The following is a 115343-nucleotide window of genomic DNA, read 5'->3' on the forward strand; positions in this document are numbered from 1 at the left end:
TCCAACGACGCAGGGCGGCCCGCTTATGCATATGATTGCAGCCAAAGCTGTCGCTTTCGAAGAAAATGCCGGGGCTGAATTTAGAATATACATGGAACGCGTCCTGCAGAACGCCAAAATATTGGCGGAAGCATTAATGGCAGAAGGTCTGCACGTCGTTTCCGGAGGAACGGACAATCACCTGATTCTTCTGGATCTTCGCAGCATTGGGCTGACCGGCAAAGAGGCTCAGCAACTGCTAGATGAAATTGGAATTACCGTTAATAAGAACGCTATTCCTTTTGATCCTACAAGCCCGCTTGTCACGAGCGGGATTCGGCTCGGAACTCCTGCGGCTACAACAAGAGGCATGGGGCCGGAGGAAATGAAGGAGATTGCCGGGATCATTGCGACCGCTTTAAAGCATCCGCATCATTCGGCGGTTCACGAGCAATTGAGTGGCAAGGTACAGGAAATTACCTCGCGGTTCTCTTTGTATGAGAAAACAATGAGCTGAAGGAGGAGCAGCCATGACATCCAGCACCAGAAGGAAGGATTCTTACTCTAGAGCAGCCTTCGCTGAGGCCAAAAGCGTGATCCCCGGAGGGGTGAACAGCCCGGTTCGCGCTTTTTCATCGGTCGGCTTACCCCCTGTGTTCATCGCAGGCGGACAAGGCTCGCACGTGTTCGATATCGATGGGAATGAGTTCATAGATTATATCGGCTCGTGGGGGCCGTTGATCTTGGGACATGCTCATCCGGAGGTTGTCGAGGCAATAGGAAAAGCGGCGGCTCAAGGAACAAGCTTTGGCTTGCCCACAGAAATTGAAACGAAAATGGCCACGCTGATCATCGAAAGCGTTCCGTCTATAGATATGGTACGCATGGTGAATTCCGGTACGGAAGCTTCAATGAGTGTCCTACGTTTAGCCAGAGGATTTACGAAGCGGCAAAAAATTGTGAAGTTCCAAGGAGGATATCACGGGCATGCGGATGCTCTGCTCATTAAATCCGGCTCCGGGGTGGCGACCTTGGGCTTGCCAGACAGCCCGGGAGTCCCTGAAAGTGTCGCTGCAAATACAATTACGGTGCCTTATAACAGTATGGCTAGCATTCGTCATACATTCGAACAATTTGGCGACCAAATCGCGGCCGTCATCGTTGAGCCAGTCGCCGGAAATATGGGTGTCGTGCCGCCCTTGCCCGGTTTTCTTCAAGGGTTAAGGGAGATTACCGCGCAGTACGGCAGCCTGCTGATCTTCGATGAGGTCATGACGGGATTCCGGGTGAGCTATCATGGGGCGCAAGGGTTATACGGAATCGAGCCGGATCTTACCTGCCTTGGAAAAGTGATTGGCGGAGGTCTCCCGGTTGGCGCTTATGGCGGCAAGCATGAAATTATGCAGCAGATTGCTCCTGCCGGGCCCATCTATCAAGCCGGAACGTTATCGGGTAATCCGCTCGCCATGACGGCTGGATATACGACTTTGCAATTGCTTGGACAGCCTGGAATCTATGACGAATTGGAAAGAAAAGCAGCTCGGCTGGCAGAAGGCTTTATGCGAAATGCCGAAATGACAGGGATTCCGCTCCAGGTCAATAGGGTAGGTTCGATGCTTTCTATTTTTTTTACGGAACATGACGTCGTGGATTATGAGACAGCTAAACGGTCGAATATGGGGTTGTTTAAACAATACTATGCAGCGATGCTGGATCGTGGCATTTTGACAGCACCTACCCCATATGAAGTCATGTTCATATCGGCTGCCCATTCGGATGAGGATATCGAAGCTACGATTAAAGCCCATTACGAGGTTTTAAAAACGATAGAATTCGTCAAGGAGTGATTTGGTTTGAATATGGCTGAGCCTAGTGACGACGACGCCCTGTTCCCGACCTATACGAAGTATCCCGTCTCGCTAGTCAAAGGGGATGGAAGCCGACTATGGGACGATCAAGGCAAAGAGTATTTGGACTTTATGTCGGGAATTGCGGTATGTAATTTGGGGCATGTGCCCTTGAAAATAAAACGAAGAATTCAGGAACAGCTCGAACAAGTGTGGCATGTATCCAACCTGTTCCATATTCCGAACCAGCAGAAGCTGGCGCAGATGCTCACCGCTCATAGCTGTGCGGATCTCGTCTTTTTTTGCAATAGCGGGGCGGAAGCCAATGAAGCTGCTATCAAATGTGCCAGAAGATATCACCAGCGCGTGCTCGGGAACGGCAGATACGAGATCATTACGTTCGAAAAATCCTTTCATGGGCGCACGATGGCCACATTGACCGCGACGGGGCAGGATAAGGTCAAGGATGGGTTCTTTCCGCTGCCGGAGGGGTTTGCCTATGCACGATATAACAATATTCAATCGGTAGAAAATATAATTACTGAGCGAACCGCAGCGATCATGCTTGAGCTGGTACAGGGGGAGGGTGGCGTTTATGCCGCAGACCCCGAGTTTGTGACTCGGCTCTCCGCGCTATGCAAGGAGCAAGGACTCCTGCTTATGATCGATGAGGTGCAGACGGGGATGGGGCGAACGGGGAAGCTGTTTGCTTACGAGCATTATGGCATCGAACCGGATATCATCACGCTTGCGAAAGGGCTGGCCAACGGATTTCCTATCGGCGCAATGATGGGGAAGAAAAAGCTTCGCGACGCCTTCTCCCCAGGAAGCCATGCGTCGACATTCGGAGGCGCCCCGCTTGCGGCGGCGGCTGGTCTGGCTACACTGGAGACGATACTCGAGGAATGCCTGTGTGAACGCGCGGAGCAGATGGGAGCATATACTTTGCACAGGCTGCGGGAGCAGCTTCAATCTTATTCTATCGTTCAATCCGTAAGGGGCCTCGGTCTATTGATCGGCATTGAATGCCGCGAACCGATTGCCCCCATCATTCAAGAGCTGTTGCAGCATGGACTATTGGTTTTGGCAGCAGGTACTCATGTGATCCGTTTTATACCGAGCTTATATATTTCGAAGGAAGAAATCGACCAAGCCGTGGACATTGTCTCCACCGTGCTGGAGAAGCGTTAGTCCATACTTTTGCTTTTGATCGTAGTAATCAATTGCTCCATAAATACCCGGCTGGCCGCGCATAAATATTTATTTTTCCGATAGACGACCCCGATTTGCGTTGTTGGCACCGGGTTCTGAATCGGAATTATTTGAATATGCGGATGGCTTATGTAGTCGAGATAACCTTTCGGCAAAATGGTGACGCCGAGGCCTTGGGCGACCATATTGATAATCGATTCCATAGTCGTCATTTCCATAATCGGCTGCGGCGTGAATGCAAGGGCCCGGCATTGCTCGTTAATGAGCTGCCGTAGAAAATACGTGCTTGGCAATAAAACACTTGGCGTCTCTTTAAGAATATCAAGCGTCACAAAAGATTCCTGAGCAAGGGGATGATCCGCAGGCAAGGCTAGAGCAAGATTTTCTTTGTAGAGCGGGATCGTTTCAAGATCATCATGCTCCATCGGCAAATATACGATGCCCAAATCGAGCTCATTTTGCAGCAGCCCGTTGTAGATATCTCCGGTTCGCAGACCGAGCACAGACAGCTCCACATTGGGATAGCTGCGATGGAAGCCAATCACGGTTGGGGGGAGCAAGTAATTGACTACCGTCAGCAGCGCGCCGATTTTTAATGAACCTCTTTTCAATCCCTGGATTTCACTGATCGCGGCACGTGCCTGGGAGAGCTCATGAAACACATTGTAGCTGTGGTGCAGCAAGGTCTTGCCCGCTTCGGTAATGACGGTTTTCTTGCCGATGCGATCGAACAGGGGCGTGCCGATTTCGTGCTCCAGCAAACGAATTTGCTGACTTAGCGAGGGCTGGGCGATGCCCAGCTTCTCGGCGGCACGGGTAAAATGCAGCTCATGGCATACGGCCATGAAATACTCCAATTGCCTGAGTTCCATGAATCTTCCTCCTTGAAAAGCCTGTTTTCAAAAAAATAATAGGATGTTTCTATCATTGTAAGACAAATCATATGAAATATCTATATATATGATAAAAGGAGAATGGAGATGAACCAAGTCTATAACTTTAATGCGGGGCCCGCAGGATTGCCTGGGGAAGTGATGCATCAAGTACAGGAGGAGCTCCTTGACCTACAGGGCACCGGTCTATCTGTCCTGGAAATTTCGCATAGAAGCAAGGAATATGAACAAATCAACGACGAAACTCAGCAGCTGTTAAAGGAGCTTCTGCACATTCCCACCAGTTATGAAGTGATGTTTATGCAGGGAGGCGCCAGTACGCAGTTTGCCATGGTGCCAATGAATTTTTTGACCGCAGGACGTGTAGCGAGTTACATTCACAGCGGGACTTGGTCGGGCAAAGCCATAGCAGAAGCGAGAAAAATGGGCGATACGGCAATTGCGGCAAGCTCGGAGGCGGAGCATTTTACAAAGGTTCCCGATTTGCAGGGAATGATGCTCCACCCAGAAACAGCCTATGTTCACCTTACTTCCAATGAAACGATCGCGGGTACCCAATACCGGAACTTTACCGATCCGGGAGAAGTGCCGTTGATTGCAGATATGTCCAGCGATATTTTGTCCCGTCCGGTTGATGTATCTAACTTTGCGCTTATCTATGCCGGCGCTCAGAAGAACCTAGGGCCGTCCGGTGTTACCGTTGTGATCGCTAACCCTGAGCTGCTGAGCAGAATTCCTGCAAATATCCCCGATATTATGAATTATCGAATTCATGCGAACAGTCGCTCGTTGTATAACACGCCGCCTGTGTTTGCCGTGTACATGGTCAATCTTGTGCTGAAATGGATTCGGAATAACGGTGGAGTAAAAGGCATGGAACGGCGCAATCGGCTCAAAGCCGATTTACTGTATAGCACTATCGACCATAGCGGCGGATTTTATGACGGACTGGCTCATAAGGACAGTCGTTCTCTGATGAATGCGACGTTTCGTGTGATGAATGATGAATTGGAACTGCGATTTCTACAAGAAGCGGAGCAAAACGGCTTTGTGGGGTTGAGGGGACATCGGGATGCCGGGCATCTGCGGGCTTCGATCTATAATGCAGTTACGTATGAACAATGTAAAGCTTTGGCGGATTTCATGGTGGATTTTCAACGGCGCTTTGGTTAGAAAATAACCTATAAACTGAAATTTCGGCCCTTCATCGTCGGAATTTCAGTTTATGAAGCATAGTCTGGAACCTTGTATGCGCGGCTGATAATTGGTGCAGAACGATAGGTAAAACCAATCATTATGAGTAAAAACATGCAATTGAACATATGCAAGAAGGCAGGTAATATCAGGTTACAGCTTTTCCAATATTCCATTTTCGGGAGTATAGCCAAATGGTAAGGCGAGGGCTCGCAAAGCCCTAGGTTCTGGTTCGAATCCAGATACTCCCTTCACATGTGTAGGTATGGATTCAAGGATTCAACTGATACGTCCATTTATCGCTACGAATCATAGGGATTAACTATTGTTTTTTTGTGAATGATTGAAAGTTTAATTAAATAAGTTTAGATACTTAAAAATATGGAGGAATGAAAGATGGAAACAGGAACGATTCGAGTCAAACGTGGGATGGCGGAAATGCAAAAAGGCGGTGTCATCATGGACGTGATGAATGCTGAGCAGGCCAAAATTGCGGAAGCGGCTGGAGCTACTGCCGTAATGGCACTAGAAAGAGTGCCGGCGGATATCCGTGCGGCGGGCGGAGTTGCACGGATGGCCGATCCGGTTGTTGTAGAGCAGGTAATGAAGGCTGTATCGATCCCGGTGATGGCGAAAGCGAGAATCGGTCACTATGTAGAAGCCCGAGTGCTTGAAGCCCTGGGCGTGGACTATATCGACGAAAGTGAAGTGTTAACGCCCGCCGATGATATTTTCCATATCGACAAAAATGAGTTTACGATCCCATTTGTTTGCGGGGCCAGGGATTTAGGAGAGGCCTTGCGTCGCATCGGAGAGGGGGCATCGATGATTCGTACCAAAGGGGAGCCGGGAACGGGGAATATTGTCGAGGCTGTACGCCACATGCGCATGATGCTCGGGCAAATACGTAAAGTGCAGGGAATGAGCAAGGATGAACTCATGGTGGAGGCTAAGCAGCTCGGCGCGCCTTACGAATTATTGCTGCAGGTTAAGGAAACGGGGGGATTACCGGTCGTTAACTTTGCCGCTGGAGGGGTGGCTACTCCCGCTGATGCAGCTTTAATGATGATATTGGGAGCTGACGGGGTGTTTGTTGGGTCGGGTATTTTTAAATCGGAGCAGCCGGAGAAATTTGCCCGGGCTATTGTGGAGGCAACGACGCATTATACCGACTTTAAGCGGATTGCAGAAATATCCAAAAATCTGGGCACCCCAATGAAAGGGATAGAAATCTCAAAGCTAGAGGCAGGAGACCATATGCAGGAACGTGGTATATAATAGGAGAGAGGCAGTTGATTCTTGAATTCAAGTCGGAAACGGAAGTGATCCCTAATGGGACAGGGTGAAATTATATCCATCAATGTAGGCAAGCCCGTGCAGGTGCAGTTTAATAATAAGGAAGTATCTACAGGCATATTCAAGACGCCCAGCGATGAACCGCTGTTCTTGTCCTGGTTGAACTTCGATGGGGACGGTCAAGCCGACCTTGTTCACCACGGAGGAAGGGAGAAGGCCGTCTGTGTGTATCCTTATGAACACTATCCCTATTGGGAGAGGGAATTGGATCAGGCGTTGGGATACAGCGCTTTTGGAGAAAATTTAACGACGCGGGGTCTGCTGGAGACGGAGGTTTGCATCGGCGATATTTTTCAGCTGGGGGAAGCGATCGTCCAGGTAAGTCAGCCAAGACAGCCTTGTTTCAAACTATCCGTAAAGTACGGTGCGCCTGACATGCCGTTAAAAGTTCAAAAAACCGGCTACACCGGCTTTTATTTTCGGGTGCTTCAAGAAGGGCTCGTATCCAAATCCGCTGGTTTGATTAGAACCCACCGCCATCCGCTGGGAATTACGGTTTCCTATGCCAATCGCATTATGCATGAGGAGAAGGATAACCTCGACGGGGTCAGAAAGATCCTTGAGGTGGAGGAATTATCGGAAAACTGGCGAAAAACCTTTTTGAAGCGTCTAGCAGGAACTGCGACAGATACCAAGGAAAGATTAACCGGCCAAAAGGGAGAGTAGCTTCTAGCCCCGCCCGATTCTTTATTGCTACCAAGACTACCGTAATAGGATGAACGGATGTATAATCATTGCAAGAAGCTCGCATGACAAGCGTCTCAGCCTAAGATAAGAGCGATCTTAAGGCTGGGGCGTTTTTGCGATGATGAGGATAATTAATTCGAGCTTCATGGAGATGACCATGCCGGCAATATATTGATTGCAGATCAGGACAGTAGCCGGAAATCGATTGGAACGGCTGGAAATCCATGGCGAGGCATCTCTAGATCTCATCCTCGCTAGTGTTGAAGATAATTCCGTAAAATGGAGGATCATGCTATGGCTAACCCTATACATCATCGTGTGGATACTATTTTCATTCATGTAAGCAATTTAAAGAAGGCAGTTCATTGGTACAGCAAGCTTCTGGGCATTGAAGTTCAGAGTGGGGATTTCCCTGGCCCAATTTATTCGCTGCCCATGGGAGAGGGGCGTCCGAGCTTAACCCTAGACAATCATTGTTTCGATGGGGATTACCAATTTGTGCCATCCAATCAGCCTTTATTTAATTTAAGCTGCGAGAATATTCATGAAGCCTATCAGCATGTACAGAACTTAGGCGTAGAAATCGTAACCGAAATTCAAACCTTCCCCGACCTGGCGGAGTTTTCATTCAAAGACCCTGATGGAAATATAATCATGGTTTGTACTTGTTTTAGCTGAGGAGGCCAGAAAAGAATCATGCCCTATAATATTGAAGACAAATTTGTAATTGCAGTCGCTTCTAGTGCTCTATTTGATTTAAGCGAGTCGGATCGCGTATTTCAGGAGAACGGAGAAGATGCCTATAGAAAATATCAGCGGGAAAATGAGCATATCGTACTCGAGACCGGTGTTGCCTATCCTTTAATTAAAAGGCTGCTCAGTATAAATACGGAGGAACCGGAGGATCAGCCGGTAGAGGTCGTTTTGCTGTCCCGTAATGATCCAGATACAGGGCTTCGCGTTTTTAAATCCATAGAGCATTACCAGCTTCCGATCAGTCGAGCCGTGTTTATTGCAGGAAGCAATCCTTTTGAATACATGGAAGCCTTCAATGCATCGATTTTCTTGTCGGGGAATCCTGAGGATGTTAAAGAGGCCGTCGAACAGGGCTTTCCGGCAGGTTGTATTTATCCGACAGATTACATAGATGATGACGAGGATCAGGAGCTTAGAATCGCTTTTGATTTTGATGGCATTATCGCGGACGATTCGGCAGAATCCGTCTTCCAGCAAGGCGGGGAACTGGCGTTATTTCATGATCATGAAAGGTCGAAAGCGGGAGAGTCGCTTCCGCCGGGGCCGTTGTTGAAATTTTTTAAAGAGATATCCAAATTACAAAAAAGAATTTTAGAGAAGTATCCAACAAACGACAAAGACAAGCCTCGAATAAGAATTGCTATCGCCACGGCTCGGAATGCCCCTGCACACGAGAGAGTGATAACGACTCTAAGGAATTTAGATATTAGGGTAGATGAGGCTTTCTTTTTAGGTGGAATTGATAAAGGCAGAGTTCTGCGAATATTCAAGCCGCATATATTCTTCGATGATCAGGTGGGACACATCGAAGGTGTCGCTAGAATTGTTCCCTCTGTTCATGTTCCGTTTGGAATAACAAATGTAATAAGAGACAGGAGTGCTTCGGAGAAAAATCCGCCTCCCTTGGAATAGCATCTGTTCCTGTTAAATATGGGGCTGGAGAGGGAGAGGACTGAACCATGAGAAGAGGAAAAGTAAATGTAATCATCGCTATCGCTGTCAGTAAACGATATTTAAATGCTGTTGGCATCTTCTGAACGGGTACCTATAAACTAGACACTTTGAAAAAGGGTGTTTAGGCTGTGGGTACCTTTTGTTATTGGAGGAACAACCCATAATCTAATGATTGTACGAAGCACGTTGAATTAGGAGTCATTAGCGAACAAAAGATTATGGAGGTTCAGGAGTTTCAATTGGGCATCCATTCTGCCTTCCAACGCTTTGCTGCTGGATGTATAATCATGTTTATATCGTATTAGCTTTTGAACCTTAAATTAGTTAATTAGACATCAAACGACCTGGCCCTATGAGAAGTGTTGATCTAGGAACAGGTCGTTATTTATAGGAGGAAGCCATGGCGGTAACCGTTCAGCTCCAAAACCGAGCTTTCGAATTGCAAACCTTTCATGACTTTGCATGGCTGGATAGCATGGGAGAGATAATTGCGGTATTTGATCAGCAGGATTCCGGTAATATTTCATTTGGAATCAAGCAAGAGGATGGTCAGAAAATTTTTGTGAAATACGCAGGCGCCGAAACCGTGAATTACCAAGGGGATGTGAAGGAAGCCATTTTTCGACTCCAGCAAGCTATGACCGTGTATGATGATTTAATGCATCCAAGCCTAGTGAAACTAGTGACCCATTTTGCAACGAAAGACGGATATGCTGCAGTTTTTGAATGGTTCGACGGGGAGGATCTACATCCGCATTGGTCTTTCCCGCCGCCTGCGAAGTATACAGACCCTGCTTCACCGTATTACCGATATAGGCAGCTTTCCGTAGGACAGCGGCTCTCCTCTTTGGATGAGATTTTTGCGTTTCATGCTGCTGTTGAGCAGAGGGGCTATGTGGCTGTAGATTTTTACGATGGGAGCATCATGTATGATTTTAAATTAAGATCGACTCGAATTTGCGACATTGATTTATATCGGAAGGGCTCTTTTATCAATACCATGGGCAGGATGTGGGGATCTTCCAGATTCATGTCCCCGGAGGAGTTTGAAAAAGGCGCCGTAATCGATGGAATAACCAATGTGTTTCATATGGGAGCCGCGGCTTTTACGCTGCTCGGCGGAGAGCTCGACCGTTCATTGGCAAAATGGGAGGCTGGCCCAGAGCTGTATGAGGTGGCCTTGAAGGCTGTTGGACCGGAGCGGCAGCGCCGATATTCGTCCGTTGCGGAGTTTAATATGGCATGGAAGCAAAGGAGATAGAAGCTTATGAAGATACGCCCTCGCTGATACGGCAAAGTGATATTTGTCGGTCTGCGGGGTTCCTTTTTCTGGTTAAATAGACGGTGGAGCAACTGGATTGGCATCTTGCGGAAATTTTTATCGTATAAAATGCAGGGGCTGACGCCGGATGCATCGTCTATTTATTGAGATATAAGAATTTATAAGCTTCACCCTTATACAAGACTTATATTTCTATGCGAAACGTAGTTGTGCCGTTCATGGGCGGCGTCAGCCGTTTACGCTTGAGAGATTCATATAAAAGGAGTGGAGAACTTGCTTCGTGTAGAGGGCTTGTCCCATGCTTTCAAAAATGGCGGCGAGACCACGCTTGTTCTGCAGAACATCAATTTTCACGTCCGCAAGGGCGAGATGATTGCGCTGCTGGGCAGCTCGGGCTCAGGAAAGTCGACCCTGCTCAATCTGATGGCGGGGCTGATGAAGCCGACCGAAGGCGAAATTTATATCGCCGATCATAACATTGTGAAGATGAACGAGAACAAGCTGGCCGAGTTCCGCCGCGAGCATATCGGTTTTATATTTCAAGCTTATGAGCTGCTGCCGAACTTGACAGTGCGTGAAAATATCGAGATGCCGCTTGTCTTTCAATCTACCCGCCCCTCCGTCCGCAAGCAAAAAGCGCTGCAACTGCTCGAGCAGGTCGGCATTCCGGACAAGGCCGAACTGTTCCCGTCCCAGCTGTCGGGCGGACAGCAGCAGCGGGTCAGCATTGCCCGGTCGCTGATTACTGAGCCTTCGGTCATCTTCGCTGACGAGCCGACCGGGAATCTGGATACGAAGACGGAGGAAGAAATTTTGGCGATCCTTAAGCAGCTCAACCAGACGATGAACACCACCTTTATTATTGTCACGCATGAGCGTGAGGTGGCGCAACAAACGCAGAAGATTATTACGCTGCGGGACGGACAGCTCCAGACATCACAGCCGGTTGTAGATCAGCAAGCGGAAGCAGAGGAGGTACAAGCTTGAGAATCAGCGATCTAACAAGGCTGTCTTGGGATCAGGTGCGGCGACGCAAAGTCGTGACCATGCTGTGCGCAGCCGGCTTGTCCATAGGCTGCGCCGCAATTATATTGGCAATGAGCATCGGCGAATCGACACAACAGATTGTCGAATCCGAGCTGAACAGCTTTCTAAAGATGGATGAGATTACGGTTATGCCTAATTCCGGCGCCATGCCGGGCCAGGGCAACCCCGACCAGGTCAGCGAAGAGGTGAATAACCGCGGGCTGCTGACGGATCAGAAGCTCGCGGTTATGCGCAATATGAAGCATGTAACGGCTGTCGCGCCATATCAGACATTCGATCATTTGCAAATGACGACAGCGGACAGCAAGGAGGGCTTCGTCGAAGTGGTCGCTACGGATCTGACCCGGCTTAAGGACTTTGGCGAGACCTTCGCGCAGGGCAAGGCCGACAGCGTTGATATCAATTCAGTTGTGCTCAGCTACGGCGCCACGATGGGTTTGATGGACGAGGAGACTAGAAACAAACTGTATGAAGCCATGGAACGTTCAGGATATGATCGAAACTCGCAGGAGCAATACCGCAATATGATGGTCATACCGACAGCTATGTACCAGACGCAAATTCAGCTCGTGAAGTATGACGAAAATGGCAAACAGCTAATGAGCACTCCCTTGCAGGTCGTTGGCGTACTGAAGAAGCCCAAGGGCCGCAGCGATATTTCCATCGCCCAGGACAGCAAGATTTACATCTCGATCGAAACGGCCGAGCAGCTGCGAAAAGAGCTGATGCCTTCCTCGGTGCAAAGCAGCACAACTACCTATAACACGGTTAAGGTGAAGGTGGACGCGGAGCAGAACGTAAAGCAGGTCGAGGAGCAGCTGCAGCGGCTTACCGTATCAACCCAGTCGAATCTGCTGCAGAAGGAGCAACTAGAGGAGCAATTCGCCGTGTTCAAGGCGATTGCGATCGGTGCGGGTGTCTTTATTTTGATCATCGCCTCAATCTCCATTATTGTCGCTATGACGATGTCGACCTATCAACGCCGCCGGCAGATCGGCATAATGAAGGTGCTGGGGGCCAATCTATCCCAGATCCGCAATATGTTCATTGTTGAAGCAGCCTTGCTCGGCTTCCTGGGAGGGCTGCTGGGCATTATGTTTTCCTACTGGATCGTATGGGGAATCAACGCACTCATTTTGTCATTGAATAGCGGGGAGTCGGATATATCGATTTTTATCCCGCATACGGCTATTCCGGTCGGGTTGGCCTTTGCGATCATGACAGGCATTATATCGGGCATTTATCCGGCGGTCAGCGCATCGCGGACGGATGCTTTAACCGCGATCAAGCGGGATTAGAGATTTGATATGCGTTCCCATAGTATAAGATGCTCCGCCAAGACGGTGCAACAGAGGTACACGGGGCTGTATCAGAATCGTACGCGGCCTCGCCGCTGCCAATTCTAAGTGGTATGAAAGAAGGAGAGCAGGGAAAGTGAAGAAAAAAATAAAATGGATTATTATCGCCATCATTCTTGCCGGAATCAGCTACTTGCTGTATTCCATGTCGAAGCCTGCCCAGGTCGCCGATCCGGGAATGGACTCCCAAGCCATCACATTCCAGGCAACGAAAGAGACACTGGTTCACACGATACGGGTCAAGGGAAAATCGCTGTATGAGCAGGAGACGCCGGTCTATGCTCCGTTCAGCTCTAAAATAACGGAATGGAAGATTGAGGATGGCCAGCAGGTCAATAAAGACGATGTGCTGTTCAGGCTGGATCAGACCGAGCTGCAGAACCAGATTACGCGTGAGGAAGCGGAGCTTCGCAAAGCCGAGCTGGAAACCCAGCTGCAGTCTTTTGTCGCAGAGTTCGACATCGAGACGGCAGGAGGCGAACTGACCGAAGAGAACCGCAAAAAATTGCTCGTCAACCGGGAGAGTGAGCGGATGACGAAGGAGCTGGAGGACGTGCGACAATCGATTCAGCGTCAGGAGCTGCAGCAGAAAAAACTGAAGCTGCAGGATTCCGAATTCCGCGCTCCGGCCGCGGGCATCTTCCTGTTCGATTCGGCAGCGAAGAAGCCGCAAGTGCTTAGCGACAATCAATATGTTGGCAAGATTGTCGATCTGAGCAAGCTGCAATTTACCGCCCTCGTCGGTGAGCAGGATGTATTCCGGATCAAGCCGGATATGAAAGTGAAAGTGACAATGAGCGCGATGAAGGATGTGCCGCTGACCGGAACTGTGAAGCATGTCTCCAAATTTGCTAAGACGGGAACCGATCAGGACAGCTTGAATAAAGCGGCGCAATTTGAGGTCACCATCTCCCTTGAACCAAGCGAGTATCTGATTGCCGGGTTATCGCTCACCGGCGATATCGAGACTAACCGCAAGGAAAATGTATTGGTTCTTCCGTCGATCGCCGTCATGCGCGATGAGACCTCCGCCTATGTCATGCTGGATAAAGGATCGGGTCAATACGAGCGCAGAGATATCAAGACAGGCCTGGAGACGATGGATAAAACCGAGGTGTTGGAAGGCTTGAAGGAAGGCGACACGGTCGCCTTGCAATAAGTACCGGGCAGCGCTCATTTATTTTAGACGAACCTGGCAGGTAGCTGTCAGGTTCGTCTGTTTATATACTATATATAAGTTGAAGGGAGATAAAGACATATGAATATAAGGGAATTCCGTTTAAGGGATTTGGAGCCATGTGCAGCCCTGTTTATCGAGGTGTTCAACCAAGAGCCATGGAACGACAGATGGTCCGCGGAGAAGGCGGAAATTTATTTGAAGGATTTCACGGCAACGCCTGGATTTATCGGGATTGTTGCAGAGGATAACGAGAATAATCTGGTCGGCTTGATGTTTGGCTGCCGCCGGCAATGGTGGAGTGGTGACGAGTTTTGGATAAATGAAATGTGTGTGGACAGAAGCCTTCAGCAATCTGGGATTGGCTCGGCCATGCTTAGGTATTTGGAAAGTACATTAGCCTGTAAAGGGATCGAGAACATGGTGCTATTGACGAATCGGGGAATACCCGCAGAGGATTTTTACCGCAAAAACGGCTTTGGTGAAATCAGCAGAATTATTTTTCTAGATAAAGGGATTGGGGCTGAATCAAAATGATCATCGATCTATCTCACCTTATCGTGGATGGGATGCCTGTGTTTCCAGGCGATGAAGAGACAGTATTGCTTCACTCGAAGCGCTTCGAAAAAGATCACTACAACAATCACCAATTATCGATCAATATGCACGCGGGGACTCATATCGATGGCCCTATGCATTTGACTGATTCGAACGTATATCTTAATGAACTACCGCTGGATAACTTTATCGGTGAAGGGTGTCTATTGGACGTAAAGGGACAATCAACAATTCATTACAGGGAAGAGTATGAGCGTGCAATCAAGCCTGGTCATATTGTGCTATTGTACACGGGGCACAGCGAGTGCTTTGGAGAAGAGAGGTATTTCACGGATTATCCTGTGTTGACCCTGGACTTTGCTGAGCTGTTAGTCAGAAAGCAGGTAAAAATGATCGGAATAGATACGCCTTCGCCCGATAAGCATCCGTTTGATATCCACAAATACTTGTTTGAGCACCGTATCCCCATCGCCGAAAATCTGACCAACCTGGAGCTGCTAGTGAATGTAAAATCGTTTGAGATCATTGCCCTTCCGCTACATATCAAATCCGACTCATCCCCAGCACGCATCATTGCCCGATTGGTATAATTACCAGTTGCTTACATGGATTAACGACTACTCAGATTGAGCTGCATGGCAGGGAACTTAATGTCAGATTCGTAAAGCGCAGTTTATAATGATTACACTACAAAGTTAATAGGACGGAGGTACTCTTATGGAGAGAGGCAATTTCATCATTACCGGAACATCGAAGGGAATCGGCGAGCAGTTGGCGAGCATGCTGCTGGATCGGGGACACTATGTATATGGCATCGCTCGTGGAAGCTCGGAAGCTTTACGCAGCTATAGCAACTACACTCATCGAACCTTTGATTTAAGCGAGATCAAGGCGATCGATTCCCTAATTGAAGAGATAGTTAATGGAGTAAATATTAACGACTCCGAAATAATTTGCCTAGTTAATAATGCAGCTGTGCTCGAACCGTTAAAACCGATTGAGCGCTGCACCCCCGTAGAAATCCAGCAACATTTGCAAGTCAGCTTAATGGCCCCGATGATATTAACCTCCAGTTTTATTCGCTGCACCGAGCATATGGACATCAGAAGGAAAATCATGAATCTCAGCTCAGGTTCAGGAACGCATCCCGCACCTGGCATGAGTGTATATTGCACGGCTAAGGCTGGAATCAATATGTTCACTGAATGTCTCGGGTTAGAGCAATCAAGCCGATCAAGACCTGTGGAGATCATAGCGGTAGATCCGGGAATGGTTGAGACAGAGCTGCAGGCGGCTGCTCGGGGCAAGGATGAGCAGGAATTCGGGATGGCCAAGCTTTTCAAACAAGCACACGAATCAGGGCAAATTCAATCTACCGAGGAGCTTGGAAGGCATCTGCTGAGAATAATCGAGGATGAAATTGCTCCTGGCAGGCTTGTCAATTACGCAGAGTACGGGCGGTGAGGGCCTGGGGATTTAGTGGAAGGAGAGGCTTCTAACGGGATCGTGATAGGTTCATGAGAAGAGCGCCACGATCATCATCGATCATCTAATAAGAAAACAAATTTTTCGAGCAAAAAACCCCAGCTTTTGAACTACAGCACGCATCCCTCCCTCCCGCATACAAAAATATAACGTACCTTCTCGACAAGCAACTCCATTTAAGTACCGGTCCTTGCCCGGTATACTCTTTTGTAAGCGGTTCCATAATTGCATTACTACTGGGGGAGGTTAAAGGATGACGAGAAAGGGAGTAGTTTCATTGTTTCTATCACTGCTCATGATATGGATGAGCCTTCCAGGCTTATCGCCTCGGGCAGCATCGGCAGCAGACTTATCTAGTTCAGGAACGGGGGATAAGCTGATCTTGCATTATGATATGAAAAATGTCTTGGGCAGCACCGTCGTCAACAGCGTTACAAGCAGCGTGTATGACGGCGAATGGATTAACCAGCAGCAGGCTCAGCTCGTGCAGGAGGCCGATTACGGGTATATCGACTTTGCGGGGGGAACCGCAGCGCAGTCTTATATTTCGATACCCGAAGGAGTATTGAACGGGCTTACGGATGTTACGGTTTCCGCGCTCGTAAATTGGAAGGGCAATCAGGCGGCAGAATGGTTGTTTGCTCTAGGGCAAGACAGCAGCAAATATTTATATTTCACACCCAAATACAATTCGGATAGCAGCGCTCGCTTTGGCATAGCTACCGATGGTTGGAGGAATGAAGTCTCTGCTAGAACTGGAACACTTATGGCCAACGACTGGAAGCTGGTTACCGTCGTGATGTCGGGAACAGACGGGACGCTGACTCTGTATATGGACGGCATGCAGGCTGCCGTGGGTTCAACGAATGGCATGACCCTGGCGGATCTTAACCCTGTCGGAGGCGTTAGCGGCTTTATTGGCAAATCCTTTTACGCGGACACAGCTGATGATCCGTATTTTGGTGGGAAAATAGCCGACTTCCGCATATACAATGAAGCGTTAAGCGCATCTGAAATCGCGCAGTTAAATGCGGAAGCTGCGGCTAAAATTTTGCTGATTGAAGGAACGCAGCCGTCACCATCCGCAAACGCGCAGAAAATCCTGCATTACGATATGAAGACGACGCGAACATCCGGCAGTGAAACGATACTGAAGGACGTATCGGGAAATACAGTGAGCTTCGATGGCCTATTCAGAAATCCGCAAAACGGCCAGCTTGTCTTCAACCAGAAAGCAGGATTTGTCGCCTTCGATGGCGGGAGCGCGACATCCAACAGCGGATACATTGAAATCCCGAAGGGGAGCGACGGTTCAGATCTGCTGAGCGGATTGGATGCCGTGACCCTATCCGCATTGGTGAATTGGGACGATGATGGAGCGAATCGTTGGATTTTCGGGCTGGGCACGGTGACGGATGACGCCGAATACGGCAATAAATATTTCTTTGCTACGCCGCGCCACGGCAGCGATAACACGGCCGGAACGGGGATATCCAAGGCAGGCTGGCGGAATGAAGCGTTAGTTAAGGGAGCGCCGCCCCTGCAAGCCGGTGCGTGGAAGCTAGTGACCACTGTATATTCAGAAGCAGCGGATACGCTAACTTTGTATGTGGATGGCGTAAAAGTCACATCCGGCTCGGCCAAAGGGATTAAGCTCGCGGAGATCATAGATCCGAGCGCCGCTTTCTCGGGCTTTATAGGCAAATCGATCTTTAAAGCGGATGGCTTCTATAAAGGGCGTGTTAGCGATTTTCAGGTATATAAAGGAGCGCTGACAGATCAAGAGGTAGCGGATTTATATGCGGAGGCGGTAAGCAATATCTCCGAGGTTCACCAGTTGGTCATAGAGGATGCCCACGCCTCTCTTAAGGTCGCCGATTATTTGGGAGCGGGAGATACTAGCATTGATGCGATTACTAAAGACTTGACTCTCTCTGCCACAGGTAAACATGGGGTTAACATCTCATGGAGCTCCGATCACCCTGGCGTAATTGCTCCTAATGGGGCGGTAACGCGTCCGAGCATTCATGCTGGCGATCAGGTGGTTCAGCTGACGGCTGAGCTTTCCTATGAAGGCTTAACCGCGCAAAAGGCGTTTACCGTCAAGGTGCTGCAGGAATTCACGGATGCGCAGAAGGCAGCGCTCGATGCTGATCAACTTGAAATTTTCAATGTGCAAAACATTAAGGGCAATATCAGATTATCTACGGAGGGAGAACATGGCTCCACGGTTACGTGGGTATCCAGCCATCCGCAAGTCGTCAAAGGCACCGCAGAAGCAGTTGCAGCAGGAGACCTGACCCAACTGGGCAGAGTGGCCCGCCCGGCGGTGGATACAGCCGTTACATTGACGGCAACGGTTGGGCAGGGAGGGGAGACGGCTACTAGAATCTTCAACTTAATAGTCAAAAGAGACCCCGGTGCATTGGACTATGACGCCTATTTCTTCTCTTATTTCACGGGAGAATACGAGGGGGGCGAGGAAATTTCCTTTGCCACGGCGGAAGATCCTTTAATGTGGCGATCGCTAAATAATGGACAGTCGATTCTCCAATCGACCATGGGGGAGAAGGGACTGCGCGATCCGTTTGTGATCCGCTCGCCGGAGGGAGATAAATTCTACATGCTGGCGACAGATTTGAAAATGGGCGAGAGCACGAATTTCGACCAGGCGCAAATAACCGGCAGCCACTACATGATGGTGTGGGAATCGGATGATCTTGTAAATTGGAGCGAGCAAAGAATGGTCGAGGTTGCTCCGAAGAAAGGCGGGAATACCTGGGCACCGGAGGCTTTTTACGATAAAAATACAGGCGACTATGTTGTGTTCTGGGCATCTTCCATGAAAGTTGAGGACACGTACGGCAAGTATCCCAACGGAAGGCCGGCAGGGCAATACAACGTGATGTACTATGCAACGACCCGAGACTTTCACACCTTCTCCGAGCCGAAGGTATTCATCGACGAGGGTTTCCCAACAATTGACACAACCTTTATTGAGCATAACGATATGCTGTACCGGTTCACGAAATCGGAGATCGGCTATAAAGTGTATTACGAGAAGGCGCCCCAAATTTTCTATGACCGTGATGGCATCGGGCCTGAGCTGAACGGCTATCAATATGAGCCGATTGCAGGCACGAGAAGCGGCAATCAAGGGTTGATCGGGCATGCGGGCAACAATGAGGGCCAGACGGTATTCAAGGATATCCACGAGGACAAATGGTACTTATTCCTGGATTCCTGGCCATATCATGTTCGAGTGTCCACCAATTTGGAAGATGGGACGCAGTTCAAAGAAAATCTTCTGCCAAGCTCTGCGTATGCGCTGCCGCCAGGCCCTCGCCACGGTACAGTGATCCCGATTACGAGGGCGGAATACGATGCGCTCCAAGCGGCCTACGGGGTTGCTGGGCCAGCGCCTGCCATACAGCCGGTGGTGCACTATACATTTGATCCGGCAGATATCGTCGGGACGACGGTCAAGGACGTGTCCGGCAATGGCCGTGATGCACAGCTGGTAGGCGGCGCGGCGGTCGTTACGCAGGATGCCGTCGGCGGAATGGGCGGTGCCATTGAGCTTGATGGCCGCACGGGCTATGTTCAGCTGCCGGATAATTTGATTCAAGATTTGAATTTGCAGCAGGCAACGTTCTCCACCTGGGTGAAGGCCGACAAAAACCAGGCCAACCAAAGAATATTTGATTTTTCCTCAGAGACAGGGCGAGCTGTAAATAGGAACACGATGTATTTGAGCACTCAGGGGGATAGTGGCAATTTGGAGTTTGCCATCATTACTCCGTTTACGGAGAAGTTTGCGAACGAGTCAGCTGTACTGGGAGCGAATTATAAATATGCTGTGAAGGCTTCCCGCATGGATGCTGGCGTATGGCAGCATGTCGCGCTTACGATCGAGGACTTCGACGCGGTATTGTATGTGAACGGTGTTGAAGCGGCCAGAAGCTCCACCTATAACGTGGAGCCGAGAATGCTGCTAGAGACGACGATGAACTACATCGGCAAATCGAGAAACGGAGCGCATCCGCTGTTTGACGGTAGGTTCGATGATTTCAGAATTTATAATCGGGCGCTTACAGCTGATGAAATCGTGGCATTAGCCGATGAAGTCGTGGATGATCCGTCAGAACAGCCTTCGAATGCGGAGAAGATTTTGCACTACGATATGCATCATATTGAAGGAACGGTCGTGAAGGATCAAACCGGGCGTTTTGACGGAACTTGGGTGAACTCGCAGCAAGCGGAATGGCTTCATACTGCGGAAGCTGGCACCTTGAGCTTTACAGGAGGCAGTACCAGCTCCTATATCGAAATACCGCAGGGTGTCCTAACAGGCCTGACGGATATCACCGTATCCTCTTTAGTGCATTGGAAAGGGGCGCATTCCGCCGAATGGATTTTTGCATTGGGGCAGGATAGCAATAAATACTTGTTTGTGACCCCCAAACGCAACTCCGGTGACGGTTCGGCCAGGCTAGGCTTAGGCATTACGAGCTGGAATAATGAAGCGGCGGCCAATGCGGCAACGGGTTCGCTGGAGGCGGATGAATGGAAGCTGGTCACAGCTGTGATGTCGGAAACCGAGGGAACGTTAACGTTGTATATCGACGGTGTGGAAGTTGCTGCGGATTCTACAAGGGGTTATACGCTATCGCAGATTAACAATGTTGGTGGATCTAGCGGTTACGTGGGTAAATCATTCTACGAGGCTGATCCTTACTATAGCGGCATGATTGCAGACTTTAGAGTTTACGATGGAGCGTTAACGGCAGCGGAGATTAAGGGGCTGCAAGGAGAGGCCGAAGCGAAGGCGGCGTATCTCCGTGAATTAACATTGCAGCAATCCGCCGACCGTCTAGACTATGCTCACTTCTTAAACCAAAATAGCAGCAAAGACGAAATCACGACGAGCCTGGCTTTTCCGGAAAAAGGAGAGTACGGTACCATAATTACCTGGCAATCGCAAAATGAAGCCCTAGTTACGAATCAAGGCGAGGTGATTAGGCCGGCGCATGAAGCGGGCAACCAGAGCGTAAATTTGATCGCTACGCTATCCAATGGTGCCCATTCGCTTACTAAAATGTTCACGGTTACGATTGTGAGCAAATCCTCGAATGCAGAGGCGCTTAAGGCAGATGTGGAGGCCTTGCAGGTTCATAACATTAACGATGTTAGAGGCAATTTGACCTTGCCGACCGCGGGTGAGAACGGTTCTACGATCACTTGGGTCTCAGAACGACCGGAGATCGTGACGGCGACCGGAGAAGTCAACCGTCCAACGCATGGCAGCGGTGATGCCACCGTGAAATTGACGGCAAGAATTACACTCAATAACGAAGTCATGACGAAGGCATTTCTGGCTGTGGTGAGAGAAATGCCTGTCCGGGAAGACTATACAGCTTACGTATTCACTTACTTTACGGGCGAGGGCAAGGCGAATGGCGAGCAAATTTACTTTGCGCTCAGCGAGGGGAATGATCCGCTGCGCTGGAGAGAGTTGAACAATGGGAACCCGGCGCTGATATCCAATTTGGGTGAAAAAGGGCTGCGGGATCCGTTCATCATTCGTTCACCCGAAGGAGATAAGTTCTACCTGATTGCCACCGACCTAAGAATCTATGGCAACGGCGATTGGCATCGCTCGCAAACGAACGGCAGCCGCTCGATCATGGTCTGGGAATCGCGTGACCTGATCAACTGGTCGGAGCAGCGCATGGTAGAGGTATCTCCGCCGGAGGCTGGAAACACGTGGGCGCCGGAAATTATCTATGATCGCACAACCGGCGAATACGTCGTTTTCTGGGCGTCGAAGCTGTACGACAACGAGGAGCAGCGCAAGAATGGCGCGACTCATCAGCGCATGGTTTACGCGAAAACGAGAGACTTCTATACCTTTACGAAGCCTGAAATCTATATGGATTACGGCTATTCGATTATCGATACGACGATGATTGAGCATGACGGGCAAATATACCGCTTCACGAAGGATGAGCGGGGGAACTCTGCGTCGTCTCCGAACGGCAAATATATTTTCCAGGAGGCAGGCGATACGGTATTCGATCCGAATTACCGCTTGATCCTTGAGGGCTTAGGCAAGGGGATGGTAGGTCATACCGAGGGGCCGACGATATTCAAATCCAATACCGAAGAGAAGTGGTATCTGTTCCTGGACGAATTTGCGCAGCGCGGCTATGTTCCGTTAGAAACGACGGATTTGGCTTCGGGCATCTGGACAATGCCCGCCTCGTACTCGCTGCCATCCAGTCCGCGCCATGGCACGGTGATTCCCATTACGCAATCCGAGTATGAGCGGATTCAGCAGCAGGTTCCCGGCATTGAACAGCCGAGCATGGACATTAAAGTAACGGGAATTACTTTGGATCAGGGGAATGCGGTAGTCGCTGTAGGAGAGCAGTTGCAATTATCTGCAAGGATTACTCCAGTCGACGCTGTAAACAAAACGGTGGCTTGGTCGAGCAGTGATGAGGCGATTGTTGTAGTGAATGAAACAGGCTCAATCACGGCATTGAAGGAGGGCACGGCTTACGTAACGGTTACAACAGCTGACGGCGGTTATATGGCGGTAAGCGAGATCGTCGTGCAGGCCGATCAAGCTTCTGGGCACGTTCCGGTAACCGGAGTTTCACTTGATCGAGTCAAGCTGACCGTGACAGAAGGGGAGCAAGTGCAGCTGAATGCTGCCATAACGCCGGAGCAGGCTGCGAATAAAGCAGTAGTATGGTCGAGCAGCAATGACAAAGTCGCCGCGGTAGACAGTACGGGCAAGATCACTGCTCTGCAGGTCGGAACGGCGAGAATCGTGGTGACAACGGTAGACGGCGGATTTACAGCGCAAGCTGAAGTTAGCGTAGTCAGACGTTCTTCCGGCGGCGGAAATTCTGGTGGCGGAAGCAGCGGGTCTTCCTCCGGCGGCACTTCCCTTCCGAGCAAGGATAGCGGCAAAATGCCGAAGCCTGATGCTGAGTCTGAGCAAATTCCAGGGGCAGCGCCTGGACAAACGCCTGGACTAACGCCAGAGCCGGGGGCAAATCCGCAATCGCCTGCTGGAAACATTCCATTCAAGGACGTGCAGAGCCACTGGGCGGCGGGCTCCATTCAGCGGCTGACGGAGCAGCAGTTCATGTATGGGTATCCTGACGGCAGCTTTAAACCAAATCAAAATATGAGCCGGGCGGAGTTTATGGTAGTTATTTCGCGCATACTCGGTTTGGAGGCTGCACAGGGAGAGTCTGCGTTTGCGGATGTTCGGGCAGACGCCTGGTACAGCAAATATCTGAATGCCGTGCATCAGCAGGGAATTGTGAAAGGCTTTGCTGACGGTACACTGAAGCCGGAACAGGAAATTACGAGGGAGGAGGCCTTTGCCATTCTCCATCGGATTGGGAAGTTTCAGTTGCTCGCAGCAAACAGCCATTCTGTCGATGGTGCCATTGAGCTGTCTTTTGCAGATCAGGATCAATTATCGGAGTGGGCGAAGGAAGCAGTTTCCGCATTTCACGAATCGCATATACTAAGCGGATATCCCGATGGCACGATTAAACCAAAGAACAGTATTACTCGTGCGGAAATCGCAACGATATTATCCAAGCTGCTAGAGCTTTAATCTATGGGGTTAAACATCATCTTAAGCTAAAAAAGGCGGGGAGTGGATCATACGAAATGATCCGCTCCCCGCTTGCTTTGTCCTCAGAACTATTATCCGTCGTTTTCCGCCTTGCTATTATTCAGATCATTTCCGAACAGACTGGTTAAGAGCATAACTGCCACGCTTAATGCAATAAGCACGAATACCCATATGATGATCCGCAGCCCATCCTTTGCCTGAAACTTGCTTAATCCAACCTCTGCCCAAGGCAAATGTTTTGGACGAAGAGCAAGGAGGTATAAGCCCGTAAGCAGGACAATCGCAATCGTTAGCCCTGTTAGTGTGCCTGAGTATAGCGAGTCGTCCAACCAGGATTGATACAAGCTCTCGGCTCCGTATTTCACTCCGGCCATCACGAAGATGAACTCGAGCAGCAACAGCAGCGCGAATTCCCTCCATGTCCATGGATCTTTGGTTCTCCATTCTGTCATACTGTTCATGGCAAGCTCCTTTCCAATCCCCTCCTGTGTTATAATTTGCATTATAAAAGGTGACGTAACGTTACCTTCAAGTGACTTTTTCTGGAGGCTCGAAAATGGCTGGCTGGACAACCGGACAAGTATCCAAACTGCGGAATATTTCAGTACGCACGCTGCGTTATTATGATCAGATAGGACTTCTAACGCCAAGCCTTAAGCTGGATAATGGCCGTCGCTACTACTCGGAGGAAGATTTGTTTACGCTTGAGAAAATCATGCTGCTCAAATCCCTCTCCCTGTCGCTAGAGGATATCCAGAAGGTGCTAGGACAGCTATCCTTGCGGGATATCTTAATCGCCCACCATCAGCATCTCCGAGAGAAACTTTCTACTTTGCAGGCGAGTATCGTGAATACCGCATCGCTTATCAATATGCTGGATCTGGAAGGAGGCGTTTCCTGGGAGCGGGTGTCCGCCCTCGTCCAGAATGCGCAGACCGGTACGAAGAAATGGACGGATTACTTTGCTGAGGAGGAACGCGAGTTCCTGCAAAGAGCCTTGCCTGCTTTGGAAAGCGGAGACCGGGCAACCCAGCAGTATGTTTCACTGCTTCGGCGAATCGAGCATTGTGTGAAATATTCTATTTCCCCTGAGTCAGAGGAGGGGTATAGGCTTGCCTGCGAGCTGATTGAGTTGTCGGATGAAACCTTCGGCGGGGACGAGGAACTGATGGACAGGTTCTGGGAAATTCGTAAGCAGCCTGCCGAGGATACGGGACTTTATCCAGTATCGCCGGAGGTATTGGATTTTGTGGAGCGGTCTATTTCATACGCAATGATGAAAAGGACGAGCAAAGATGTTTAATAGATCATTAAAGAAGTTTAGATCGACAGGAGGGCTAATTATGGCTAAGCATCACAGACGAGGAGCAGAATTGATCCAGGAAGTGAACCGCACTGAGCTTCCCTTCGGAACGCTGGCAATTTGGTTTTTAGGTCAGGAGAGCGTAATTATAAAAGGTGATGGAGTAACAGTGTACGTGGATCCCTATGTATCGGATCACCTGGATCTTCCCCGTTCTTATCCCGCGCCGATTGCCCCGGAAGATATTACTGGAGCTGACCTGTGTCTGATTACTCATGAGCACGTAGATCATATGGACGCGGGAACACTGCCTATTTTTCATCGTCAAAACAAGGAGGCGCCTATTATGGCCCCCGCTTGCTGCAAATCCGCTTTGATCGAAATGGGCGTGCAGGCTTCGCAAATTCTTGAAGCAGACGACAGCCAAAAGGCAGAGCTGTTCTCCAAAATAAAAATTACGACAATTCCTGCGGCACATGAACAACTGGACAAGGATTCGGCTGGAAAGCATCGCTACGTGGGATATGTGATTGAACTGAATGGTGTTACTTTATATCATGCCGGAGATACGGTAATTTTCCCTGAACTGGTGGAGCAAATGAGCGCGATCCAAACTGACGTTGCCCTGCTTCCGATTAACGGGGCTGATTATTTCCGCCGGGAGCGCGGGATTGTCGGCAATATGAACTACAGGGAAGCGGCCGAGTTCGCGGTGAGAATCGGTGCGGAGACGGCCATTCCGCTGCATTATGACGTATTTGCGGGGAATGCCGAGAAGCCGGGACATTTCGTGGACTACCTTTATGAACACTTTCCTGAGCAGAAATGCCATGTCATGGCTCGCGGCGAGCGGTTCATATATGTGAAGAGCAGCACCTTCCTTCGGCCGTAAGGCCGAGGGAGATTTTTGATAGTGTCTGGTTAGACGCTTTTCTCATTTCGGTGGCATCTCTTTAAGCAGGTAATTTAGGCTAGCCACCATCGTGCAGCTTAACACTGTGAGCAGTGAGCGGTGCAAAATCATTTTAATGGCCGATACCGCATGAAAATCCAGACCCCGACAAGGATGATAAGCCCAGAAAATAGCTGCAATCCCGTCAGTACTTCGCCAAGGAGTACCCAAGCGAGCAGGGAGGCGCAGATCGGCTCGCCCAGAATGGCCATGGAAACTGTGGTGGCATTCATGTACTTCAGCAGCCAATTAAACAGGTAATGGCCGAACAGGGTAGATACGATGGACATGAGGAGGAATATTCCCCACTCCTTCGCAGGGTACCCGGTAAACGGATAATCCATCGTCAGATTATACCCGGCCAACGAACAGGCTGCCATGAAGAACATCCAGAAGTTATATGGCAGAGCGTTCAGCTCTTTGCGCAGGTGCTGGGCAATCAGCATATTGATGGATATTGTCAATGTGCCGAGCAGTGATAACACGTCTCCGTATAGGGCGGTGCCTGACAAGCGGAAATCTCCAGAGCCAATCGCGATGGAGCCGACTACCGCGATGCCCATGCCCAGCAGCATCATGCGGTTGATCCTGTCCTTGAACAGCCAGATCGAGCCGAGCATGACGAGTACGGGCTGCAGCGTTAGAATGACCGTCGAGCTTGCTACGCTCGTAAATCGCAACGAGTTCATCCATAGCAGAAAATGGAGCCCTAACAGCATGCCTGATACGGCGAGCAGCCCCCATTGTTTCGGTTTGAGCCGCAGCATTTCATGCCTGCTTCGCCAGGCGAAAGGAAGCAGAATCAAATTGGTGATGAATAAGCGGTACATCGCGATAACGGATGCCTCCGTATTCGACCAGCGAACAAAGATGGCCGAGAAAGAAATGGCGACGATGCCTAGTACAAAGAACACTTCATATGTTCTCCCGGCACGTTGGCTGCCAGATGACATGTATTAAACTCCCTTCAGTGATGCTTATTATCGTTGCTGAGTTGGAGTCGCAAAAATTAATTTTTTGGAGATCCACAACATTCTATTATACGAGCATTTAGGAGAATTGAGAATTGATAGATTTTGTTTTTCATGAGAAAAGAGTTGTCTTGATGTGAGTAAAGGATTCGAGCAGCCCCATATTTGCTTGTAAATGTTAGAATGGAAGGGTAGAAGGAGGAGGTTAACGAGCTATGGATGTAATGGAAGCTATTCATACCAGAAGAAGTATTGGAAAAGTCAAACAAGACAAAATTTCCGTGGAGATAATTGAGCGGATTCTTGAGGCTGGAACCTGGGCACCCAATCATAGACATACCGAGCCATGGCAGTTCTTCGTCCTCAGAGGAAAGGGCCGGGAGCAATTGGGCCAGGCGCTGGCGGACATCATGCGGGAGGGGCTGGAAGACCCCGATTCTCCTGAAGCCCAGGAGTCAATGGATAAAGCCTGCGCCAAGGCATTTCGTGCACCTGTTATTATTGCCGTAGCCGTAACCCCTGTTGATCGGCCGGGCGTGATCGAGCTGGAGGAATACGGGGCCGTATTTGCTGCAATACAGAACATGCTGCTGGCGACCCATAGTTTGGGGCTAGGAGCGGTATGGAGAACGGGAGAGCCGTGTTATCACCATATTATGAATGAAGCCTTTGGACTTCGCTCGCAGGATAAAATGCTGGGGTTCATTTACCTCGGTGTTTCGGATATGGGCGAGCTGAATGGGAAGAGAGCAGACTTTCGCAGTAAGACCGTTTGGATCGGCGAAGAAGAATAGACAAAGGAAGCTCCCCAGCTTCCCACAGGACGAGTTTATAAATAATAAAGAACCTCAATCCTTAAGGGAGTACATCCCGGTGATTGAGGTTCTTTCATGTTCTATCTATTCAAAATACTTATTCAAATGCTTCTTCATGCTCGGTGGCTTGTTTAATAATTTCAAGCTTTCTGAAACGATGCGGTTCTTTCTCCAGCAGCTTAAAAATAAGGCCCTGATGCTCGAATGTCTCGTCTTCATTCATTTCCGGGTTCATGCCGTACAACCAGCCGCCGATCGTATCGACATCCTCCGTATTCAGATCGGTCAGCATGATGTCGTTAATCTGATTAATCGTTACCTTGCCATCGACGACCACATGGTGTTCATCCAGATGGACAATCGGTTGTTCTTCTTCTTTATCGAACTCGTCGCGGATTTCTCCGACGATTTCTTCGAGGATGTCCTCAATGGTGATCAACCCCGCCGTACCACCGTATTCATCGATTAATATGGCGATATGAGTACCTTCGTGCTGCATTCTTTTTAACAGCTCATTGACCGGAGTCACCTCAGATACAGCCATAACCGGCTGCAGAATCGAGGAAATCTCTAGGTTTGGGTTATCCTCGTACGCGAGGAAGAATTGTTTCGTATTGATAATACCCACGATATTATCCTTATGTCCCTCGACAACAGGAAAGCGGGTATACTGCTGTTCTTTAATGATCCCCAGGTTCTCTTCCCGGGTCTTGTCTGTATATAAGCACACCATATCAGTGCGCGGAATCATAATTTCTTTGGCTAGCATATTATCAAAAGCAAATATTCGGTTCACGTACCCGTATTCGCTTTGATTGATTTTACCGCTTTCGAAGCTTTCGTTAATGATGATTTGCAGTTCTTCCTCCGAGTGAGCTTCTTCATGCTCGCTGGCAGGCTTGATTCCAAAAAGGCGTACAAGCTGAAGTGCAGATCCGTTGAGCGCCCAAATGAATGGGTGCATGATCTTGGTAAAAATGATAAGTGGTTTTGCTGTAATCAAGGCAACCTGCTCCGCTCTGCGAATGGCGATCGTCTTTGGAGCCAATTCTCCTACAACAACGTGAAGGTAAGTAATTACGGCAAAAGAGATGATAAATGAAATAACGCTGCTTACTGCTTCAGGTACATTTAAACTATGGAGCAGTGGGTGAAGCATTTTCTCCACTGTCGGTTCTCCTAACCAGCCAAGTCCGAGCGCTGTAATTGTAATTCCCAATTGGCAAGCCGACAAGTAACCGTCCAGATTGCTAGTCACTTGTTTGACCGAGAGAGCATTCTTACTCCCTTCGGCTATCATTTGATCCACCCGACTTGCCCGTACCCGTACGATAGCAAATTCCACGGCTACGAAAAACGCTGTAAACCCGATTAGTATGGCGACCAGCACCAAGTATAGTGCCAAAAGCCTGTCACTATCCATTCGATTCATCTACTCCTTTAAATAATAAGATATGAAATACTATTAATTATATAGCATGCTTTACTGGAAAGCTAATGGAAGACACAATTTTGCCACAAATGAAATTTTACAATAAATTTACAATAAAACCATCGTGAGGAATTTATTCGCATTTATTATAAAAAAGTAATCTATGAATTTAGAGAGGGAGGAATCGATTACGAATGAGTAAGAAATGGCTAAGAAAGTGGCTTCAATATGCAGTCGTTGGCGCGCTAACAGTTACGACGGTTTTTGGCTTTAGTCCTTGGATGATGGCAAATGCGCATGCGGAGGAGCATCGGCCCCAGGCCGCTCTCGAGCTAAGTGCTGGGAATTCTGCAGCAACCGCTAGTGACAGTTTGCAGGTGACAGCTGCGCCGCTTACTGTGTCCGAGGCTATCGCCAAAGGAAATAATGGGGAAGCCGTCCAAGTTAGCGGTTATATTGTTGGACATGCTACCGGCTCGTTAACAGCGAAGTTTCAAAGTCCTTTTTCGAATGATTACAATTTCTTGATCGCCGACGATCCAGCGGAGCAAAGCTCAGCTAAACTGATCGATGTGCAGATTCCCTCCAGTCTTAGAGCCGAATTTGGATTGCAGAGCAATCCGGGCTTGATCGGCGAGCGGGTAAATGTGGCGGGAAGCCTTGCAGCTTATAACAATTTCACCGGACTCAAAAGTGTGTCGACGATTCAGCTAGCCGATGCCGAGCAGCCGGAGCCGGGCGAAAATCCAGGAGAGCCAGGTGAAGAATCCCCTAGCGAGGAACCCCCGGGGCATGGAGGCATCCCGGCATTGCCTGATGGTACGGGCAAAAAAGTGATCTTCGATAATGCCCACGCCCAGACGGCCGGGGCTGCCGATTGGATCATCGACGGTGCATTTTCAGACTTCGCTGATGGGCTGCGGGCGGCAGGATTTGCGGTAGAGTCACTGGAACGTGCTGCCCCCCATCAGTTCGATACTCCGGCGATTACGTATAACCGGCTCAAGGACTATGACGTATTCGTCATCCCTGAAGCGAATATTCCCTTCAAGTCTGCAGAGCAGGAGGCGATCGTCCAGTATGTTCAAGACGGCGGCGCCGTATTCTTTATTGCGGATCACTATAATGCGGATCGCAATAAGAACCGTTGGGACTCCTCCGAGGTATTCAACGGGTATCGCCGTGGTGCCTATAGCAATCCGGCTAAAGGCATGAGCGTGGAAGAAGCGAGCTCGCCGGCAATGCAGAATGTGATCAGCTCGGATTGGCTTGCCGATCATTTCGGCGTGCGTTTCCGCTATAATGCGCTGGGCGACGTAAATGCGACTGATATTGTCGTACCTTCGCAAGCGTTTGGAATTACGGCGGGCGTAAACGCCGTCGCGATGCATGCCGGTTCTACCCTGGCCATTATCGACCCGACGAAGGCGAAGGGAATCGTATACGTACCTGCCGGGGTACCGAAATGGGGCAATGCTGTGGACAGCGGTGTTTATAACGGCGGCGGCCGTGCGGAAGGCCCATATGCGGCCATTGCCAAAATCGGGCTAGGCAAAGCAGCCTTCATCGGCGACTCCTCGCCCGTTGAGGATGCCACGCCGAAGTACGTCCGCGAAGAGAACGGCGCGAGAAAAACGACGTATGACGGCTTCAAGGAAGTGGATGACGGGGTATTCCTCGTTCAGGCCGTCAAATGGCTGGCTCATGACGAAAGCTACACTTCGCTAAGCCAAGTACCGGGACTTGTGCTTGATACGCCAACTCAGCTGCACGCGTACGAAATTCCTTCAGCCTCGACGGAGCCGGCGCCTGAGCCATGGTCAGCCCCGGCCGCAGGCTACAAATGGTATGACCCGTCAACATTCAAGCCGGGCTCCTATGGTTCTTCACAGCCGCCGGCGGTCGAACCGGTATATGCCTTCGTGCATCAATCGCAGCTGCCAAGCGCACAGGAATTTACGATCCGCTTAACCGCGGATGGCTTGAATCCAGGACAGACGGTATCCGGCCTTAAGGCCGGAATTTATCTCAGCGGCGGGGAGCAAATCGCACGGTTCAAAAATAGTGACGGCTCGTGGTCGGCCTACGGGTACAGTCCGGATTTCTCGCTGACAGCGAATAGTCAGGGTTACGCCTACAAAGACCTCACTGTCCAGCTTAAGCCGAACCAAGCTGGAGCGGCGACTCTACGGCTTAAGGCAGGCAGCGCCAACGTGATTACGAAGTCGGTAACGATAGCCAATGTAAACGCCGAGCCGTTGCCTCTGGCAAGCAGATCCCTGATCCACGAAGGAATGAGTGCCGCGTACGCTGCGATTTATTCTCAGCGTTTATTGAGCGAAGTTTATTTGATCGCCGCGAAAAGTGCATAAACCTATTAATGCGCAAAATGAAGTGCATGAAGTGGAGTGTATGAAGTGAAGGTGTATGAAATGGAGTGCATACAGTATCAGCAGAGCCGATCGCAGGGGAGGTGCGCTGTGCAGTCAGTTTAGGTTAAGTAAAGGGGTGTCCCAAAATCATCATAGATGATCGAGGGGCGCCCCTTATCCGTTTTTAAATAGCTATCCGTTTCTTCCATCACTTTACTTCCTTGTCTGCCTACCATGCTCTAGTCCTATATAAGCTGAGTGCACTGAGATGCTGTGTGCAAAAATGCCATTCGCTAAGTTGTCATGCGCTAAAATGCCATACACTAAGCCGACTGCACACAAAGCTATCATACGCTAGGCTGTCATACACTCGTATGCACATTAAGCTGCCATACACCAAGCTGCTATGTCGTACACTAGATGGAATCCATGTATTTAATTTTGCCCTAAACGAATGTTCGAGGGAATTAGATGGATCCTATGTACCTAAAGTTGAGAATCCATTCCATGATTGGCATATCCTCTATTTTAATGACATTAAATCCAATAAATTCACTTTCCACGCCCCTCCCTCAGAAATTAACTACTATGAATCCATTTATACCAGCTGATCTATTAAAATGATGTGGGAAATAGATGTGGGGAAACGACGAATAAAGGAACAAGTACATAAAGGAACAAGTACGTAAATGTCCTATGAATACTGCTGTCCCCTCGCCACCCATATGGCCAATAGCTATCCAAGCATGCCCGGAGCACCTTATCGACAATCCTTTTTTGGGTATGCCCAGCTTGGATGTTATCCATACTATGTGCTGCCTTTTGCCGTTGCTTTGTGCCAGATTCGCCATTCGGATATGATAATAATTAGAAATTAGAAAAGGTCAACAGCCATTTGGCGGAGGAGCGACGAATGAACAAGGTAACGATGAAGGATATTGCCGAGGCGGCCAATGTGTCTTTGGCGACCGTGTCCTATGTGCTCAATAACAATACGAAGCAGAAAATAAGCGAGGAAACCCGTCAGCGGATTCTCGATATTTCCAAGGAGCTTCAATATGTGCCCAATATGGCCGCACGCAGCCTCGTTGGGAATACATCATCTAAGCTGGTCGCGATTGTTACGCTTAAGAACCACAATGACAAGCCCTGGCATAGGAGCCGATACCATGATTTGACGATGAAGCTTCAGGAGCTGCTGAATGAGCAGGGCTACGATGTGATCGTGGCAGGGACGGACAGCGTGCAGGTCGAGCTGGACATTATTCTAAAAAGAAAGCTCGATGCGCTGTTCATCATGGATGTGCCTGAGCAGCATTTTTTCAATATTTCACGCAAATTTACCGTACCGATTATCGTCATTGATAGCTATATCGAGGATAAGATGTTCCGAAAGGTCGTTTCCGACTATAGATCTGCGATAAAGCGGGCCAGAGAAATCATTGCTGCGCGAGCCTCGGGGAGTCACGCAGGTAATACTAGCGGAGGGATGAGTGGGAAGATTAACAATAATATTAATGAACGGACTAGCGAAGGGATGAACGAGCAGCTTGCCGAACAAGAACCATTTCTAGTAACCGGGAAATTTAATAACGATGGGATGGCGAACGCTGTTAAGGAATCTTTTCGCCCGGAGCACGTATATGAGATGGAGACGCGGGAAGGACTAGAGCGGTATATTCGAGCCCGCCGGGGGAACCCGGGAATTTTCATTAATGAGTGGCTCGCGGTAATGGCAGCGCCTTATATGAAAGCCGAGGATATGGTCGTGATTGTAAATTCCGGGGCAGAGTACTTGCTCCCAAGCGGGGTGCGGCGCATTGTGTATGATAACGAAGATAAGGCTCGGACAGCTATTGTCGTAATGGAGAAGCTGCTCCGCAAGGAATATGATGAGATTGAGGATTATAATTTCGTTGGTCCTTCTATTGGCGAATCGGCGGATTGACACTTCGGATTGAGTGGTGATATAATGCCGCTCATGCAAAGGACTTAAGCGTTTAAGTTATCCGTTATATTTCGTGATTGGAGTGAATCGATTGGCGGTACAACGAGAGCATGACGTAGTCGTCGATTATGGTGACCTCGCAGTAACAGGAGGGATATCCGTCTTCGATGAGCGATTTGATGAATTGTTCAATTATGACGGTGATGACCTGGGTGTAACGTATACGTCGAAGGAGAGTAAGTTCCGGCTGTGGGCACCGACAGCTTCGGAGGCGGAAGTTGTATTCTACGAGGGATGGAAAGAGAAGGAGCCTGCACAGACGCTTGCTATGAAGCGTGATGTTCAGGGCACCTGGATATTGATCGCAGAAGGAGATCACCAGGGGCGGTTCTATACGTATCGCGTAAAAATCGGGCAGGACTGGAATGAAGCAGCCGATCCTTATGCTAGAGCCGTAGGAGTAAATGGAGATCGGGCGGCTATTATCGATTTGCAAAGCACCAATCCGGAGCATTGGGAGAATGATCACAAGCCGCCTTTTGAGGCTGCCGTCGATGCGGTCATTTACGAGCTGCATGTAAAGGATCTGTCCAGTCATCCTCACAGCGGCATTGCGCATAAGGGGAAATTTCTTGGGCTTACGGAGAGCGGGACAAGAGGGCCGGGAAATATTGCAACAGGCGTGGATCATATTGCTGCGTTAGGCGTGACGCATATTCAGCTCCTGCCGATTTACGATTACGCCACCGAAAGCGTCGACGAGACGAAGCTCGATCAGCCACAATACAATTGGGGATATGATCCCAAGAACTACAACGTTCCCGAAGGCTCCTATGCTACGGATCCTTACATTCCCGGCCTGCGGATTGCCGAGCTTAAACAAACCATTCAGGCTTTGCATGAGCGAGGATTGCGCGTCATTATGGACGTCGTATACAATCATGTCTACGACTGGTATCTAATCAATTTTACCAAGCTTGTACCCGGTTATTATTTGCGCTACAAAGAGGATGGAACACTTTCCGACGGTTCGTTCTGCGGCAATGAATGCGCTTCTGAACGACCGATGATGAGGAAATTCATCGTGGACTCGGTTCTGTACTGGGCAACGGAATATCATATCGACGGCTTTCGATTCGATCTGATGGGTTTGATGGACATCGAGACGATGAATGAGATCCGGAGACGCCTGGATGCTGTCGATCCTTCGCTTATCATGATCGGGGAAGGCTGGATAATGAACACGGTTCTTCCCGAAGAGAGCAGGGCGCACCAGAACAACGCAGCCAAGCTCCCTCGGATCGGGCACTTCAATGATGATTACCGGGACGCGATCAAAGGAAACATTTTCTATTTTGATCAAAAAGGATTCATTAGCGGCGGTGTCGGATTCGAGGAGCTAATACGGAGTGGAATCGCAGGAGCCATTGCGTATGATGACCAGACCCGTAATTTTGCCAATGAGCCTGAGCAGACGGTGAACTATGTCGAATGTCATGATAACCATACCTTATGGGATAAAATCGTACTGTCCACAGCGCAGGAGTCGGAGGAGCGCCGTATCCGTATGCATCGTTTGGCCTCAGCGATGACTTTGACCAGCCAAGGAATTCCCTTTCTGCATGCAGGACAGGAATTCATGAGAACGAAGGACGGAGAAGAGAACAGCTACAAATCTCCAATAGAGTTGAACTGGCTCGACTGGGAGCGCTGTGCGGCAAATCAAGATAATGTAGCATATATGCGAGAATTGATTGCATTGCGCAAAAGTCATCCTGCTTTTCGCCTACGGACCGCAGAGCAAATTCGCGAGCATTTACGCTTCGAATCGGCGCCGGAGCATTGCGTAGCCTATACGCTGCGCAACCATGCAGGCGGGGATGCCGCTCAGCATATTTATGTGCTGTATAACGCCAGGATTGAACCGGTTCAGGCAGATCTGCCTGAGCTGGGGGAATGGTCGATCCGCTTTGGAGGCGAGCACGTCGCCGTGCTGGAGGGCAATCGCTTGGAGGCGGACGGTATCGGCATGATTGTTCTTGTGGCTCAAGGAGACCGCAGTTAACTAACGATCGAATGCTAGGCGGCAGTTTTAACAGTACGTTAGCAACTCAACATCATATTGAAAATAATCATTGCACAAAATATAGTTATTAAGAAGATTAAAAATTGAATTAAGCTGTGCAATTAGAAATAGGAGATGATGAGATGAAAACGATCTGTGTCTTTGCAGGCTCGAATCTAGGTACACATGAGGACTATAAGCAGGCAGCCATACAGCTGGGAAGTTATTTGGCGGGCCATCAATATCGTTTAGTGTACGGCGGTTCCCGAATCGGTCTTATGGGCGAAGCAGCCAATGCCGCCATGACAGCGGGCGGAGAAGTGATTGGCGTCATGCCATCAGGATTGTTTGCAGGCGAGATGGTGCATCGGGAGCTGACCCAGCTAATCGAAGTGGACGGCATGCATGCGCGAAAAGCGAAAATGGGCGAGCTGGCCGACGGATTCATCGCACTGCCTGGCGGCTTTGGAACGTATGAGGAACTCTTTGAGGTGCTATGCTGGTCTCAAATCGGTATCCACAAGAAGCCGATCGGTCTTTTGAATATACGAGGCTTTTATGATCCGCTGATGCAAATGGTTGAGCATAGCATCAAAGAGGGCTTCTCAAATTCTTCTCATCTCAGCCTGATTAATATCTCCCCAGAACCTGCCGAATTACTACAAATGATGGAGTCCTATGAGCCGCAGGCTTTGGACAAAAAGTGGAAAGAGCTCGCTTAAGTCAGTTACTTCGTTTCACGATTAGAATTCGGCGGCGGTAGGCAGCTGAGAATTGAGCGGTTATTTGCAGGATGCCGTTAAGTACGGAGCATTTTAAATAACTGTTAGGCCCTGAAGGTACGCCGCCGGATTCGTTATATGAGACGTAAGTCCAAGCATGCCCCGAACCACACCTTGTGCGCTCACAATGAACTAACCGGGCAATCAAGACAGGTATTAACTTTTTCGAATTTAAAAAATTAAGTTGACACCGTGATAAAGGCATATTTATAATGTGGTTACAGCGAATGAAACCCCTTACATTTCTATTGGGTCATGTGTGGGAAGCTTTATCAGCAGCTAGACATTATTTTTTTGGACAAAATGAAACCCATTACATGAAACCCATTTCATTGCGTTGGGAGCATGGGTATTCGCTGCAAATTGAACCTTGTGGGAGGTCGTAAAGATGAAGAGATGGGTAACGGTAATGGCTGGCATCCTTTTGCTTGTAGGCGTACTGGCTGGCTGTTCCGGCAGCAATGGAGGCAATGCTGGTTCTTCTTCGCCAGCCGACGGTACGAATTCATCTGCCAAGGATAATGGCAAGTCAGACGGCAAGCCGGTTGAGCTCACGATGACGATTTGGGGATCAGAGGACGAGAAGAAGATTTATGAAGAGCGTCTGGAGATTGTTAAGGGAAAGCTTCCGAACATTCAAGTCAACGTCATGCTCGTTGCCGGTGACTATGACCAAAAGGTACAGACGATGATCGCTGGCGGAACGCCGCCGGATATTATGATGATTGCCGAGAATTTTCAGACCTATGCTTCGAAGAATCAAATTATCCCACTGGATGAATTCATTACAGCCCACGGCCTTGATATGGGAGACAGATACTCGGACGATATTGCCAATCTGATGAAATACGATGGCAAGCAGTATGGGCTAACCGACCGAGCGGGCGCGATGGTACTGTTCTACAACAAGGATCTGTTTGATGCGGCGGGCGTCGATTATCCGACCAAGGATTGGACGCAGCAGGATCTGATGGATGCGGCACAACGCTTAACCGTGAAGGAGAACGGCCAAACAGTGCAGTGGGGCTATTACCCTGGCAGCTGGTGGCCGCAATGGATGCAGCTCGTATACCAAAATGGGGGGGCGCTTTTCGATAGCGAGAAGAAGCCAACCTTCGACACGACTGAAGTAAGGGATGCGCTCCAGTTCCTTAATGACCTGACCTTTACCCACGGAGCGGGGCCGACACCAGCTGAAATTGCTGACCTGGGCAACGTTGGGCCGGATCCGCTCTTTGCTCAAGGGAAAATTGCGATGGAAACGACAGGCTTCTGGAATATTGCTTCTCTATCCAAAGTAGAAGGAATCGACTGGGATATCGCGCCGATCTGGGGAGCGACGAACGCCTTCTTCAACGGCTTTACCATTACGAAGACTTCCAAGCACCAGGAAGAGGCCTTCAAAGTTATTGAAGCGCTTACAACATTAGAGGCTCAAATGCCGATCGTTAAGCACGGTCAGGATGCTCCGGCAACGAAGGCTGCCCTGACGAGCGATGAGTTTCTGAATGCAGATTACGGCGGCAAGAAGATCAATATGGCTGCATTTAGCGAATCCCGCATTTATGATCAGCCGCTTAATCCGAAGTGGAATGAAATGATGAAGGTGATCGACGATAAGCTAGGGGTTTACTTCAATAACAAAAGCTCGCTGGACGACACCGTGACTCAAATTCAAAAAGGACTTAACGATCTTTACAAATAGCAGCACGAAGTTCAATTGCTTTTTAGCATAAGGAGGGAGGGACGGGAGGAAGAGGGTCTGAATCGCTGAATCTCGTTCCTGGCTATCCACAGGCATCCGACTGGAGGAATCTGCATGAGAAATAAGGAAGGGGCATGGTTTTACTTTTTTATCTCGCCATGGTTGCTCGGGTTTTCCTTGCTGACGCTGGGGCCGATTGTTTTCTCGATCTATATGAGCTTTACGGATTGGGATTTGTTTCAAACGCCTCAGTTTATCGGGATTGACAACTATCGAAAGCTGCTGACGGAGGATCCGATATTTTGGAAGTCCGTCTTCAATACATTTTATTATGCACTGATCGCCGTACCTCTCGCCATGGCCATTTCGCTCTGGATCGCTTATTACTTGAATAAAAAGCTCAAGGGAATCACCTTTTTTCGCGTACTATTCTACCTTCCATCGGTCGTTCCGGTGGTTGCATCATCTTTGTTGTTTATCCATTTGTTTGCCCCGAGTGCAGGGCTCATCAATAAGACACTTCATTTCTTCGGCATCATCGGCCCGGCTTGGCTGCTGGATGCCAACTGGGTAAAGCCTGCTCTCATTATCATGTCGCTATGGGGCGTCGGCGGCGGCATCGTGCTGCTGCTCGCTGGAATGAAGGGAGTGCCCTCCGAATTTTATGAAGCGGCATCCATCGATGGAGCCAGCTCGAAGCAGGCCTTCTTTCGGATAACGTTCCCCATGCTTACACCGGTTATTTTCTTTAATCTGGTCACAGGCATTATCGGAGCGCTGCAGACCTTTGCGCAAGTGTTCATCGTAACCGAGGGCGGGCCGGACAACGCAAGCCAAATGATCGTGCCCTATTTGTTCCAGAACGCTTTCCGGTTCTACAAGATGGGCTACGCCTCGTCGATCGCTTGGGTGCTGTTCATCATTATTATGGCCCTAACGCTTATTGTATTTCGTTCGTCGGCGCTGTGGGTGCATTACGAGGAGGGGAAGAACGGATGAATAAGATCGCTTTATCGGAAAAAGTCCTCTCTTACACCGTCCTGCTAGCGGTAGGCATATTGCTGGGAGCTCCCTTTCTGTACATGATCTCCATTGCTCTGGCCAGCGATGCGACCACCGTGCAGTCTGCGTTCACCTTTCTGCCCAGGGAGTGGATATGGGAGAACTTCGTTAAAGTATTTACGAACAATAATCTGGGACTATATTTGAAAAACAGTTTGATCATAACGAGCTGGGCGATCGTCGGTTCAGTATTCTCGGCCTCGTTCGTGGCTTACGGCTTCGCTCGGCTGAAGGCGCCGGGCAGCGGCGTGCTCTTCGTTGTCCTGTTAAGCACGATGATGATTCCCGGAGAAATTACAATGATTCCGCAGTTTATTCTGTTTCGCAAGCTGGGGTGGGTGAACACATTCTACCCTTTGATTGTGCCTAGCTTTTTTGCCGGGGCGTTCAACGTGTTCCTGATTCGTCAATTCGTCATGGCGATTCCCAGATCGCTGGACGAAGCGGCGAAGATCGACGGCATGGGGCATCTCGGCATCTATTCGAAAATCATTCTGCCGATGACGTATCCGATCTTGGCGGCTATTGCGATTTTTTCGTTCTCGTGGAACTGGGGCAATTTCATGGGCCCGCTCATTTACATCAACGACTCTGCCAAGATGCCGCTGGCGCTTGGTGTGCAATTGATCAGCACCGTCAGCGGGGGACAGATGCCGCCCTGGAATATCGTAATGGTGGCCTCGCTGTTTCTAACGATCCCGATGATTTTGATTTATTTGGTCGGCCAGCGCTTTGTATATGAGGCGAATATAAGCGGCGGCAGCAGCGGCATTAAATAACAACATTAAATATCTAAAGGATATCCATTAAATTGCGGGATGTGGTAGGGAGATGACCCGTAGAACGAAGCTTATTATAGCGGCGATACTGCTTATCATTGTTGCTGCTTTAGGAGGAATTGTCTTGAAGGAAACATTGCAACAAGCGAACCTGCGGAACTTATCCGAGCATGACTTAACGGAAGCTGTACAGCTTCAACTTGACGAGGCTTACGAGGGGTTCGAAGGCTGGGGAACTACCCTCGCCTGGTGGGGCCATGCGCTTGGAGGTTGGCAGGATCAGGAGAAAGTGCATGAGATTATGGATATGCTGTTTGACCGGGAAAAAGGCATGGGCTTGAATATCGTTCGCTATAACATCGGGGGCGGCGAGCACCCAGGCGAGCATACGCTAAGACCCGGCGGCGATGTGCCGGGCTTTCAGCCCGAAGAAGGCGTATGGGACTGGGAGGCGGATGCCTATCAACGCTATATTTTACAAGAATCGCTCAAAAGGGGGGTGACGATCGCCGAGGTATTCTCTAACTCCCCACCTTACTGGATGACGGTTTCCGGTTCGGTTACGGGGGCCGAGGACGGCGGTAACAATTTGCGGGATGACCAGTATGATGCCTTTGCGGATTATTTAACAGAGGTGGTTCAGCATTTCCGCGATGAATGGGGAATCACGTTCCGCACGCTTGATCCACTGAATGAGCCTTCCTCTAACTGGTGGCGCAAGGGCAATATTCAGGAGGGAAGCTATTTCGATCTTGATAAGCAAGCAGAAATCATTCGCAAGGTAGCCGCTTCTCTGCAGAAGAAAGGTCTTGAGGATACGGTCGTGAGCGCGAACGACGACAATAGCATCGACGAGACGCTGGATGCGCTGCATGCGTATGACGCCGAGACGCTGGAGGCCATCGGTCAGATCAATACGCATTCCTATAACGGCAGCCGGATGGAAGAACTGGCCGCCTTCGCGAAGCAAAGCGGAAAGCGGCTATGGATGTCCGAATACGGCACAGGCGGAACAGGGCCGCATCATCATAAGGATATGACCAGCGTCATGGAGCTGGCCGAACGGATCATGTTCGATCTGAAGCTCATGAAGCCAGCGGCTTGGATTTACTGGCAGGCGGTCGAAGATGAGGGTGCGAACAATAACTGGGGATTCATTCATGCTAATTTCATTGGCGAAGAGGAATACGAGGTCACTAAGCAATTTTTTGCCATGGCTCAATTCAGCAAATTCATCGCTCCGGGAGATCGAATCATACCGACATCGGATGGACGGACAATTGCTGCATACGACGCTGCTTCCAAACGTCTGACCGTCGTTATTCGCAATGAGCTGTCGGATCGGGAAGCGACCGTCGACCTCTCCCCGTTCAGTTATGAAGCAGGAGCGGTTCAGGTAGAGGCATACAGGACTTCGAGCCATCACGATCTTGAGCCGGCAGCAGATCTTGTCACACTATTTGGAAATGGTTTTACCGTACCTGTAGATTCGGTATCAATTACAACGGTCGTTCTATCAGAAGTAGCACTTCTAGCAGAGTAATATACAGAAAGAAGGTTTGGAGATGAGCAGAAATCTAGTATTGCAAGACGGGATTGGTTACGACAGGCGCAGCTTCATGTTAAACGGCAGGCGGATTTTCGTGAATAGTGCGGCTATACATTATTTTCGGATGCCTAAGGAAGAATGGCGCGATGTACTAATGAAGGCTAAATTGGCAGGTATGAACTGTGTGGACACTTATTTTGCCTGGAACATCCATGAGCCGCGGGAGGGAGAGTGGGATTTCGGCGACGACCGGGATTGCGGAGCCTTCCTTGATCTTTGCGCTGAGCTGGGACTTTGGGTTATCGCCCGACCAGGGCCATACATTTGCGCGGAATGGGATTTTGGCGGCTTTCCATGGTGGCTGCGGCAACAAGACGGCATTCGTTATCGGGCTAATGATCACACGTTTTTGAAATATGTCGACCTGTATTTCGATCGGCTCATCCCGATCATTCGCGACCGTCAGCATTCACGGGGAGGGAACATCATTCTCGTTCAGGTGGAGAACGAATACGGATATCTCCACGATGATGAAGCTGCCCACGATTACATGGCGTATCTTCGGGACGGACTCATCTCGCGCGGAATTGACGTGCCTTTGATAACCTGTGTTGGCAGTGTGGAGGGTACGATTGAGGGCGCGAATTTCTGGTCTCATGCCGATGAGCATTACGCCAAGCTCACTGAGAAGCAGCCGGATTTTCCAAAGATCGTCACGGAGTTCTGGACAGGGTGGTTCGAGCACTGGGGAGCGCCTGCCGCTACGCAGAAAACGGCTGATCTGTATGAGCGAAGGCAGATGGAGGCTTTGCGAGCCGGATTTACCGGCATCAGCCATTATATGTTCTACGGCGGCACCAATTTTGGCAGCTACGGGGGACGGACGGTAGGGAGCAGCGATATTTTTATGGTCACTTCCTACGATTACGACGCCCCGTTGAACGAATATGGCCGTATTACGGATAAATATTTGGCGGCCAAGAGAGTATCGCTATTTACACAGGCGATTCATGAATTTTTGCTGGAATCTGAAGAAATATCCGCTGATGATGCTGGAACGGCTCGGGCGACGACCGGTTTGCAACTGCGTGGGCGACAAAGAGGCAACGAACGGTTGTGGTTTGCAGAAAGTTTGCAGGAAGAACGGGAGAATTTTCATGTAACGCTTGGCAGCGGACGAACCGTGCCGGTAATGGTCAAGCCCGGACAAATCGTCCCTATCCTCGATCGGCTTGAAATATGGAAGGGGCTTCTATTGACCTGCAACACCTTTATTGCCGGCAACGAGGAGATAGCTTCTGTCCATACCGTGATCATTAGCGCAGACAACGGCCAGCGTTCTTACGTGGAGCTGGAATCCAGGGACGTGATTGATTGGGGGCAGGAGCGCCCAGGGAATATGCGTTATAAAAAGAGTCAGGACGGCAGGCGCATCACGTTTGATTTCTTCCATTCGGAACAGCCTCAAATCGTCGACCTCCGAATCGGAGGCAGACCACTGCGGTTCATCGTGCTGAACCGGACGCTGAGCGACGAGACTTGGCGAGTGGAGCGAAATGACGCCGTTTGCTGGGCGATCGGCTTGCGGGATTTAGACATCGATCCTAGCGGGGAAACTTGGGCCGTTCGCGGCAAGCAGCATATTAAGCCATTGCTGCTTGGTTCGTGGGATGCCCAGGGGTTGCCAGTGGAAGGGATTAGGGCTAGTGGAAACTCCGCCTTCCTCAAGGCCTCGGAGGCTGCATTTGCCCAACAACCGCAATGTTCCGGTTTAGAAGTGCCTCAACTAGCATCCTGGGAGTCTGCTCCGCTCGAATGGGGCTCTCTGGCGGGAGAACGGGTGGATCAGCCTCAGGGCTTCTCGGAGTTCGGACAGCCCTTTGGTTATCTTGTCTATGAATGCCGAGTTGATAGCGTACAGGAAAGAACGACCCGGATTATACTGCCGGCTATTCAGGATACGGCCAGAGTGTTTCTAAATGGCAAACAGCAAGCTGTCATATCCGAGGTTGGCGCGGCTGGGGTGGAGCTGCGAATTCCCGCTGGAAGCAGCAAGCTGCAGATTTTGGTTCAGCATATGGGGAGTCTGAACTTCTCTCCTTATCTTGGAGAAACGAAGGGGATCTCGGGCCCGGTATATTTGGACGGCAATAAGCAGGATTTGCGCCGAAATTGGAGGATTGTCGACCTGGACTCCAACGGGTACTCTAACTCCATCAGCAGCTCCAATGGCAATTCGAACGTGAACTCCAATTCGAGCTTAAGCAATTCGAGCTCCAGTAACCCGCGCGCCAGCGTAAGCTCCACCCCGGGCTCTAACCCAAGCCCCGGGTTAGTGTCCAACAGTGAACCGATCACGGAATTTGATGCGGACATGAAGGAAATTCATTTAGATGAAGTGCACTGCTGGGACGATAAGCCGCTTCTCCGGCGGATATTCTGGATGGGCAATTATGATAGAGCGGTGCTTGTAGGCGCGATTAGCGGTCGATTGCTCATCAACGGGCAGGCAGTGGAAATGCCGGAGTATCAAGAGTGGTTCGCTTTCCATACCGTAGACATATCGCCTTATATCGTACAAGGGGAGAATACGATTGAAATGACAGGCGGAAAAGCGCCCTTGAATCGATTGGAGCTGCTCACCTATCATTCATCCGACATGCTTCAGGATTGGGAGATGTCCGTCGTCAATACTCCTGAATCGTTCCAGCGCTCGAGTAACCCGAGTAACCCGAATCCTTCGAATGATTCGGATGATTCGGATGATTCAAAGCTCCATCCGGGTCAACCACATCCGAATCAACTCGACCCAGGCCATTCTCAGCTTGAACCGACCTGGTACCGCTCCACCTTCTCTAAGCCAGTTGTGCCGAACAATCGGAAGCCAAGACTTAAGCTTAGATTGTCCGGCATGAGCAAAGGGGCGCTTTGGCTGAATGGGATCGATTTGGGACGCTATTGGCAAATCGGCCCTCAGGAGGACTATAAGCTGCCGATGGCATGGCTGCGGGAGGAGAATGAGCTAATTCTTTTTGACGAGGAAGGAAATTTTCCGGATGCAGTATCCTTACTGTATGACGATGACTCTGAAAATCATTGGTACAACCCGCTTACACAATGACATAGGTTTAAATTTAAAATTTATCGTGAAATAGTTCGACCACAGCTTAGTACAGGCACCGAAAGGTGCCTTTTTTTCACACTCAAGGTAAGTGTTATCAACTGGCATGCGCCATTTGATATAAAAATTACAAAGAGGAGGAATAGCTTATGAAGAAGTGGTTATCTGTCTTGCTGGTTGCAGTCATGACGGGAAGCCTGCTAGCGGGCGCGACACGCTTATCCGCAGAAGAAGCTTACACTGTAAGGATCGACCCTGGCACGTCCTATCAAACCATAGAAGGATGGGGGACATCGCTCGCTTGGTGGGGCAATGTGATCGGCGGCTGGTCGTCCCCGAAGCGGGAGGAGATCATTGACCAGCTCTTTGACCCGTACAGCGGGCTAGGCCTGAACATCGTTAGGTACAATATCGGCGGCGGGGAGAATCCGGCCTATCAGCCGCCCTACCGGGTTGGCGCAGTCATGCCGTCGTTTCAGCCGACGGAGGGAGTTTGGGACTGGTCCGCGGATAGCAATCAGCGTTATGTACTGCAGCGTGCTAAATCACTTGGAGCCAATATTTTTGAAGCCTTTGCGAATGCTCCGCCTTATTGGATGACTCTCAATCAATGCTCTGCTGGCTCAGCCAATGGCGGCAACAATTTGAGGGAAGATTACTACGACGATTATGCGGACTATATGACGGAGGTCGTGAAGCGGGCCAGGGACGACTGGGGCATCCATTTTCGCACGATCGCTCCGCTAAATGAACCGATATCCACGTGGTGGAAATGCGGCAACAACCAGGAGGGTATCCATTTTGATGCCGATAAGCAGGATCGGCTGCTGAACGAGGTGCTGCAAAAGCTGAACCAGAAGGGTCTGACCGGAGTTCATGTCAGCGGGCCAGAGGAATACAGCGTAGACCAGTCGCTTTCCAGTTTTAACGGTTATTCCGCCAGTGTGAAGGCCGGCATGTCCCAACTCAACACTCATACCTATGCGGGAAGCAAGGAGCCCATACTGCGCAGCGCGGCAGTCTTAAACCAGCTCAAGCTGTGGGTGTCTGAAGTCGGTGTAGGGGGGACAGCCTCGCAAAGCCCTCTCGATATGACGAGCGCTCAAGAGCTGGCCGGCAAGATCAATTCGGACTTGAGAAATTTGCAGCCTGTCGCCTGGGTGGAGTGGCAAGCGGTAGAAAATCGGCAGCTCCAGCATAACTGGGGATTCATTCAGGCCGATTTCTCCGGCACGGAAGACTATTGGCTGAATAAGCAATACTGGACAATGGCGAATTACAGCAAATTTATCAGGCCTGGCTTCAAGATTATCGCCTCCGATCACGCTGACACACTATCTGCAATAGATCCAGTATCCGGCAAATTAGTGCTTGTCACCAGGAATCCTTCGACAACGGACACGGCAGTGACCTATGACTTATCTCTATTTGACAGTCTGCCTGCATCAGCGGCAGTGTATCGCACCTCAACTGATGAGAATCTGGCTATCCTGCCTAGTGCCAATATTAGTGGCGGGACGCTAAGCAGCAGCTTAAAAGCCAACTCGATCACCACCTTCGTCATCGAAGGCAGCGGATATGAGGGGCTCGGCTCATCCCGGTTCGTGAACGATAGTCAGTTCAATTACACCGGGGCCTGGAGCAGTGGTTCGCAAACAGGGGCCTATGAGCACGATCTTCACTGGTCGGAGGCCACGGATGCTAGTTTTGAGCTCGCCTTCAGCGGAACTCAGGTTTCTTTATATGGCGCCAAGGCTCCGAATCAAGGGATAGCGGCCATTTCCATCGACGGAGGCCTGGAGGAGCTTGTTGACCTATACGCTCAGACAAGAGAGGATGATATATTCCTCTATACCAGTCCATTGCTGCTGGACGGAACTCATACTATTAAAGTACGGGTAACGGGGTTAAAAAATAGTACTTCCTCTGCACCAATTGTTTCTGCTGACCGCATCGTTATTACCTCGTCTGTCCCATCGCTGCTGGGCAATTCGGGCTTCGAATCCACCTCCTTTGCCCCATGGAGCGGGGAGTGGAATCCTTCATTGACTGGAGTCGAGACGAGTTATCCTTATTCGGGGCTTCAGGATGCTTACCTGCACCCGACGACAACGAAGGATGTGGCGCTCTATCAAACTATTGCCGCACCGGAATCGAGAACTTATATTTTAACTGCGCATGCTGCTACGAGTATGGCCAATACGGCTTCGCTAGGCGTCGATGTAGGCGGCGTTCAGCAAGGCGAGGTCACGGTCTCAAACAGCGGCAAATATGATTACTATCAGCTTAAATTCCATGCTGACGCAGGTCAGCCCATCAAAGTATGGTATTACGCCAAAAGGAACTCGGGCTGGGCAACAATCGACGAAGTGATTTTAAGATAGATTCGGAGGATGATCAGAGTTGAATAGAACTGGACGGAATTGAACTTCCGAAACGGTTATACCGTCATAATGTAACCCATTTCATTGAGGATATCGTTTTGCTATAATACTAGCTAGTAATACAATCGTTTGCAGGAAAGGATCTAATGAAATGAAAGAGGTTACCGTATACGATATCGCCAAGGAAGCCAAGGTTTCCGTAGCCACCGTCTCACGGGTGCTGAACGGAACCGCTCCGGTTAAAGATACCACTAGAGCAAGAATCGAAGCGATTATCCAGAAACATCAATTTCAGCCGAATGCATTAGCCAGAAGCTTAATCAAGAAAGAGACCGGTATTATCGGAGTCATCCTTCCTGATATTACGAACCCATTCTTTCCTGAAGTGTTTTCGGGCGCGGAACAAGAAGCTCAGAAGACGGGGCATAATTTTTTTCTGTGCAATTCAATGGGCAATTATGCCAAAGAGTCTGAGTTTTTGAACATTATGCAGGAGAAGCGCGTGGACGGCATTTTATTTATGGGAGGGCGGATTAATCTCAAGGAATGCGATCCGCTATTGGTGCAAGAAGTGGTGGAGCATGCCAACAAGATTCCACTCGTGCTCATTAACGGTAGTCTGAAAAATGCGGATTTAACGCGGGTTGTCACCGATGAGTATGCCGGAGCCGTCAGCGCCGTGCAGCATTTAATTGAGCTCGGGCATCGGGAGATTGGGTTCATTGGCGGGGAGAATCACATGACCACAACCTCGATTAAGATACGCGCTTTCCGCAAGACGCTAAGGGAAGCGGGTCTTCCGATAAGGGAGGAATGGATTCTCCCCGACAGCTTCTCCGTCGACTCTGGAAGGCAGCAAATGGAGAAATTGCTGAAGCTGCCCGCCAAGCCAACGGCAGTGATGTGCGTGAATGATTTTACAGCCATTGGGGCGATTAAGACGGCGATCGAGAATGGCCTCAAGATCCCTGATGATCTGTCGATCGTCGGATTCGATGATATTCCGCTGGCGCATCATGTCATACCGGAATTGACAACGGTATCGCAGCAGGCCAACGAGCTTGGCTGCACAGCCGTTAAGCTGCTGCGGCGGCTGATGAATAAGGAGAAGGTGAAGAAGCGCACATCTCTGGAGCCGCAATTAATTATTAGGCAGAGCACAGCTCGGCTACAATAATCCATGCAGTATGAACGCAAAGAGAAAGGGTGTCCTTAAACCGAATCACGGTTAGGGACACCCTTTCTAGATCAAGCTTAAATTTTTACGGAAGTTCTAGCGTATTGCACTTCGCCTAGCCCGCTTACGGTATAGCTGCGATCGTAAATGACGATTGCTGCCGGTGTATCGGTCTCGTTCGTGACCGTAATGCTGTCCTCCGTTACACTTACATTCAGGCGAGCTCCGCGGAACATCACCTTGAAGGAGAACGATGTCCAGTGGGATGGAACGAACGGATGCAACTGCAGCGCATCGTCTTTCACCTTCAGTCCGCCGAAGCCTTCCACGACAGACATCCAGGTGCCAGCCATACTCGTAATATGCAGACCGTCCTCGGTGTCATTATTATAGTTATCGAGATCCAGACGCGCCGTGCGCAGGTACATTTCGTATGCCTTCTCCTGATAGCCCAGCTCGCAAGCGATAATGTTGTGGAGGCAAGGGGACAGGGAAGACTCATGCACAGTCAGCGGCTCATAGAAATCGAAGTTGCGTTTCTTCGTCTCCAGGTCGAACTGGTCGCCAAGGAAGTAAATTCCCTGCAGCACATCGGCTTGCTTGATAAAGCAGGAGCGAAGAATCCGATCCCAAGACCAATTTTGGTTGAGCGGCAGATCTTCTGGCTTAAGGTCTTTCACCGGAATGAGCTCTTTATCCAGGAAACCATCCTGCTGCAGGAATACGCCGCGCTCCTCATCGTACGGATAGTACATATTGCCGATAATGTCGTTCCATTTGGCAACCTCTTCATCCTTCAGCTCCAGCTTGTCGATGAGCTCCAAATAACGAGCATTCTCATGCTCCTTCAAATAGCTCATAACTTTCTGCGTATACTCCATCGTCCAGGTGGCAATCCGGTTGGTATACCAGTTATTGTTGACGTTGTTCTCATACTCGTTCGGGCCTGTAATGCCCAGCATGACGTATTGGCCTTTATCCTGAGAGAAGTTCACGCGCTCTTCCCAGAAGCGGGAAATTTCCACTAGCACTTCCAGGCCATATTGGCCGAGATACGATTTATCTCCGGTATAGTTGACGTAATTGTAAATGGCATAAGCGATAGCGCCGTTACGGTGAACCTCCTCGAACGTAATTTCCCATTCGTTATGGCACTCTTCGCCGTTCATCGTTACCATCGGATAGAGAGCGCCCTTCGTAAAGCCGAGCTTGCGAGCATTCTCCTTTGCTTTCTCCAGATGCTTGTAACGGTATATGAGCAGGTTGCGAGCGATGCTGGAATCCGCAGTGCTAAGGTAGAACGGCAAGCAATAAGCCTCTGTATCCCAATAGGTGCTGCCGCCGTATTTTTCACCCGTAAAGCCCTTTGGACCAATATTCAGACGATCGTCATCCCCGGTATAGGTCTGGTTTAATTGGAAAATGTTAAAGCGAATCGCCTGCTGCGCGGAGACATCGCCTTCAATAATGATGTCGCTTTCGCGCCACTTGGCGGCCCAAGTATCTACCTGTTCGCGAAGCAGTGTGTCGAATCCAGCTTCTTTCGCCTCGGCGAGCAATTTTTTGCCGACTTCGACTAGTTGACCCAGACCATGGTTGCGCGAAGTCACATTAGCCACATATTTGTACAGAGTGACTTGTTCTCCGGCAGCAGCTTCAATGACCACTTCACTGGAGACGAATTTTTCGCGTTCCTGGAGGGACGGGGAAAGATCCAGCTTATTGCCATCTTTGAAAATATCGAACGCCATGACCGAGGTCACATGGAAATCGAGCTTCTTTGTCTTCAGCGTCAAATATGAAAGATCTGCCGCTGCGGCTTTCTCTACTTCCAGCCAGAATTTCTCATCGTAGTTCGAGTCTTTATTCTGCACATCGCCGTCAAGATAAGGGACGAGGCGAATCGTACCGCTGAAATTCAACGGAGTAACCGCGTAGCGGATCGCTCCGATTTCATGGCGAGCCATGCTGACAAAGCGCAGCGCATCCACTTGGATTTGCTTGCCGTCTGCAAGCTCCGCCTTGAAGCGGCGGGACAAGGTGCCTTCCTTCATGTTCAACTCGCGTACAAAGTCGCTGACCTTGCACTTCGCCAGATCGAGCTCGATTCCATTAATAAATACGTCGACGCCGATCCAGTTCGTACTGTTCAGGACTTTGGCGAAATATTCCGGATATCCGTTCTTCCACCAACCAACACGCGTCTTATCGGGGTAATAGACACCCGCCATATAGCTGCCTTGCAGGGAGGAACCGCTGTATCTCTCTTCGAAGTTCGCCCGCTGGCCCATGAACCCGTTGCCGATGCTGAATATGCTCTCGGATATTTCATGGGTTGTCGGATCAAAGGACTCTTCAATAATCGACCATTCGTTTATTTTTAAGTATTGTTTCACTATAACCAGGCTCCTTTAATGATATGATGAGTAAAAATCGCACTTTCATACTGACTTATCACGCGAACAGGAGAAAGTTAACGAGCGGCATTCAACTCCTTAAGACGGCCAACCGTCATTTCTTGCAGCGAAGGGACGATGAGCTCGGCTTTGCCCAGTGTATTCGCCGAACCGATTCCGACGCAGCTCATGCCGGCGCGATGCGCCGCCTCGACCCCAGCCTCGGCATCCTCAAAGACGACACATTGTTCCGGAGGTACGGAGAGAGCCTTGGCTCCAAGCAGGAATACCTCCGGGTCAGGCTTGGCATTGCTGGTATGCGTCCCATCGATAATGGCATCGAAATAGGGGGTCAAGCCGGTATTATTTAGAATGGTCATCGCGTTCTTGCTGGCCGATCCGAGAGCCGTCTTCAGGTCATTTTCCCGACAGGACTTGAGGAACTCCAGCGCCCCCGGCAATATTTCTGAATGATCCATTTTGGAAATGGATTCAAAGTACCAGTTGTTTTTTCGCTCGGCGAGCTCAAGCTTCTTAGCGTCATCGAATTCAAGATGACCCACGCTAAGTAAAATATCCAGGGATGCCATACGGCTAACCCCTTTGAGCTTCTCGTTATCCTGCTCGGTGAACGTGAATCCGAGTTCATCAGCGAGCCGTTTCCAGGCCAAATAGTGATATCTGGCTGTGTCGACAAGGACTCCATCCAGGTCGAAAAGACAAGCTTTGATTGAGGTCATAACCTCTCCTCCTTTTAGCGCAAACGTTTGAACAAACTGTTAAAAATAAAAGAAGCAGCAAGGCTTCAATTATTTTAAGTAAATAGGGCTTTATGTGAAGAATAAGTTCAGCCCTATCCGCGTGGACAATGACTTGATGAATCCTTGTGATCCCTCCCCGTTATGAGCGGACGGAATGGATGGATGATTCGCGGATCATCAGTCGGTGCGGGATAATCTGGCGCTTCTGGTAGGAGGCATCCTGATTATTTTTGATCGACTGGATCAGTACCTGGGAAGCGGTATATCCCAAATTGTAAATGCCGATATCGATACTGCTCAGCGGCGGCGTCGACAATTCGGATAAAGGTATATTGTTAAAGCTCACCAGACACAAGTCTTCGGGCACATTATATTTAAGTTCATGCAAACCGCGCAATATTCCGAAGGCGACGACATCATCGATCAGGACAAGTGCAGTCGGGCGATTCGGAAGATTCATGAAGAACGACATGGCCCGGTAGCCGCTTTCCTGCAAAAATTCTCCCTCTACGATCCACTCGGGACGGGACTCAAGTCCGGCATCTGCAAGAGCTTTCATGTAACCTTTCAGCCGATCCTTGGAAACGACAAGCTCCGGTGGGCCGCTTACGAATCCGATGCGTTCATGTCCAAGTGAAATCAAGTGCTTGGTCGCATCGTAGGATGCCTGTACGTTATCGGTGTCCACGGATAAAATATCAGGATACTGGTCGCTCCGTCCGATCAGGACGAAGGGATGGCCGTTCTCATGCAGAAAGTCGATGACAGGATCGTCTGTTCTGGAATAGAGAAGAATAACTCCATCAACCCGGCGGCCGTTAAGCAGTCTGGAGACGCCTTCGACCTCTTCTTTCTCATTGGCTCCTGAGCTGATGAGTATATCATATCCCAAACGGCTTGCCTGAGTGACAATGCCGCGGATCAGCTCCATAAAAAAGTAATTGGAGAACAGTTCTTCGGCCGATTTAGGAAGCATGATGCAAATGCTGTTCGTTGTCTTGGACACTAGGCTTTTCGCCATAATGTTGGGGTGATACCCGAGCTGCTCCATGATCGCCTTTACTTTCTGAGAAGTCTCCGTGCTGATTCTTGGATGATTGGACAGCACCCGGGACACGGTGGAGGGAGATACTCCGGCCTTTCTAGCAACATCTTTAATAGTTACAGCCATAATAACCTCCTGTGGAACCGTTTGCTTTACATTGTAATCTTAATCCAAAGGTTAGCGAAAGTAAATAGATAATCCCCGACAAAGTGTGATATTCAGGGATATACTGCGCAATTTCTTGGAAAATATACGGTAATAATCGTAATTTTGAATATGAATGGGACATTGAGGAATCTAGAGGAAATTAAAGATAATGAGATGAAAATGCTTAAAAACAGCTTATGCAAACGTTTTAATTAAGTTAAGCGCTTAAGTTATAGTGGTGATGCGGATACAGCGCTTACATAAATTTTGGCAGTCATGGAAAGAGAATTTTTCGAGAAATTGTGGTAACGTTTGCGCAAAGATGGCTTCAATTTCGATGTAAATGAGGCGCAGAAGGGGGGGAGTGACTTTTATATAAAGCTGAACTCAACTGCTCGATCTTATGAACGTAATCGTCACAAAAGCAGGTCATAAGACTTCGACATGCTTACATTGTCAATTCTATCAACGGATCTCAAATCTACCCAATTACATTAAGTCTTCTTTACAGATTTAAAGCTGCGAAAGTGAATTTATTTAACTGTAGATCAGAGGAGATTATTTCAGTTTCATATTTTTTTGAGTGGAAAGGGGTTCAACGCTCATATGGCTAATCAAAAGTCACTTCGCTTTGTTGCATTAGGACTAGTTATGTTGATGGTCGTTAACTTGCTGGGGATGGGTCAAGCGTTCGGTGAAGCTAATTCACAGACATCGTCCGTTGTCATTCAAGAAGCTCAGAATGAACTGCAGAGTCCCTTATTTCATGGGGACGGTTCTGTGACTGTAACAGGGGTCTCGGAAGCGGGCAGGCTGTTCGTGGTAGGGAACTTTAGCGCATCCCGCTGGAATAGCTTCGTAGAAATGACGAAAGTAAGCTCTTACAACGAGAATGGAACCGAGATGAACGTATATTCATACACTATTCCGAAAACGGATTTCATCGCGAATAAAGGAGTTGTCGAATATAAATTTTCGACAGCAGAGGGAGATTGGGATGCATCTTATGCCGATCCTCGCAACGTGTCTAAGATTAGTGTCAACTCCGCGATTTATAGCTTAAGCATGCATGATGCAGCGGGGCATCCACCTGGCGGTGAAGTGGTTCCGGGGCAGTCTTTAGAATTGAAAGCTGTAAGAATCCTTGCAGATGGCACGGTCTTGAATTTAACAGACTACGCCATGTGGTCATCTAGTCCATCTGGCGACATTTCTGTAACTGGCGGTAAAGTGAAGGTTGCCGATCAAGCAGCAACTGGAACGAGTACAGTTATAACGGCCGTCTATGAGGATATTGCAACAGAAGTGAATTTGAAGATTGTTGATCAGATTCTTGCCAGCCCTGTCATTCATGGGGATGGCACCGTGACCTTTAACAATAATAGCCACACAGGGAACGAGCTTTACGTCATCGGCTCCATGAATGGCTGGTCTCTGGATAAGAGCGAAGCGATGGTCAAAGATGCAGGCGGCGTGTTCTCGGCCACGATGAGCCTTTCGCCGGGCTCTTATCAATATAAGTTTAATTCGAGCCGTTTGAATTGGGATGTTAATTTTGCAGACCCGCTAAATCCTTTGCAAAGTGAAGGCAATTCGGTTCTGCACGTTCCAGGTATTCAAATCGGGCTAACGGATACAGTCGGTAAGGGAAGCTCGACACAATTAAAGGCGACGTTCATTCGAGCGGATGGCACGACCGCGGAGGTATCTCCACAGTGGTCTCTGAAGGAGAGCGGCCTAACCGGGGTTGCGATATCCGAAGGCAAGCTTGTCATCGCGGACGATACGACTGTAACGAAATTTACGATTGTTGCCGAGCATGATGGGCGAAGCAGCGAGAAGGAAATAACCGTGGCATCGGATCTATACACCTTCAATCTGCATTATTACCGTTATGACGGCAAGCAGGGCGACTGGAATATGTGGGTTTGGCCTGAAGGAAAGGATGGCGGCAGCTATCCGTTTACAGGTGTGAATGCAGACGGATTTGCGGTCGGAGTATATACGTCGGCTTCGCCGAAGATTGGCGTCTTAACGCGCTTAAGCGTTCCGGGCAACGATTGGAGCGCGCAGGAAATGGATCGCAAGGTGGAAATGCCGGCGGGCCAAACTACAGCTGATGTGTACCTGGTGGAGAACGATCCGAAGGTATATTTTGCAAGACCGGATACTTCACCAAAGTTCAGCGCTGTGATGGCGGATAGCTTGGATACATTAATCGCTGAAGCCAGCAGCGCAGTAGCGGATGCGGATGTAAGCACCATTGAGCTTACGGATATAACAGACGGGAACAGAAAGCTACCGGTGAATGCCGTCAAAATGAGTGACCGCAAGCTTAGAATCACGATAGCTGACCCGCAAGAGTTCGATGTTACTCATGTATATACCGTAGAGACAGCCAATTTGGCGCCTACTCCGGTGACGATGCGCAAAATATTGGACGATCCATCGTTCTACTACGCCGGCGAAGATTTGGGGCTAACCTACACTGCAGCGGGCAGCACGTTTAAGTTATGGGCACCAACCGCAGCCAAAGTCAGCGTAGCGTTGTACGGCAGCGCGGGCGATTATAACGAGAATGGTCTCGTAACGGATCATACAGGCGGAACGGAGCATGTGCTGAGCCGGGCAGCAAGCGGGGTATGGTCGAGTACAGTATCCGGCGATTTTAAAGGACAATTTTATATGTACAAGGTAGAGTTCGCGGATGGCACGGTAAATTATGCGGTGGATCCGTATGCTGTTGCCGTATCAGCGAACGGACAGCGCACGGCGATCATCGATTTGCGGGACACAAATCCATCGACGTGGACGCCGGACATGAAACCGTCGTTAGTCCAGCCTACCGATGCGGTGTTATACGAGCTGCACATTCGCGATTTCTCCATCAGTCCGGATTCGGGCATGTCGCATAAAGGGAAGTACAAGGCTTTTACGGAGAAAGGAACGACAACATCCCAGGGGCTTCCCACGGGAATCGATCATCTAAAATCACTTGGAGTCACGCACTTGCATTTGCTGCCGGCCTATGATTTTAAGACGGTCAACGAGCTGGCGGTGGACGACCCGGCTTCCGCTGCCCCGAAATACAATTGGGGATACGATCCACAGAACTACAATGTGCCTGAAGGAGCTTATTCCAGTAATCCTAGCGATCCTGCGGCGAGAATCCGCGAATTCAAGGAAATGGTTCAGAGCCTGCATGACGAAGGCATCGGCGTGGTGATGGATGTCGTATACAATCATACTTTCTCGATTGAAGACGGGCCTTTCAACCGAATCGTTCCGGGTTATTATTATCGGACGACAGACAACGGAACGTATTCCAACGCTACGGGCGTAGGCAATGAAATCGCTTCGGAGCGCCCGATGGTTCGCAAATATATCCGCGATTCCGTGAAATATTGGGCGCAAGAATACGGTGTGGACGGCTTCCGCTTTGACCTGATGGGACTTATCGACATCGAGACGATGACCGAGGTGACGAGTGAACTGCACCAGGAGGTAGATCCCGGGCTGATCGTGTATGGCGAGCCATGGGATATGGGGCCGACGCCGCTGCCGCAAGACCTGAAGACGATCAAGGGGACACAGCGCAATAAAGGCTTTGCTGTATTTAACGATGATGTTCGCGGTGCAATCAAAGGGGACAGCGACGGAGCGGGCAAGGGCTTTGCTACGGGTGAGCCCGGTCAGGAGGCCGCGGTCGTCACCGGAGTCAAGGGCGCGACAGAGTCCTTCGCGGCGATGCCATCGGAGGCGGTGAACTATGTTACCGCACATGACAATTTGAATCTATGGGATAAAATCGTTAGAACCCAAGGGCTGGATGCTGATCTCGGCATGTTGAATATACGGGATGGCGTGCTGGAGGGCGGAGGAAACATCGAGAATGCGGTCGATGCTGCCCAGCCTTACAAGTATGTCGGCACGGGCAATGACGTATTTGACAATGAGACGGTAAGGCGCTCGCTGCTGGCGAACGGGATCGTACTGACTTCACAGGGGGTACCGTTCCTGCATGCGGGCGACGAACTGCTGCGCTCTAAATACGGCGATCATAACAGCTATCGAAGCCCGGATGCGATTAATCAGATCCGTTGGGAAAACAAGGACAAATTCAATCCGATATTCGATTATTATCAAGGCTTAATCGAGCTGCGCCAAAGCCATCCGGCCTTCCGGATGAACTCCAAGGAAGCAATCGCTAACCATTTGCAAGTGACGAAGAGCGATGGAAACATCGTGTCATTTCAATTGAAGAATTATGCAAACGGTGACACCTGGAACAATATCGTCGTCATTTACAACGCCAATCAGACGGCTCAAACCGTAGCGCTTCCCGGTGGTTCGGCCTGGAATATCGTTGTTAATGACCGGGCTGCCGGGACGGCGAAGCTGGGAGCACCGGTAACAGGCAGCGTCCAGGTTGCCGGATTGTCGATGATGGTGCTGTACGACGAAGAAACGGTGTACACGCCGGAGGTGAGCAAAATTGACCTGACTCCTGACACCTTAGGGCTGGAACCAGGCATGATTCGCTCAATGACGGCCGTTGTTCGCGACCAGAAGGGCAACCCGATGACAGGAGTAAGCATCGAGTGGAGCACTTCAGACAGTACGGTTGCCACAGTAAGTGATAGAGGATTGATCAGTGCCAAATCGGCAGGGACGGCAACGATTACGGCAGCTGTTGGTCAGGTTCGGGCCGTTTCTACAATACAGGTCGGCACGTTGCATCCAACTACACTTACGTTAACGGGGGCGAGCGAGGTTTATGCTACCCAGTCAACGACTTTAAGTGCGACGTTGAAGGATCAATTTGGCCAGACATTGAAAGGCAAGACGCTAGCCTGGAGCAGTTCGGATGCTTCTATTGCAACCGTAAGCGGGGCTGGAGAGGTAAAGGGGCTTAAGCCGGGAACTGTGACGGTCACAGCCCGTATCGGAGAGCTTAAGGCCGAAAAGCAACTAAAAATTCTGCCTTTTGTTAAGAAAACAGTACAACTGCGCTATACGCGTCCGGATCAAAATTATGAAGATTGGAACCTCTGGATTTGGGGAACCGGGGGCGTGAGCGATGGACAGGTGAATTTCACGGTTCGGGACGGCGTTGCGATCGCGAACATCGAGACTGCACCGGACAGCAGTTCTGTTGGCTTTGTCGTCCGCAAGGGCACCGACTGGAGCACGGCGAAGCAGGATATTCCCGATGACCGGAATATTCCAATCGGAACCGGGCAGACCTTCGTGAAGGTGAATGTGCAAAGCATGGTCATGGAGATGGATATATTGCCAGAGGTAAGCGGGCCGGTATTGAATGAAGGAAATATTATTTTCTATTACCGGGATGACAGCCTCTTTCGACAAGACGCGATGCCTACGATATCCGGTGTGAAGCTGAATGTGTCTTCCGGGCAGGCTGAGCAAAGCTATGACATGATTTATGATGCGAAGAACGAGTACTTTTCGTATACCTTGGAAAACGTTGAGCCAGGCAAATATTATTATGATTTCACGGTTACGCGGAATAGCCAGGATAGCATTGTTCCTGATGACAAAAACCCGCTGCGTGAAGGCAATCGCTCTGTAGTCGAGTTTCTGAAGCCAGAGCTGCAGATTCAAGGGGAGGTGTCTCCTGCAAGTCTGAATGGAACGATAGCCTACGATGAAAATGCAGTGCTGACGCTGAAAGTAACCGGGGATGAAGGCGTAAAGCTGCGCGAGGCCTATGCGGATTTAAGGGGGCTTGGGGGCGATGCTAAAGAAGTTATTGACCCGCAGTTGCTGGAACGGACAATTTCTGTTGCGGACCACATTACAGCGGGTATTAAAACAATCGGACTGACGGTCATTGATGAGTACGGCAATAAGCATCACGGTACGGTCAAAATTACAGTACAAGCGAGAACGGGGAACTCGCCGTTGGATTTCGACTGGGATGAGGCAAGGATCTATTTCTTGCTGACAGACCGTTTCTATAATGGTGATTCGAGCAATGATAATCCAAACCAAATCCCGGGAAGCTATGATCCTGCTCAGCCGGAAGCATACCATGGCGGCGATATCCGGGGAATTATCGAGAAGCTTGATTATTTGGATAAGCTGGGGATTAACACGATTTGGATTACGCCGATTGTAGACAATATCGATTTTGATGTTCGTCATGGCAAGAACGGGCCGCAATTTGGCTACCATGGCTACTGGGCTAAAAATTTCGAGATGATGGATGAGCATCTTGGCGATATTAACGATTTCAAGGAGCTTATTGACAAGGCTCATGATCGCGGAATCAAAATTATGGTTGACGTAGTGTTGAATCATGCCGGATATGGCCTGAAGCAAGGCGATCAGGCAGCAGAAGTTCCGGGTTATCCGGCCGCCGCCGACCAAGAGAGATTCGCAGGCATGCTGCGTGACGGAGGCACGGATACGGTTCGCGGTGAACTAGCGGGACTGCCTGATTTCAAGACGGAGGAAGCCGCGGTCAGGGATAAGCTGATTGAATGGCAGGTCGACTGGCTGAAGAAGGCGCGCACTGATCGGGGAGATACCATTGACTATTTCCGTGTAGACACGGTGAAGCACGTCGATGAGACGACCTGGATGGCCTTCAAGAATGAGCTGACGAAGGCGAAGCCGGATTTCAAGCTGATTGGCGAATATTTTGGGGCATCTCCAGGCAATACCGGGGGATTTCTGGGGAACGGGCAAATGGATTCTTTATTGGATTTTCAATTTAAGGACAAAGCCAGAGACTTCGTGAATGGCCAAATTGATAGCGTGGAGTCCTATTTGCAGCAGCGGAACGGCATGCTGACGAGCGATAAGACGTTCGGGCAATTTTTAAGTAGCCATGATGAGAGCGGGTTCCTGTCCCACTATGTGGACGGGGATATCGGTAAGCTGAAGGTTGCGGCAGCGCTGCAAATCACGAGCAAGGGCCAGCCGATCATTTACTACGGTGAGGAATTGGGGCAATCGGGCAGTACAGCCGGCGACATGGATCTTGGCGAATTCAATGAGAATCGGGATGACATGCCTTGGGATAAAGTAAACGGGCGCGATGCCAAGGCGATGGATATTCACGGTCACTACACCAAGCTGCTGCAAATTCGGGCGAAGCATTCGAAATTGTTCTCCAAGGGAGCGCGGGCGAAGCTAGCCGGATCGGATGAAGGCGGGTATGTCGTATTCTCCAGAACGTATGGAGATGAGGCGGTGATCGTGGGATTAAATACGAAGGCAGAGGCCAATACGGCCGAATTTACAGTTCCTTACGCCGCTGGAACAATCCTGACGGAGGAATACAGCCAAGGCAAATACACAGTGGCTGACGGCGGTAAAGTGTCTGTAACTATTCCGGGCAGAGATCAAGGCGGTACCATTGTGCTGTCCGCTCCGAAGCAAGAAAAGCCGCAGGAGCCTGGAAATGGGGATTCGGGTTCTTCACCCTCCTCCTCCTCATCATCGGGGAGTGGCAGAAGCGGAGGAAAGGATAGCGCGGCTCTCCCAAGCGATGTACAGCTTGTGAACAACCCGGTTGCGGAGAATGGCGCAATTAGGGTCATTGCCGAGCCGGGAAAAAGCAAGCTCGTGCTGCCGGCGAACGCTGCCGCTATGGATGGGACGAATGGGCTTACTCTGGAGACGGAGCCGTTTACGCTGGAAGTGCCTGCTTCTGTCGTGAAGCAACTGATCGGCTTGATTTCGGGCGAGGGCTCCTTGAACAGTGCTTCTTCCAATGGCACTTCTTCAAACAGCACTGCTTTAAAAGGTACGTTGAACGATGTTCCGTTCAGCATTCTGGACGGTGCTCATATTGTCTTCTCCTTCGAGCCTTTATCCAATGAGGAAGGCCGGAGGCTGCTGAAGCTGGCTGAGCAGGGTGAACGTGCCGATCTTACATCACAAGGAAAGGTATATGAACTGGCGCTGTACGTTGTGACAGAGGACGGGAAAATACTGACTTTGGATAAGTATGCTGCCCCGCTGCATATTCACTTTAATACCGATGCAGCATCTGTCGGTTCAATGACAGATTTGCGGGGAGTGCTGGGGATATACCGTCTTAACGATGACGGTTCGCTGTCCTATGCTGGGGCTCGCTGGTCGGAGGACGGACTGTCAGCTAAGCTGGACGCACTTGGGAAGCTTGTGCTTGTAAGCTATGACAAGATGTTCAGTGATGTTCCCTCAGAACATTGGGCCAGCGGTGTCATTCAGCAGCTAGCGGCCCAGCAAATCGTCGCGGGGGTAACTGAGGATACTTTTGCGCCATCATCCAGCGTGACGAGAGCGGAGTTCACGGCTATGCTCATGAGAGCGCTGAGCATGGAGCAGGGGCTGGAATATCAAGCATCCGCTAGTATGATTTACAGCGATGTGCTTCCAAACGCATGGTATGCAGATGCAGTCGAAGCAGCCCGTACGGCAGGCATAGTAAAAGGACGTGCAGACGGCACCTTTGGCAGTGCAGACGTCATTACTCGCGAGGAAATGGCGGTCATGCTGATAAGAGCCTATGCCGTAATGAATGGTCTGGAAAGTCCAAATGGCACTGACGGTAACCCATTCAAAGACAGCCATAGCATTGCGTCTTGGGCGCAGCAGTCGGTGTCAGAGGCAGCAGCACTAGGCTTATTGCAAGGCAAAGGCAGCGGTCTATTCGCGCCGAAGGATCGGTTAACCCGCGCCGAGAGCGCGCAGGTGATTTGGAAACTGCTGCAGGAGCAGCAACAGAAGTAATAGAAGCATGAAAAAATGAGAGACCCTAGGGCGGAATAAATTACGCTCTAGGGTCTCTTTATTGTTAACGGTACAAAGCGTCAAGGCTCAGCATAGAGGCGCCCGGACGCCATCCTGCAGCGAAACATCATGCAATGGGAGCAGGTGGCTCGATGCAGCGGACAATCCGTACATAGCACCCAAGCTCATGCTGGTTTGCAGGCGGGATGCGCCTTACTTTGATCTCGTCAAGATGGCATAGCCGTAGGCTGGCAGCTTGACAGAGAGCATTCCGTGCTCGGTTGGCCATTCCTGGCCGCCAAACGCCTCCGTCCACGCCACGCCGCCCGTTTCGACTTGGATCGTCTGGCCGACACTGTCGTTGTTCAGGAGTACCAGCACCGACTGCTCGCCGAGGCGCCGTTCGAAGGCCAGCTTGCTTCCGTTCGCTTCCGCATCAAGGAAGTGGATGGAGCCGGTTCGAAGCGCCGGAAGTTCTTTCCGGATCGCGATTAGCTTCTGGTAGAAAGCGAACAAATCGCGGTCCTGCTTAGCTGGATCCCACTCCATGCATTTGCGGCAATCCGGGTCTTGATCGCCGTCGAGGCCGATCTCGTCTCCGTAGTAAATACAAGGTGTTCCACTGTAAGTGAACAGCAGAATCGCGGCAAGCTTCATCAGATCCTTGCTGCCCTCGCAAAGGGTCAGAAGGCGCGGTGTGTCATGGCTGTCCAGCAAGTTGAAGGCAACCTCGCTTGCCTGCTGTGGATAGCGGGACAGCTGCTTTCCGATCGCATTAGCAAACCCCTCCGAGTCTAAGGTACGCCGGACGATGAAGTCCAGCACCGCCTCGGTGAACGGGTAATTCATAACGGCATCGAATTGGTCGCCCTGCAGCCAGCCGGATGATTCATGCCAAATTTCGCCGAGGATGTAGGCGTCGGGGTTGGCCTTTTTCACAACTTTCCGGAAGTCTCTCCAGAACTGGTGATCCACCTCATTCGCGACATCCAGGCGCCAGCCGTCGATCCCGATCTCCTTGATCCAATACTCTGCAACATCCAGCAAATACTCCTTGACCTCGGGGTTTTCCGTATTCAGCTTAGGCATATGCGGCTCGAAGGAGAATGTATCGTAAGTCGGCACTCCGTCCTTAACCTCCAGCGGGAACTCGCGCACGACGAACCAGTCCTTGTAGCGCGACTGCTCGCCCTTCTCCAAGACATCAACAAAAGGAGCGAACGTTTTGCCGGAATGATTGAAGACCGCGTCGAGCAGGACGCGAATACCGCGTTCATGACAAGCCTTCACAAGTTTTTTTAATGTTTCTGTATCCCCGAAATGCGGATCTACCTTCATGTAATCGGCCGTGTCGTATTTATGATTCGTGGTCGCTTCGAAAATAGGAGTAAAATAAATCGCGTTAATCCCCAGCTCGCTTAAATGATCGAGATGATCGATGACGCCCTGCAGATCGCCGCCGAAGAAATTATGCCGTTCCGGCTTTCCGCCCCAAGGAAGGACATTGTCCGGGTCGAGGCTAGGATCGCCTTTAGCGAAGCGTTCAGGGAAAATTTGATAGAACACCGCGTCCTTTACCCATTCCGGCACCGTGAATACATCGGCGGGATTGATGTATGGATAATCGAAGAGCCGATCCGGGATTGCCGGACGCTCCTTCGAGAACTCGCTCTCCGTCATCCAAACTTTCTCATCCCCCGATTGCAGCAGGAAACCGTATTTCAAGCGGCGATAAGGGGGCTTGACGATGCATGCCCAGTAATCGAACAGTTCGTCGGAGGCCATTTTGGACATCGGAATCAATTCCTTGCTTTGATCCCATATGTATTTGTCGCCAGTAAAGGCATAAACATGGGTAAGGTCATTTTTTTTGGCCCGCAGGCGCAAGTGGATCGTATCGCGATCATAGGCGTAGGACCAGTTTAGCTTGGGGCGGTGGTAGACGGCTTCAAGTAGCATTGCATTTTTCCTCCTAAACAATAAGTGATATGAGTACAGAAATCGCACAGGATTAATGGAATAAGTATGGATCGAAACATAACGATTCTATACTCAAGTTGTTTGATTCTCTCGTCACGCTGGCAGCTTTAAATCAATGAAACTGAAGGCTTTTCTAGCTAAAAAAGGCACACCAGGGCCAAATTACAAAGAGCCGAGGATGTACCTTTACGATAACAGCGCCTTCAGTTTTGGAACTGAAACATAATGCCAGCAAGGAGTTAACCGTATTCATGGTTGGATTATAGCATTGTTCAAACCATTGCACAAGCCATGAAATAACACCTGAAATTTAAAAGTTAAGAGCAAGGGAATTTACAAGTATAAATTCAATTAAACCGCGTATTAGAAAGGATTATGTTATAAACCAAAGGTGGTAAGTAGTGAAAAAGTAATAAAAATAAAGATATTTTGCGAAAATAAGAGTATTTATTAGATATTTAGAGGTAAAGTGGTTTTATTTAGCATAAACGATATGTGCAAACGTTTTTACAATAGAATTGTTGTGTTGTATGATGTGGGCGAGGATAAAGCGCTTTCTACTCGAAAAATCGGTCGAATAGTCATGTTATACATATAGAACACCGAGAAAGATTGGTTTTTCTGAAATCGTTTGCGCATTTTTCCGTAATTGCACTGGTTATTAATTTTAGGGGGGTTAGCTTTATGAATTTCAAAAAACCGTTTAGAAAAGCGCTGGTTCTGGTCGCAGCAGTAACTTTGGTAGCTTCATTGACCGCCTGTGGTTCGAAGAGCAGTAATAGCGGAGGTAATGGCGCGAATACTCCAGCACCGTCAAATGCGGCAGAGAACAAGGGGAACAACGCCGTCGTCCAGGATGGAGAGTTGATGCCTGAGGCTGGGGCGGAGCTTCTAGTTTGGGAGAGCAGGGAAGAGGTTGCCTTCACAGAGGAAATCGCTAGACAATTTGAGGAGAAGTACGGCGTCAAGGTAAAAATTGAAGAAGTCGCAACTCCGGATCAAGTGGGCAAATTAACGACGGATGGTCCTTCAGGACTTGGCGCGGACGTAGTCATTATTCCGCATGATCATCTCGGTAATGCAGCGGCATCGGGATTGATTCTAGAAAATGATGTCTTTGCAGAAGAGACGATGAAGAACAACACCGAAGCGTCAATTATCGGGTCTACATTCGATGGCAAGTTGTATGGTTATCCGAGAGCAGCCGAAACAACGGCCTTGTTCTATAACAAATCGCTCGTTCCTGAACCGCCTAAGTCCTTCGAAGACTTAATTGCCTTCGGCAAAACGTTTACGGATAAGTCCAAGAAGAAGTACGCTCTGATGTGGGAAGCGGGAAATATGTATTTCAACTATCCGTTTATCGCTAGCGGCGGAGGATACCTCTATGGCGCAAATGGCACCAATAAAGATGATATCGGTCTTGCCCAAGAAGGCGTTGCTGAAAGCATGAAGGTATACCAAAGCTTGGCGGAGATTCTGCCAGTCAAGAGCGGCGATATTAACCCGGACATTAAGCGTGGTTTGTTCGGCGCAGGTGACGTAGCGATGGACATCAACGGCCCTTGGGAGGTTGCTGGTTATAAAGAAGCTCTGGGCGACAATCTAGCGATTGCCCCAGTGCCAACGGTGAACGGAAAAACAGCGATTACCTTTTCTGGCATAAAAATTTACACGGTAAGCTCCTTTGCAAAATATCCGAATGCAGCTAAATTGTATGCGCAATTCGCTACAACCAAAGAAGCTCAGCTGCTGCTGAATGAAAAGATCGGCTCGGTTCCTACCAACCTCGAAGCGCTCGAAGCCGATCAAATCAAGAATGACCCTATCGTGTCCGGATTTGCCGAGCAGGCTAAAAACTCGGAGCCGATGCCTTCGATTCCTGAAATGGCCAACGTATGGGCGCCTGTAAATGCAGCCATGGCCGATATTTGGGATAACAAAGCAGATCCAAAGGCAGCTATGGAAAAAGCAATCACACAAATCCAGGATTTGAACAACGGGCTGGCTGCGGAGTAACGCCTATAGCCACAAACGGAATTAAGTTCACCCGCCGCGATCTGCGGCGGGTAATTCCTTTGATGATCAAGGGAGAGGAGAAGGAGGAGAAATGAACCGACACCATCAAACGCGAGCAACAATACTGTCTTCACTCTTTATGGGATTGGGTCAAATATACAACAGACAATTCGTGAAAGGCGCAGTGCTTGCCGTATTCGAAGCTGCGTCCGTGATTTACTTCGTTTCTAATCTGAGGTATGCGCTTTGGGGAATCGTGACACTCGGCGAGACTCCAAGAACCGCGGCTAACATGCAGCCTGGCCAATATGATCATTCGATCTTTATTTTGATTCAAAGCTTGATTACGCTTCTATTCTTGATCGTATTCCTGATCGTGTACTACCTAAATATTCGGGACGCAAGAAAAATAGGCGGCGAGCGCGATGAGGGCAAGAAAGCAAACAATATCAAGCAATCCATTCGTTACATACTCGATTATAAGTTTGCTCAAACTTTTTTGGGTATTCCCGCAATCGGTATTTTGTTCTTTACGATTATGCCGATCATCTTCATGGTTATGATTGCCTTTACGAACTATTCCTCGCCGAACCATGTGCCGCCAGGCAAGCTGGTAGATTGGGTAGGCTTCGATACATTTAGAAATTTGCTCTCTCTCAAAAGCTGGAGCCATACTTTTTACGGAGTGCTGACCTGGACGATCATTTGGGCTGTACTATCGACGGTGACCACCTATTTTGGCGGATTGCTCGTTGCTCTGTTAATCAATCAGAAGGGAATCCGCTTCAAAGGATTTTGGAGAACGATTCTGATTCTTCCTTACGCGATTCCGCAGCTGATCTCGCTGCTTGTGATGAGAAATATGTTTAACGGCGAATTCGGCCCGATTAACCAATATCTTGGCTATTTTGGATTAGCCGGATTGCCGTGGCTGACAGATCCATTTTGGGCGAAAGTAACGGTTATCATCGTCAATATGTGGGTCGGTATTCCGGTATCGATGCTGTTGATTATGGGAGTGCTGACTACGATTCCGAGGGATATGTACGAAGCTGCCGAGGTGGATGGAGCCAGCGGATATCAGAAATTCCGGATTATTACACTGCCGATGATTTTATTTACGACGGCGCCTACGTTAATCGCGCAGTTTGCCGGCAATATCAATAACTTTAATATGATCTTCCTGCTAACGGGAGGAGATCCGGTCAAAGGGGACTACCAGTATGCCGGGGCAACGGATTTGCTCGTGACCTGGCTATACAAATTGACTTTGAACCAGAACCGATACAATATGGCTTCCGCGGTCGGAATTATTATTTTCCTGATCATCGCCTCATTCTCGATTTATAACTATCGCAGAACAAAGTCGTTTAAAGAGGAGGACATGATCCAATGAGCAAGCGAAAACTTCGTAACTACATACGGCTGACAGCCAGCTATATTACCTTGGCGATTTTGGCGATTTGCGCGATTTATCCTGCGTTATGGATCGTCTTTGGCTCGCTTCGTCCAGGAACCTCGCTCTATAGCAAAACGCTGCTGCCGGAGACGCTTACGTTGAAGCATTATTATGGGCTGTTTAACTCCAGAACGATTTTATTCGGTCAATGGTATATGAATACTTTGAAGGTCGCTATTTTCTCGATGCTTCTCGGCGTGACTTTAACCTTGTTGACCAGCTATGCGGTATCGCGATTTCGCTTCAAAGGGCGGCAAAATGCGCTATCCGTCATACTGGTTCTCGGGATGTTTCCTGGCTTCATGAGTATGATTGCAATTTTCCTTCTGCTTAAAGAGATGCAGCTGCTCGATACTCATCTTGCTCTGATTATGGTCTATGCAGCTGGGGCGCCGCTGGGGCTGACGCTGATCGCCAAGGGATTCTTTGATACCATCCCGCGTTCTCTGGATGAGGCGGCTCGGATCGACGGAGCCAGCAACTTCAAAATATTCACTTCGATTATTTTGCCGCTTTCCAAGCCGATTTTAACCTATATGGCATTATTGCAATTCGTTGGGCCGTGGGTGGATTTCATATTTGCCAGATTGATTCTGCGCAGCAAAGATAAATGGACGGTTGCAGTTGGGATGTGGGATATGGTTCAGGCCAATCAGAACTCGAACTTTACGATGTTCGCGGCCGGAGCAGTGCTCATTGCTGTGCCGATTACGATTCTATTTATGTTTATGCAGCGTCTGCTTGTGGATGGACTTACGTCTGGGGCAAGCAAGGGCTGATGTTGAGCCCTACGGGGCTCATATATAACAATCGTTTTGTCGTTAAGGTATAGACTCGATTATTTGGAGACTATACCTTTTTTTGAGGGATTCGATTTTATGCTCGTTTTAAGGAGGACAACACAATGAAGCGTAGGGGGCGGCTTGAGCTTCAGTCGGTCGGTACAAAAATATTTATCGTTTTATTTGCTACGGTTGTGCTTTTATCCGCCGTGCTCGGCATTAGCTCTTATCTCATGTCGAAGCAAATCATTCGCGGACAGGTGGGGCTCGCTTCATCACAAGCGATCGAGCAGGCCGCAGACAAGCTGGACTTCCTGTTCGCGGAATATGAATCGATTTCGAGGCAGCTTGCTGTAGACCAAATGCTGCGAACGGATCTGGAGACTGTGACCAGACCTGATGTCGACATCATCAAGAAGACCGAGGCGGAGACGCGGATTCGCAATAAACTGGATGCGATGCGGGGTTCGGATGATCGCTTGGTAGGCATCCGGCTGATCGCGCCGGAGGACTTCTCCAATACGTATGCCAGCTCGGGAGCCAGTGCTACCAGCAATGAAGATTCCGTGAAGGAACGAGTCAAGGTGATACAGGATGCTAAAGGAAAGCCGGTTTGGATTCCTGGGCAGCAGAAAGGCTTCTTTGAGACATTTGCAAGGCCCTCAGTGACGATGGGGAGATTGCTGCAAAATTTAAAACATCCAGAAGCGGAATACATACTTCTTATCGAGGTTAAAGATGAGGCATTAATGCAGACTCTTTCTAATTTAAAAATCGGCCAATCCGGCGAGGTGCGCATTCTGACTGCCGATAACGTCATCGTTCATGCACCGAACCAGGAACTGATTGAGACGAAATCACAAATCGGCCTGGACGCTCGACAACTGCAGAGCGGGGACGCCTCTTTTACGACGGAGGATGAGCAGGGCGTCAAACAGCTCGTCGTATACAGGCAGCTTCAATCCGTCGATTGGCGCATCATTGGATATGCTCCCGAGAGTGACTTTTTAAGTGCGGCGGACAAGCTGATATGGATTACTGTGTTCGTTCTCATCATCGCAATTTTGGTCGCTTTGGCGATCGGTTACTATTTGTTCCGCATGGTCGGCAAACCGCTTATGCAGCTTTGCCGCTTGATGGAGGAAGGGGAGCGCGGAAACCTGAGGGTACGGACGAATTTTAAAAGCAAGGACGAAATCGGCCGACTGGGACAAAGCTTCAATAAGATGCTGGAGCAAATTTCTCTGCTTGTCGTTCGGACGAATATGTCCACTGAAGAGCTGCTAGAAACCGCAGAGCATTTAGCGAAAGCCTCCAAGGATACCTCGCAAAATGCCGGAGAGATAGCCTCGGCCACGGGGGAAATTGCTTCCGGTGCGGCGAATCTTGCGGTTGAAGCGGAGAAGGGCGTGGATATCGCCGATGAAATCGGACAGCAAATGGATCATGTCATCGGCCTGAATGGTGCTATGAATGCATCTGCCGGGAGGGTCATTGAAGTCAGTCGACAGGGGCGGGGATATATGGATAATCTTGTGGAGAAGACGGAATCCGTGTCCCGGATGACAGGCGTTATCGAAGAAAACTCAGCAAAGTTAAATCAGAGCACCCATTCGATCCGGAATATTCTGGCGCCTATGGTAGAGATGACGAAGCAGACGAATATTCTTTCCCTGAATGCTTCGATTGAAGCGTCTAGAGCTGGTGAGGCAGGCAAGGGTTTCATGGTCATCGCTGAGGAAATCCGCAAACTGGCGGCAGAGTCCAATGAATCCATTCAAACTGTATCGGCGGTGACGGAGGAAATTCAGGAAGCGATCGAGAATACGGTTAACATTCTCCAGCAGGTAACTCCTATGTTTGGAGAGCAACTGCTCTCGGTAAAAGATGCCTCTTCGATCTTTCAGAAGGTGACCCAGGAAATGGAGCAATTCGTAAACGATATTCAGAGCTCGTCGGCTTCGATTCATGAGCTGAGGGCATCGCAGCATGTGCTGTCCGAATTCATTTCCAGCGTAAGCTCTGTCGTACAACAAACGACGGCCTCTACCGAAGAGGTGGCCTCGATGTCCTCCGAGCAATTCAAGGTCAGCGAAGAGCTTGTGCGCTTGTCCAACCGATTGGAGGGTCTGTCGGAGACGCTGAAGCAATCCTTGAGCTCCTTCGAGACTGATGCAAGAGGGGCGGGGTAACCGTCCTTGGCGATGCAGCAGCTTCTCAATTAAATAAAAAGCAACCAAGCCAGGTAGATTTGCTGCCTGGCTTTTTTGGGATTGGGTTCTGGCTTATTGCAGTTGGATTCGGCTATCCATGTGTCAGTCTTTTCGGGAGTGGTTAAAACGTTGGGAGAAGGCTGCGGTAAAATTTCCAATATATTTAAATATAAATGGATATGACTTCCAGATAAATTCTCGGATTAGAGCTTCGTCCCAAAAATATATTTAGAATTTCCTCGAAATCAGGGACTTCACAGAAAACGGAATATTTATGAGGAAACGTTATGATAATAGGCATAAAAGGAGGAACGGGGACGTAAAATCAATTATAAATTAATCCTACCAATTTAGTCGTGTTTATGATAATATACGTTTGTAAATGAACTTAATAATGACAACCAATGGTCAAATATTAAGTGATAAAGGGGAGTCCTAAGATGGAAACATTGCAAATTATCCTTAACGTAGCGGTTATGCTCGTACTGCTAGGCATCCTCCTCTGGATGCAGAAGAAACATATATCTTTTACAAAACGGGTGTTTACCGGACTTGGGCTGGGCATCCTATTCGGGGTGGCGCTTCAACTGATCTTCCCATCCGGATCCGCTGTGATCGAGAAGTCGACGGACTGGTTCAACCTCGTTGGACGCGGCTATGTCGGCTTGCTGCAAATGATTGTTATCCCGCTCATTATGGTATCTATCATTTCCGCCATTATGAAATTGAAGGGAAAACAAAATCTGGGTAAAATCAGCGGTCTTATTATCGCGGTACTGTTGATTACGACAGCGATTGCCGCATCGGTCAGTATCGTCACTACGCTCAGCTTCGATCTGCAGGCGCTGGAGATTCCGGCGGGTGAGCGTGAAATTGCCCGTGGGGAGACGCTGGAGGAGCGGCTCGGAGATGTGGCTGGCAAGACGATTCCGCAGCAAATCCTTGATTTCATTCCGAAGAATCCATTTGCCGATATGACGCGAGCGCGGAGTACCTCGACCCTGGCTGTCGTTATCTTCTCCGCCTTTATTGGAGTTGCCGTGCTTGGGCTGGATCGTAAAAATCCGGAGCAAGCAGAGACGTTCCGTAAAATAATCGATGCACTGTACGCCGTGGTCATGCGGATTGTAACGCTGGTTCTAAGGCTGACGCCATACGGGATTCTTGCACTAATTACCAATACGATCGCAACGACGAATCCGCAGGAAATTTTGAAGCTGATCAAATTCGTGGGGGCATCTTATGTAGCGTTGATCGTAATGTTCATAATTCATCTGATCCTGCTGGCCATCTTCGGATACAATCCAGTGCAATATGTTAGAAAAGTACTGCCGACACTCGTGTTCGCCTTCACATCGCGTTCGAGTGCCGCTTCGATCCCATTGAACGTGGAGACGCAGACGAAGCGGCTGGGCGTACCTGACGGTATCGCCAACCTGTCGGCCTCCTTCGGGGCGACGATTGGCCAGAATGGCTGCGCCGGTATTTATCCGGCGATGCTCGCTGTGATGATTGCTCCGACGGTCGGCATTGATCCCACGAGCTGGGATTTCATTCTCACTTTGATTCTAGTCGTCATGATCAGCTCCTTCGGCGTGGCTGGGGTAGGCGGCGGAGCGACATTTGCTTCTTTGATCGTCTTGTCGACAATGAACTTGCCGGTCGCTTTGGCGGGGCTCTTGATCTCGGTTGAGCCGTTGATCGATATGGGACGTACGGCGCTTAACGTGAATGACTCCATCACAGCTGGTGTAATTACCGGAAAAGTGCTTGGCGAAAATGATGAGGATGTATTCAAGCGCAACGTGGATTTAGATGTGGCACAGGCTTAATTTATGAATAAATCGGTTGTCAGGTAGAATATAACTAAGACAGCTTTGAGGGTGAATCCTTCATAGCTGTCTTTTCCGTTCATAGTGCATTTAGAAAGGGGGAACAGGAAGAAATTAACTGTGAATTGAGCTTGATTTTGGTATTCTTGAAAATAAGGGTAAACATGGAGAGCGTTGGTTCTATTGCTTGCTAAGTATTTGCACAATAGGGTTTTAATTCTTGATACTTTTTGCCTGGAACACCGTATATACTATTATAATTGCGGAAAGGTGGTGTATCGGTAGGATGCATACATGGGTAATTTGGCTGATTGCCGCCGGAATATTGTTAGTGCTTGAAATGATGACCTTGACCTTTTACCTTCTTTGGATTAGTATCGGGGCGGTCGCGGCAGCTGTGGTTGCCTGGTTCGTTCCGGATGCTTTATTGCTCCAAGTAATTGTAGGGTGCGTAGTGGCCCTCTTGCTGACGGCGTTTACGAAACCGCTCGCGAAGAGACTGCGGACTTCCAAGGGGTATGAGGATGCCGGTACGGAATTGGTTGGGAAGCAGGGAGTGGTGGTTGAAGCCATTGAACCGGGTCAATATGGCATTGTAAAGATCGGGGGAGATACGTGGAGCGCCACATCCACACAATTCATTGCTAAGGATGAGTTGGTGCGGGTAATGAAGCGAGGAAGTACTATTATCGAAGTAGAAAGATGGGAGGAATTTATTTAATGGAATTTGCGATTATCGTCGTTATTGTCGTTGTTGTATTTATGTTCATTTCGCTTACAGTCAAAATCGTTCCTCAACAGCGGGTCGGAGTCGTGGAGCGGCTTGGTAAGTTTCACCGCCTGCTAACACCGGGTCTGAATATTTTGATTCCGGTAATTGACAAGGTTCGTGTAAATCACGACCTGCGGATTCAACAGGCCAATGTGCCGCCGCAAACCGTTATCACGAAGGATAACGTACAAGTTCAAATCGATACGATTATTTTCTATCAAGTGGTAGGCCCTGAGCAAGCAACATATGGTATTTCAGATTATGTATATGGTGTCCGGAATATCTCGACGGCAACAATGCGTCAAATTATCGGTAAGCTGGAGCTTGATGAAACGTTGTCCGGCCGGGAGAAAATCTCCACGGAGATCCGGATTGCTCTCGATGAAGCCACCGAGAAATGGGGCGTGCGGATCGAGCGCGTCGAGGTCATCGACATTAAGCCTCCGTTGGATATCCAGGAAGCGATGGATAAACAAATGAAGGCGGAGCGTAACAAGCGTGCGATCGTTCTAGAGGCGGAAGCGGCCAAGCAGGATATGATTCTTCGCGCCGAAGGGGATAAGCAAAGTAAGATCCTCAAGGCCGAGGGTGACAAGGAAGCGCGCATTCGCGAAGCGGAAGGTCTGCGTCAAGCCCAGGAGCTGGAAGCACTTGGGGAAGCTAAGGCGATTGAAGCGGTTGCCGAGGCGGAGAAGGCTAGAATCCAGTTGATTCGTGAGGCAGGCCTGGATGAGCAGGTGCTTGCTTACCGTTCTTTCGAAGCATTGACAGAAGTGTCCAAGGGAGCGGCGAACAAAATGTTTATCCCTTCCAATGCGATCGAAACACTGGGCAGCATCGGTGCCATTGGCGAAATGTTCAAGAGCAAGGAAGGCAAGAAATAATCGCGTCTGATTAAGATACATTAAAGGACGGGGCGCCCCAAAAGTCATCATAGATGACGGAGGGGCGCCCCTTTTTTTCAGAAAGCTATCTGTTTCTTGCGGAATCCAATTTTTCCTCGCCTGCATCCCACTCTTTAGCGCATCTTATATAAGCTGCCGATCACTGAGCTGCCCGAACATTAGGCTGCCGAACACTAAGCTGCCGAACACTAAGCTACCGAACACTAAGCTACCCAACATTAGGCCGCCAAAAAACTAAATGGAATTCGTGTATCTAATTATGCTATAAACGAATACTTTAGGGGATTAGATGGATTTTAGGCGCCTAAAATTAAGAATCCAGCCCATGATGCCCGTCTCCCCTCTTCTAACGACATGAAATCCATTTAAATCTACTTTTCCTTCTTTATCGCAGTAACTAACGACTATAAATCCATTTAGAACGAGAAAATCCGCGATTCATGCTCGGCGTAAGGTGCAAGTTGTATATCGAAGCGCATGATGCATTAAAAAAGAGTAAATCATACGGGCAATATCTTTCATCCAGTCAGAAGACTCAAATTGTCCCCTTTCCGTATTCTTTAAATAGACATAAAACTTAACATCCGAGTATTTGTCCCCTTCCCCTTTTGTAAACGATTCATACATCATACATGCAGAAATACGTGGATCATCCTCCCACTTTTCTTTGATTACATTAATTTGTTTTTCCTGTAATGGCATCTAACGTTCTAGGCGAGAAAAGAGGATACATGTTCATATATTGAACATAATATCCTCTTATTGGTCTATTTAACTCGAAGAGAGTATTTTTCTTGTTGATGCGATAGGGCGATTATTTGTTTTTATCGGAGTACAGCTGATTCTTCAAACGCTGGAGCTCCTCGCTTACAGCCGGGTCGTTGTCAGGGTTCGCCGTTTCTGCGCTGAAGGGGCTGCCGAATTTCGAAATGTTTGCCTCCCATTCGGAAATTTTCTCTTCCATGCGTTCGAAACCTCTTGCTGCTGCACCGCTATACGTGCCTTGGCTAAAGTTTGGGCATTCCGCTTGGCTGGATTGCTCTACTTTGCGGGCGCGCTCTGCCAGCTCTTTGCGCTTCTCTTTAAGCTGAGCCAGCTCTTCCTTCGCCTCCTTCAGGCGCAGCTCAAGCTCGAAAACTTGGCTCTCCGCTTGCTTGGCGTTAGCCGCAAAATTCTCCGCCTCATCCTGATAGTGAATTTTGGCTACGGCTGCACGGCGAGCGGCTTCTTCATTTCCAGCGGATAAAGCATCCAAGGCTTTTTGTTCCTGAAGCTGGGCATTGCGCGATGCATCAAGGCTTTTCTGCTCATTAACCTTAGCCGCTGTCTTCTGATCGCGGATGAGGTTTTCATTCGTGGCGATGTCCTCTTCCAGATTTCTTAAATACTGGCCGGTCATTAAGATCGGATCTTCCAGTTTATTCAATACCTCGTGAATGGTTGCTTTCGTTAAGTTGGACAGTCTGTTCAATATGCTCATGTTCAGGACTCCTTTTCGTTTTATTTAGAATTTAGAATTTAGAATATTGCTCGTCATAACCGTAATCGTTATAGTCGTAATGCATGCCGCCAGCAGGCTCTTTAGGCACAATCAAGCTTGCGATCAAATAAATAGCAACGACAGTGCCGAAGCTGCAAATGGCCGCGATTAACGCAATCAGGCGAACTACAGTCGAATCTATGTTGAAATAGCGGGCAATACCGCCGCAAAGACCGGTAATTTGTTTATCTGTTCTTGAACGATACAATTTTCTCATCTTACACCACTCACTTTCATATATTGTCATCGTGATACTGCAATCCGTTGTTTATGACTTTATTTTATCGGTTTTCAAGGAGAGGCATAACGGGCTGGGGACGGTTTTTGACCTCGACCATAGTCGGGCTTCTTCCTCGCCAGAAGGTGGGGAGCGGCGGTGCAGGAGCGTTTTTTGCTGGAAGGCAAGAAATATACTCATGTGAGGGAGTGGACGTATGAGCATTGTGGTTTTGCATGGCAGCACGAGAGAAGGAGGCAATACGGAAACGTTGACGGAGGTGGTCATGGAGGGACTGGCTCGAACGAATATTTTTCTGAGGGAAAAGACAATATTGCCGATTCATGATCAAAGGCATGATGAGGGCGGATTTGATCCAGTTGACGATGATTATGATGCCGTTATTCACGAGGTGCTTCAGCACGATATACTCGTGTTTACAACCCCGGTCTATTGGTATGGCATCTCGGGAATATTAAAAAATTTCATCGACCGCTGGTCGCAGAGCTTGCGCGATTCGTGTTTCGATTTCAAAGCAGCTATGGCGAGCAAGAAGGCCTACATTATTGTCGTTGGTGGAGATCATCCGCGGATTAAGGCACTGCCGCTCATTCAGCAGCTGAAGTATACTTTCGACTATGTAGGCATGCCGCTTGAAGGCTATCTAATCGGGAAGGCAAGCTGGCCTGGCGATATAACAGGAGATTCGCGGGCGCTATCAGAAGCGGAATGGTTAAATCGCGTATTGAGGACGGAGAGCGGCGGCTAAGTGGGAATGAACCAAATAACAAATAGCTGACGGCTGACTTAATATGCGCCTTGAACTGGCTGCGTTCAGCAGGTTCAGCACGGCTGTATGGACATAGGCTGAGTTCAGGGCGCATTTTGGTGTGCGCATCCCACATTTATTTCTCGCGTTATACAGTTTTAACAATGCAGGATTATGATAGGCGTATGGTTAATATTATGAGAAAATAAATGCAAAGCAGGGGAGGCGAAGAGGAAGCATGGCTCAAGTGATAAATTTTGCGCATCGCGGCGCGGCGGGGCATTGTCCCGAGAATACTATGATCGCTTTCAAGCGTGCTCTGGAGCTTGGTGCTACTGGCATTGAGACTGACGTACAAATGACGAAGGACGGGCATCTGGTGCTGATTCATGACGAAACGCTGCACCGTACAACAGGCTCTCCAGAATGGGTTAAGGATGTGACGATAGCCGAGTTATCGTCGAAGGATGCGGGCTCTTGGTTTCATGAGGATTTTCGGGGAGAGAAGATCCCGACCTTGGAGCAACTGCTTGAGCTCGTCAAGCCGCTGGACACGATCATTAATTTGGAGCTGAAAAACGGTGTCGTACGTTATCCTGAACTCGAGAGCAAAGTCATTGAAATGGTTCGCCGATTTGCGCTAACCGAGCGCGTCATCATTTCCAGCTTCAATCATTATTCGTTAGTCGAATGCAAACGGCTAGCCCCGGAAATACGGACGGGCATTCTGTATATGGAAGGGTTGTATGAGCCATGGGCTTATGCCAAGCGGATCGGCGCCGAAGCGCTCCATGCTTTTCAATATGCTGTAGTTCCTGAGCTGGTAGCCGCTGCCTCTGAATATGGAATGCCTTATCACCCGTTTACGGTCAATGAGCAAAGTGAGATGAGAGCATTGATTCAAGCTGGCGTGGCGGGAATTATAACCGATTATCCCGACCGTTTGTCCGAGCTGTTGACGGCTGAAGGGGGTTAATGGGATGAGAAGAACGTGGCTGCTCGGTCTCGGCTTTTTCAGTATCAGCATCACATGGGCGCTATATAATGCGTTTGTACCGCTTTTTTTGGGCAATTACTTAAAAAGCGTAGCCATGATCGGGTTCATGATGACGATCGATAATTATTTTGCGATGTTTCTGCAGCCGTGGATCGGCCATCGCAGCGACAAGACGCGAAGTAAGTACGGCCGAAGGATGCCTTATTTGATAATCGGCATGCCGCTAGGCGCCGTGTTTGCCACGTTGATTCCTTTACATACGGGCTTTGTAAGTTTGGTTATTTTTATGGTATTGATGAACCTTTCCATGAGCATATTCCGCTCGCCTACCGTGGCGCTCATGCCGGACATTACACCGGAGAGCCAGCGGACGAAGGCCAACGGGGTCATTAACTTTATGGGCGGGCTTGGTTCTATTCTAGCCTTTGGAATTGGCTCGCCGCTCTATAAAGCGGCTCCTTATTTGCCGTTTCTGTGTGCTGGATTGATTATGCTGATTTCGATGGTGATTCTGAAGAGCTTCATTAAGGAGCCGGTACTCCTTACAGGCTATGGCGATGGTCATAGCAATCCGTTTCGCTCAGAGGATCGTACCCAGGAACCGTCCAAGCATCAGGTGCGGATTAAAGACCAGCTCGACCGCACAACCTTGTTCATTTTGGGAGCGATCTTTTTCTGGTTCGTTGCCTACCAAGGGGTTGAAGCTCTGTTCACACTCTACGGGACAAAATATATCGGCATGAGCGATAACGAAGCGGCCTTCTCATTAACGTTCTTCTCTCTGGCGTTTCTTGCCTTTGCCCTTCCTAGCGGGTGGCTTGGCGCAAAATTCGGCAAGAAGAGAATCATTGCGATTGGTGTGCTGGGATTATTCGTCATCTTCGGTTCACTCGTGTTCGTTCAATCCGTGCTGTTGCTGCGCGGGCTGCTTATTGTCGGCGGGTTATTCTGGGCCTGCATTAATATCAACTCGTATCCTTGGATTGTAGCCACAGGGCGAGAGGAGAGCATTGGAACGAGAACCGGAATATATTATTTCGTGTCATCGCTTGCGGCAATCTGCTCCCCGCCTATGCTAGGCTGGATCATCGATCAGTTCGGATATCCGGCTCTGTTCGTTAGCGCATCGCTCGGCATGCTCCTGGCGTCGTTCTGCTTAATTGGAGCCAAGACAGAGAATCCATCCTCCGGGAGAATATCAGCAAGCACGTAAAAAAACTCGGTACTTTTGTCGTTCGACGAGAGTACCCGAGTTTTTTGCATAAGGCTGACTTTTTCATGTGAAGCGTAATCCCCAATAGGGTATCCGCCGCTTACCGTACCTTTTTGACATTTTCGTGAAGTTTTTTTGCGCAAGCTTATAGTGATGAGCGAAGTAATGCTTAACTTATGAGGCTAAAGATTTAAAAATGACCCATAGTAAGATAAAATAATGAAGAGCTAAATTTGAAGGAGGATACGTAAAGTGGCAGCGAACATCAAAGTGGGTATCGTAGGATATGGGAATTTAGGACGGGGCGTGGAGAAGGCAATCAAGCAAAATTCGGATATGGAGCTCCGCGCAATTTTTTCAAGAAGAAACCCGGACGATGTCGCGGCAGCAAGTGGCGTCGTGCATATTTCCGAGTTGGAGAAATACAAGGGCGATATCGACGTGTTGATTCTTTGTGGAGGTTCGGCCACGGATCTTCCGCAGCAAGGGCCGGAGCTAGCCGCTATGTTCAACACGGTGGACAGCTTTGACACACATGCAAAAATTCCTGAGTATTTCGAAATCGTCAATGCCTCTGCCGTCAAAGGGGGAAATGTAAGTGTCATCTCGACGGGCTGGGATCCTGGTCTGTTCTCTTTGAATCGTCTACTTGGACAGGCTATTCTTCCTGAGGGCAATGAGTACACATTCTGGGGCAAGGGCGTAAGCCAAGGGCATTCCGATGCGATTCGCCGCGTGAATGGCGTGAAGGGCGGAGTGCAATATACCATTCCGGTTGAAACAGCTGTAGATCGCGTGCGTAAAGGGGAAAACCCGGAATTGTCCACGAGAGAGAAGCATGTTCGGGAATGCTACGTTGTCGCTGAAGATGGGGCCGATTCAGGAAAGATCGAGCGTGAAATTAAGGAAATGCCTAACTATTTCGCCGACTATGAGACAACAGTTCATTTTATAAGCGAAGAAGAGCTTAAGACCAAACATTCCGCTATGCCGCATGGCGGAAAAGTATTGAGAAGCGGTCGTACGGGAGAAAACAACACGCAAATTATTGAATTCGGCCTAAAGCTCGACAGCAATCCCGAATTTACGGCAAGTGTTCTGGTGGCCTATGCCCGTGCCGTATATAAGCTATCCCAAGCTGGCGAATCCGGGGCCAGAACCGTATTTGATATTCCATTCGGCCTGTTGTCCCCTAAATCTCCGGAACAGCTTCGTAAAGAACTGCTGTAAACCAAGAGTATTGGCAACTGCTTACAGAGAACCTGCTTAAATTGGCCTGAGCCTAGCGTCTGGACTTCGATAGGATGCTGGCTCAGCCACCTCTGCTACTAGTGCAGTCCTCTGGATCTGCTATCCTGCAGCATTGCTCCTCCTTTGCCCTCCAAGTGTTTTTTTGTAGGAGAACTATGTCTAGTTTTCATTACATGCTGTTCACATGGCTAGGTGTTCATCACCGTTGCATCCCTCCTGAAATGGCAAATTGAATTAAAGTTCGACATAATCGATAGCGGCTTGAGTGTATGTGATTTTAGTTACAAAGCTCGAATATTATTATGACAATTCTGCGAACTATGGTGCTGGAAAGAATCATTGTGAACAATTATCAAAATCGCCGAATTTGACGTTTTTTGAGCGAATACGGCCGAATATCAACTTTATAGGGGGTGGGGAAAGTGACGGTTTTGCAGTTATATGTAAAAATATTACATAACTTACTTTCTCTGTGGTTTGTTTTTAGTTTTGGCGACTCCTAACATTGTTCTTAGTTGTAATACTAAAGTTCTCACGTGACTACTATGTCGCGCTGGAATTTCCTCGTGAAAACTTATTGCTTAGAAAGGGGTAACGGAATCTTATGAAAAGAAGAGGGCTGCTGTTAATCGCTTTTTCAGCGCTGCTTGTCTTTCTGTCCGGCTGCAGTACTCTTACGGTATTGGATCCAAAGGGGCCAGTAGCCAAGACTCAATCCGACGTCATTATATTCTCCATTATCACGATGGCGCTTATACTGTTCGTTGTTTATGTACTCTATGTTTACATGCTTACTAAATACCGGGCCTCCAAGGCTGCACCGGACTACGAGCCGCCTCATGATGAAGGGAAGACGTGGCTTGAAATTACCTGGACTGCAATTCCGCTAGCGATCGTCATCATGCTATCGGTTGTTACGATTCGCAGTACAAACGAGGTTGAGGCTGTACCTAAAGATTATCAAGATCAGAAGCCTATGGTTATTTACGCAGCATCCTCCAACTGGAAATGGCATTTCAGCTATCCAGAGGAAGGGATCGAGACAGTGAACTACGTCAATATCCCGACTCATCGTCCGGTCGAATTCCGTCTGTATGCGTACGGGCCAATCACAAGCTTCTGGGTGCCTCAGCTTGGTGGCCAGAAATATGCGATGAGCGATATGGTTACGAAGCTGAATCTCGTCGCAGAGCATTCCGGATCCTTTGTGGGCAAGAATGCAAACTTCTCGGGTGAAGGTTTTGCCCACATGGAATTTGAGGTGCTTGCCATGACCCCGGATGAATATAACGAATGGGTGGATGAAGTCAAGAGCACGGCTTCTGAGCTGACGCAGGAGGAATTTCAGTCCCTGCTGGATATGAAGCATGCCGGTAGAAAGACATACTCCTCCACACACCTGACGTTCTTACCGCCTCCTGAGGGTGAGCACGCCGGACATAACCATGGTGACGCCGCGGCTAAATCCGAACTGGATCAGTTCCAAATGGATCAATTCGGATCAGAGAATAGCGGAGGCGGAGAGATGGATCACTCCGGGCACAATCATTAAGAAGGCGCTGACAAGCAGAACGCTCGCAAGGCAACTAAGAACTGGAAAGGAGTAAGCTAAATGAAATGGGACGAATTTTTCGTCACGGGCGAACCGATGATTTACGGCGCAATGGTCAGCATTGTCCTTGTGTCCATCGCTATTGTTGTCGGACTGACCTATTTTAAGAAATGGGGCTACCTGTGGCGTGAATGGTTAACGACCGTTGATCATAAAAAAATCGGTATCATGTATATCCTATCTGCACTCATCATGCTATTCCGGGGCGGCGTTGACGGCCTCCTGATGCGTGCGCAGCTTGCTGTACCAGAGAACGGACTTTTGGACAGCCAGCACTATAACGAAATCTTTACAACGCACGGGGTCATCATGATCCTGTTCATGGCGATGCCGTTTATTATCGGCTTGATGAACGTCGTTGTACCGCTTCAAATTGGAGCAAGGGACGTAGCATTCCCTCGCTTGAACGCCGTCAGCTTCTGGCTGTTCTTCGCCGGAGCGATGCTGTTCAACATTTCATTCGTGATCGGCGGCTCTCCAGACGCCGGTTGGACGGCCTACTTCCCGCTATCGAGCATCGAGTTCAGCCCGACGGTAGGTAATAACTATTACTCTATCGCGCTGCAAATTGCCGGACTTGGTACGCTGATGACCGGGGTTAACTTTATCGTTACGATTCTTAAAATGCGCGCTCCAGGCATGACGCTGATGCGTATGCCGATGTTTACCTGGTCGATCCTGATCACATCGGTCATCATTGTATTTGCATTCCCGGTGCTGACGATTGCGCTCCTCTTGATGATGCTGGATCGACAGTTTGGATCACAATTCTTTACGATGGCCAACGGCGGGATGGATATGCTTTGGGCCAACCTGTTCTGGGTATGGGGGCATCCAGAGGTATATATCGTTATACTGCCCGCATTCGGTATATTTAGTGAAGTAATCTCGACCTTTTCACGTAAAAACCTGTATGGTTATAAATCGATGGTATTCAGTATGGTCATCATCTCGCTTCTGTCTTTTCTTGTGTGGGCTCACCACTTCTATACGATGGGACACGGCGCGATGGTTAACGGCTTCTTCTCCGTGACGACGATGGCGATTGCCATCCCGACCGGGATCAAGATATTCAACTGGCTATTCACGATGCAAAAAGGCCGAATTGAATTTACGACACCGATGCTGTATGCTCTTGGCTTCATTCCGATCTTTACGATTGGTGGAGTTACCGGCGTTATGCTTGCAATGGCAAGTGCGGATTACCAGTACCACAACACGATGTTCCTGGTCGCCCACTTCCACTACGTATTGATTCCAGGGACAGTCTTTGGGGTTCTTGCGGGAATGTATTACTGGTTCCCGAAATTGTTCGGCTTCCGTCTGAACGACAAACAAGGCAAGCTGGCTTTCTGGATTATTGCGATTAGCTTTAACGTAACGTTCCTACCGCTCTTCGCCCTTGGATTGAATGGGATGACGCGGCGGATGTACACGTACTCTGCAGAAACAGGCTTTGGGCCGCTGAATCTTATTGCGTCTATCGGTTCGGTCGGTCTAGCTATTGGATTTGCGGTACTCGTATACAACATTTACTGGAGTTTCCGCTATGCGCCGAGAGAGACGAACGGCGATCCGTGGAATGCAAGAACCTTGGAATGGAGCACGCCAAGTCCGATTCCTCATTACAACTTTGCGCGTATGCCTGACATTGAGAATCGTGATGCATTCTGGTTTGCCAAGAAGTCGGGCAAGTCCCTGTATACTGAAGAATACAGCGATATTCATATGCCCAACAACAGCGGCCAGCCATTTGTTCTGGGTATGATCTTTATGATCTTCGGATTCTTCATGGTCTTTAACTGGTGGGTAGGGGCTGTGATTGGAGCCATAGGTATTTTCGTTATGATGATCATCAGATCCTTTGAACGCGATCACGGACATTATATTCCTGTGAAGGAAATTGTGGCGACCGAAGAACGATTGCGGGGTGAACAGGTATGAAAATAGATCATTCAGTACCGCTGGAATATAGCACAGAGGAGAACAAAAACCGGATCTTGGGTTTCTGGGTATTTCTCGGGGCAGAGATTGTCATGTTCTCCACGCTCTTCGCTGTCTATTTCACTTTGTGGAATCGCACAGGCGACGGCCCTACAGCGAAAGAGATTTTTGAAATCGGGCCGGTGCTTATTGAGACCTTCCTGCTACTGACGAGCAGCTTTACGATCGGTCTAGCGATCAACAGTATGCGGCAAGGCTTGATGAAAGCGACGATGGGATTTTTTGCAGTCACCTTATTGCTTGGCCTCGGATTCCTCGGTGTCGAGATTTATGAATTCGTTACGTATGTAAGCGAAGGGGCGACGCTGCAAACCAACGCCTTCATGTCCAGCCTATTCACGTTGCTTGGCCTCCACGGGGCGCACGTTACGCTTGGATTGGTATGGGGCGGTGGGCTAATGCTGCAAATGAAGCGTGAAGGCTTCACGCCGGATACGGCGAACAAGTCGTTCATCTTCTCGTTGTACTGGCACTTCCTTGATGTCGTCTGGATCTTTATCTTCAGCTTTGTATACTTGAAAGGATTGATGTGACATGAAAAAACTATTCCCGCTTCAACACGTCATGGGATATGTCTCTTCGCTGATCCTTTCGGTCGTTGCGCTGACCGTTCTGTTCTTCGATATGTCCTTCGGGATGCAAATGACAGTTCTGCTCGTTTGTGCAATCATTCAAATGTCAGTCCAACTGTTCGTATTCATGCACATCGGCGAGACAGGTTCGAAAATGTCGCTATATGCTAATATCGCTTATGCGTTGTTTGTAGGTGTGGTGACGGTTTTCGGTACACTGTTTACGATGATCTGGGGATATCAATAAGCGAATAGGCAAGTTTGATAAAGCTAGATTTATATAAATATTTATATGTTATAGAAATAATAATCACTCTGATCCAAGGGCGAAAGCCTGGGTCAGGGTGATTTTTTTATTCAGTAAATCGCGAATGGATGCCTTTGCGCATAGATGTCTTCCTGGTGAAATAACGGGCTTTGCAGGGACAAGGGTTAATTTTTGTGAGGTTGTGTCCGAAATATAGGTAGGGATGGGTTTCATTTACAAAAAATAATATGATTCGGAGGAAGAAGAGACTGCGTACTATGAATTATTTGGATGAACAGATTCTAAGTATTAAACACGGTTTAACGCCTAAGCATGATGAGGCAAAACTGAGCCAACTTCAACCGACAGATTCAGCTCAGCAAAGTACTGTGCTTAATAAGAGCATGGTATTTCGCATAAAAGATCAGATTGTCACCTTCAACCCGGTGATCGTACTGGATGGGAAAGTCGAAGTGGAAATTCCGAAGGCCTTTCAACTCATGCCCTTGGAGCAAGCTAAATTCAAATATCCTTCAGAGCATCGCCCAAAGGTCATTTACACATCATTTGATGGGACGATCAATATTACTTTTAATCCAACAGAAACGACTTTGGAGCCGGAGGGGCTTCCTGATTTTATAGAGCAAATGGCAGACGTGTTGCGATCTGTACAGCCCATCCGGAAGTGGATGGGTACAGAGTTGATCGTTAATGATTATGGTTTTTCGATCGGGATCATTCGTTTTGTAGCAGCAGGGGTGGACGGCAACCTGTATAACGAAATGCTGTTGTTTGTTCTGGAAGGATATGTGATCATTGGCGCCTTCAACTGTACTGAGACCGACACGGAGGCATGGCTGCCTGTAGCCAGAAGGATAGTGCAAACCTTTAGAGCTGCCACTGACCCCACCTCAACGCTGTTCGAGGAAGGAGATGGTTCAATATGAGTTTGGGATACGAGAACATTCAAGTTCGCCCCTTTGAAAGAATTAACTTGGAAAAGCTCACCTTGACGAAAAAGATTAATGAGCATACCCGGCTGTATTTTACAGGTGTGATTCCAGAGGATCTGCGGGACAGCTATATAGAAACAACGCACAGTTATACAATTATTGAAGTGAGTCAAAAGGATGAGGCGGGCGAGACTAAGCCATTATTCAGCGGAATTGCGCTCTCGGTTGAGGTGAAGGTTGTACGTGATGTGTACTATCTGGAGATTGAGGCCATTTCTCATACCTACCGAATGGATATCAAGCAGCGCACGCGATCTTTTCAGAATACTAAAATGACAATACCTCAATTGCTGGAGCAGATTGGTGAGGATTATGCGGGGCTTGATGTTATTGACGGGGCTACTGACGGGGCCCAGATCGGGCGTATTGCTATCCAGTACCTAGAGACGGACTGGGCTTTTTTAAGAAGGTTGGCCTCCCGTTATCATACAAGCTTAATGCCCGTCGCTCGTTTTGATAGTCCGAAGTTTTATTTTGGAATTGAGGATATACCTGCACATGTGGTTCTGGATAATAGCCGTTATACCGTACGCAAACATATGCTGCCTTTTCGCTACTTTCAGGAGAATGATCAGGCCAGGCTCAGGGAGAACGACTTCATATTTTATGAGGTGGAGACGGATGAGGTGCTGGATTTAGGAGCGCAATTGTCTTTTCAAGGGCATAGCCTATTTGTGATGGAAGCCTATACCGAAATGAGGCAGGGACAGTTAAGGCATCAGTATGTATTGGGGTCTTACCAGGGATTCCGGCAAAAAAGCTACTATCAGGAAAAGCTGGCTGGTGCATCGTTAGGCGGCGTGGTTGTGGACGTGCGTCTGGATCAGGTGCGTATTCATTTGGACTGCGATGAGCAGCAGGAGATAGATAAGGCCTATTGGTTCAACTATTCCACGGCCTATAGTGCTGAGGGACATACGGGCTGGCATGTAATGCCGGAAATCGGCGATCCTGTTTCATTATATTTTCCGGGCAGCCGTGAAGAAGACGGGATTGCGGGAAGTGCCGTTAGGCGAAATACGCAAGGAAGTGCCAATAATAAGCTTTCCAATCCTCAGATGAAGGTGTGGAGAACCCCTCAGGGGAAGGAAATTTGCCTGGGGCCGGATGAACTGGTCATTACGGGGAAAGAAGGGGCTGTATATATCAAGCTGAACGACAAGGATGGCATACATATTGTGAGCAATAATGCTGTAAGCATCTCGGCGGGAGGAGATTTGAGCCTGACGGCTGGGAAGACGATGTCTCTCTCCGCAGGCAGTGAACTGCGCATGGATTGCAACGGCAGTCATATTGAACTTAGCGGTTCAGCCCAAATGAAAGGCAGCGAAGTGAAATCTAACTAGCATAAAGTGTGCCAGGTGGTGTAAATGCAATGGACAAGCCTGTAGAAGGGCAGCAAGAGCAAGTCATTCTTGATGAGGCATGGGCCTCTATTCGTAAAGATTGGGCAATGGCGCTTAAGACCACGCTAGAACAACGTATTGGGGAATGCGTACAGGCATTTAGAGAATATTGCCGAGATATTCGTCAAAAGCAGCTTCAAGGGCAAAAAGGCAGCGTAAGTTACATCACTTACTCTATGCTGCGAACATCATGGCTGGAGCAGCATCCAACTTATATCGTGGAGGCCGCAGATGAGTACTGGGTATTTGATACTGATCCACTCCAATTTGAGTGGGATATTAACTGGGCTTTCTCCTATTGGAGTGATCTACAGCAGCAGGGTCAGGCTGAAGCCATGGAGCGGCGACAACCTCTTTCCGAGGTCGGATTAGAGCAGATGATGCTGGTTGCAGCGACGGAGTTCCACGCATTCATGGTGAGTTTGCTGCGTCTGGCGATGAAACGGGCAGTGCATACTCCCGAATTTCAGGAACTGGAGCGTGGAGAAACATTTGAAATTCGTGTCGGGGAGTATTTGGATCAAAGCGTGTCCGTATATAAGGAAGATCGCCGGAAGCGGGATATACAAGAGGTCAAAGCATGGTTGGAGTTACAAGAAGCCGCCCGTGGGTACGGCTATGAAGCCTTGACGAAGGTTGACCTATCGGAAGGGGATTATAGCCGCCTGGATTTTCGCTATACGGCTTTCCGCGACGTGCAGATGGAGAATAGTCGTTTGCAATTTTGCGTGCTGGTGGGTACGGAGTGGCAGGACAGTCACCTTCAAGGTACTGACTTCACCTCCAGCCTGGTCTATGGAGCGGATTTTAGCGGCTGCTCTCTAAGGAATGCCATATTGGACAAGGTGATGGGCAGTGTAAACGATGCTGATTTATGGCTGGAATGGGAACCGTTAGGATTCAGCGGCGTGAATTTTGCCGGGGTTAATCTGCAAGGGGCTTCTTTGAGGCTAGCTCAGCTACAAGGTGCTGATTTCCGTAATGCCTCGCTGCAGCAAGCTTCATTGATCGGGGCCGATCTAGCAGCGTCTTGCTTTGAGAATGCCGACCTGACAGATGCTAACTTTGCTGGGGCTCATCTGACGGATGTGTCTTTTGCCGGCGCAAGGTTGGCTGGTGCTGATTTCAGCGGCGCCAAGCTGCAAGGCGTGAGTTTTACGGAAGAGCAGCTCCGTGAAGTTAGGGGGCAGATTACGTGAGATATTATCGGCTTAGGATGGATGAGCGGATCAAGCCTCGGATTGAGCCTGTACCGCTGTCTTCATTGCCTATGAAGAGCGGCTTGCAGAGGATGGAATCCTTAGAGGAAGAAGCTCCATTATTTTTAGCTGTACAAATTCATTCGCAATCCGTATTTCCGGACTTTTTGGAATATCCCGTGCCGTTAGTATCCGGTGGCATAAGGGCTTTATTGGAGAAGTATACGCCAGGCTTGGAATGGAGAGCGGCTATACTTACCGATTTGAAGCAAGCCAAGCAAGAGGTGTACTGGGTGCTGCGCCCTCCTGTGGAGAAGTGTTTGTCTGATAGAACCGAATGGTATCCCGATCATACATTGAAGCGTTTAGTACTCCAATACATGAAAGACATGCCCCCTATTTTTCAAATCGCGGATGTGATGGAGCCGTACCTGTTTATCAATTTGGCATTGGCAGAGAGTCTACTTCGCCGTCCATTTATAGGCATAAGACTTGAAAGAGTAGAGATAGAGAGCAAGGAGGGACAAGCCTGATGAAGGAAGCAAAGGTACGGCAAGCGCAGATACAGCCAGGAACTGGCGGGGTCAAAAGCTATGTCGTAGCAGGCGCGATTTTGAGCTGCAGCTATGGCACTCAGCCGACCCGGTTAAAGCGTCCTTTCAGCCATGGGGTATATGTCAAAAATAAAGCGGCGATGAATATTGCGGATTACGTGCCGGGAGAGAATATTCAGTCTTTTGGCAATTGCTTCAGTCCTCATAATCCTGCCGTACAGGCGAGTGACATGGTTGATATTTATGGGGTGAAGAAGGCTCCGTGTATCCCTGTTCTGACCATGCCATGGCTGAATGGGAAAAGCGATATGCTGATTGAAGGTCAGCCCGCTTTGACGCAGGATTGTACTCACCACTGTTTGTATTGCGGGCATATTCGAATTGAGAATGACGGCCAGGAACTGGACTAACCGTCAGAGTCGGGATCAAGTCAGAAGGGAGGATGTGCAACCTTGAGCTTACTTACAGAGGGGATCGGCTATGAGAGCATACGTTTTTACGGTCCCTTTCAGCCGCAGCATATTCAGCAGTTACATATTCATAGAGCTATTAATGAACATGCTTATTTGCAGATGAACGGCATTCTTACCGAAGAGCAAGGGGCTGCCTGGATCGGGCAAACCATGGATCAGGAGCCGATCGTTATTCGCCAGCTGGACGAGCATGGACAAGCCCTAAGAACATTATTCCACGGGATGATCACGGGCCTGTCTATACATTGTGTAAGGGGAGTCTATACTTTTGAGCTGGAGGCTGCCGCGCATTCCTATCAATTAGATGTGAAACTAAAAAATCGTTCTTATCAAGAGCCGCAGCGCACTTATGATGATCTGGTCACGGCACTGGTGCGGAAGTATAAGTACGGGGACGCGATTGATACCGTCACGGACGGCGCCAAGCTGGATAACTTCCTGCTGCAGTATCAGGAGACGGATTGGGCGTTTTTAAAGCGACTCGCTTCCCGATTCGGATCGGTGCTCGTGCCTGAAGTGACTGCAGCATCGCCCAAGATCTTTTTTGGGCTGCCGATAGGCAAGCTGCATAAGCTGGAGCGGGATGTATTCTACCGGGTGCGAAAAACGTTTCATGAGCTGTCTGCTGAGAAACCAGAAGGGCTGGCTGGCTCGTATGTTACCTATACGATTGAAAGCCTGGAGTACTATGCCTTAGGGGATGTGATTGATCTCCCCATCGGGCAAGGAAAGGAACTTGTCGTGGTGCGAGCGGAGACACGTCTAGAGGATGGAATGCTCCGTACACGATATGATCTTCAAGCTGAACATGAAATTCGTTACGTGCGGGTTGAGAATGAGCAGATTACGGGAATTTCGTTACTAGGAAAGGTGGTTCATGTAGAACAGGAGCGTGTACAGCTTAAACTGAAGATTGACCCCGAGCAGCATTCTGCATCCTGCTGGTTTCCTGTAGCCACCCGTTATGTGGCAGAAGATCATAGTGGGTGGTATAATATGCCGGAAATCGGGGATCAGGTGGAGCTGTATCTGCCTACAAACCGCGAGCAGGATGCCTATGTCACCGATGCATTACGCCAGCAGCGTACTCATGAACAACCGGATGCCAGGGTGTGGCAGCATGCGCGGGGAAGCGGTGTAGAGCTGTCTAAGCGAGAGCTGAGGCTGCACTCCCCAGGCAAAGTATCTATTACGCTTCATGAAGCTAGCGGCGTTGCCATCAGCAGCCCGGGGAATGTACAAATTCAAGGCGGCGACGTTAAGCTGGAGGCGGGGAAGGGACTATCGCTAAAAGCTGGCACAGCGCTATATCTCAAAGGCGGAGCTAGCAGCATGGTGCTGGATGGTGAAACAGACCTCAAAGCTCCAGTGATTGAGCAGGAAGGGACGGTAAAAGCCCCGGTCTTTGTCACCGACCTGCCTCCGGTATGGGAGCCTGAGATAGTGAGTGTACAGGCGTATAAGGCATCCCAATCTTCTGCCGCATCCGATACTTCATCGGGGAATGTAAATAGCACTTCAGCCAAAATTACAAGCCCGGCTGCTGAAGCTGCAGCTAATACCATGTTGGTTACGGAATCTAAACTGGTGGGTTCGATTCCGGCAATGACGGGCGTTCTATTAAGTGCGTTGGGAGGGCCTGCGAATAAGGCTGTAGGCGTGGCGCTGCAAGCAGCGGCGGTAATTCCTGTGCGAAGTGATGGGAAAGCTCAAAGTGTGCCCGTTAATAACCCTTTGCATCGACTAAAGCAATTAGCAGGTCTACTCATGCAAGGACTGATTGACCAGCGAATTTACGAAGAAGAAAGACAGGCTTACTACACACAGTGGATTTTAGGCAAGATGGTAACGAGTGCGCGTCAAGTGTCTCATTCAAATCATAAATTGGAATTGATTTATCACTTATTGAATGAATCAAACAACATCTATCAAGCCTACCATGAGGTACCTGAGGATGTGAGAAGGCGTTGGGAGCCCCCAAGGTATTTTCCAAGTGGATATGAAGATACGAATCGAATAATTCTAGAAGTACAAGCATCGTTAAATTGGTCTGATGCATTAACTGAAGATGTGGCGAAGCGAGTTGCAGAGAAGCAGAGTTATGATGATATAGTAAAAGAAATGGAATGGAAGCACAGAATAAAAGTAGGGGGCGGTTTAGCTACTATTTATACGAGTTACAATGCGGAAGGTGCGGGATTGTCATTAAATGAACTCTTTACGGGTTACACCCATAATTCTAGTGAAGTACCGTACATAAGGGGTGGTGGGTTCAATGTCAGAAATCCTAGCCTAAATCGTAAAAAGACTGAGTTTAAGACCATGACACAAGCGGAATTAGATAAGTTCGCCAAGTCTGTTAAAGATAGACGACCTAAGGATGATCCTAGGAATACTACAGTGGAGAACCCTAAGGAGACGCTGGAATCACCGAATCCGAGTAATTCTACTAAGGGGACGGGTAAAGCTGATGATTTTGCTAAAGAACCTTTTTTACCTGATGAGGCATATGGTAAGAATCTGCCCAAATTTGTTGAACCAGGAACAAAAAGCCTAAATAAATACGACGAATTCGGTAATCTTAAACAAACTAAATACTATGATGATTACGGAAGAGAAAAGGGATGGATTGATTATTCTAATCATGGCTATCCTGAGAATCATAGTGTTCCACATTGGCATGAGGTACAATGGAATGAGAAATATCCAATAGGAGGGTATAAAATTGACCATCGTATGGATACAAACCCACCTTTTTAGTGAGAGGCGTGAAAAAGTATGTTGAAATTGCGATATTCTGATGCAAACAATAATAGTAATTTTATTATCAATTTACTTGAAGTTATCAATAAAAAATGGAGTAACATATATTGGGCTGTGGGTGATATTGAAATAATACCTAAATATAATGGTGATTATCCTGGTACTGGACAAAATAAATCTATTGAAGTAGCTTTTAATTTTGGAAACAAAGTTGAAAGAGAAAAAATTGCTTATTTGAAACTGTCGCAGTTCATGGAAGTACTAGAAGATACTCAAACAATAAGGAACGCTGTTCTTATTTGCTTTCCGAACGACGTCCCATTTGATTACAATCTTCGTCCAAGGGTTGAGGCAAACAAACTTAACAAAATTCAGCATGAGTTAGCACAATTAGAAATTAGAATTTTAGATGGCGATTTATTTTACATTTTGTCGAAAGAGAGAGAGATTACCTTGTTGCTAGAGGAACAGTTGCAGGAATTTATCCTGACTTAATCAATGGCAAATAATTTGAATACCTTGATTGGCTTCGTGCCTGTCAAGGTTTCTTTTTAGGTGGGGGATACCCAGTGTCGAATGAATCCAACATTCCTTCAATAACACTACCCGTATAATGTTTTCGTCATATTGATTGTACGCACACATAAAGTCGAAAAGTATAACCTAAATATCGCAATAGAGATACATTAAACAGGTCGAATTTGGTTAGATAACACCATCATTGACCTGTTTTTTTATTAGCCTTGCTTTCTCCTCTGCTTATGTAAATATTTGGCTTTCTGTAAATAACTTTCGCAACTATCAGAGGGGGAATAAGTATGAATGTCATCGGTTACGTTCGAGTGTCTACCCAAGGACAAGCCAAGGATGGTTACAGCTTGGCTTATCAACAGGATGAAATTCAAGCGTATTGTAAACAGCAAGGTTGGACTTTGCTACACACCTTTAGCGATGAAGGGATAAGTGGGGCAAAGGTGAATGAAGATGCGTTAGAAGTGGATAGAGCAGGTTTACAGGACTTGCTCAAATATCTATCCAGCACAAGGTCGATATTGTCATCACCTTGAATACAAAGGGAGCATGGGTTGAATTTTATAGCTACAAAATAGACGCTGATGGATTCATCATAGACTCCACAAAAGTTGTATCAAGAAAATTAACGGAGTGAGAAAATTGATAAAATACATGGATAAACGAACATTTAAAGACCACATGCTACAAGCCTTAAAGGAAATAGCAATATCTCGAAATGTAAAGTTAGAAGATAATTGCAAGTTTACAGTAGTACCTGTAATTGAACATGGTAAATCTCTAAATTCTACTGATGAGTATTTGCATCGTGGGATGTTTAATGAAAAAAAATTGAGTGGAAGGGAATTTGACCTCGAAGCAGTGGTCAATATGCTAGCGTGCAGGCTTCCATTATGCCCTCTCTGGATTAACGTAGCACTCAAAGAAATTAGAGAAGATATGACAGTTATTGAACTACAAATTAGTTTAAGATTTCGTAATCCTAGCTTGCTACAAAACCAAGACACTGGTCATCCGCCTTTTAAGTCTATTATTTAACTGTAGAACTGATAACGCAAGACCCTGACTGGCTTCATGTCTCTTAGGTTTTGGAGGGGGGACGAATGAGCCTATCATTTAACCAATAACAATTCTAACCCATGTAATACCCGTATAAAAATTTCTTCATTTCGGTTTTTACGCACATCAAATGCTTTAATTTTATAACCTAAATAACGCTATTCCGTTACGATGAACAGGTTGATTATGGTCAGTTACCACATGATTGACCTGTTTCGTATTATTAGGTCAGCCAGAGATCTCTGGTTGGCCTATATTTATTATGATGAGTCAATTGCCAATGAGACTCATATTCCATTTACTCCATAAAAAAAGTGAGGTGAAGGAATAAGCTCTTTCCCACTTGAATTATGAGTAGGAATGAGCCTTTTTTGCATACCCAAGATTACTCTCTCTGTCTTATTATATCGGTAGGTTCTCCCAGTATTTTGGAAAAGTCAGATATTTATTTTGTGCAAGCCCCGTTTTTCTAACCAACACACTCTGATACATATCCTTCAATGGTAAGTAGGGGCATCAGAACGTCCAACAAGGTAATCAAGGCTTACGTCAAAATAATCAGCTAGAGCGTAAGCGATATCTAGACTAGGTATTCGCGTTCCTCTTTCCCAATGACTAACAATGGATCTGTCAACTCCTAAAGAAGCAGCAATGTCTTGTTGTGAGATTGACTTTTCAAGGCGTAAGTTTTTAAAACGCTTCGCAAAAATTTCTCGATTAAACATAAACAGCTCCTTGACTGTGACTAGAAGTCACTATATAATCAAAGTGCAAGTCGTGACTTTTAGTCACGCTAAATTGATACAATGCTGATTAATAACTAAACAATGTAATTGTTTTTGATAGGCAGGATCACGAGTGAAAATAAAGCGGCGCACTCTCAGCAAAGAAACGCACATCCTTCACAGAACTGCCTGAAAGGCAGACTGCACATTTAATCTATCATGTGTCAGTCTTTCTTTCAAGGAGCCGCAATTCAATTGAAGGGAAGAGGAAAATGAGAAGTATTTTAGAAGCGTTATATTGTGGAGATATTCGCCCTGAAGAAACGATTGTGCCAATTGATCCTAAATACCGCGCCTTAAATCGAAAAGTATCTGAAGCTATGAAGATATGGGAGAAGAAGTTATCAGCAACAGAACTCAGTCAGCTTGAAGAATTACTTGATTTGCGAAGCAAGTCAGGATCAATGCATTCTACTGCTTCTTTTATCCGTGGATTTCAACTTGGCGCACTAATGATTAATGAAGTATATGCAGCACGAAATGAGATCGTAGGTGATTGAGTATCTCTTTATAATTATTAATGTGACATACTAGCATTGCAGATAATTCATCAAAAGCTTATTTCTGCCTGATTGTAGTGGGAATAAGCTTTTTGATTGTGGTGGTAAAGCGGTCGGTGTATATATCTAAGATTCGTGTTAGATTGGAATGAGTATTTACAAGCTCTTTACATACCCTGTAGGGGTATAATATAATGAACTAGAGGGAAAGGAGTGATACCGGCATGACAGAACCGAGGGAGAATGGACATCATTGCGCGGATGAGGCTTGTCCGGCAGGGGATTCCGCCTCCATAGAAAGGCGCAGCCATCATTCGGAAGAGTTGAAAGGCAATCTCACCCGGCGCCTTAACCGGATTGAAGGGCAAATTCGAGGGATCAAGGGCTTGATCGACAAGGACACGTATTGTGACGACGTGCTCAACCAAATTGCTGCTGTACAATCGGCTCTGAACAGTGTTGGTCGGCTGCTGCTGGAAGGCCATATGAAGAGCTGCATCATAGAACGCATTCAGGCCGGAGAGACAGAAGTGGTCGATGAGCTCCTGGTTACAGTCAATAAGCTCATGAAATAAGAGCCGATAGGAATACTAAAGATCTACGCTGATTCGATGTAAAGTTACGTCTAGAATATTATCGCGAGCAATTATCGCGACCAAAAGCTAAAGGAGGAGGAAGTGCTGTGCAGACTGTTACAATTCATGTAGAAGGCATGTCATGCAATCATTGCGTGAACTCTGTGGAGGGCGCGGTATCTAAGCTGGGAGCAAGTGCCAAGGTAGACCTGTCCGCCAAGAACGTTACGGTTACCTATGACGAAAGCAAGGTAAGCGTAGGGGCAATCAAGGAAGCCATTGAAGAGCAAGGTTACGACGTAGTAGAAAAGTAGATAGATCAAGGCTGCCCGGAGGCAAAAAGAATCAAGCGCTTCCGGGCTGTTTTTATTGGAGGAGCTGACTTCATCTCTGCAAGCGTCTGATCATTCATTTTAACTAATCCAAGTGGTCGAAGCCTCTTCGACCTTCCAGGCCCCTTCCTCCAACGTTAGTTCAATATGAGCGCTAATCGCCCCGTTTCCAGCACGGTACTTCATGCCTTCTATGACAGCGCCGTTCACACTGATTTCAACTTTGTCGATTTGGAGCAGCACGCCGCTCAAGACCATGCCGTTGTTATGGTAAGCTTCACCTTCGCTCTCCTTGAGCTGATCGAAGGTAGCGTCCTTAAGCGGGACGGCAAAACTGCCCATGTATTCCTCGATGTATCGCTTATCCTCGTCCGTTAATTGCGACAGCACGCTGAAATCGATGGCTATGTACTTCATGTCCTCGTTCAAGGCTTCATCGATCGTCATCATCGCTTCGAAGACCAGGCCGTAAAGCTGGCCTGCGCTGCCATTGGCGTTTTCGCTCCATCGTTTTTCATCAATTTTCTCTTGTTCTAAGAATCCCATTCCGATCTGCTCCGCTTCGAGAGAGCTAGTCTCGGCAACGGTTGCTGTATCAGCAGGCTCCGGGAGTTGGTTCGTTACGGCAGAGTTCGGATCGACTGGCTTGCCGCTTAATTCTTTGTTATCTGTGCACCCTGTTATTAATAAAAATACAGCAATGGCGCATGCGCCGCTTTTTATGATATGCATAGGCTGGCCCCCTCTCATTTAATAAACGACTCCAGGGACGTATTAGTTGCTTGGTGATTGGAATAAATTGGGCAAATGTGTTATTGAATATATATCAGCACGAAATGGATCTGATAATCGCTGCTAAACGGGCAAGGCCATGCTCCATATCTTCTATTGAAGCGAAAGCATAAGAAAGGCGTATATATTGATTCGCATCGCGATCGTAAAGATGGCCGGGATTAATTAGTATGTTCTGACGAAGTGCTTGGTCGAATAGCGTTCTTGCTGAGAGCTGGGCCTTCAGTTTCAACCAAATATAAAAACCGCCAGCAGGCGTATTCCAGCTCGCGATTTCAGCAAAGTAGCGGTTCAGGCAGTTCAGCATGGCGGCGCGGCGCGCTCTCAGCAGCTCGCGTACTTGCTGTACGTGCTGCTCATACATCCCGCTGCTAAGCCATTCTGCGGCAACCTGCTGCGATATGGCGCTAGAGCCATAATCGCTTTGCATCTTAATATCCGCGAGGCGTTCCAGTACAGGCTGCGGGCCGGCAATCCAACCGATGCGGAGTCCCGGGCTAATTGTCTTGGAGAGACTGCCGAGATAAAGGATATTCCCAGTCCTGTCCCGAGCCTTGAGCGGATTGGCGGGGGGAGCATCCAGCCACAAGTCGCGATACACATCATCTTCGATTAGCGGCAGGCCGCTAGCTTCACTGGCGTTCATCAATTGCATGCGGCGCTCCTCGCTCATCATCGTACCCGATGGATTATGAAAAGTAGGTATCGTGTACAACAAAGAGGCATTGTACTGTCTCGCGTAGGCATTAACCAAATCTGCCCGAATGCCATCCGAATCCATTGGAACGCCGCGCAGCTTCATGCCGGCGGATTGGAATACGGGAACGGAGTACAGGTAGGAGGGACGCTCTACCAGCACGGTAGAACCTCGTTCAAGCAAACCTACGGATATAAGCTGCAGTGCCTGAAGCGCGCCGGAGACGATGAGCACGGAAGAAGCCGAGACCGTGATGCCATGCTGCTGGAGCCGGGCGGCGAGCAGCTCGCGAAGCGAAGGATCTCCCATAGGCTCCCCGTACCCCAATGGCGGAGTCCGATCGGCTACGCGCCGGAGCAGAATGCTCGTCTCGCGATCCGGCAGCAATTCGGGCGATAGCTCGCCTGTTCCAAGCCGGATGATGCCGGGGCGGAATTCGGCACGGTTAATTTCTTGGACGGCTGGGAGATTGGGACGATGGATTCCGGACTTGACGTATGTCCCCCAATCCGTGGGAGGCGTCACGGCAAGGGCGCCCCATGTATGGTTGATCACCCGAGTGCCGCCGCCCTTGCAGCCTTCCAGCATACCGGCAGCGGTGAGTTCATCGAGTGCCGTCACGATCGTGCTGCGGTTGACGTTGAAGGCTTCGGCTAGCTTACGCTGCGAGGGAATGCGGGTGCCGACGGGCCATTCGCCGCCGACGATTTTGTCGCGAATATATTGCGTAATTTGAACGTGCAGCGGAGTAGCCGATTGTCGGCTACTCCGCTGCCAATGCGTTTGCTCCATAAATAAGACCTCCAGCGGATAAAAGAGGAGATGCACGAGGCACCTCATTAAGTTAGATTTAGTTCTATCATATAATTTGGTTGGTTTGCAATCCGTCCAAATGGCTGGAGCCAAATCCATTCCTCTGCTCTACAATGAGAACAGCTGATTGATAAACGGAGGAATAATGAATGTGGGAAGCGTTGATTTATGGATTTGTACTGGCGTTTGGATTGATACTGCCGCTGGGTGTGCAAAATATTTTTATATTCAGCCAAGGGGCCGCTCATCCTAAATTGCGGCATGCTCTGCCTGCGATCGTTACTGCATCTATATGCGACACTTTGCTTATTTTGCTTGCAGTAGCCGGGGTTTCTCTAGTCGTTCTGACGATATCCTGGTTGAAAATAAGCTGTTCATTCTCGGTGCCTTATTCATGTTGTACATGGGCTTGTCGATTTGGCGCAGTCGTCCCGAGCTGCCTGCCGCTGGTGAAACCCGACTTGCAGCGGGTAAACAAATTATATTCGCGGTCTCGGTATCCCTGCTTAATCCTCACGCGATTATGGACACGATCGGGGTTATTGGGACAAGCTCTCTTCGTTTTGAAGGACTGGAGAAAGGTCTCTTTGTCGCGGCTACCATCGGCGTATCCTGGATATGGTTCTTCGGGCTTGGCTGGGCGGGACGCCTCATCGGGGGATTGGATCCGAGCGGAAAAAAACTGAGGCATATCAATAAGCTATCAGCAATTATCGTCTGGGTCATGGCTGGTTATATTATATTCCAGTTATTATGGTAGGAGCAGGGATGAAATTGATGAAAAAGGAGAGATCGAATCATGCATGGCATGAATAATTCGTTGGATGAAATAAAATCAATGAACGAGACAATTGCATTGCTGCTTAATCACCGTTCCATTCGCAAGTTTACAGACCAAACGCTAACGCCCGAGCAGGTAGAAATGATCGTTGCGGCCGCCCAATCGGCATCTACTTCAAGCAATGTCCAGGCATATAGCGTTATTGCTGTCATGAAGGATGACCTTAAGAAGGAGCTGGCTCGTCTAAGCGGTGATCAAGCTTACGTGCATAGCTGCCCTGTCTTTTTAGTATGGTGTGCCGATCTGTCGAGATTGAAAAAAGCGGCGCAAACTCATCGCCCCGGCGAAGAAACCTATGAGGGATCGATGGAAAATTTGATCGTAGCGACAGTGGATACCGCTTTGGCGGCCCAGAATGCAGCGGTTGCTGCGGAATCACTGGGTCTTGGCATCGTTTACATTGGAGGCATTCGCAATCATATCGCTGAGGCATCCAGCCTGCTCGGTTTGCCGGAGCTTGTCTATCCGCTGTTTGGCATGTGCGTTGGATACCCGGATCAGCAGCCTGATCTTCGGCCCAGGCTCCCGCAAGAAGCGGTTTTGCACTGGAACAGATATGATGCTTCCACCGCAGACACGCAGGTCGAACGCTATGACGAGATCATGTCGGCATATTTGCGTGAAAGAACCGGCGGGGCAAAAGACACGCCTTGGTCGGTGCTGATGGCGGACAAGCTCGCTCAGCCGTCGCGGATGCATATGGGGCAATTTTTGCGTGAGCGGGGCTTTGGCAGGCAGTAATAAGATTCTTGAGTATTGGAAAGCCTCTAGATACCGTAAAAACGGCGAGTGTTCTCGCGCAGCTGAAGGCAAGCCGCTTCAAAAGTGATCTTCTGAATGGAGGCCCAGGCATGGGCGACCTCCAAGATCATGGGCGGCTGAGTCAGCTGCCCTTCAAATATGCCTTTGAATGGCCAAGGGCCGTCCGTTTCTACCATAACTCGATCGAGAGGATAACTGCGGGCCAATTCGATAATTTCTGCTTCATTTAGCAGATCAGGGGTAAAAGAAATATAGTAGCCCCGTTCTGCCATTCTTTGTACCGTATGCTTAGCGCCTTTAAACCAGTGAAAATGCGCTTTGTGAATATGATGCTTCTCCAATAAGTCGCAAGCAAGGTCAGCATCCTCATACACAGCATGAAGTACGACGGGCTTATCATGTTGTTTGGCAAAGCCGAGGAACTGTTCCAGAAGCTGTACGTAAGCGGTCATATCGATGTCGCTGCCTTCTCTGGTCATTTGACGGCGTAAATAATAAGGCAGTCCAATTTCCCCGACAGCGATCATGTACTGGGCATGGAGCTGCATCCAGGAGAGCAGCTGCCGGAGCTCTTCTTGAGAAGGCAGAGGATTTTCCGGATGAAAGCCAAAGGCAGGATGAACAATTCCAGGATATAATTTTGACAGGGCCAAGTTCGTCTTCGACGATTCAAGGTTCGTGGATACCGAAATAAGTCCATCGACTCCGCTGGGGCGCATTTTTTTAATCAATTGATCTATCGCTGCATCCTCATACTGATCCAGGTGAATATGGGCATCAATCATGGTTGGATCATCCCCTCCTCATGGTCTGATTTATTGGGTTTCCCCCTCATTATATCTACTCGCTAGATTAATCACAGCTGCTGCCAGGCTAAATCAAGACATAATGCTGACAAAAAAAGAGAGGAAGGTCACGTGGCACAATAGCAGAACATGGTATAATTTTCATATAATTAACCTGTTGAACTAAACGTCGGATCAGCGTTTTATGTATGAAGTCAAGGAGGATTGCTATGATCTTCAGCAACGGCAGTGCCCAATCGGCGCTCGAAGACCGTGGGTACGTAAGGTTTCGTCCATACTCAGCCCCCTTTATAGCCCATATGCAACAAATGGGATATCGCTCAGAACAGAGCTTCCCGGACTGCCAATTTTCGTATCGATCGAAGGATGAATTGCTGCTTCTGCTGGAGTGTAGTCGCAAGTACAATTTTATGTGTGGAGAAAGGCTGCTGGTTTCGCTGGCGAATAAAGGGAGCGAGCACTCTTCGCTATGGCTTGGAATATGTCAAATGGAATACCGTGTAAAGAACAATGACGTGCTTGGCGTAATCGTCGATAAGCTGTTCGAAAACCATATTCAGCCGATCGTCAATGCAGATGAAGAGATTGTCGGCTATGAGTTTTTGCTGCGGCCATCGTCGAAGAAAAGACCGTTCAGTCCCCTTGAATTGTTTGCGATCGCACGCGAGAGCGGGCTGCATTCCTCCCTTGATCAGGCGGCAAGGCTGGCGGCAATCGAGACGAGTGCACAACATTTGCCGCGGGGAATGAAGAGATTCATCAACTTTTTGCCATCCTCGATCGAATATCCGTGCCGCAGCTTGAATGATACATTTAAGAAAATTGAGCAGCTTGCCCTGGATACGCGTGATTTTGTATTCGAAGTGGTGGAAACGGAGCGAATCCGGCATCTTGCGCATTTGCAGCATATTTTTGAAGTGTGCCGCAGCTATGGGATAGCTATGGCACTGGACGATGTCGGAGCAGGATTCTCGTCCGTCGAAGAAATGTCTCGGCTTCAGCCTGATTATGTGAAGATTGACCGGAGCATCGTAAGCGGCTGTAGAAATGATGCCCACAAGCAGCGGCAAATTAAAGATATTATTAGACGCGCTGTTGATTTTGGTGGAAAAGTACTCGTTGAAGGCGTTGAGAGGCGAGAGGACTTTGAATTTTGTCTGGATAGCGGGGCTGTTCTCGCGCAAGGGTATTTGTTTGGCCGCCCAGGAAAACCATAGGAGCCCGAGAATACAATTCGCGTGACTTAAATACTTATGTATTGAGGAATAAAACAATGTCTGCCAAGAGAGGGCTGGACAGCCCTCTTACCGTATTTTTACAATTAATTTGCTTTTTTCCTTCGTGAAGGATATAATATCAATAGTTGATTAAAGTGATGCAGCATCAATATTCACACGTTGAAAAGAGTGTCACCTTTTGAGATGGAGCTTTTTTCAATGTGTGAATTTTTTATGTAAAAATGAACATGTTAATATTTTTAGGAGGTACCCTTAATGGAAACTGGAACAGTCAAATGGTTTAACGCTGAGAAGGGCTTCGGCTTTATCGAAGTTGAAGGCGGAGATGACGTATTCGTTCATTTCAGCGCAATTACTGGCGAAGGCTTCAAGACTCTTGATGAAGGCCAACGCGTACAATTTAACGTAGTTCAAGGCAACCGCGGCCCGCAAGCCGAAAACGTCGTCAAACTGTAATACAGGCAAAGCTGCTCTTAACGAACTCGTTAAGGGCAGTTTCGTTAAGATATAAGAAAGCACAACACCTAGAACAATCATCCTTATATCGCGGGGGCAGCATTTGAGTCTCAAGAGCAATAACCTATACGAATGAGCAACGAACCAAAAGGCGGTCTGTCTACTGTGAAATTACGTCGATAGACGTTTTTCTTGTTTAAAGGGGATAGGGTTTCCCTATATAAAGTAGCCTTATAACCCAAAGGAGGGAAAACATGAATTACCGTAAAAAAACGTTAGAAGAAATTCCTGAGGAGAATACACCGGTATGGTCGTGTACTAGCGAGAGCTGCAACGGCTGGATGAGGGATAATTTTGCGTTTGATTACACTCCGGTATGTCCTCTGTGTTCCTCTGCCATGGAGAAAGGGATGCGAATGCTCCCTCAACTGGTGAATACGAACTTGGATCAGAAGACGTTGTCTAAAGGCGTGAAAATTGACCAATAAGTCACCGACCCATAATGAAGCAGCTGTACTCCACTGGAGCTACAGCTGCTTTTTTGTGCTGAGCTTAAGGACTTTGGCAATTTGAATATCGGACGGCCAGCCTTAACCCTGCTGGTTATGGCTTTTCCAGTATAAAATGGCGATTTGCGTTCGGTCGCGGACTTGGAGCTTGGCGAGAATGTCGGTGATGTAATTTTTAACGGTGCCTTCGCTAAGGAATAGCTTTTGGGCGATCTCTTTGTTAGACATGCCTTCCGCGATCAAGGTGACGACGTTATGTTCAGCTGCCGTAAGTCCAGCTTCTCTCAGCTTATTCGCTCCCCCCTCAGAATTTGCATTTGTCCCTGCGTTCGGGGCGCGAAGCATTCCGGTCAGCTTCCTGGCGATGTCGGGATGAATGAGCATGCTGCCGCTATGCACTGTTTTGATCCCTTGAATCATTCGGTCGGGAGGGATGTTTTTAAGCAAATAACCGCTGGCACCGCTCTGTAAAGCCTCAATGATGAATTCATCATCATCAAATGTGGTCAGGATCAGCACGGCAATTTGCGGAAAAAGCGCTTTGATTCGCTTCGTACCTTCAACGCCATCGCATTCCGGCATGCGGATATCCATAAGCACAACATCCGGCACAGCGACTTCGCCATTCTGCAGCTTGCTCACGGCCTCAACACCATGACTTGCCGTGCCAACGACATCAATATGCGGATCCATCCTAATCAGGATCGACAGACTCTCCCGGATGAAGGGGTCATCGTCTACGATAAATACAGATAAATTCCGATTCGTCATGATTATCTCATTCACTCCTGCCTGGTTATAACACTTCTCCTTGGCGTGCGACAGGAAGCCGGGTCGTTACTGTAAAGCAAGGCTCCAGTTCAACTTGAAGACTTCCCCCGGCAACCTGGCATCGCTCGCTCATTCCTGCTATTCCTAATCCAGCCACATTATCGAAATCTTCGTGAAGCAAAGGCAGTATCCCGTTATTGCTTACCGCCATACGAATTTCGTTCTCGCTATAGCTGAGTTTGATTTCAACGGCATCGGGCCGCCCGTGTTTCAGAGCATTGGTCAAGGATTCACGCGCATTTTTGTAAAGAATGATTTCTAGGCTTGGATATAAAGGATAGGGCTGGCCTTCAACGGACAGGGCCGTGCGAATGCCATTCTCTCTGCCGATCTCTTCAAGCATAATTCTTAGCGCCTGAATGCCTGTTACCTCGGAAGGCGGCTTCAGCCGACGCACCGTGGCACGCAATCCATCCATTCCCGTCAATAGTTGATCCCGAATTTGCACAAGCAGGCTCATCCCTTTGTCCGAATCGGTCGGAATGACATGCAGCGCAGCCTCCATCATCATTTTCGCACGTATAAGACGATGCCCTAGGTCATCATGGAGTTCTCTGGATATCCGTGTCCGTTCCTCGGCTTGAGCGGCTCCTTCCACCTGCTTGCTGAATAGCAGTATTCGTCGATTTGCATCATGGAGCTCGTAATGTCGTCTGCGCAGATCGTCGTAGGTTTGCTGGAGCTCGTTTTTTTGGGCGCTAATATGCTGGAGGTAGGCGAGGATCGCAGCTATAAACACCAAGAATAAAAGTATGCCAAACCGCCAGCTAAGCGGCTCGGACTTCATAGCGAAATAAAGCGTGCCAAGATGAAGCGCAAACATATTTACTTGAACAAACCGACCGGGCATGGACGGGTAGATGAACACTGGAGAAAGAGCTGCCAGGCTTACTAGCCCGCCATAGGTATAAGAAAGCCAGGCGGAAGAGGCTATGAGCAGCAGACACCATATGGATAAGTAAGTGTTCTGCCTTATGAAACGCCCCAAAATGGCTACAGTAAACAAGACTAGAATATGTATGACATATCGTTCATAGGGAGAGTTTTGCAGTAAAAAAATATGAAAAAATCCTGGAATCAAAATGATTCCGTACATGAAGGGAAGAAGCATAGGCTTCGCCATTGTTCTCAACCCTTTGCCTGAAAATAAGATGATCCTATTATAGCATAACCGCTTTAATGATTAGGGCGCAGAGAGTGGTGACTTTCGTCATTTCTTATTGGTGACCATCGTTACCTTACGTGGGAGGAACGGCCTGATACAATGGAATAAAGCAGTTACAAGGCAGGGGGCGAACGTAGGATGGCTTTTGTAGAAGTAAAAAATGCTGTGAAACGATATGGGGACAAATTGTCTGTCGATCATTTGAATATGGAGATAGAAGCGGGGGAGATATTTGGACTGCTTGGCCCGAATGGAGCAGGAAAGAGTACGACGATGAATATGATTGTCGGGCTGCTGCCGATGGATCAAGGACGTATTACTGTCGATGGGATCGATGTGAAGGAACGTCCGTTAGAGGTGAAGAGAAGAATCGGGCTGGTTCCGCAAGATCTTGCTTTATATGAAAATATGCCGGCTGCGGATAACGTGGCGTTCTTTGGCAGACTGTACGGCCTGCGGGGATGGGAGCTGAAGGAACGCGTTAAAGAAGCGCTAGGGTTCGTCGGTTTGGAGGAGCGGGCCAAGCAGCGGCCGCATACCTTCTCAGGGGGAATGAAACGGCGCCTGAATATTGCCTGCTCAATCGTGCACCGCCCGAAGCTGATTATTATGGATGAGCCGACCGTGGGAATTGACCCTCAGTCGCGAAATCATATTTTGGATTCGGTGCGGGAATTGAATCGCATGGGCTCGACGGTAATATATACGAGTCATTATATGGAGGAGGTTGCGGCCCTTTGCGACAGGGTAGCCATTATGGATCAAGGCCATGTCATTGCCTGCGGGACGGAGCAAGAGCTGCGGGATCGAGTCGCCGGAGAGGAGAAGATCATTATGAAAGCCTCCGGTGTGGGCGAGGCTGTTCTTACGGAGCTGAAGCAGCATCCGCGTATCATCCGTATGGTGCAAATAGAGAACGGGCTTGAGCTGCATACGTCATCCTCACAAAACGAGCTTCAGGATATCTTGTACGTCTGCGCGAAGCATGATGCCGTCATTCATTCCGTGGTATGCGAGCAGCCGACCCTAGAGACGCTGTTCCTCAATTTGACCGGGCGCACGCTGCGGGATTAGGACTGGGAGGGAACACATGAAGCTATTTACAATTGCCTGGTTCGAGCTGCGAACGCTCACACGGACGCGCGTCGTTTTATTGAATTTATTCTTACTGCCTATGGTGCTGATATTCATACTAGGCAGTGCGCTTACAGGGAATTTTGCGGATGGCACAGAAGCATCCATCGAGACGGCAAGGGTCATGATTGTGGAGGCAACGTCCCAGCCAGAGGGGAATGCGGCAGGTTCGAACGGTATTGGTCTTGGGCTCAAGGAATTTCTGGGCAGCCCTCTAGTCGGACAAAGACTGCAGATAGAGTATATTGCGAGCCGTGAGGAAGCGGTCGAAGCTTTGACCCAGCGGGAGGCGGACTATGCCGTGGTCATTCCGCAGGATTTCGAGCAGCGTGTGCTGGCAGGCATGGAGGCGCACTGGGAACTAATCCCCGGGAAGGACAGCATGAAGAATCATGTCGCCGAAATTATTTTCCAAGCTTATTTGGATGAAGTAAACCGGGTGCAGGCTGCGATTATTGCCTTAGGGCCTAACGGCTTGAGGGAGGCAATGGGGACGGCGATTGCTCTGGATTCCACCTACGTGGAGACAGCGTCCTTGAATGATCAAGGCAAGATGTATTCCGCCTTCCAGTATTATGCGGCATCCATGCTGATCATGTTTCTTCTGTATTCCGGTTTAACCGCGAGCATCAGTCTGTCGGAGGAGAAACGGAACAAAACGCTATATCGCTTGAATGCCATGCCAGTGAGCACTTTAGAAATATTTACGGGGAAAATTGCCGGGAACAGCTTGGTGGCTGCATTACAGGCGGCTGTCATTATTAGCGGCACGTCATTGCTTTATGGCGTAGATTGGGGAAATCATCTAGGGCTGCTCATCCTGATTTGCGGGCTTGTCGTCATGGCCTCCATGATGCTGGCCGTTATTATTACTCTGTTAGCCAAATCATCCGCAGTTGCCCGCTCCGTTGTTGTAACGATAATAGTGGTGATGACCTTCCTAAGCGGCGGATTTCAACCATTACCTATTGAGCTCGTACAGCGGCTGGGCGAATTTACAGTCAATCACTGGGCGCTCCAGGGCACGCTGCGGTTAATGCTTGGGGTAGGGCCTGCAGAAGTGATGCCATATATTTTGATGCTGGGCTTATGCTGCGGACTGTTGCTGATCGCCGGTATCGTTTCTTATCGGAAGGTGGGGTATCATGAGTAGCTTGACGATCGCGTGGAATGTCATAAGACGAACCATCGGGACTAAGAAGGGGCTGCTGGGCTACATATTGCTGCCATGCGTGGTTATTGCCGTTGTCATTGCCCTGCTGGGAAGAGAAGAGATGATGCTGGCCCAAATAGCGTATGTAGATCAGGATCAGGGAACGGCGAGCGCCTATCTGCTGGCGGAACTGGCTAATAAGCCCAACTATACCTTGAAGCCGTATGAAAATGAGGCGAGCATGAAAGAAGCGCTTTTATCGAAAAAAGGGACGACAGGCTTCGTGATTCCGGCTGGCTTTACAGAGGGAATTTACTCCGGTCATGCGCCTAAATTTCAAGTGTATGATTTAATGACGAGCGAAGCGACCTTTACCCTCCGGGTCAATCTGGATGGGATCACGCGCGGGATGATGTCTTCCGCAGAGCTCGTTAAAGCTTCTACGGGTGAGAACGATCTGGATCAGACCGTGTTGGCCCGCGTGTTCGAAGAGACGAGAAAACATCGCGTATCCTCAGTCGATCACAATCTGCGGCTCTATCCTAAGGGGGGGCTCAGCACGATCACCGGTTTTACGCTGATGTTCCTTATGAGCTTGATCAGCAGTTCAGTGACGCAGATCGTCGAAGATCGCAGTAGGCGCACGATGGCTCGCGTATTCAGCGCGCCGGTCAGAACGTGGGAGATTGCCGCAGGAAATTTCCTGGGTAGCTTCTTTGTAGGCGTTATTCAAATCGCCATCGTGCTGCTGCTTAGCCGCTGGGTGCTGCGCTATGATGCCGGAATTCCGCTTTATCAGCATTTTATCGTTCTGGCCGCATTTATGCTTGTGGCGATGGGAATTGCGAGCGCGGCGGCCGGACTGATCCGCAATCCGCAGAACGCAGGCATGCTCAATAGCCTGATCATCACCCCGACCTGCATGATTGGAGGCTGTTTCTGGCCCCTCTCTTTCATGCCGGAATATATGCAGAAGGCAGCCAATTTTGTTCCGCAGAAATGGGCGATCGAGGCGATTGAGCTGCTGTCCTCCGGGAGCAGCCTTCAAGGAGTCGGCGTTCCTCTGCTTATACTGGTGCTTATGGCCTTCGTGCTGCTGATCATCGGTTCAGCGATCCTTCGTCCCAGCGAGGGGGAGGCATAAATTTCCGACTTACACCCTATAATTTTCGGCCATTAAAAACAGGTTATCCGCGGGGGACGATCGGCGTCACCCGGATAACCTGTTGTCGTTTGATGAGACGGGAATTAAATTTAGTGGAAAAAGATTGCATCTCTATATAAAATTTAATATGTTGGAGGAAAGCTAGTTTGTTGGAGCCTGACCTGCAATGCGGCGGTATTCCTTCAGCATGTACAATCGCCAGCTTAAGATCATTCCGTAGGCCAGCAGGAAAAATACAGCACCCGTCTGAAAAAGCGAGATGTATTTCTCGACGACCTCATGAAGGACGAGCCTTAACGCGAGCAAGCCGATCAGGATATACGCGAAACCGCGAGTTCGCTTGGCATAGACCTCGCCGTCGATAATTTCAAATTGAGTGCTGCGATTTAGCGGGTAAGAGAACAACAGCGCACCTACAGCGAAGGCGATTATGCCCCAAAGAACGGGGATGTGTGTCTCAGGGACGATAAACATTCCAAAGCCTGTGGTCATTCCGAGCGGCGGGATAATAATCTTCTTGATCGTCACGGGCCTGCGGCTGGCCTTCAACCGGATAAACAAGGCTAGAATGGCCATAAAGATGGCTCCTACAGTAACAAAGACCTGCATATGAGAAGGACTAAGGATATTCATAAAATGTCCCTTTCTTGAACAAGTGTAGTATTTGTTGTATGCGCTATCCCCAATAGGTGATGGCGAGATCATTATAACATAAATCATATACAGAAATTAAAAATGAGTGTACGACCCCATGAAATGATTTGCGCACTAGTGTTTCAAGGATATAACCGAAAGGGGAAAGAAATATGAATAGCGAGTTTACGGTTGCCTTGCATTGCCTCCTTTTTCTTCACCTCAATGCAGAGTGCATTGCCAACAGCGAGAAAATCGCTGCGAGTGTAGCAACACACCCTGCCCGTGTCCGCAAGGTGCTGAGCCTGCTGAAAAAACAAGGGTATGTGGCGACGAAGGAAGGAGTGGGCGGCGGATATCTGCTTAGCTCCGATTTGAATGCAATCAGCCTAGGCGATTTATATCGCTTGTTCGCTAGAGGCTCGCTTCAGCCGGGGTGGTGCTCGGGGAGCCAAGAGTCGGCCTGTCAGGTGTCCTCGAACATGCATGAGGTGATGAACCGGATTTTTGCTGGAGGCGAAAATCGGCTGGAGCGCTATTTTGATGAAATAAAAGTATCCAAAATAAAGGATTTACTGCAGGACTTGCGAACTGAGTCAAGTAGCATGACAAATAGCTGAGGAGGAAAATTGCGATGAGTATCTTTAATCAAAATGAACAGTATTTCTATGTGGGGGGTTATTCATCCGCACAGGAGCCGGGAATTCACCTTTGTGCCTTAAATATCGATAGCGGGAGGCTTCGCCTTGTTCATAGTACTTCTGGGATAGAAAACCCGTCCTTTCTAATTGTGGGCGGCAGGCCGAATGAGCCACAGTTGTTCGCGGCTATGGAATGCGAGGAGGGCAAAGTAGCTGCATATGGCATTGAGCCAAGCGATGGGCGTCTTACGCTGCTTCGTACGGAAAGAACCGATGGAGCAGGGCCTTGCCATTTATCGTTGTCCCCCTCTGGACACTTGCTTGTCGCCAACTATTCCAGCGGGCACGTCAACAGTTTCGAACTGGATGAGCAGGGAAGCTTAGTTGGAAAGGCTGCCACGATTCAACATGTTGGGAGCGGCTTTCGCCAGGATCGTCAGCAATCAGCTCATGCCCATCACGTTCTCCCATCCAAGGATGGCAAGTACGCCTTCGTATCCGATCTAGGACTTGACCAAGTCATCGTTTACAGATTGGAAGGCGGCAAGCTGATCACCCACCGCGAGGTGGATCTCCCGCCAGGTACAGGCCCAAGGCATTTCACCATTCATCCGACTAATACGATCGCTTATGGCATTAACGAGCTTAATAACACAATTACAGTATATGCTTATAATCCAACGCACGGCATTTTGGAAGTTTTACAGCATGTCAGCACTTTGCCGGAGGATTTCGCCGAGGAAAGCTATGCAGCGGATATTCACTTTTCACCGGATGGAAAATATTTATACGCATCGAACCGGGGCCATGACAGCATTGTCCGCTTCAAGCTGGACGAGTCGACCGGAGGACTGAGCGAACCGGAATGGACAGGCGCTGGCGGGAAATGGCCGCGTAATTTTGCGGTCATTCACGACTATGTGATCGTCGCCAACCAGTTCAGCAACAGTATCATCGTACTTCGCAGAGATCCGGCAACCGGAAGCTTATCGCTTACTGATGGTCAGCTTGAGGTGAAGGAGCCATCATGTGTCGCAGTCGTCCCGCGTTAATTTCCATATAACAACTGAGACCGAAATGAAAGACGAGGCAGGCAGCCTCGTCTTTTTGTCGCGAATAAACACTTGCTCCTTATGGATTATAAGTACTTCTTATAGATTTTTAATACATTTCCAATAAAAGTGTTTGACAAGAAAACCCAGTGCATATAGAATACAATCATAGCATACTAAACAGGTAGGAATAATAAAATAATGTTCTCACCGTACGGACGGAGGAACGCTCTACTTGCCTTGGCAGACACGGTAGCAGTTCGGTCTGACCGTAGAGGTTAGGGCGTTTCTCTTTCTATTTTGCTAAGCAGAAGCTTTACGGGAATAAACGTAGATTACAGAGAGTCTAAAGTGTGTATGGGGAGAGTGAGTGGTAATGAAGAAGGTGTTGAAGCAAGGGTTAGTCGTTAGTCTCGTATTAGCTGTATCCATGGTGGCAGCAGCCTGCGGAAACTCCGGAAATGGCAATGAGATTAACCTCATGAACGTATCCTACGATCCGACCCGTGAATTGTATACCGAATTTAACAAAGCCTTCGCTGCTCATTGGGAGCAGGAGAAAGGGCAGAAGATATCCGTCAAGCAGTCTCATGGCGGTTCGGGCAAGCAGGGCCGTGCTGTCATCGACGGGCTAGACGCAGATGTCGTTACGTTGGCCCTTGGCTATGATATCGATGCGATTCAGCAGGCTGGGCTTATTAATGAAGGCTGGCAGCAGAAGTACGATCATAACAGCTCGCCATACACCTCAACGATCGTGTTCCTTGTTCGTAAGGGAAATCCTAAAGGAATCAAGGACTGGGATGATCTGGTCAAGGAGGGGATCGAGGTCATCACGCCGAACCCGCAAACGTCCGGCGGAGCACGGTGGAATTATCTTGCGGCATGGGGATATGCGCTGCACCAGAACAATAACGATGAGGCGAAGGCGCAAGAGTTCGTTAAGGAGCTGTATCAGCATGTTCCGGTATTGGACAGCGGTGCCCGCGGGGCAACCACGACATTCGTGGAACGCGGACTCGGAGATGTGCTGCTCGCTTGGGAGAACGAAGCTTGGCTGTCGGTGGAAGAGCTTGGGCCCGATAAATTCGATATCGTCTACCCATCGGAAAGTATTTTAGCTGAACCGCCTGTAGCCGTTGTAGATAAAAATGTGGATAGAAAAGGAACGCGCGAAATAGCTGAGGCATATTTAGAGTATTTGTACTCGGAGGAAGGGCAGGCGATTGCGGCAGAAAATTATTACCGTCCTGTTTTGGACAGTGTGAAGAGCAAATATAAAGATGCTTTTCCGGAAATAAAGCTGTTTACTATTGACGAAGAATTTGGCGGATGGGCAGCAGCCCAAGAGAAGCATTTTAGCGACGGCGGCATATTCACGCAAATTTATGCGCCTAAATAACCGACCGAACAAACGGAGGGGCATTCCTGCGCAAACGTAAGGGATGCACAATGGAAAGGATGAACGTTCATGCACAGTAGCACTTCAAAGCGTGGAGTGCTTCCCGGCTTCGGGATCACGATGGGTTACAGCGTACTATATATTAGTTTGGTCGTATTAATTCCGTTATCTGCGCTGCTGCTGAATTCTACGGGGCTGACCTGGGAGAAGTTCTGGGATGTTGCGACAGATTCACGTGTCCTTGCTTCATATAAAGTCAGCTTCCTGACCGCTGCGGCGGCGGGGCTGATTGATACCGTACTCGGTTTGCTGATCGCGTGGGTACTCGTTCGATATGAATTCCCCGGCAAAAGCATCTTCGATGCGATGATCGATCTTCCCTTTGCCCTGCCTACCGCGGTAGCCGGGGTGTCGCTGACGGCGATCTATTCGGCGAATGGCTGGATCGGTTCCTTATTCGAACCGTTGGGGATAAAAATCGCCTTCACACCGATCGGCATCACGCTGGCGCTGATGTTCATAGGCATTCCCTTCGTCGTTAGAACGGTTCAGCCAGTGCTTCAGGAACTGGATGCCGAGGTGGAGGAAGCCGCGGCAACGCTGGGCGCAAGCCGCTTCCGCACGTTCCGTTCCGTGGTGTTGCCGGAGCTGCTTCCGCCGCTGTTGACGGGCTTTGCCCTGGCATTTGCGCGTGGGATTGGCGAGTATGGCTCCGTAGTTTTCATTTCCGGGAATATGCCGATGAAGACGGAAATCGCTCCCTTGCTCATCATGTCGAAGCTGGAGCAGTTTGATTACGCCGGCGCTACGGCTGTGGCCTTGATGCTGTTGATCATTTCATTTGTACTACTGCTGCTTATTAACTCCTTACAGCGGAGAGTGCGCAAGACAGCGAGATAGTATCGCTTAATATATGGGCGCCAATGCCTCAAAGCTGTTGGCGGCAAGCACGAGTCGGATGAAGAGACAAGCAATTGCATGGAGAACTAGAACACGAGAATCTAGCATCCAGAATTCAGGGAGGGATCAGGAAATGGCTGGCTCTGTACCGCTATCCACAAAGAAGCCATCCACGGTCAGACAGCGCAAATTGAATGAGTCAAGCGCTATGAAATGGATTCTGATCGGAGCAGCAGTGCTGGTGCTGCTGTGGCTCATTGTTTTACCGTTAGTTGTCGTACTGTCCGAAGCTCTGAAGAAGGGCTGGGGAGTATACATTGAGGCGATCCGCGACCCGGATGCTTTGTCGGCTTTGAAGCTGACGCTTCTTGTTGCCGTCATTACCGTACCGCTGAATACGATATTCGGCGTAGCTGCTGCATGGGCGGTGACGAAATTTAAATTCCGCGGAAAGCAGCTGCTTATAACTCTGATTGACTTGCCGTTTGCCGTATCTCCGGTAATCGGAGGATTAATCTATGTTCTTGTTTATGGTGCGAACGGCTGGTTCGGCCCGTGGCTGCAGGAGCATGACCTAAAGGTTATTTTCGCTCTGCCAGGGATCATTCTGGCGACCTTGTTCGTTACTTTCCCATTCGTCGCCCGCGAACTCATTCCGCTTATGGAGGATCAAGGGCAGCAGGAGGAAGAGGCGGCAGTCATGCTGGGAGCGCGCGGTTTTAAAGTCTTCTGGAAGGTGACGCTGCCGAACATTAAATGGGGACTCTTGTACGGCATTATCCTGTGTAATGCAAGGGCGATGGGGGAATTCGGCGCCGTGTCTGTGGTCTCCGGACATATTCGGGGAGAGACCAATACGCTTCCTCTGCACGTTGAAATATTGTATAACGAGTACCAGTTCTCGGCGTCATTTGCCGTTGCTTCTTTATTGCTGTTGTTGGCGCTCGTCACCCTGGTATTCAAAAGCTGGTTTACACGCAAAAGTCAGCATTGATAGTTCATGAAATAAGTATGGACACAGGCTGAATTGCCGAGGAGAGGGAGGCGGTAAGTATGGCTAAACCATTAAAGGTTGACGATGTATGGCTAGATCGGATTGCGGGGCTGTTAAACGAGATGGAATTCGGATCGCTCAACATTGTCGTCCACGAAGGGCAAATCGTCCAAGTGGAGCGTACAGAGCGGAAGCGGTACGAAATAGGAGCTTCCAGTTCTACCAAGTCCTCCGGGAACCAGCGCAATGCGGCGAGATCTCTGCGCCAGTCTGGAAGTAGATAGAGAAGACAAAGAATAGATTCATGTGGATATGAAAAGGAAAACAACCCCGAATCCGGTGGCTCGAAAGGTCGGTAGAGACCTGCGAGATGACACAGATATCGGGGTTATTTATGCTTGAATACGTAGATGAAATACAATTAAAGCGATTAAGACTCTTTGGATTCCAATGCCGAATCCGTATCCAGCTCAGGTGAGCCCGCCAGCTGGGCCTCCAACGCGGACAGCTCATTTTCTTCGAAGTAATGACCTACGAAGGGGCGAGCTTTACGCGGCTTGTTACGGCTGAAGCGAAAGCCTGCTATAAAAAGCAGCAGCTGCAGCGTAAATATATACGGTGCCCATGGTAAGCCTACCATATGGAGCAAAGCAGTTAGGGCAATCACAACGGCCAGCCAGCGCTGCAGCAAAGAACTGGACGATTCTCTCCTCCAGCCCCTGAGAAATGGATACAGTATTAGCAGTGAGAATAGGCAGGAGAGAAAGCGAGTCCAAATATATAACGCGACCCACCACTCGCCTAACGCGTTCCAGCCTTCATCCCCGATATAGCCGAGCTGATCCAAGGAGCCTAGGAGCCAAATAACCAGCGTAAATATACTAATCGTAAATATAAACGGGAGCGCATGATGGAACTGCTGCCACAAAGACCAGCCCCAACCGGGCTTCTCTATGCGGCGCAGCAGCACGCTGCGCTCTTCTACCAATCGTTCTGTCTCGCGTTCGATTGTTCTCAACAGCAGCGTAAGGCGCATTATGTCCCCTTCATCCATCGTGTACGCCGTAATCTGTGCCAGCAAATCCTCTGTAGCATACGGTGCGGCCTTACAGGCCAGCAATTTATCGATCAACTGCGCATGCTCGGCAGATGACGGCTTATTCTGACGGCCGATTTCCCGAAGCAGCGCTCCCGTGGCTGCGGCATACAGCTCCAAGCTGCGATGCAGACGGTCAAGCCGCATGTTGATCTTGTATGTCGTCCTACGCTTGGAGGCGCCATATTGCCAAACGAACAGTATAAACGCTGGCGCTAAAATGACCGCTACAGGACTATACAGAAAAGGCCACGCTAACCAATCCGAAAGTGACACCCGAACCACCCTTTCGATCTTCCTCATTCCACTATTGCATACGTTAGGTACGTTTTTCAAGCGGCAGAATTGGAAAAAAACGGCGCGCCCGCATTTTACATGTCAACTCCTGCTTAAAGCGGGTATATAGTAAGCACTATCGTATTTGGGGGGGCTTAGAGTGGAATTCGGAAAAATCGCGCTAAAAATCGTTATCGGCTTTATTGGTTTATGGGTGCTGACCCGTATGCTGGGGAAGAAGGAAATATCTCAGCTTACGCCGTTTGATTTCGTATCCTCCGTCATGCTGAGCGACATTGTCGGGGAGACGGTATATGCCGAAGACATTGAATATTCACAATTGATTTTTGCCCTGTTTTTATGGGGGGCATTGTCCTTCATATTTGAAAAGGTGTCGCAAAAGGTGAAGCGTGTACGCGGCCTACTGGACGGCAAACCCTCACTTATTATTAGCAACGGCGAAGTAGATTTGGAGCATATGCGTAAAAATGGACTGGACTTTGACCAACTGCGGATGCTGCTCAGACAGCATGAAGTCTTCTTCATAAGCGAAGTAGCTTATGCTATATTTGAACCTAATGGAACGCTTAGCGTGATGAAGAAGCCGGAGGAGGAAGCGATCAAGCGTAAGGATCTTGGACTGGAAGTCTTTAATAAAGAGGCGCATTTATCCTACTGCTTGGTGGAGAACGGCGTGGTCGACCAGACCAGTCTGCGCATGATCGATAAGAATGAGGCGTGGCTTCATCAATTGCTGAAGAAGTGTGGCTATGACCGGCTTAAGGACGTGGTCTACGCCGAGTGGAAGGAAGACGAGGAGCTTTACGTAGTCCCGCAGCAGAGGAACAGAAGGGAGAAATAGTGTGGAACGGGAACAAATTCGTATTGTGAGAGAGGCTCCGGATGCCGAAAATTATGCCGCGCTGAGAAAGCAAGCGGGTTTGAGCCCGAGAAGCCAGCAGGGGATAAGGATCGGATTAAGCAACTCTCTTTTTGCGGTGTCTTTATATGCTGGAAATTCCGGAAATGTTGGAAAAGAAGGAAATGTTGGACATGCAGGACATGTTGGACACCCTGGACATGCTGAAAGTGCCGGGGAGGAGCTTGTCGGAATGGGGAGGGTAATCGGCGACGGGGGCTGCTTCCTGCAAATTGTGGATATCGCCGTACGGCCAGATTATCAGGGACAAGGGCTTGGAAAGCTCATTATGGAGGAGCTTATGAATTACTTGAGAAACGAGACGCCGGACGGGGCTTATATAAGTCTCATCGCCGATCAGCCAGCTGACAAATTGTATTTGAAATATGGCTTTCGGTATACGGCGCCGGAATCCCTTGGCATGTATCTAAGAATTACGAAATAGAGTAAGAATTGCTGCTGGATGATCCACTGAAATGATTACAAAGGAGATGTCTTTTTGACTGCCATTGTTATTGAAATTTTTTTAATC

Annotated in this window: 91 protein-coding genes, 1 tRNA gene and 2 pseudogenes (2 of these 94 running past the window's edge); 76 read left to right on the top strand and 18 right to left on the bottom strand. The window is 49.0% G+C overall.

The window, feature by feature from the left end:
* The 3 genes in view from CZ379_RS02365 to CZ379_RS02375 are tightly spaced (at most 13 nt apart) and all read left to right on the top strand, a layout consistent with a single transcriptional unit that may run on beyond the window.
* Positions 1-496, top strand: the final stretch of a protein-coding gene (locus CZ379_RS02365; RefSeq protein WP_110930138.1) for a serine hydroxymethyltransferase. 752 nt of this gene lie to the left of the window's left edge; only the last 496 of its 1248 coding nucleotides appear in the window; its start codon lies off the left edge, out of view; it ends in the stop codon at positions 494-496.
* 13 nt (positions 497-509) lie between these two features.
* Entirely contained in the window at positions 510-1826 is a 1317-nt protein-coding gene (hemL, locus tag CZ379_RS02370) for a glutamate-1-semialdehyde 2,1-aminomutase (protein ID WP_110930139.1), read from the top strand.
* A 12-nt stretch (positions 1827-1838) separates the two neighbouring features.
* Positions 1839-3017 carry an acetylornithine transaminase gene (locus CZ379_RS02375; protein WP_110930467.1) on the top strand — a complete coding sequence of 393 codons (1179 nt, stop codon included), beginning with the start codon at positions 1839-1841 and terminating at the stop codon, positions 3015-3017.
* Here the strand turns inward: CZ379_RS02375 and CZ379_RS02380 are convergent.
* The gene (locus CZ379_RS02380) at positions 3014-3910 is read right to left on the bottom strand and encodes a LysR substrate-binding domain-containing protein (protein ID WP_110930140.1); all 897 of its coding nucleotides are present in this window, start codon (positions 3908-3910) and stop codon (positions 3014-3016) included. The genes CZ379_RS02375 and CZ379_RS02380 overlap by 4 nt on opposite strands.
* Before the next feature lie 108 nt (positions 3911-4018).
* On the opposite strand from CZ379_RS02380, the gene serC reads away from it, so the two are divergent.
* From serC to CZ379_RS02450, 14 genes are all read left to right on the top strand, one after another.
* The gene (gene serC / locus CZ379_RS02385) at positions 4019-5104 is read left to right on the top strand and encodes a 3-phosphoserine/phosphohydroxythreonine transaminase (RefSeq protein WP_199925416.1); all 1086 of its coding nucleotides are present in this window, start codon (positions 4019-4021) and stop codon (positions 5102-5104) included.
* Positions 5105-5305: 201 nt separating this feature from the next.
* Positions 5306-5376 (top strand) — tRNA-Cys (locus tag CZ379_RS02390).
* 145 nt (positions 5377-5521) lie between these two features.
* Positions 5522-6403: a pyridoxal 5'-phosphate synthase lyase subunit PdxS gene (pdxS, locus tag CZ379_RS02395; RefSeq protein WP_110930142.1), complete on the top strand. Its 882-nt coding sequence runs from the start codon at positions 5522-5524 to the stop codon at positions 6401-6403.
* Between the two features lie 54 nt (positions 6404-6457).
* Positions 6458-7147 (top strand): MOSC domain-containing protein, encoded by a 690-nt coding sequence (locus tag CZ379_RS02400; RefSeq protein ID WP_110930143.1) that lies wholly within the window; start codon positions 6458-6460, stop codon positions 7145-7147.
* Between the two features lie 315 nt (positions 7148-7462).
* Positions 7463-7846: a VOC family protein gene (locus CZ379_RS02405; RefSeq protein WP_110930144.1), complete on the top strand. Its 384-nt coding sequence runs from the start codon at positions 7463-7465 to the stop codon at positions 7844-7846.
* Positions 7847-7864: 18 nt separating this feature from the next.
* Positions 7865-8836: a 5'-nucleotidase gene (locus CZ379_RS02410; protein WP_110930145.1), complete on the top strand. Its 972-nt coding sequence runs from the start codon at positions 7865-7867 to the stop codon at positions 8834-8836.
* 442 nt (positions 8837-9278) lie between these two features.
* The gene (locus CZ379_RS02415) at positions 9279-10139 is read left to right on the top strand and encodes a serine/threonine-protein kinase (protein WP_110930146.1); all 861 of its coding nucleotides are present in this window, start codon (positions 9279-9281) and stop codon (positions 10137-10139) included.
* A 294-nt stretch (positions 10140-10433) separates the two neighbouring features.
* Positions 10434-11147, top strand: coding sequence for an ABC transporter ATP-binding protein (locus CZ379_RS02420; RefSeq protein WP_110930147.1), 714 nt, complete (start codon positions 10434-10436; stop codon positions 11145-11147).
* Positions 11144-12505: an ABC transporter permease gene (locus tag CZ379_RS02425; protein ID WP_110930148.1), complete on the top strand. Its 1362-nt coding sequence runs from the start codon at positions 11144-11146 to the stop codon at positions 12503-12505. The genes CZ379_RS02420 and CZ379_RS02425 overlap by 4 nt, the downstream gene beginning before the upstream one ends.
* A 136-nt stretch (positions 12506-12641) precedes the next feature.
* Positions 12642-13724 (top strand): efflux RND transporter periplasmic adaptor subunit, encoded by a 1083-nt coding sequence (locus CZ379_RS02430; RefSeq protein ID WP_110930149.1) that lies wholly within the window; start codon positions 12642-12644, stop codon positions 13722-13724.
* 99 nt (positions 13725-13823) lie between these two features.
* Positions 13824-14279 carry a GNAT family N-acetyltransferase gene (locus tag CZ379_RS02435; RefSeq protein ID WP_110930150.1) on the top strand — a complete coding sequence of 152 codons (456 nt, stop codon included), beginning with the start codon at positions 13824-13826 and terminating at the stop codon, positions 14277-14279.
* Positions 14276-14890 carry a cyclase family protein gene (locus CZ379_RS02440; RefSeq protein WP_199925418.1) on the top strand — a complete coding sequence of 205 codons (615 nt, stop codon included), beginning with the start codon at positions 14276-14278 and terminating at the stop codon, positions 14888-14890. Before CZ379_RS02435 ends, CZ379_RS02440 begins: the two co-directional genes overlap by 4 nt.
* Before the next feature lie 127 nt (positions 14891-15017).
* Complete coding sequence (locus CZ379_RS02445) at positions 15018-15764, top strand: SDR family NAD(P)-dependent oxidoreductase (protein ID WP_110930152.1); 747 nt, start codon at positions 15018-15020, stop codon at positions 15762-15764.
* Between the two features lie 274 nt (positions 15765-16038).
* Entirely contained in the window at positions 16039-23427 is a 7389-nt protein-coding gene (locus CZ379_RS02450) for an immunoglobulin-like domain-containing protein (protein WP_110930153.1), read from the top strand.
* A gap of 92 nt (positions 23428-23519) precedes the next feature.
* On the opposite strand, the gene CZ379_RS02455 is transcribed toward CZ379_RS02450, so the two are convergent.
* Positions 23520-23909 (bottom strand): hypothetical protein, encoded by a 390-nt coding sequence (locus CZ379_RS02455; protein ID WP_199925419.1) that lies wholly within the window; start codon positions 23907-23909, stop codon positions 23520-23522.
* Positions 23910-24004: 95 nt separating this feature from the next.
* Between CZ379_RS02455 and CZ379_RS02460 the strand changes: the two genes are divergently transcribed.
* Positions 24005-24751 (top strand): MerR family transcriptional regulator, encoded by a 747-nt coding sequence (locus tag CZ379_RS02460; protein WP_110930154.1) that lies wholly within the window; start codon positions 24005-24007, stop codon positions 24749-24751.
* A gap of 40 nt (positions 24752-24791) precedes the next feature.
* The gene (locus tag CZ379_RS02465; RefSeq protein WP_110930155.1) at positions 24792-25643 is read left to right on the top strand and encodes an MBL fold metallo-hydrolase; all 852 of its coding nucleotides are present in this window, start codon (positions 24792-24794) and stop codon (positions 25641-25643) included.
* A gap of 128 nt (positions 25644-25771) precedes the next feature.
* Here the strand turns inward: CZ379_RS02465 and CZ379_RS02470 are convergent, their stop codons facing one another.
* Entirely contained in the window at positions 25772-26656 is an 885-nt protein-coding gene (locus tag CZ379_RS02470; RefSeq protein WP_110930156.1) for a DMT family transporter, read from the bottom strand.
* Positions 26657-26889: 233 nt separating this feature from the next.
* Here CZ379_RS02470 and CZ379_RS02475 point away from each other — a divergent pair, with 233 nt between their 5' ends.
* Positions 26890-27468, top strand: a complete 579-nt coding sequence (locus CZ379_RS02475; protein ID WP_110930157.1) for a nitroreductase family protein — start codon at positions 26890-26892, stop codon at positions 27466-27468.
* 118 nt (positions 27469-27586) lie between these two features.
* Here the strand turns inward: CZ379_RS02475 and CZ379_RS02480 are convergent, their stop codons facing one another.
* Positions 27587-28912 carry a hemolysin family protein gene (locus CZ379_RS02480; RefSeq protein ID WP_110930158.1) on the bottom strand — a complete coding sequence of 442 codons (1326 nt, stop codon included), beginning with the start codon at positions 28910-28912 and terminating at the stop codon, positions 27587-27589.
* 203 nt (positions 28913-29115) lie between these two features.
* Here CZ379_RS02480 and CZ379_RS02485 point away from each other — a divergent pair, with 203 nt between their 5' ends.
* The 11 genes from CZ379_RS02485 (at position 29116) to CZ379_RS02535 (ending at position 47865) form a co-directional block, all read left to right on the top strand.
* Entirely contained in the window at positions 29116-31293 is a 2178-nt protein-coding gene (locus CZ379_RS02485) for a DUF6359 domain-containing protein (protein ID WP_110930159.1), read from the top strand.
* A gap of 913 nt (positions 31294-32206) precedes the next feature.
* On the top strand, positions 32207-33241 hold the full coding sequence (locus tag CZ379_RS02490) for a LacI family DNA-binding transcriptional regulator (RefSeq protein ID WP_110930160.1): 1035 nt from the start codon (positions 32207-32209) through the stop codon (positions 33239-33241).
* 91 nt (positions 33242-33332) lie between these two features.
* The gene (gene pulA, locus CZ379_RS02495) at positions 33333-35306 is read left to right on the top strand and encodes a type I pullulanase (protein WP_110930161.1); all 1974 of its coding nucleotides are present in this window, start codon (positions 33333-33335) and stop codon (positions 35304-35306) included.
* Between the two features lie 143 nt (positions 35307-35449).
* The gene (locus CZ379_RS02500) at positions 35450-36028 is read left to right on the top strand and encodes an LOG family protein (RefSeq protein WP_110930162.1); all 579 of its coding nucleotides are present in this window, start codon (positions 35450-35452) and stop codon (positions 36026-36028) included.
* Positions 36029-36476: 448 nt separating this feature from the next.
* Positions 36477-37793: an ABC transporter substrate-binding protein gene (locus CZ379_RS02505; protein WP_110930163.1), complete on the top strand. Its 1317-nt coding sequence runs from the start codon at positions 36477-36479 to the stop codon at positions 37791-37793.
* A gap of 114 nt (positions 37794-37907) precedes the next feature.
* Positions 37908-38792: a carbohydrate ABC transporter permease gene (locus CZ379_RS02510; RefSeq protein WP_110930164.1), complete on the top strand. Its 885-nt coding sequence runs from the start codon at positions 37908-37910 to the stop codon at positions 38790-38792.
* Positions 38789-39634, top strand: coding sequence for a carbohydrate ABC transporter permease (locus CZ379_RS02515; RefSeq protein ID WP_110930165.1), 846 nt, complete (start codon positions 38789-38791; stop codon positions 39632-39634). Before CZ379_RS02510 ends, CZ379_RS02515 begins: the two co-directional genes overlap by 4 nt.
* A 124-nt stretch (positions 39635-39758) precedes the next feature.
* Positions 39759-41177 (top strand): glycoside hydrolase family 30 protein, encoded by a 1419-nt coding sequence (locus CZ379_RS02520; protein WP_324616331.1) that lies wholly within the window; start codon positions 39759-39761, stop codon positions 41175-41177.
* A 22-nt stretch (positions 41178-41199) separates the two neighbouring features.
* On the top strand, positions 41200-44304 hold the full coding sequence (locus tag CZ379_RS02525) for a beta-galactosidase (RefSeq protein ID WP_110930167.1): 3105 nt from the start codon (positions 41200-41202) through the stop codon (positions 44302-44304).
* 149 nt (positions 44305-44453) lie between these two features.
* Positions 44454-46688: a glycoside hydrolase family 30 protein gene (locus CZ379_RS02530; RefSeq protein ID WP_110930168.1), complete on the top strand. Its 2235-nt coding sequence runs from the start codon at positions 44454-44456 to the stop codon at positions 46686-46688.
* Positions 46689-46839: 151 nt separating this feature from the next.
* Positions 46840-47865 (top strand): LacI family DNA-binding transcriptional regulator, encoded by a 1026-nt coding sequence (locus CZ379_RS02535; protein WP_110930169.1) that lies wholly within the window; start codon positions 46840-46842, stop codon positions 47863-47865.
* Between the two features lie 77 nt (positions 47866-47942).
* Here CZ379_RS02535 and CZ379_RS02540 read toward each other — a convergent pair whose 3' ends face one another.
* The 3 genes from CZ379_RS02540 to CZ379_RS02550 all read right to left on the bottom strand — a co-directional run bounded on the left by CZ379_RS02540 (position 47943) and on the right by CZ379_RS02550 (position 52193).
* Positions 47943-50261, bottom strand: coding sequence for a glycoside hydrolase family 65 protein (locus tag CZ379_RS02540; RefSeq protein WP_110930170.1), 2319 nt, complete (start codon positions 50259-50261; stop codon positions 47943-47945).
* Between the two features lie 77 nt (positions 50262-50338).
* Positions 50339-51001, bottom strand: a complete 663-nt coding sequence (gene pgmB / locus CZ379_RS02545) for a beta-phosphoglucomutase (protein WP_110930171.1) — start codon at positions 50999-51001, stop codon at positions 50339-50341.
* 160 nt (positions 51002-51161) lie between these two features.
* Positions 51162-52193 (bottom strand): LacI family DNA-binding transcriptional regulator, encoded by a 1032-nt coding sequence (locus CZ379_RS02550; protein ID WP_110930172.1) that lies wholly within the window; start codon positions 52191-52193, stop codon positions 51162-51164.
* A 627-nt stretch (positions 52194-52820) separates the two neighbouring features.
* Here CZ379_RS02550 and pulA (CZ379_RS02555) point away from each other — a divergent pair.
* Entirely contained in the window at positions 52821-60962 is an 8142-nt protein-coding gene (gene pulA / locus CZ379_RS02555) for a type I pullulanase (RefSeq protein ID WP_110930173.1), read from the top strand.
* 213 nt (positions 60963-61175) lie between these two features.
* Here pulA (CZ379_RS02555) and CZ379_RS02560 read toward each other — a convergent pair whose 3' ends face one another.
* Positions 61176-62921: an alpha-glycosidase gene (locus tag CZ379_RS02560; RefSeq protein ID WP_110930174.1), complete on the bottom strand. Its 1746-nt coding sequence runs from the start codon at positions 62919-62921 to the stop codon at positions 61176-61178.
* Positions 62922-63626: 705 nt separating this feature from the next.
* Here CZ379_RS02560 and CZ379_RS02565 point away from each other — a divergent pair.
* From CZ379_RS02565 to CZ379_RS02595, 7 genes are all read left to right on the top strand, one after another.
* The gene (locus tag CZ379_RS02565; RefSeq protein WP_110930175.1) at positions 63627-64961 is read left to right on the top strand and encodes a sugar ABC transporter substrate-binding protein; all 1335 of its coding nucleotides are present in this window, start codon (positions 63627-63629) and stop codon (positions 64959-64961) included.
* Positions 64962-65052: 91 nt separating this feature from the next.
* Positions 65053-66357 (top strand): sugar ABC transporter permease, encoded by a 1305-nt coding sequence (locus tag CZ379_RS02570; RefSeq protein WP_110930176.1) that lies wholly within the window; start codon positions 65053-65055, stop codon positions 66355-66357.
* A complete protein-coding gene (locus tag CZ379_RS02575) occupies positions 66354-67199 on the top strand; it encodes a sugar ABC transporter permease (RefSeq protein ID WP_110930177.1) in 846 nt (281 codons plus the stop codon). Before CZ379_RS02570 ends, CZ379_RS02575 begins: the two co-directional genes overlap by 4 nt.
* Before the next feature lie 125 nt (positions 67200-67324).
* Positions 67325-69394, top strand: a complete 2070-nt coding sequence (locus CZ379_RS02580) for a methyl-accepting chemotaxis protein (protein WP_110930178.1) — start codon at positions 67325-67327, stop codon at positions 69392-69394.
* A gap of 461 nt (positions 69395-69855) precedes the next feature.
* Entirely contained in the window at positions 69856-71247 is a 1392-nt protein-coding gene (locus CZ379_RS02585) for an L-cystine transporter (protein ID WP_110930179.1), read from the top strand.
* A 286-nt stretch (positions 71248-71533) separates the two neighbouring features.
* Positions 71534-71968, top strand: a complete 435-nt coding sequence (locus CZ379_RS02590; protein WP_110930180.1) for an NfeD family protein — start codon at positions 71534-71536, stop codon at positions 71966-71968.
* On the top strand, positions 71968-72903 hold the full coding sequence (locus tag CZ379_RS02595) for an SPFH domain-containing protein (RefSeq protein WP_110930181.1): 936 nt from the start codon (positions 71968-71970) through the stop codon (positions 72901-72903). Before CZ379_RS02590 ends, CZ379_RS02595 begins: the two co-directional genes overlap by 1 nt.
* 835 nt (positions 72904-73738) lie before the next feature.
* Here the strand turns inward: CZ379_RS02595 and CZ379_RS02605 are convergent.
* Together CZ379_RS02605 and CZ379_RS02610 are read right to left on the bottom strand one after the other, a co-directional pair.
* Positions 73739-74404, bottom strand: a complete 666-nt coding sequence (locus CZ379_RS02605; protein ID WP_110930183.1) for a PspA/IM30 family protein — start codon at positions 74402-74404, stop codon at positions 73739-73741.
* A 31-nt stretch (positions 74405-74435) separates the two neighbouring features.
* Entirely contained in the window at positions 74436-74681 is a 246-nt protein-coding gene (locus CZ379_RS02610; protein ID WP_110930184.1) for a PspC domain-containing protein, read from the bottom strand.
* A gap of 217 nt (positions 74682-74898) precedes the next feature.
* On the opposite strand from CZ379_RS02610, the gene CZ379_RS02615 reads away from it, so the two are divergent.
* From CZ379_RS02615 to CZ379_RS02695, 17 genes and pseudogenes are all read left to right on the top strand, one after another.
* The gene (locus CZ379_RS02615; protein ID WP_110930185.1) at positions 74899-75450 is read left to right on the top strand and encodes a flavodoxin family protein; all 552 of its coding nucleotides are present in this window, start codon (positions 74899-74901) and stop codon (positions 75448-75450) included.
* A 238-nt stretch (positions 75451-75688) separates the two neighbouring features.
* A complete protein-coding gene (locus CZ379_RS02620) occupies positions 75689-76426 on the top strand; it encodes a glycerophosphodiester phosphodiesterase (protein WP_110930186.1) in 738 nt (245 codons plus the stop codon).
* A gap of 4 nt (positions 76427-76430) precedes the next feature.
* On the top strand, positions 76431-77660 hold the full coding sequence (locus CZ379_RS02625; protein WP_110930187.1) for an SLC45 family MFS transporter: 1230 nt from the start codon (positions 76431-76433) through the stop codon (positions 77658-77660).
* 252 nt (positions 77661-77912) lie between these two features.
* Complete coding sequence (locus CZ379_RS02630; protein ID WP_110930188.1) at positions 77913-78890, top strand: diaminopimelate dehydrogenase; 978 nt, start codon at positions 77913-77915, stop codon at positions 78888-78890.
* A 625-nt stretch (positions 78891-79515) separates the two neighbouring features.
* Complete coding sequence (qoxA, locus tag CZ379_RS02635) at positions 79516-80463, top strand: cytochrome aa3 quinol oxidase subunit II (protein WP_110930189.1); 948 nt, start codon at positions 79516-79518, stop codon at positions 80461-80463.
* A 60-nt stretch (positions 80464-80523) separates the two neighbouring features.
* Positions 80524-82467, top strand: a complete 1944-nt coding sequence (qoxB, locus tag CZ379_RS02640; RefSeq protein ID WP_110930190.1) for a cytochrome aa3 quinol oxidase subunit I — start codon at positions 80524-80526, stop codon at positions 82465-82467.
* The gene (qoxC, locus tag CZ379_RS02645) at positions 82464-83060 is read left to right on the top strand and encodes a cytochrome aa3 quinol oxidase subunit III (RefSeq protein ID WP_110930191.1); all 597 of its coding nucleotides are present in this window, start codon (positions 82464-82466) and stop codon (positions 83058-83060) included. The genes qoxB and qoxC overlap by 4 nt, the downstream gene beginning before the upstream one ends.
* Position 83061: 1 nt before the next feature.
* Entirely contained in the window at positions 83062-83346 is a 285-nt protein-coding gene (gene qoxD / locus CZ379_RS02650) for a cytochrome aa3 quinol oxidase subunit IV (protein WP_110930192.1), read from the top strand.
* 278 nt (positions 83347-83624) lie between these two features.
* Entirely contained in the window at positions 83625-84293 is a 669-nt protein-coding gene (locus CZ379_RS02655) for a hypothetical protein (RefSeq protein ID WP_110930193.1), read from the top strand.
* Entirely contained in the window at positions 84290-85705 is a 1416-nt protein-coding gene (locus tag CZ379_RS02660) for a hypothetical protein (protein WP_110930194.1), read from the top strand. The genes CZ379_RS02655 and CZ379_RS02660 overlap by 4 nt, the downstream gene beginning before the upstream one ends.
* A 29-nt stretch (positions 85706-85734) precedes the next feature.
* A complete protein-coding gene (locus CZ379_RS02665) occupies positions 85735-86964 on the top strand; it encodes a pentapeptide repeat-containing protein (protein WP_110930195.1) in 1230 nt (409 codons plus the stop codon).
* Positions 86961-87497 carry a hypothetical protein gene (locus CZ379_RS02670; protein ID WP_110930196.1) on the top strand — a complete coding sequence of 179 codons (537 nt, stop codon included), beginning with the start codon at positions 86961-86963 and terminating at the stop codon, positions 87495-87497. The genes CZ379_RS02665 and CZ379_RS02670 overlap by 4 nt, the downstream gene beginning before the upstream one ends.
* The gene (locus CZ379_RS02675) at positions 87497-87928 is read left to right on the top strand and encodes a DUF4280 domain-containing protein (protein WP_110930197.1); all 432 of its coding nucleotides are present in this window, start codon (positions 87497-87499) and stop codon (positions 87926-87928) included. Before CZ379_RS02670 ends, CZ379_RS02675 begins: the two co-directional genes overlap by 1 nt.
* A 42-nt stretch (positions 87929-87970) precedes the next feature.
* On the top strand, positions 87971-90751 hold the full coding sequence (locus CZ379_RS02680) for a hypothetical protein (protein WP_234404783.1): 2781 nt from the start codon (positions 87971-87973) through the stop codon (positions 90749-90751).
* Between the two features lie 18 nt (positions 90752-90769).
* Positions 90770-91249 (top strand): hypothetical protein, encoded by a 480-nt coding sequence (locus tag CZ379_RS02685; protein WP_110930198.1) that lies wholly within the window; start codon positions 90770-90772, stop codon positions 91247-91249.
* A gap of 323 nt (positions 91250-91572) precedes the next feature.
* Positions 91573-91838, top strand: a pseudogene (locus tag CZ379_RS02690) (recombinase family protein); the annotation flags it as partial.
* 89 nt (positions 91839-91927) lie between these two features.
* Entirely contained in the window at positions 91928-92323 is a 396-nt protein-coding gene (locus CZ379_RS02695) for a hypothetical protein (RefSeq protein ID WP_110930199.1), read from the top strand.
* Positions 92324-92841: 518 nt separating this feature from the next.
* Here the strand turns inward: CZ379_RS02695 and CZ379_RS02700 are convergent.
* On the bottom strand, positions 92842-93069 hold the full coding sequence (locus tag CZ379_RS02700; protein ID WP_110930200.1) for a helix-turn-helix domain-containing protein: 228 nt from the start codon (positions 93067-93069) through the stop codon (positions 92842-92844).
* A gap of 272 nt (positions 93070-93341) precedes the next feature.
* On the opposite strand from CZ379_RS02700, the gene CZ379_RS02705 reads away from it, so the two are divergent.
* From CZ379_RS02705 to CZ379_RS02715, 3 genes are all read left to right on the top strand, one after another.
* Entirely contained in the window at positions 93342-93629 is a 288-nt protein-coding gene (locus CZ379_RS02705; RefSeq protein WP_110930201.1) for a DUF6809 family protein, read from the top strand.
* A 224-nt stretch (positions 93630-93853) separates the two neighbouring features.
* The gene (locus tag CZ379_RS02710) at positions 93854-94204 is read left to right on the top strand and encodes a metal-sensitive transcriptional regulator (RefSeq protein WP_110930202.1); all 351 of its coding nucleotides are present in this window, start codon (positions 93854-93856) and stop codon (positions 94202-94204) included.
* A 107-nt stretch (positions 94205-94311) separates the two neighbouring features.
* A complete protein-coding gene (locus CZ379_RS02715; RefSeq protein ID WP_110930203.1) occupies positions 94312-94518 on the top strand; it encodes a copper ion binding protein in 207 nt (68 codons plus the stop codon).
* Between the two features lie 99 nt (positions 94519-94617).
* Here the strand turns inward: CZ379_RS02715 and CZ379_RS02720 are convergent, their stop codons facing one another.
* Both CZ379_RS02720 and CZ379_RS02725 read right to left on the bottom strand, forming a co-directional pair.
* A complete protein-coding gene (locus tag CZ379_RS02720; RefSeq protein ID WP_110930204.1) occupies positions 94618-95268 on the bottom strand; it encodes a hypothetical protein in 651 nt (216 codons plus the stop codon).
* A 94-nt stretch (positions 95269-95362) separates the two neighbouring features.
* On the bottom strand, positions 95363-96817 hold the full coding sequence (locus CZ379_RS02725; RefSeq protein WP_110930205.1) for an aminotransferase-like domain-containing protein: 1455 nt from the start codon (positions 96815-96817) through the stop codon (positions 95363-95365).
* A 170-nt stretch (positions 96818-96987) separates the two neighbouring features.
* Between CZ379_RS02725 and CZ379_RS02730 the strand changes: the two are divergent.
* Together CZ379_RS02730 and nfsA are read left to right on the top strand one after the other, a co-directional pair.
* Positions 96988-97598 (top strand): annotated as a pseudogene (locus CZ379_RS02730) (LysE/ArgO family amino acid transporter).
* A gap of 78 nt (positions 97599-97676) precedes the next feature.
* Positions 97677-98420 (top strand): oxygen-insensitive NADPH nitroreductase, encoded by a 744-nt coding sequence (nfsA, locus tag CZ379_RS02735; protein ID WP_110930468.1) that lies wholly within the window; start codon positions 97677-97679, stop codon positions 98418-98420.
* A 26-nt stretch (positions 98421-98446) separates the two neighbouring features.
* Here nfsA and CZ379_RS02740 read toward each other — a convergent pair whose 3' ends face one another.
* Positions 98447-99226, bottom strand: a complete 780-nt coding sequence (locus CZ379_RS02740) for a TatD family hydrolase (protein WP_110930206.1) — start codon at positions 99224-99226, stop codon at positions 98447-98449.
* A 230-nt stretch (positions 99227-99456) separates the two neighbouring features.
* Here CZ379_RS02740 and CZ379_RS02745 point away from each other — a divergent pair, with 230 nt between their 5' ends.
* The 3 genes from CZ379_RS02745 (at position 99457) to CZ379_RS02755 (ending at position 101429) form a co-directional block, all read left to right on the top strand.
* Entirely contained in the window at positions 99457-100464 is a 1008-nt protein-coding gene (locus CZ379_RS02745; protein WP_199925422.1) for an EAL domain-containing protein, read from the top strand.
* Positions 100465-100740: 276 nt separating this feature from the next.
* Positions 100741-100941 carry a cold-shock protein gene (locus tag CZ379_RS02750; protein WP_110930208.1) on the top strand — a complete coding sequence of 67 codons (201 nt, stop codon included), beginning with the start codon at positions 100741-100743 and terminating at the stop codon, positions 100939-100941.
* A gap of 254 nt (positions 100942-101195) precedes the next feature.
* Positions 101196-101429: a cold-shock protein gene (locus tag CZ379_RS02755; RefSeq protein ID WP_110930209.1), complete on the top strand. Its 234-nt coding sequence runs from the start codon at positions 101196-101198 to the stop codon at positions 101427-101429.
* Positions 101430-101531: 102 nt separating this feature from the next.
* Here the strand turns inward: CZ379_RS02755 and CZ379_RS02760 are convergent, their stop codons facing one another.
* Together CZ379_RS02760 and CZ379_RS02765 are read right to left on the bottom strand one after the other, a co-directional pair.
* The gene (locus CZ379_RS02760; protein ID WP_110930210.1) at positions 101532-102221 is read right to left on the bottom strand and encodes a response regulator transcription factor; all 690 of its coding nucleotides are present in this window, start codon (positions 102219-102221) and stop codon (positions 101532-101534) included.
* Between the two features lie 25 nt (positions 102222-102246).
* A complete protein-coding gene (locus CZ379_RS02765) occupies positions 102247-103404 on the bottom strand; it encodes a sensor histidine kinase (RefSeq protein WP_110930211.1) in 1158 nt (385 codons plus the stop codon).
* A 180-nt stretch (positions 103405-103584) separates the two neighbouring features.
* Between CZ379_RS02765 and CZ379_RS02770 the strand changes: the two genes are divergently transcribed.
* Genes CZ379_RS02770 through CZ379_RS02780 form a run of 3 tightly spaced genes read left to right on the top strand, consistent with a single transcriptional unit; the run spans position 103585 to position 106877 of the window.
* Entirely contained in the window at positions 103585-104520 is a 936-nt protein-coding gene (locus tag CZ379_RS02770) for an ABC transporter ATP-binding protein (protein ID WP_110930212.1), read from the top strand.
* A 16-nt stretch (positions 104521-104536) separates the two neighbouring features.
* Positions 104537-105733 (top strand): ABC transporter permease, encoded by a 1197-nt coding sequence (locus tag CZ379_RS02775; protein ID WP_110930213.1) that lies wholly within the window; start codon positions 104537-104539, stop codon positions 105731-105733.
* On the top strand, positions 105726-106877 hold the full coding sequence (locus CZ379_RS02780) for an ABC transporter permease (protein WP_110930214.1): 1152 nt from the start codon (positions 105726-105728) through the stop codon (positions 106875-106877). Before CZ379_RS02775 ends, CZ379_RS02780 begins: the two co-directional genes overlap by 8 nt.
* Positions 106878-107039: 162 nt before the next feature.
* Here CZ379_RS02780 and CZ379_RS02785 read toward each other — a convergent pair whose 3' ends face one another.
* Positions 107040-107531 carry a CcdC family protein gene (locus CZ379_RS02785; protein WP_110930215.1) on the bottom strand — a complete coding sequence of 164 codons (492 nt, stop codon included), beginning with the start codon at positions 107529-107531 and terminating at the stop codon, positions 107040-107042.
* Between the two features lie 173 nt (positions 107532-107704).
* Here CZ379_RS02785 and CZ379_RS02790 point away from each other — a divergent pair, with 173 nt between their 5' ends.
* From CZ379_RS02790 to CZ379_RS02815, 6 genes are all read left to right on the top strand, one after another.
* Positions 107705-108151 carry an Rrf2 family transcriptional regulator gene (locus CZ379_RS02790; protein WP_110930216.1) on the top strand — a complete coding sequence of 149 codons (447 nt, stop codon included), beginning with the start codon at positions 107705-107707 and terminating at the stop codon, positions 108149-108151.
* 14 nt (positions 108152-108165) lie between these two features.
* A complete protein-coding gene (locus CZ379_RS02795) occupies positions 108166-109224 on the top strand; it encodes a lactonase family protein (RefSeq protein WP_110930217.1) in 1059 nt (352 codons plus the stop codon).
* Positions 109225-109600: 376 nt separating this feature from the next.
* Entirely contained in the window at positions 109601-110626 is a 1026-nt protein-coding gene (locus tag CZ379_RS02800) for a sulfate ABC transporter substrate-binding protein (protein WP_110930218.1), read from the top strand.
* 69 nt (positions 110627-110695) lie between these two features.
* Positions 110696-111526 carry a sulfate ABC transporter permease subunit CysT gene (cysT, locus tag CZ379_RS02805; protein WP_110930219.1) on the top strand — a complete coding sequence of 277 codons (831 nt, stop codon included), beginning with the start codon at positions 110696-110698 and terminating at the stop codon, positions 111524-111526.
* A 133-nt stretch (positions 111527-111659) separates the two neighbouring features.
* Positions 111660-112520 carry a sulfate ABC transporter permease subunit CysW gene (gene cysW, locus CZ379_RS02810; protein WP_110930220.1) on the top strand — a complete coding sequence of 287 codons (861 nt, stop codon included), beginning with the start codon at positions 111660-111662 and terminating at the stop codon, positions 112518-112520.
* Positions 112521-112579: 59 nt separating this feature from the next.
* On the top strand, positions 112580-112804 hold the full coding sequence (locus CZ379_RS02815) for a YezD family protein (RefSeq protein WP_110930221.1): 225 nt from the start codon (positions 112580-112582) through the stop codon (positions 112802-112804).
* Between the two features lie 146 nt (positions 112805-112950).
* On the opposite strand, the gene CZ379_RS02820 is transcribed toward CZ379_RS02815, so the two are convergent.
* Positions 112951-113892, bottom strand: a complete 942-nt coding sequence (locus CZ379_RS02820; protein WP_199925423.1) for a hypothetical protein — start codon at positions 113890-113892, stop codon at positions 112951-112953.
* A 160-nt stretch (positions 113893-114052) separates the two neighbouring features.
* Between CZ379_RS02820 and CZ379_RS02825 the strand changes: the two genes are divergently transcribed.
* The 3 genes in view from CZ379_RS02825 to CZ379_RS02835 are tightly spaced (at most 54 nt apart) and all read left to right on the top strand, a layout consistent with a single transcriptional unit that may run on beyond the window.
* A complete protein-coding gene (locus tag CZ379_RS02825) occupies positions 114053-114754 on the top strand; it encodes a DUF421 domain-containing protein (RefSeq protein WP_110930223.1) in 702 nt (233 codons plus the stop codon).
* A gap of 1 nt (position 114755) precedes the next feature.
* Positions 114756-115256, top strand: a complete 501-nt coding sequence (locus tag CZ379_RS02830; RefSeq protein ID WP_110930224.1) for a GNAT family N-acetyltransferase — start codon at positions 114756-114758, stop codon at positions 115254-115256.
* Positions 115257-115310: 54 nt separating this feature from the next.
* Positions 115311-115343, top strand: partial view of a sulfite exporter TauE/SafE family protein gene (locus CZ379_RS02835; protein WP_110930225.1) — the start only. The gene runs 801 nt beyond the window's last position; only the first 33 of its 834 coding nucleotides appear in the window; it begins with the start codon at positions 115311-115313; the stop codon falls past the right edge of the window.

Source organism: Paenibacillus bouchesdurhonensis (genome assembly GCF_900155685.1).
In the GTDB taxonomy this organism is placed as follows: Bacteria; Bacillota; Bacilli; order Paenibacillales; family Paenibacillaceae; genus Fontibacillus; species Fontibacillus bouchesdurhonensis.

Excerpts from the sequence above, each read along its gene's own strand:
- hemL (WP_110930139.1), top strand. The coding sequence starts at position 510 with ATGACATCCAGCACCAGAAGGAAGGATTCTTACTCTAGAGCAGCCTTC.
- CZ379_RS02375 (WP_110930467.1), top strand. The coding sequence starts at position 1,839 with ATGGCTGAGCCTAGTGACGACGACGCCCTGTTCCCGACCTATACGAAG.
- CZ379_RS02380 (WP_110930140.1), bottom strand. The coding sequence starts at position 3,910 with ATGGAACTCAGGCAATTGGAGTATTTCATGGCCGTATGCCATGAGCTG.
- serC (WP_199925416.1), top strand. The coding sequence starts at position 4,019 with ATGAACCAAGTCTATAACTTTAATGCGGGGCCCGCAGGATTGCCTGGG.
- pdxS (WP_110930142.1), top strand. The coding sequence starts at position 5,522 with ATGGAAACAGGAACGATTCGAGTCAAACGTGGGATGGCGGAAATGCAA.
- CZ379_RS02400 (WP_110930143.1), top strand. The coding sequence starts at position 6,458 with ATGGGACAGGGTGAAATTATATCCATCAATGTAGGCAAGCCCGTGCAG.
- CZ379_RS02405 (WP_110930144.1), top strand. The coding sequence starts at position 7,463 with ATGGCTAACCCTATACATCATCGTGTGGATACTATTTTCATTCATGTA.
- CZ379_RS02410 (WP_110930145.1), top strand. The coding sequence starts at position 7,865 with ATGCCCTATAATATTGAAGACAAATTTGTAATTGCAGTCGCTTCTAGT.
- CZ379_RS02415 (WP_110930146.1), top strand. The coding sequence starts at position 9,279 with ATGGCGGTAACCGTTCAGCTCCAAAACCGAGCTTTCGAATTGCAAACC.
- CZ379_RS02435 (WP_110930150.1), top strand. The coding sequence starts at position 13,824 with ATGAATATAAGGGAATTCCGTTTAAGGGATTTGGAGCCATGTGCAGCC.
- CZ379_RS02440 (WP_199925418.1), top strand. The coding sequence starts at position 14,276 with ATGATCATCGATCTATCTCACCTTATCGTGGATGGGATGCCTGTGTTT.
- CZ379_RS02445 (WP_110930152.1), top strand. The coding sequence starts at position 15,018 with ATGGAGAGAGGCAATTTCATCATTACCGGAACATCGAAGGGAATCGGC.
- CZ379_RS02450 (WP_110930153.1), top strand. The coding sequence starts at position 16,039 with ATGACGAGAAAGGGAGTAGTTTCATTGTTTCTATCACTGCTCATGATA.
- CZ379_RS02455 (WP_199925419.1), bottom strand. The coding sequence starts at position 23,909 with ATGAACAGTATGACAGAATGGAGAACCAAAGATCCATGGACATGGAGG.
- CZ379_RS02460 (WP_110930154.1), top strand. The coding sequence starts at position 24,005 with ATGGCTGGCTGGACAACCGGACAAGTATCCAAACTGCGGAATATTTCA.
- CZ379_RS02465 (WP_110930155.1), top strand. The coding sequence starts at position 24,792 with ATGGCTAAGCATCACAGACGAGGAGCAGAATTGATCCAGGAAGTGAAC.
- CZ379_RS02470 (WP_110930156.1), bottom strand. The coding sequence starts at position 26,656 with ATGTCATCTGGCAGCCAACGTGCCGGGAGAACATATGAAGTGTTCTTT.
- CZ379_RS02475 (WP_110930157.1), top strand. The coding sequence starts at position 26,890 with ATGGATGTAATGGAAGCTATTCATACCAGAAGAAGTATTGGAAAAGTC.
- CZ379_RS02480 (WP_110930158.1), bottom strand. The coding sequence starts at position 28,912 with ATGGATAGTGACAGGCTTTTGGCACTATACTTGGTGCTGGTCGCCATA.
- CZ379_RS02485 (WP_110930159.1), top strand. The coding sequence starts at position 29,116 with ATGAGTAAGAAATGGCTAAGAAAGTGGCTTCAATATGCAGTCGTTGGC.
- CZ379_RS02490 (WP_110930160.1), top strand. The coding sequence starts at position 32,207 with ATGAACAAGGTAACGATGAAGGATATTGCCGAGGCGGCCAATGTGTCT.
- CZ379_RS02500 (WP_110930162.1), top strand. The coding sequence starts at position 35,450 with ATGAAAACGATCTGTGTCTTTGCAGGCTCGAATCTAGGTACACATGAG.
- CZ379_RS02505 (WP_110930163.1), top strand. The coding sequence starts at position 36,477 with ATGAAGAGATGGGTAACGGTAATGGCTGGCATCCTTTTGCTTGTAGGC.
- CZ379_RS02510 (WP_110930164.1), top strand. The coding sequence starts at position 37,908 with ATGAGAAATAAGGAAGGGGCATGGTTTTACTTTTTTATCTCGCCATGG.
- CZ379_RS02515 (WP_110930165.1), top strand. The coding sequence starts at position 38,789 with ATGAATAAGATCGCTTTATCGGAAAAAGTCCTCTCTTACACCGTCCTG.
- CZ379_RS02525 (WP_110930167.1), top strand. The coding sequence starts at position 41,200 with ATGAGCAGAAATCTAGTATTGCAAGACGGGATTGGTTACGACAGGCGC.
- CZ379_RS02530 (WP_110930168.1), top strand. The coding sequence starts at position 44,454 with ATGAAGAAGTGGTTATCTGTCTTGCTGGTTGCAGTCATGACGGGAAGC.
- CZ379_RS02535 (WP_110930169.1), top strand. The coding sequence starts at position 46,840 with ATGAAAGAGGTTACCGTATACGATATCGCCAAGGAAGCCAAGGTTTCC.
- pgmB (WP_110930171.1), bottom strand. The coding sequence starts at position 51,001 with ATGACCTCAATCAAAGCTTGTCTTTTCGACCTGGATGGAGTCCTTGTC.
- CZ379_RS02550 (WP_110930172.1), bottom strand. The coding sequence starts at position 52,193 with ATGGCTGTAACTATTAAAGATGTTGCTAGAAAGGCCGGAGTATCTCCC.
- pulA (WP_110930173.1), top strand. The coding sequence starts at position 52,821 with ATGGCTAATCAAAAGTCACTTCGCTTTGTTGCATTAGGACTAGTTATG.
- CZ379_RS02560 (WP_110930174.1), bottom strand. The coding sequence starts at position 62,921 with ATGCTACTTGAAGCCGTCTACCACCGCCCCAAGCTAAACTGGTCCTAC.
- CZ379_RS02565 (WP_110930175.1), top strand. The coding sequence starts at position 63,627 with ATGAATTTCAAAAAACCGTTTAGAAAAGCGCTGGTTCTGGTCGCAGCA.
- CZ379_RS02570 (WP_110930176.1), top strand. The coding sequence starts at position 65,053 with ATGAACCGACACCATCAAACGCGAGCAACAATACTGTCTTCACTCTTT.
- CZ379_RS02575 (WP_110930177.1), top strand. The coding sequence starts at position 66,354 with ATGAGCAAGCGAAAACTTCGTAACTACATACGGCTGACAGCCAGCTAT.
- CZ379_RS02580 (WP_110930178.1), top strand. The coding sequence starts at position 67,325 with ATGAAGCGTAGGGGGCGGCTTGAGCTTCAGTCGGTCGGTACAAAAATA.
- CZ379_RS02585 (WP_110930179.1), top strand. The coding sequence starts at position 69,856 with ATGGAAACATTGCAAATTATCCTTAACGTAGCGGTTATGCTCGTACTG.
- CZ379_RS02590 (WP_110930180.1), top strand. The coding sequence starts at position 71,534 with ATGCATACATGGGTAATTTGGCTGATTGCCGCCGGAATATTGTTAGTG.
- CZ379_RS02595 (WP_110930181.1), top strand. The coding sequence starts at position 71,968 with ATGGAATTTGCGATTATCGTCGTTATTGTCGTTGTTGTATTTATGTTC.
- CZ379_RS02605 (WP_110930183.1), bottom strand. The coding sequence starts at position 74,404 with ATGAGCATATTGAACAGACTGTCCAACTTAACGAAAGCAACCATTCAC.
- CZ379_RS02610 (WP_110930184.1), bottom strand. The coding sequence starts at position 74,681 with ATGAGAAAATTGTATCGTTCAAGAACAGATAAACAAATTACCGGTCTT.
- CZ379_RS02615 (WP_110930185.1), top strand. The coding sequence starts at position 74,899 with ATGAGCATTGTGGTTTTGCATGGCAGCACGAGAGAAGGAGGCAATACG.
- CZ379_RS02620 (WP_110930186.1), top strand. The coding sequence starts at position 75,689 with ATGGCTCAAGTGATAAATTTTGCGCATCGCGGCGCGGCGGGGCATTGT.
- CZ379_RS02625 (WP_110930187.1), top strand. The coding sequence starts at position 76,431 with ATGAGAAGAACGTGGCTGCTCGGTCTCGGCTTTTTCAGTATCAGCATC.
- qoxA (WP_110930189.1), top strand. The coding sequence starts at position 79,516 with ATGAAAAGAAGAGGGCTGCTGTTAATCGCTTTTTCAGCGCTGCTTGTC.
- qoxB (WP_110930190.1), top strand. The coding sequence starts at position 80,524 with ATGAAATGGGACGAATTTTTCGTCACGGGCGAACCGATGATTTACGGC.
- qoxC (WP_110930191.1), top strand. The coding sequence starts at position 82,464 with ATGAAAATAGATCATTCAGTACCGCTGGAATATAGCACAGAGGAGAAC.
- qoxD (WP_110930192.1), top strand. The coding sequence starts at position 83,062 with ATGAAAAAACTATTCCCGCTTCAACACGTCATGGGATATGTCTCTTCG.
- CZ379_RS02655 (WP_110930193.1), top strand. The coding sequence starts at position 83,625 with ATGAATTATTTGGATGAACAGATTCTAAGTATTAAACACGGTTTAACG.
- CZ379_RS02660 (WP_110930194.1), top strand. The coding sequence starts at position 84,290 with ATGAGTTTGGGATACGAGAACATTCAAGTTCGCCCCTTTGAAAGAATT.
- CZ379_RS02665 (WP_110930195.1), top strand. The coding sequence starts at position 85,735 with ATGGACAAGCCTGTAGAAGGGCAGCAAGAGCAAGTCATTCTTGATGAG.
- CZ379_RS02675 (WP_110930197.1), top strand. The coding sequence starts at position 87,497 with ATGAAGGAAGCAAAGGTACGGCAAGCGCAGATACAGCCAGGAACTGGC.
- CZ379_RS02685 (WP_110930198.1), top strand. The coding sequence starts at position 90,770 with ATGTTGAAATTGCGATATTCTGATGCAAACAATAATAGTAATTTTATT.
- CZ379_RS02700 (WP_110930200.1), bottom strand. The coding sequence starts at position 93,069 with ATGTTTAATCGAGAAATTTTTGCGAAGCGTTTTAAAAACTTACGCCTT.
- CZ379_RS02705 (WP_110930201.1), top strand. The coding sequence starts at position 93,342 with ATGAGAAGTATTTTAGAAGCGTTATATTGTGGAGATATTCGCCCTGAA.
- CZ379_RS02710 (WP_110930202.1), top strand. The coding sequence starts at position 93,854 with ATGACAGAACCGAGGGAGAATGGACATCATTGCGCGGATGAGGCTTGT.
- CZ379_RS02720 (WP_110930204.1), bottom strand. The coding sequence starts at position 95,268 with ATGCATATCATAAAAAGCGGCGCATGCGCCATTGCTGTATTTTTATTA.
- CZ379_RS02725 (WP_110930205.1), bottom strand. The coding sequence starts at position 96,817 with ATGGAGCAAACGCATTGGCAGCGGAGTAGCCGACAATCGGCTACTCCG.
- nfsA (WP_110930468.1), top strand. The coding sequence starts at position 97,677 with ATGAACGAGACAATTGCATTGCTGCTTAATCACCGTTCCATTCGCAAG.
- CZ379_RS02740 (WP_110930206.1), bottom strand. The coding sequence starts at position 99,226 with ATGATTGATGCCCATATTCACCTGGATCAGTATGAGGATGCAGCGATA.
- CZ379_RS02745 (WP_199925422.1), top strand. The coding sequence starts at position 99,457 with ATGATCTTCAGCAACGGCAGTGCCCAATCGGCGCTCGAAGACCGTGGG.
- CZ379_RS02750 (WP_110930208.1), top strand. The coding sequence starts at position 100,741 with ATGGAAACTGGAACAGTCAAATGGTTTAACGCTGAGAAGGGCTTCGGC.
- CZ379_RS02755 (WP_110930209.1), top strand. The coding sequence starts at position 101,196 with ATGAATTACCGTAAAAAAACGTTAGAAGAAATTCCTGAGGAGAATACA.
- CZ379_RS02760 (WP_110930210.1), bottom strand. The coding sequence starts at position 102,221 with ATGACGAATCGGAATTTATCTGTATTTATCGTAGACGATGACCCCTTC.
- CZ379_RS02765 (WP_110930211.1), bottom strand. The coding sequence starts at position 103,404 with ATGGCGAAGCCTATGCTTCTTCCCTTCATGTACGGAATCATTTTGATT.
- CZ379_RS02770 (WP_110930212.1), top strand. The coding sequence starts at position 103,585 with ATGGCTTTTGTAGAAGTAAAAAATGCTGTGAAACGATATGGGGACAAA.
- CZ379_RS02775 (WP_110930213.1), top strand. The coding sequence starts at position 104,537 with ATGAAGCTATTTACAATTGCCTGGTTCGAGCTGCGAACGCTCACACGG.
- CZ379_RS02780 (WP_110930214.1), top strand. The coding sequence starts at position 105,726 with ATGAGTAGCTTGACGATCGCGTGGAATGTCATAAGACGAACCATCGGG.
- CZ379_RS02785 (WP_110930215.1), bottom strand. The coding sequence starts at position 107,531 with ATGAATATCCTTAGTCCTTCTCATATGCAGGTCTTTGTTACTGTAGGA.
- CZ379_RS02790 (WP_110930216.1), top strand. The coding sequence starts at position 107,705 with ATGAATAGCGAGTTTACGGTTGCCTTGCATTGCCTCCTTTTTCTTCAC.
- CZ379_RS02795 (WP_110930217.1), top strand. The coding sequence starts at position 108,166 with ATGAGTATCTTTAATCAAAATGAACAGTATTTCTATGTGGGGGGTTAT.
- CZ379_RS02800 (WP_110930218.1), top strand. The coding sequence starts at position 109,601 with ATGAAGAAGGTGTTGAAGCAAGGGTTAGTCGTTAGTCTCGTATTAGCT.
- cysT (WP_110930219.1), top strand. The coding sequence starts at position 110,696 with ATGCACAGTAGCACTTCAAAGCGTGGAGTGCTTCCCGGCTTCGGGATC.
- cysW (WP_110930220.1), top strand. The coding sequence starts at position 111,660 with ATGGCTGGCTCTGTACCGCTATCCACAAAGAAGCCATCCACGGTCAGA.
- CZ379_RS02815 (WP_110930221.1), top strand. The coding sequence starts at position 112,580 with ATGGCTAAACCATTAAAGGTTGACGATGTATGGCTAGATCGGATTGCG.